This window comes from Micromonospora sp. NPDC047465 (assembly GCF_040643125.1).
GTDB lineage: Bacteria > Actinomycetota > Actinomycetes > Mycobacteriales > Micromonosporaceae > Micromonospora.
In genome coordinates this window covers 1-113,882 of sequence record NZ_JBEYTP010000015.1, presented here as the reverse complement: position 1 = coordinate 113,882, position 113,882 = coordinate 1, and the positions used below count along the sequence as shown (strand labels likewise).

The window sequence follows — 113,882 nt, the reverse complement described above, 5'->3', positions numbered from 1 at the left end:
ACCACTAGGCTCTGCGGTCGTGAACGCACCCCGTATCGCCGCGCCCGTGACCGGCGCCGTCGGCCGGTTCTTCACCGGCGTGGGCCTGCTCCTACGCGGCCTCGGCCTCTACGTCCGCAGCCCCGGGCTGATGCTGCTCGGCGTCGTGCCGGCGCTGATCTCCGGTGTGCTCTTCGTGGCCGCGTTCGCCACCCTGGCGTACTTCGTCGACGACCTGGCCGCGCTGGTCACGCCGTTCGCCGACGACTGGTCGGCCACCTGGCGCAACCTGGTCCGGGTGGTGGCCGGGCTGGCCTTCCTCGGCATCGGCGGCCTGCTCGCGGTGGTCAGCTTCACCGCGGTCACCCTGGTCATCGGCGACCCGTTCTACGAGAAGATCTCCGAACGGGTCGAGGAGCGCCTCGGCGGCACGCCCGGCGCGGTCGACGTGCCGTTCTGGCCGTCGCTGCGGCGCAGCCTCGCCGACTCGGTACGGCTGGTGGGCCTGTCGGTGCTGTTCGGCATCCCGCTCTTCGCCGCCGGGTTCGTCCCGGTGGTCGGCCAGACCGTGGTGCCGGTGATCGGCGCGGCGGTCGGCGGCTGGCTGCTCGCCGTGGAACTGGTCGGCGCCCCCTTCTACCGGCGCGGGATGCGGCTGCCGGAGCGCCGGTCGATCCTCAAGGCGGACCGGCCGACCACGCTCGGCTTCGGGGTGGCGGTCTTCGTCTGCTTCCTGATCCCGCTCGGCGCGGTGCTGGTCATGCCGGCCGCCGTCGCCGGGGCGACCCTGCTGGCCCGCCGCTCGCTCGGCCAGCCCATCACGGAGGGCTGATCCACCGGCGGGGCTGTCAGGACAGCGCCCCCGGTGCGCCGGCAGCGTGCCGGTGTAGTCCGACCACATCCGGTCGCCGTCCCGCTTGACGAGGCTGAACGCCACCACCTCGCCGCCGACCTCGGCCGCCGGGCTGGCCGCGCGGTCCAGGCCCAGGTTGTCCCAGAACTCGGAGCGCCAGCGGGCGGTCCGGACCCGCACGTCAGGCCGCTCCGCGTACGGCGGCGACGGCCTCGACCTCGACGAGCTGGTCGGAGTAGCCGAGCACGGCCACCCCGAGCAGGGTGCTGGGCGGCTCGTGGTCGCCGAACGCGTCCCGGACCACCCCCCACACGGCCACCAGGTCGGCCTGGCGGGACGACGCCACGTAGACGGTGGTCTTGACGACGTCGGTGAGCCGGGCGCCGGCCGCCGCGAGGGCGGTCTCCAGGTTGGCCATCACCTGCCGGGCCTGGCCGACCGGGTCGCCCGGCGCGACGGTCCGCCCCTCGGCGTCGAGCGGGCAGGAGCCGGCGGTGAAGACGAGCCGGGCCGGCGGCTCGACCGTGGCCGCGTACGCGTACTCGGCGACGTCGGAGAGGGCGGGGACGCGGATCAGGCGGGTCGGCGCGGTCACGCCGGCGAGGCTACCGCCGGGCGCGCGGCGGCTCGACCGGATATCCGCCCGGTCCGGACGGACGATCTCCCACAGCGGACCCGCCGACGCGTCAGGCCGACTCGCGGACCACCAGCTCGGTGGGGAGCACGACGGCCCGCTCGATCGCCTCCCCGGCGGCCAGCCGCAGCAGCAGCCGGGTCATCCGCCGGCCGAGCTCCACGATCGGCTGGCGGACGGTGGTCAGCGGGGGCTCGGTGTACGCGGCCGTCTCGATGTCGTCGAAGCCGATCACCGCCACGTCGTCCGGCACCCGCCGCCCCGCCTCGCGCAGCGCCCGCAGGGCGGCGTGCGCCATCAGGTCGGAGGCGGCGAAGACCGCGTCCAGGTCGGGGTGCTCGGCGAGGAGCTGCCGCATCGCCGTCGTCCCGGACTCGCGGGTGAAGTCGCCGGTCGCCACCAGCTCCGGCAGCCCGGCCTCGGCGACCGTGTTCCGGTAGCCGGTGAGCCGCTCGATGCCGGCCACCATGTCCTGCGGGCCGGCGATGGTGGCGATCCGCCGGCGACCGCCCGCGATCAGGTGCCGGACCGCCGTGGTCACCCCGCCGACGTGGTCGACGTCGACGTACGGCACGTCGGCGCCGTCGAGCGGGCGACCGCTGCACACCACCGGGATGCCCAGCCGGGCGAGCCGGCCGGGCAGCGGGTCCTCGCCGTGCAGCGAGGCGAAGAGCACCCCGTCCACGTGCCGCCCGGTGGTGTAGCGCTCCACCCGGTCGTGCCCGGCGGGCGAGCCGGCCAGCATCAGCACGAGCTGCTTGTCGGCGGCCTCCAGCTCCTGGGCGGCGCCCCGGATGATCCCCGGGAACACCTGGTCGTCGGAGAAGACCCGGGTGGCGGCCTCCGGCAGCACCAGGGCGACCGAGTCGGTCCGCTGGGTGACCAGGCTGCGGGCGGCCAGGTTCGGCACGTACCCCAGCTCGGCCACCGCCCGGCGGACCGCCTCCTGGATCGGCTCGGCGACGGTCGTGGAGCCGTTCACCACCCGGGAGACGGTCGCCCGCGAGACCCCCGCCCGCCGGGCCACCGCCTCCAGTGTCGGCCGCTGCGCCGTCGTCATCCCCGTTACCACCGCCTCGTCACAGCCCGTTCCGGGAGATCACCTCCTGGTACCACCGGGCGCTGGACTTCGGTGTGCGGCGCTGGGTCAGGTAGTCGACGTGGATGATCCCGAACCGTCGGCGGTAACCCTCGGCCCACTCGAAGTTGTCCAACAACGACCATACGAGATAGCCCCGCAGGTCCACCCCGCGGGAGATCGCCTCGTGCGCGGCGCGCAGGTGCCCGTCGAGGTAGGCGATCCGGTCGGCGTCGACCACCTGCCCGGCGCCGTCGGGGGCGTCGGCGCCGGCCTTGTCGGGAAACGCGGCGCCGTTCTCGGTGACCATCAGCGGCACGCCGGGGTAGTCGGTGGCGAGCCGCTCCAGCAGCCGGGTCAGCCCGGCCGGCTCGATCATCCAGCCCATGTCGGTCAGCGGCCCGACCGGCGGCAGGAACTCGACGGCGCCGTCGGTGCCCGGGTACGCGCTGCCGCCCGCGCCGTCCGGCCGGCCGGCGACGTAGGTGGGCGCGTAGTAGTTGACCCCGAGCAGGTCGATCGGGGCGGCGATCAGCTTCTCGTCGCCGTCCCGGACGAACGTCGGCTCGACGATCCGGGCCACGTGCTCCAGCACGTCCTCCGGGTAGGCCGCCCGCAGCAGCGGGTCGAGGAAGATCCGGTTGTGCAGGCCGTCCACCAGGCGGACCGCCGCCGCGTCGGCGGCGCTGTCGGGGTCGGCGGGGCGCACGTCGGCCGGGTTGAGGGTGATCCCGACGGTCTCCGCGCCGGCGGCGCGCAGCGCGCGGGCCGCCAGCCCGTGCCCGAGCAGCAGATGGTGTACGGCGGCGAAGGCCGCGCCCGGGTCCCGCCCGCCGGGGGCGTGCACCCCGTTGCCGTAGCCCAGGTACGCCGAGCACCACGGCTCGTTGAGCGTGGTCCAGGTGCGTACCCGGTCGCCGAGCCGGGCGTGCACCGCCGTGGCGTACGTGGCGAGGTGCTCGGCGGTCTCCCGGTTGGTCCAGCCGCCCCGGTCCTGGAGGGTCTGCGGCAGGTCCCAGTGGTAGAGCGTGACGATCGGGTCGATGCCCCGGTCCAGCAGCGAGTCCGTGAGCCGGTCGTAGAAGTCCAGGCCGCGCGGGTTGACCGGGCCGGTGCCGTCGGGCTGGATCCGCGGCCAGGCCACCGAGAAGCGGTACGCCCGCAACCCCAGCTCCGCCATCAGCGCCACGTCGTCGGCGTACCGGTGATAGTGGTCGCAGGCCACGTCGCCGGTGTGCCCCTGGTGGACCTTGCCCGGCGTACGGCTGAAGGTGTCCCAGATCGACGGGCCGCGACCGTCGGCGGTGGCCGCGCCCTCGATCTGGTACGCGGCGGTCGCCGCGCCCCAGACGAAGTTCTCGGGGAATCGCAGAGTGCTCACGCCTTGACCGCACCTTCCATGATGCCGCCGATGATCTGGCGGCCGAACAGGACGAAGACCAGGAGCAGCGGAAGGGTGGCGATGGCCGTCCCCGTGAACACCTGGGACATGTCGGTGTAGTACCCGTCGGAGAGGGTGCGCAACGCCAGCTGCACGGTCGGGTTCTCCGGATCGTTGAGGACGGCGTACGGCCAGAGGAAGTCGTTCCAGGTCGTCATGAAGGTGAGCAGCCCGAGCACGGCGGCGGCCGGGCGCAGCGCCGGCAGCACCACGTTCCAGTAGATCCGCGCGGTGTTGCAGCCGTCCACCCGGGCCGCCTCGATCAGCTCGTTGCTGACGGCCTGGCCGGCGTACTGCCGCATCATGAACACCCCGAAGCCGGTGACCAGGGCCGGCACGATCACCGCCGGCAGCCGGTCGTTCCAGTTCAGCCTGGTCATCAGCAGGTAGAGCGGGATGACGCCGAGCTGGGTGGGCACCATCATCGTCGCGATGATCACCATGAGCAGCGCGTTGCGGCCCCGGAACCGCAGCTTGGCGAAGGCGAACCCGGCCAGCGTGGAGAAGAAGACCACCGAGACGGTGACCGTGGTCGCCACGACCGCCGAGTTGACCAGGCCGGTGACGAAGTACGCGTCGGTGTTGCCGAGCAGTCGGGAGACGTTCGCGCCGAGGTTGCCGCCGGGGGTGACCGGGGGCGGGAGCTGGCCCATCGCGTCGTTGGAGCGGCTCGCCACCACGAACATCCAGTAGATCGGGAAGACCGAGAGAACCGCGGCGGCGATCAGCGCGGCGTAGGTGAGCCGGCTGGCGGCCCAGAGGCGGGTCATCGGGGTCCTTCCGTCGGCCTCGCGTCCACCTTCGGGGGCCGTGCGGCGCCGAGCCGGCGCAGGAGCAGCACGTTGACCGCCGCGACGACCGCGATCAGCGCGAAGAGCAGCCACGCCACCGCCGAGCCGTACCCGAAGTTGTAGTGGGGCGCGAAGGCGTTCTCGAACATGTACATGGTCACGGTCTGCGACTCCCGCAGCGGTCCGCCGCGGATCGGGTTGGTCCCGGAGTGGAAGAGCCGGGGCTCGGTGAAGAGCTGGAGCCCGCCGATGGTGGAGATGATGACGGTGAAGATGATCGTCGGCTTGAGCAGCGGCACGGTGATCGACCAGAACTGCCGGGCCCGGCCGGCGCCGTCGAGGGCGGCCGACTCGTACAGGTCGCGCGGGACGGCCTGCATCGCGGCCAGGAAGATCAGCGCGTTGTAGCCGGTCCACCGCCAGTCGACCATCGCCGAGATGGCCACCCAGGACGCGAACCTGTTCGACTTCCACTCGACGGCGTCGATCCCGACCAGGTCGAGCAGCCAGTTGACCATGCCGAACTCGCGGCCGAAGAGCACCCCGAAGACGATCGCGACGGCGGCGGTCGAGGTGATGTTGGGGATCAGCACCGCCATCCGGAACGTCGTCCGGGCCCGCAACCGCCGGTTGAGCAGGTTGGCCAGCCAGAGCGCGGCCAGCAGCTGCGGGACGGTGGAGGTGACGAAGATGCCGAGGGTGTTGACCACCGCGTGCCAGAAGTCGGTGTCCGCCAGCAGTCGGCTGTAGTTGTCGAGGCCGACGAACGGGTGGTCGCTGCCGAGCAGGTCCCAGTCGTGCAGCGAGACCCAGAACGTGTAGGCCAGCGGGTAGACCCCGAACACCGCGAAGAGCACGAAGAACGGGGCGATGAACAGGTAGGGCGAGAACCTCGTGTCGAGGCGGCTGAGCCGCGTCCCCGGCGTACGCCGGCCGGTGCGGGGCGCCGGTGCCACCGGCGGGCGCGCGTCGAGCTGGGCGGTCATGCCCGAACCACTCCTTTCCCGGGTGCGGGCGGGACCGGCGCCCCCGGCGCCCACCCGCCCGCACTCCCGGCTCGGGCTACTTGGCGGCGGCCTTCTTCGCGTTGTTCACCGCGTCCGTCCAGCCCTGTTCGGGGCTCCGCTGACCGAGTTCGACCGTGCGGACGGCGTTCTCGACCTCGGTGCGGACGGCCTGGTTCTTCGGCCCCATGTAGACCGGCTTGAGGGTCTTGGCGCCCTCGCCGAAGATCTGCCCCACCGGGGCGTCCGAGAAGTACGCGTTCTTGGCGTCGACGACCGCCGGGTCGGCCAGCGCCTGCGGCGAGGAGGGCAGCGGTCCCTTGGCCTTGAACGCCCCGATCTGGCCCTTGGCGCTGGTCAGGAACTTCGCCAGCTCGATCGCCTCGGCGCGGTGCTTGCTCTGGGCGGGCACGGCGAGCCACGACCCGCCCCAGTTGCCGCCGTTGCCGGGCACCCGGGCGATGTCCCACTTGCCCTTGGCCTCGGCGCCCGCGTTGCCCTCGATGACGCCGGTCATCCAGGCCGGGCAGGCGATGGTGGCGAACTTGGCCTGCTTGAAGGCCGAGACCCACTCCTCGGACCAGGAGCCGTACCTGCCGGACAGCCCGGAGTCGATGATGTCCATCGTGGTGTCCCAGGCCTGCCGGACCGCGGGGTTGCTGTCCACCACCAGGTTGCCGGCGGTGTCGTAGTAGTGGTAGCCCTGCGCGTTGCCCGCCGTCTGGAGCACGATGGTGTTGAAGATGTTGGTCGCGGCGTCCAGGAACGAGGCGCCGGTGTTCTTCGCCTTGAACTGCTCGCCGACCTTGATGTAGTCCTGCCAGGTCGGCCAGAGCTTCGACACCTCGTCGCGCTCGGTGGGCAGGCCGGCCTTGGCGAACAGGTCCTTGCGGTAGCACATCGCCATGCCGCCGACGTCGGTGCCCAGGCCGATCAGCTTGCCGTCCTGGGTCATCCCGCCCTTCCACTTCCACTCCAGGAAGTTGCCCTGGAGTTCGGCCCCGCCGTGGTCGAGCAGGTTGACGAAGTTGTCGGGGTTGGCCTTGTACTCGACCATCAACCCCTCTTCGATGGCGACGACGTCGCCCGCGCCCTTGCCGGCGGCGAGCCACTGGGTCAGCTTCGGCGAGTAGTCGTCGAGGTTGGTGCCGGTGCCCCGCTCGACGATCTTCACGCCGGGGTGGCTGGCCATGTACTCCTTGTAGAGCTCCTCGTAGCCGAACTGGCTGAACACGTCGACCGTCAGCGTGATCTGGCCGTCGTTGGCGGGTTCGTCGCCGCCGGCGCAGCCGGCGGTGGCGAACAGCGCGGTGGCGGCGACGAGAGCCACCGCCGCCAGGCGGCGGCGCGGAAAGACACCCATATCTGTCGGACCCCTCTCAGGTCGTCTGAGGTGGTGAGGCAGGTGGCGGAGCGGAGCTGAGAGAGCGCTCTCACGACAGGGTGGTGCCTGGTGGGGGCGGTGTCAAGAGAGCGCTCTCAATACCGTGCGGAGACCGCCGCCGCCGGGCTGGCCACGGACCGGGCGGCCGGGACGGAGCTGGCCGCCGACCGGAGCCGGCGAGGGCTGCGACGCCAGTGGCCGCCCCTGGGACGGGGGCGGCCACTGGCGGACGTGCGGCGGGACCGCGCGGAGCCCTCGGGCCCCGGCTCCGCGTGGAGGTCAGCCGACGCGCAGACCCTCGAGCAGGGTGGGATCGCCGGCCACGTCGAGCGTGTCGAAGCTGACCCGGCCCCAGAGCGCGAGCAGCAGGTCGCTCGCCGTGCCGCTGACCTGCGCCCGGGCGTGGTGGTCGTCGTGGTCGAAGATGGTGGCGGTGTCCAGCAGGGCCACCCCCTCGCCGCGCAGCCGGAGGAACCACTGCTGGGCGGCGTCGACCGCAGAGAGCTGCACCACCCCGTGCCACTGGCCGGCGGTGCGGCGCCGGCCGGCGGGCAGCCAGGTGTCCAGCACCTCGCTCACCCCGTCGGCGGCGAGCTTGGCCTCGACCGGCTCACCGGCGGCGATCGCCAGCTGGGCGTCCCAGCGGTGCACCGCGGTCTCGTGCGCCATCCGGCGCGGCCAGAAGCCCGCCTTCTTCGGCTGGGGGGCCCAGTTCCAGGCCGGGGCCTCCGGGTCGAGGGCGTCGAAGAGGGTCATCAGCTGGTCGTACTCCTGCTGCCAGAGCCGGAGCGGGGCGACGCCGGCCTCCGGCTCGATCCGCTCGGGCCGGCCCGGCGGCCGCGTGGCCACGCCGGCCCCCGCGAACGAGCGCACCCAGCGGTAGATGGCGGCGAGGTGCAGGGTCAGGTCGGCGACGGTCCAGCCGGGACAGGACAGCACCGGGGTCTCCGGTGGCGCCTCCGCCACGGCCGCGGCGAACGCCGGGCCCTCCGCCCGGAGCGCACCGATCCAGAAGTCCTTCGTGCCGTGCAGTCTGCTCATCGCCATCCTCCCGGGGGTGACCGGGCCACCAGTGGGCGCCGCGGCTACCCCTCAGCCTAGGGTGAAAGGCGTGTCTGACGTCTACGCCCAGCCGACAACCGGCACCGAACCCGCCGCTACGTGCGAACTGGCGCGATACACCACATTGCGCCTGGGTGGACCGGCCGGACGCGTCGTGGCCGGCACCGACGCGGACGAGATCGTCCGGGCGGTGCGGGAGGCGGGCGAACGGGACGAGCCGGTCCTGGTCCTCGCCGGCGGCAGCAACGTGGTGATCGGCGACGCCGGCTTCCCCGGCACCGTGGTCCTGGTCCGCTCCCGGGGCCTCCGGGTGGTCGACGAGGACGCCGCGACGGTCACCGTACGCGTCGAGGCCGGCGAGCCCTGGGACGACCTGGTCGCCGCCACCGTGGCCAACGGCTGGTCCGGTCTGGAATGCCTCTCCGGCATCCCCGGCTCGACCGGAGCCACCCCGATCCAGAACGTCGGCGCGTACGGGCAGGAGGTCGCCGAGACCATCACCGGCGTACGGGTCCACGACCGGGTCGACGGGACGGTCGGGCGGATCGCCGCCGCCGACTGCGGCTTCGCCTACCGCTCCAGCATCTTCAAGTACAGCGACCGCTGGGTGGTGCTGTCGGTCGACTTCCGGCTGGCCCGCTCGCCGCTGTCCGGCCCGGTGCGCTACGCCGAGCTGGCCCGGGCGCTCGGCGTGGAGGTGGGGGACCGGGTGCCGCTGGCCGACGCCCGGGCCACGGTGCTGCGGCTGCGCGCCGGCAAGGGCATGGTGCTCGACGCGGCCGACCCGGACACCCGGTCGGTCGGCTCGTTCTTCACCAACCCGGTGCTGGACCGCGCGGCGTACGAGCTGCTGCGCGAGCGCGCCGCCGACCTGGGCGAGCCGCCGTCGTGGCCCTGCCCGGGGGACATGGTGAAGATCAGCGCGGCCTGGCTGATCGACAAGGCCGGCTTCGGCAAGGGCCACCCGGGCCCGGAGGGCACCGCCATCTCCGGCAAGCACACCCTCGCCCTGACCAACCGCGGCGGCACCGCCAGCACCGCCGCCCTGGTCGAGCTGGCCCGGGAGATCCGCGACGGCGTCCACCGCCGCTTCGGCGTCACCCTCCACCCCGAACCCGTCCTCGTCAACTGCACCATCTGATGCGCGCCCCCGGCGGCTGGCGCGGTCAGGCGGGGGAGACGGCGGGCCAGGGGAGGGTGAGTTCGCCGTGGCGCCAGCGGCGGGGGCCGTCGAGGATCGGCCAGCCCGACGCGCGTACGGCGGACACCGCGTGGAGCCAGCGCTGGCGGGGGCCGAACGGGGCGTAGCCCGCGGCGGCGTGCCAGGCGTCGTCGAGCGCCCCGATCAGGTCGTGGATCCGCTCGCCGGGGACGTTGCGGTGGATGAGCGCCTTGGGCAGCCGTTCGGCCAGTTCCGCCGGGGCGCCCAGGGTGGTGAGCTTCGCGGCCAGGGTGAGCGTCCGGGGGCCGTCCGCGTCGAGCAGAACCCAGCCGCCGAGCCGGCCCAGTTCGTCGCAGGTGCCCTCCACCAGCAGCCCGCCCGGGGCCAGCGCGGCGGTCATCGTCCGCCAGGCGTCGGCCACCTCGCGCTCGTCGTACTGGCGCAGGACGTTGAACGCGCGGACCAGGGCGGGACGCAGCCCGGCCAGCTCGAACCCGCCCCGGGCGAACGTCAGCCCGGGCGGGTCGGCGGCGGGTTGGGCGGCGGCCACGCGTACGGGATCGATCTCCAGCCCGACCACCCGCACGTCGGCGCGGACCCCGGCGGCGAGCCGGGCGCGCAACTCGACGGCGGTGACCGGGGTGGCGCCGTAGCCGAGGTCCACCACCAGCGGGTCGGTGGCGTCGCGCAGCGCCTCCCCGCAGGTCTCGACGATCCAGTTGTCCACCCGGCGGAGCCGGTTGGGGTTGGTCGTCCCCCGGGTCACCACGCCGAGCGGCCGGTGCCGCGCCGTGCCCGCCATCGTCGACCGCCGGTCCGGCTCAGCCGACCCGGTGCACCTTGTGCTGGGCGGCCTGCGCCAGCGGGCGTACCACGAGACGGTCGATGTTGACGTGCTGCGGGCGGGTCGCGCACCAGGCGACGCAGTCGGCGACATCGTCGGCCACCAGCGGCTCGGCGACCCCGGCGTAGACCGCCGCCGCCTTCTCGGCGTCCCCGCCGAAGCGCACCAGCCCGAACTCGTCGGTCTTCACCATGCCGGGGTCGATCTCCACCACCCGGACGGGACGGCCGCACAACTCCAGGCGCAGGGTGCCGGCGACGGCCGTCTGCGCGTGCTTGGCGGCGGTGTAGCCGCCACCACCCTCGTACACCGTGAAGCCGGCGGTCGAGGAGACGATCACGATGGTGCCGGCCCCGGACGCCTCCAGCGCGGGCAGCAGCGCCTGGGTGACGCGCAGCGTGCCGAGCACGTTGACGTCGTACATCCACTGCCAGTCGCCGACCGATCCGGACTCGACCGGGTCCAGGCCGCGCGCGCCGCCGGCGTTGTTGACCAGCAGGGTGACCGGCCCCGGCGCGGCGGCCGCGGCCTCGGCGAGCCCGGCCACCGACTCGTCGGAGGTGACGTCGCAGGCGACGGCGGTGGCCGTGCCCCCCGCCGCCTCGATCTCCGCGATCAGGGCGGCCAACCGGTCGGTACGCCGCGCGGCGGCGAGCACGTGGAAGCCCTCGGCGGCGAGCCGGCGGGCGGTGGCCGCGCCGATCCCGCTGGACGCTCCGGTGACGACGGCGACAGAGGTCATCCGGCCATTCTCACCCGGCCGGCCGCGCCGGGCGCCCTCGGCGCGGTGATGAGGTCCGTCACGCCCGGGGGTCGCCCCCGCGCATTACAGGGGCGGGATCGGGAAGATGGCATCCGGCGAGGACGTTGTCCGAAAAGCGCCGGGCGTGCGGGACGGCATAAACCGTGACAGAGGGAGCGGACGTGGCGGAAGTGCACACCGGTGTGGGTCGTCAGCGCGGTGCGCGTCCGTGGCCCCGCCCCCGGCGGATCGCCACGCTCTCGGTGCACACCTCGCCCCTGCACCAGCCGGGCACCGGCGACGCGGGCGGCATGAACGTCTACATCCTGGAGGTCGCGCGGCGGCTCGCCGAGGCGGACGTCGAGGTGGAGATCTTCACCCGGGCGACCTCCGGCGACCTGCCCCCGGTCGTCGAGACGGCCCCCGGCGTGCATGTCCGGCACGTCACCGCCGGCCCGCTCGAAGGGCTCACGAAGGAGGAGCTGCCGGGTCAGCTCTGCGCCTTCACCGCCGGCGTGCTGCGCGCCGAGGCGTCCCGCCCACCGGGCCACTACGACCTGATCCACTCCCACTACTGGCTCTCCGGCCAGGTCGGCTGGCTGGCCAAGGAGCGCTGGGGCGTGCCGCTGGTGCACACCGCGCACACCCTGGCGAAGGTCAAGAACGCCCAGCTCGCCGCCGGGGACCGGCCGGAACCCAAGGCCCGCGTCATCGGCGAGGAGCAGGTGGTCGCCGAGGCCGACCGGCTCGTCGCGAACACCGCGGTCGAGGCCCGGGACCTGATCGACCGGTACGACGCGGACCCGACCCAGGTGGCGATCGTCGAGCCCGGCGTGGACCTGGACCGGTTCCGCCCCGCCCCGGAGGGGCACAAGCGCGCCGCCCGCCGCCGGCTCGGGCTGCCCGCCACCGGGTACGTGGTGGCCTTCGTCGGCCGCATCCAGCCGCTGAAGGCCCCGGACGTGCTCGTCCGTGCCGTGGCCGCGCTGCGCGAGCGCGACCCGGCGCTCGCCGACGAGGTGACCGTGGTGATCTGCGGCGGCCCCAGCGGCAGCGGCCTGGACCGGCCGACCGCCCTGATGGAGCTGGCCGCCTCGCTCGGCGTCGCCGACCGGGTGCGGTTCCTGCCGCCGCAGACGGGCGACGACCTGCCCGCCCTGTACCGGGCGGCCGACCTGGTGGCGGTGCCGTCGCACAACGAGTCCTTCGGGCTGGTGGCGCTGGAGGCCCAGGCCTGCGGCACGCCGGTGGTGGCCGCCGCCGTCGGCGGGCTGGTGACCGCGGTCCGGGACCAGGTCAGCGGCATGCTCGTCGACGGCCACGACCCGGTCGACTGGGCCCGTACGCTCGGCCGCCTGCTGCCCGACCGGCTCCGCCGGGCCGAGCTGTCCCGGGGCGCGGCCCGGCACGCCCGCGCGTTCTCCTGGCAGCGGACGGCCTCGGGGCTGCTCGCCGTCTACGGCGAGGCGATCGCCGCCCACCGGGCCCGGCTCGCCTCCGAGCTGGCCGGCGACGCGGCGATGTCCTGCTCCTGGTGACCGGCCCGGTCGCCGGTGGCGGGCCGTCCGCCGCCACTCCCGTGCCGGGGCGTGGGCGGCCGTAGAGTGGGCCGATGAGCGCGAAGGACGATCTGGCGGCCCTGATCGAGGCGGTCTGCGACGAGCGGGAGCTGGCCTGGGAGTCGACCGGCCCGGGCTCGTACGCGGTCACGCTGCCGGGCACCCACAAGCTGAAGACGGTCTGCAACCTGATCGTCGGTGAACACGCGCTGCGGATCGAGGCGTTCGTGATGCGCCAGCCGGACGAGCGGCGCGAGGAGCTGTGGGCCTGGCTGCTGCGACGCAACGCCCGGATGTACGGGGTGTCCTTCTCCGTCGACGCGGTCGGCGACGTCTACCTGACCGGCCGGGTCAACCCGGCGGGGATCGACGCCGACGAGCTGGACCGGCTGCTCGGCGCGGTGCTGACGTACTCCGACGAGTCCTTCGACACGATGCTGGAGATCGGCTTCGGCAGCTCGATCCGCCGGGAGTGGGAGTGGCGGGTCAAGCGGGGCGAATCCACCGCGAACCTCGCGGCGTTCGCGCACCTCTTCGAGCCGTCCCCGGCCGCCGCCGGCGCGGGCTCCGCGGGGGCCGCCGGCACCGGGGGCGGCGCTCCCGGTGCGGGTGCCCCGGCGGGAGGTTCGGACCGGTCCTGACGGGTATGCCGCACCGCGCGGCGCGGCACTTGGGACCCGCCGCGCGCCGAGGACCAACTGTCGAGGAGCGTGAGCGTCCCATGGCTCAGCGGAACAGCTCAGGTCGCGGCGGGACTGCGACCAGGACGAAACGGCAGGCGGGCAACCAGACCCCGAACACGCCGGGGATCTCCGAGTCCGACATCTCGCGGATGAAGGTGGACGAGATCCGGGGGCAGTTGCGCCGGCGCGGGGTCTCCGGGATCTCCGCGCTGCGCAAGCCGGAACTGGTGAAGACGCTGGTGCGGACCCTGCGTGCGGAGCGCCCCGCGGGCGGCGCCGCCCGCCGCAGCACCGGGCCCGCCGGCCGCGCGACGGGGACGAGGGCGGCTGCCGGCCGGGCCGCCGCCACGAAGAAGGCGGCTGCCGGACGGGCCGCGGGCAAGGCCGCCCCGAGCCGGGCGAAGGCCGCGAACAAGACCGCGCCGGCCAAGAAGGCCCCGGCCCGGAAGGCCGCCGCGAAGGCGGCCCCCGCCAAGAAGGCGGCCCCCGCCAAGAAGGCGGCGGCGAAGAAGGCCGCGCCCGCGAAGAAGACCGCGCCCGCCCGGAAGACCACCACGGCGGAGGCCCGGAAGACCACGGCGGCGAGGAAGTCCGCGCCGGCGTCGCCGCGGGCCGGCTTGGCACGCGGCGGTACGGCGACGAAGGCGACCCCGGTCCGGACCGGCCGCGCCTCCTCGCGGTCGGTGCGTTCCTCGCAGGTGATCACCTCGACCGCCGACCGGCCCGAGCGCCCCGGCCGCAGTCTGGTCACCGCGAACCACGACGTGATCCGGCGCTGGGCGCAGGAGCGCGGCGCGAAGCCGGCGACGATCGCGGGCACCGAGCGGGAGGGCCGGGCCGGCGTGCTCACGTTCAACATCCCGGGCTACCGGGAGAGCAGCCGGATACGCGAGATCACCTGGGACGAGTGGTTCCGCACCTTCGACGATCGCAAGCTGAACCTGATCTACCAGGAGCAGCTCCGCGACGGCCGGCCCAGCAACTTCTTCCGTACGGAATCCCCCGATCGTGAGGACGCCTGACGTGTTTGGGGGAATGGCCGACGGGTATCCGCTGTTGGCGACGACGGAGGACCGAGGCAGCGACATCCGGGTAAGAATCCGGGTGCTGTGACCGGCGAGACAGCCGATCCAGCTTGAATCGGGAATCCGGGCGAACTAACTTTATTGCACCGCGCCACGCTCGGAAACGTTCGGGGGAGCGGCGGATCGATCAGATCCGTGCATCCGAGCGAGGCGCAGGGGACGGGTGGAACAACACCGTTGGGGGACGGTGGCCACCTGTTTGGACCGGCGGCGCGAGCGGGCGACGCCTACGGGGGTGGGTATCGCCCGCCGCCGCCGGTCATACCGTGCGAGCGCCCATCACGACCACAGGTCGTGATGGGCGCTCTGCTTTCCCCGGGCGCCCGCCCGCCGCTCGCCGGGCGGGCGGCGATGCCGGCCTTTCCTGACCGGGCCGGCCGTACGGGTCAGCGCGCCGGTGCGGGAGCCCGGGCGGGGGTCGCGGGCCGGAGGTGGGCCTGGGTGTCGGCGGCGCGGAGGGCGGCCACCCGGCGGTCGCGGGACGGGCCCGTCAGCAGATGGCAGCCGGCCGCCAGCAGCCCCAGCCCGCCGACGACGAGCCAGTGCCCGTCCCCGAGGTACTGCAGGCTCACCCCGCCTAGCGTGGGCGCCACGAACGACGCCGCCGGGAACGCCAGGTAGAACACCGACTGGTAGCGGGCGCGCAGCTCGGGCGGGGCGAGGTCGGCGTTGATCTGGGCGTTCGGCGGGGCGGCGAGCATCTGGCCGACCGTCCAGACCACCGCCGCGGCCAGGTACACCGCCAGGTCGTCGGCGACGGCGAGGACGGCGAAGCCGGCCGCCAGCAGCACGGTCGACACGGCCAGGACGTGGTGCTTGCGGTGCCGCTCGATCAGCCTCGGCACGAAGAGCTGCCCCACCACGATCAGCACCCCGCCGAGCGCCACCACCGCGCCGTACGCCGACGGGCGCAGCCCGTCCGTCCGCATCGCCAGCGGCATGATCGTCGAGGTCTGCATGGTCAGCACTGCCAGCACGAAGGTCAGGCCCACGAAGGTGAGGAAGGTGCGGTCCGTCAGGGCCGTGTGCAGCCCGGGCGGGCGCGGACGCCCCCGCCGCCGTGCCGCCCGCTCCCGGTGTCCCGCCGCCGGGGCGGCACCTGCCGCCCGGCCGACCCGCACCCGCGCAAGCGTTTCCGGGACCTTCCAGGCGATCACCAGGGCCGCGACGAGGGTGGCGGCGCCGTCGACCAGGAAGAGCGCGAGGAAGCTGGCCTCGGCGAGCAGGCCGGCCAGCAGCGAGGCCACCGCCATGCCGAGGTTGAACGCCCAGAACTGGAGGTTGAACGCGCGGGCGCGGCGCCGCTCGGGCACCACGTCGACGATCGCCGCGACGAAGGCGGGGCTGGGCATCGAGTGCGCCACCCCGACCAGGGCGGCGAGCGCGGCGATCACCAGCAGGTGCCGGCTGAAGGCCAGCGCGACCATGAGCCCGGCGGTGACCAGGTGGGCGGCGAGCAGGGTGGCCCGGCGTCCCCACCGGTCGGCCAGCACCCCGCCGAGGAGCACGCCGCCCGCCCCGCCCAGCCCGTACGCCCCGACCACCGTGCCCGCCAGCGCCTCGCTCGCGCCGCGCGCGTCGGTCAGGTAGAGCGACAGGAAGAGCATCGCGAAGGCGCCGGCCCGGTTGATCAGCAGGCCGGCCCAGAGGTACCAGAAGGTGGCGGGGAGGCCGCCTGCGGTGTCGTCCAGCCAGCGACGCAGGGCCCGCACCCGTCCCTCCAGACAGTTGTGTTTGTTAACGGTTCAGGCTCGACCGTAGGAATCCCGGGTCCGGCGCGCCAGCGTGTCGCTGATCACCACACTCCGGGTCGGGCCCGCCCGGGCGCTCGACTCACCGCACGCCGGTCGACTCGGCCGTCCGCCGCGGGTCGGTGGGCGGGCCGGCGTCCGCGCCGGGCACCAGCGGCTCGGCGGGCGCGGTGGCCGCCGCGGCGGCCGCCTCCGGCGCGGGCGGTCGGACCGCCACCACCGGCACGACGGTCTCGGTGGCCCCGCGCAGGGCGACGGCCCGCCGCTCCCGGGCCGGGCCGGAGACCAGGTGGGCGATCGCCATCAGCCCGCCGATCAACGCGCAGCCGAGCCAGAGCTCGGCGTTGCCGGCCTGCTCACGGACCAGGCCGCCGAGGACCGGCGCGACGGCGCCGGCGACCTGCCAGGAGAGCGAGAACACGCCCTGGTAGCGGCCGCGCAACTCGGCGGGGGAGAGTTCGGCGATCAGGGTGGCGTTGGACGGCGAGTTGAGCATCTCGCCGACGGTCCAGATCAGCACGGTCAGGCCGTAGAACCAGGCCGCGTCCGCGAACGCGGTGAGACCGAACCCGACGCCCATCACCACGGAGGCGAGGGCGAGCACGTGCGACCGGCTCCGGCCCTTGATCAGCCGGGGTACGAAGAGTTGGCCGACCACGATCAGCACCCCGTTGAGCGCGATCACCGAGCCGTACGTGGCGGGGCTCAGGCCGGAGTCGCCCATCGCGATCGGCAGCATCGAGATGTGCTGGAGGAAGACCAGCGCGCCGAAGAGGTTGAGCGCCACGAAGCCCAGGTAGACGCGGTCGGACAGGATGGTGCGCAGCGCCCCGGCCGGCGCCCCGGGGCCCTTGTGACGGGCACCGACGGCGGGGGCCCGCCGGGTCTCGCCGACCTTGGCGAAGATGATCAGCGCGGTGATCACGGTGGTGGTCGCGTCGACCACGAAGAGCAGCAGGTAGCCGGCCTCGGCGGCGAGGCCGGCGAGGACCGCGGCGCAGGCGAAGCCGAGGTTGATCGCCCAGTAGTTCAGCGAGAAGGCGCGCAGCCGGTCCTTCTCCGGCACCACGTCGATCATCATCGCCCCGAACGCCGGGCGGGCCGCCTCGGCGAACATGCCGAGCAGCAGCGCGCCGAGCGCCACCGCCCAGAGTTCCCGGGCGAAGCCGAGGGCGAGCATCATGGTGGCCGCGCCGAGGTGCGCGGTGAGCAGGGTCGGCCGGCGGCCCCAGCGGTCGGTCAGGGTGCCGCCGACGGTGGTGCCGACCGCGCCGCCGACACCCCACAGGCCGATCACGAGGCCCGCCTGCGACGCGGAGAAGTCGCGCTCCTGGGTCAGGTAGATGGCGAGGAAGACCAGGACGAACGAGCCGAGCCGGTTGATCAGCGTGCCGGCCCAGAGGTACCAGAAGGTGACCGGCAGGCCACCTGTCGTGTCCCGGAACCAACCCCGCATCGTCCGCACGTCGGCGCCCCCGCTCGCGTAATGACCGTCCTGATTGTTGCGCCTTACAACCTAGTGTGGGGCCGGTTTTCCGGTCATCGCCTTTTCCACGTGGTGGTCGTCACGACCACTGCCCGCGTGTCCCCGCGCCGGGTGCGGCAGGATGATCCGCATGACTGCGAGCGAGGGGCCCACCGTCGGGACGCTGGTCCTGCTGCGGCACGGCGAGAGCGACTGGAACGCCAAGAACCTCTTCACCGGCTGGGTCGACGTCGACCTGACCGAGAAGGGCGAGAACGAGGCGCGCCGCGGCGGCGAGCTGCTGCGCGAGCACAGCCTGCTGCCGGACGTGGTGCACACCAGCGTCATGCGCCGCGCGATCCGCACCGCCGAGCTGGCGCTCAACGCCGCCGACCGGCACTGGATCGCCGTGCGGCGGTCGTGGCGGCTCAACGAGCGGCACTACGGCGCGCTGCAGGGCAAGAACAAGAAGCAGACCCTGGAGGAGTACGGCGAGGAGCAGTTCATGCTCTGGCGCCGCTCGTACGACACGCCGCCGCCGCCGATCGCGGACGACGACGAGTTCTCGCAGGTGGGCGACCCGCGCTACGCGCTGCTGCCGAGCGAGCTGATGCCGCGCACCGAGTGCCTCAAGGACGTCGTCGAGCGGATGCTGCCCTACTGGTACGACTCGATCGTGCCGGACATCCTGGCCGGCCGGACGGTGCTGGTGGCCGCGCACGGCAATTCGCTGCGCGCCCTGGTCAAGCACCTGGACCAGATCTCCGACGAGGCGATCGCCAAGCTCAACATCCCGACCGGGATCCCGCTGCGCTACGACCTCGACCCGCAGCTGCGCCCGCTGACGCTGGGCGGCACCTACCTCGACCCGACCGCCGCCAAGGCGGCCGCCGCCGCCGTGGCCAACCAGGGTCGCTGACCGGCACGACGAAGGCCCCGGTGCCCGGGGCCTTCGTCGTGCCCGGCTCAGGCCGAGGGCGGCGGGGTCTGCCCGGTGATCAGGTAGACCACCTGCTCGCCGGCATTGACGGCGTGGTCGGCGAAGCGCTCGTAGAAGCGGCCGAGCAGGGTGGCGTCGATGGCGGTCTCCACGCCGTACGGCCAGTCCTCGCCGAGCAGCACCCCGAACAGGCTCCGGTGCAGGTCGTCCATGGTGTCGTCGTCGCGGTCCAGTTCGGCGGCGAGGTCGGCGTCGGGCTTGGCGAGCACCGAGCCGATCTTGACGGCCATCCGGTCGGCGGTGGCGGCCATGGCGGTGAAGATCGGCCGCAGCTCGGCCGGCACGGCCGGCGACGGGTGCCGGCGCAGGGCCGTCTTGGCGACGTGGTCGGCCAGGTCGCCCATCCGTTCCAGGTCGGCCGCGACGTGCAGCGCGGTGATCATCGCGCGCAGGTCGGAGGCGACCGGCGCCTGCCGGGCGAGCAGGTCGCAGACCCGCTCCTCGACGTGCCGGTAGAGGTCGTCGATCTCGGCGTCCCGCTCGATCACCGTCTCGGCCGCCCGGCGGTCCGCGGTGAGCAGGGCGCGGGTGGCCTGCCGCATCGCGGCCCGGACCCCCTCCGCCATGTCCACCAGCAGTTGGCTGACGATCTGCAGGTCAGCCCGGAACTCGTCGCGCATTGTCACGTCCTGTGGTCGGTGGTCGCCGCCGGAGGGCGGCGAGGGAGCAGGTGCGCCGCCCACGGTAGGTCGGACGGACGGACCGCAGATGAACCACGGTGAACGACGCCGGACGCGGGAGTGAACTTTCCCGGAAGCGAGCGTGATTCGCCCTATTTGTAGTGGTTGCCAGGTTAACAATCGCCCTACGATCGCCGGGTGGAGTGGGCGGTGACGGTCGCGTTGGCCGTGGGGCTGGTGGCCGGACTGGTCGCCGGGGTGCTGCTGCCCCGGTTCGTGCCGGGGTTGGGCGGGCGCTCCACCTCGACGGGGAGCCGGCCGGGCTTCCCCCTCACGCGTGGGAGGCTCCCGATAGCCGAGGATCCGCTGTCCGGGCTCGGCCGCCGGACCATCGACTCGCTCCGCGCCGGCGTGGTGGTGCTCGACCCCGACGACCTGCCCGTCCTGGTCAACCCCGCCGCCCGCGCGATGGGGCTGCTCCGCACCGGCCCGACCCCCGGCTCGATCGCCGCCCACCCCCTGATCCGTACGCTCGCCGGGCAGGTCCGGCGCACCGGCGTGCGGCGCGAGATCGAGCTGGACCTGCCGCGGGGCCGCGACAACACCGGGGTGAACCCGCTCGGGGTGCACCTGCGGGCGATGGGACTCGGCGCGGGCTACATCGCGGTGGAGGCGGCGGACGTCACCGAGTCGCACCGGCTGGCCCGGGTGCGCCGGGACTTCGTGGCCAACGTCAGCCACGAGCTGAAGACCCCCATCGGCGCCCTGCAACTCCTCGCCGAGGCGCTGCTCGACGCCACCGAGCCGGCCGGCGCGGGCGCGCCCGACCTCTCCGAGGACCTGGTCGCCGCCCGGCGCTTCGCCGAGCGGATCCAGCACGAGTCGACCCGGCTGGGCCGCCTGGTGCAGGAGCTGCTGGAGCTGACCCGGCTCCAGGGCGCCGAGGCACAGCCGCCCCCGGAGCCGGTCGCCGTCGACTGGGTGGTCGCCGAGGTGGTCGACCGGACCCGCACCTCCGCCGCCGCCCGCCGCATCGACGTGGTCGTCGAGGGGGAACGGGGGCTCACGGTCCACGGCAGCGACACCCAGCTCGCCACGGCGGTGTCGAACCTGGTCGAGAACGCCATCAACTACTCGGGCGAGGACACGACCGTCCGGATCACCGCCCGCGCCGACGACGAACACGTGGAGATCGCCGTCGCCGACCAGGGCATCGGCATCGCCCCGACCGACGTCGACCGGATCTTCGAGCGCTTCTACCGGGCCGACCAGGCGCGGTCCCGGTCGACCGGCGGCACCGGGCTGGGGCTGGCCATCGTCAAACACATCGCCGGCAACCATGGCGGGCGGGTCGAGGTGTCGAGCACTCTTGGTGGTGGATCGACGTTCACCCTGCGGCTGCCCGCCCGTCCCCCCGACGAGATCCTGGCGACACTGCCGTCTGCTGGGATCGAGGCCGGCCCGGCCGAGCTCCGGCAGGTCTGACAGCAATGGAAAGGAAATCCCCGTTGAGCCGCGTTCTGGTGGTCGAGGACGAGGAGTCGTTCTCCGACGCCCTGTCGTACATGCTCCGCAAGGAGGGCTTCGAGGTGTCCGTCGCCGCGACGGGCCCCTCCGCCCTCACCGAGTTCGACCGGACCGGCGCCGACATCGTGCTGCTCGACCTGATGCTGCCCGAGATGTCCGGCACCGAGGTGTGCCGGCAGCTCCGACAGCGCTCGCACGTGCCGATCATCATGGTCACCGCGCGGGACAGCGAGATCGACAAGGTGGTCGGCCTGGAGATCGGCGCCGACGACTACGTGACGAAGCCGTACTCGCCGCGGGAGCTGGTCGCCCGGATCCGGGCGGTGCTGCGCCGGCAGAGCTCCGAGGTCGCCGAGTCGGGCGCGCCGACGCTGGCCGCCGGCCCGGTCCGGATGGACATCGAGCGGCACGTGGTGACCGTCGACGGCGCCCCGGTGCAGCTTCCGCTCAAGGAGTTCGAGCTGCTGGAGCTGCTGCTGCGCAACGCCGGCCGGGTGCTGACCCGGGGGCAGCTCATCGACCGGGTCTGGGGGGCCGACTACGTCGGCGACACCAAGACCCTCGACGTGCACGTCAAGCGGCTGCGTTCCAAGATCGAGCCGGAGCCGTCCGCGCCGCGCTTCATCGTCACCGTGCGGGGCCTGGGCTACAAGTTCGAGCCCTGATCGGCGTACGCGCGAAAGGGGCCCGCGCCGGCGCGGGCCCCTTCCGTACGTGCTGCGGTGGCGGTCAGGCGCCGTCGGCCGGGTGCGGGGCGACCATGCCCTGCCGGCTGCGCGCCCCGCACAGCTCGGCCAGCTTCGCGTACGCGGGCGCGCCGATCAGCGCGGTCAACTCCGGGCCGTAGGAGACGTACATCGGCTCGGCGCCGACGTGCGCGTCGGTGGAGGAGGTGCACCACCAGTCCAGGTCGTGCCCGCCGGCGCCCCACCCCCGCCGGTCGAACTCGGACAGCGTGGAGACCAGCACCTTGGTGTTGTCCGGCCGCTTGACCCACTCCTGGTCGCGGCGGATCGGCAGCTGCCAGCAGACGTCCGGCTTGTATTCCAGCGGGTGCACCCCGTCGCGCAGCGCCTGGGCGTGCAGCGCGCAGCCGGCGCCGCCCGGGAAGTCGGCGTCGTTGAGGAAGACGCACGGACCGTCCTCCGCCTGGGTGGCGGTGCGGCGGGCCGGGTTCTTGCCGTCGATCGTGTCGTTCTCGGTCCAGTTCTTGAACCCGCGACGGAAGTGCTGCCACGTCGCCGGGCTCAGCCGCTTCACCGCGGCCCGGACCCGCTGCTCGTCGTCGGAGTCGGTGAAGAACGCGCCGTGCGAGCAGCAGCCGTCGGCGGCCCGGCCGGCGACGATGCCGTGGCAGCCCCGGCCGAAGACGCACGTCCAGCGGGAGAGCAGCCAGGTCAGGTCGGCCCGGACCAGGTGGTTCTCGTCCGCCGGGTCGGCGAACTCGATCCACTCCCGCGGGAAGTCCAGCGGCACCTCGCGGCTGCGCGGGTCGTCCGGGTCGTCCACCAGCACTCGGAGTTCGATCTGCCCTGTCACCCGGCCCAGCGTACGCCCGGAGCCCGGCCCGGTCCGCCGAGCCGCGCGATCGTGTTGCCCCTAGTGTCTTGGACATGCGACTGGGTGTCCTCGACGTCGGTTCCAACACGGTGCACCTGCTTGTGGTCGACGCCCACCACGGCGCGCACCCGTGGCCGGCGCACTCGGAGAAGGTGGTGCTCCGGCTGGCCGAGCAGATCGGCCCGGACGGCGCGCTCACCGAGACGGGCGCGGACGGCCTGGTCAAGGCGGTCAGCATGGCCAGGGCGGCCGCCGCCGGGCTGGACGCCGACGACCTGATCGCGTTCGCCACCTCCGCCGTGCGGGACGCCACCAACGCCCCCGAGGTGCTCGCCCGGGTCCGCGAGGAGGCTGGCGTACGCCTGGAGGTGCTCCCGGGCGCGGACGAGGCGCGGCTGACCTTCCTCGCGGTGCGGCGCTGGTTCGGCTGGTCGGCGGGGCGGCTGCTGGTGCTGGACATCGGCGGCGGCTCGCTGGAGATCGCGGCCGGCATCGACGAGGACCCGGCCGAGGCGGTGTCGCTGCCGCTCGGCGCCGGCCGGCTGACCCGGGACCGGCTCCGGGTGGCACCGGACAGCGCGGCGCCGCCGCCGGCCGAGGCGGTCGACGAGCTGCGGGCGTACGCCGACGGCCTGCTGGAGCCCGTCGTCGCGCGGATGACCGCGGTGGGCTGGGAACGGCCGGTGGCCACCTCGAAGACGTTCCGGACCCTGGCCCGGCTGGCCGGTGCGGCCCCCTCCGGCGCGGGCCTGTGGGCCCCCCGCCGGCTCACCCGCCGCGGGCTGCGGCAGGTGCTCGGGTTCATCCGGCACATCCCGCCGGCCCAGCTCGCCGAGCTGGAGGGGGTCAGCGCGGGCCGGGCCCACCAGTTGCTCGCCGGGGCGGTGGTCGCCGAGGCGGCGATGCGCCGGCTGGACGTGGAGGCGCTGGACATCTGCCCGTGGGCGTTGCGCGAGGGCGTGATCCTGCGCCGGCTCGACCAGCTCGGTTCCGGGTGATACGGGCGCTTTGCGGGTTCTCGTCATGAGGTGTCAATCGACCCCGGCTACCCTCGATGGTGTGACTTCCCGCGTCCCCGTGCTCCTGTCCAGTTCCTCGGTCTTCCCTGAGCGGACCGCGGCGGCGTTCCAGCTGGCCGCGGCACTCGGCTACGACGGCGTCGAGGTGATGGTCTGGACGGACGCCGTCAGCCAGGACGTCGGCGCGCTGCGCGGGCTCGCCGAGCACTACGGCGTCCCGGTGCTCTCCGTCCACGCGCCCTGCCTGCTGGTCACCCAGCGGGTGTGGAGCCCGGACCCGTGGGAGCGGCTGCGCCGGTCCGCGGAGATGGCGGCGACGCTCGGCGCGCCCACCGTGGTGGTCCACCCGCCGTTCACCTGGCAGCGCGACTACGCGCGCAACTTCGCCGACGGGCTGGCCAGGATCGCCGGCGAGTTCCCGGAGCTGCGCCTCCCGGTGGAGAACATGTACCCGGTCCGGATGGCCGGCCGGCAGTTCGTCCCGTACGTCCCGGGCTGGGACCCGACCGAGACCGGCTACCCCTCCTACACGCTCGACCTGTCGCACTGCGCCGCCTCGCACACCGACGCGATGGCGATGGCCGACCGGATGGGCGCCGGCCTGGCGCACGTCCACCTCGGCGACGGCACCGGCGAGGGGCGCGACGAGCACCTCGTGCCCGGGCGCGGCAACCAGCCCTGCGCCGAGCTGCTCTCCTCGCTCGCCGGGCGGGGGTTCACCGGCTCGGTCGCCGTGGAGGTCACCACCCGGGGCGCGAAGAGCCGCGCGGTGCGGGAGGCCGACCTGCGCGAGGCGCTGGAGTTCGCCCGCCAGCACCTCGGCACCCCGTCCCCCGTCGACGCCTGACGCGCCGACCCTCGACGCGGCATCCAACCACGCGGGTCGGGCGGGGCCGCGGCAGGAGGCCGGGCGCGGCGGGCCGCGCCGCGCCGCGAGCCGGTCGAGGGCGCCGGTCGACAGCCCGGCCCGGCCCGGGCGGGTGGCCGACCCGGGCCGGGCGTCAGGCGACCGTGGTGAGGGATTCCTTGCTGGCGGCGCCGGCCTGCTCGCCCACCGCGGCGCGCTTGCGGGCCCGGTGCGCGGCCACGTGCGAGCGGGTCGCGCAGCGCTCCGAGCAGAACCGCCGGCAGCAGTTGGACGAGGTGTCCAGGTAGACGTTGCCGCAGCGTTCGTCGGCGCAGACCCCGAACCGGGCGCTGCCGTACTCGCAGAGCCAGACCGAGAGGCCCCAGACCGCGCCGGCCAGGTATTCGGCGCTCACCGAGGCGCCCCGGCTGGTCACGTGCATGTGCCAGTCGCTGGAGTCGTGCCCGGAGATGCGGGGTTGCACCGGGAACGCCTCCAGCAGGGCGTTGAGCTCGGCCACCGCCTGGGCGTCCCGCCCGGAGGTGCCGTACTCGAAGACGTCGCGCAGGCGCTTCTGCGCCCGCCGGAAGGTCGCGAGGTCCCGCTCCGCCACCTCGTCACGCATCCACGCGTTGTCGTCGGGGAAGAGGGCCCGCAGGTCGTCGAGGTCGTCCAGGCGGGCGTTGACGAGGTCAACGCCGGTCCGGGCGTACGCGTCGAAGTTCACGCCCCCAACGGTAGACGACTCAGGAGCCGCGTGGTGCGTCGATGTAGTGCGGCAGGAACCGCGCGTAGCCGTCGGTGATGAGGCTCGCGCTCTCCCGCAGCCCCGCACCGGCCGACTCGCCGTCGACCACCCAGCTGCCCAGCACCATCCGGTTGCCCTCGAACTCCGGCAGCGCGCGGAACTCCTGGTAGCAGAAGCCCTCGTCGCCGTAGATCCCCGGATTGGTGATCTCCCCGGCGCCGGTGACGATCCGCACCGAGCCGCCCTCCCGGCCGAGCAGCGGCTTGGCGACGTACTCGGACATGCCGCGCGGCGAGTCGAGGTACGCCGGCAGCAGCAGCTCGTGGCCGGGGTACAGCTCCCAGAGCACGGCGAGCAGCGCCTTGTTCGACAGCAGCAGCTTCCACGCCGGCTCGATCCAGGTGGTCGGGGTGCCCGGCCTCAGCGCCAGCGACCCGTACGGCTCGGCGAGCATCCACTCCCAGGGATAGAGCTTGAAGCAGGTGGTGACCGGCTGGCCCGCCGCGTCGACGAAGCGTCGCCCGTCCCAGCCGATCTCCTGGACGGGCTGGAACACGACGTCCAGCCCGGCCTGCCGGGCGGTCTCGGCGAGGTAGCCGGCGGTCATCTGGTCCTCGCCGGACTCCTCCTCGTTCGACCAGACCACGTGCACCCGCCGGTCGTGCAGGCCGGCGCCGATCTTCGCCCAGGCGCCGACGAGGCGCTCGTGCAGGCTGTTCCACTGGTCCAGCTCCGGCCGGGTGTGCTCCAGCCAGTACCATTGGACGATGCTCGCCTCGACCAGGGCGGTCGGGGTGTCGGCGTTGTACTCCAGCAGCTTGGGGGGCCAGCTGCCGTCGTACCAGAGGTCGAAGCGCCCGTAGAGGGTCGGCGGCGACTCGCGCAGCGACCGGGCCACGGCCTCGGCCGCCCAGTCCGGGATGCCGAACTCGGCGTGGCGGCGGCGCGCGACGACGTGCTCGGCGGCCGCCACCGACATCCGGTGCAGCTCCTCCGTCGCCTCCTCCAGCCGCAGCACCTCGTCCAGCTCGAAGGCGTACGCGGCGGTCTCGTCCCAGTACGACATGATCCCGCCGTCGGGCAGCTCCGTGTCGACGTACACCAGGCCCTGCGAGCGGATGGTCGCGTCCCAGCCGGGGCGGGGGGTGACGGACTCCCGGCGCACGTCAGCCGCCGCAGGCGGCGAGGTGGGTGCCGAAGCCGCCCCGGTCGGGGACGGCCGCGGTGACCGGTTCCGGCGCGGTGCCGCCGGCGGTGACCTCGGGCACCCGCAGCGCGATGGCCACGGTGCCGCCGCCGACCGGCCCGAGGGCGCAGTCGTCGTCATCGTCGTCGTCGGAGGTCGTGTTGCAGGCGGAGAGGGCGAGCGCCAGGGCGGTGAGCGCGCCGAGCTGCACGGAGGCCGACCGGAGCCGGCGGCGGGGGCGATGTTCCACGTCATGGTTGTAACCGATGGACACCAGTGCCGTCCGCCCCCGGGTAAGGCATGTGATGCGGTTGGGACCTGGGCGCGGGTACTGCCGCCGCCGCCCGGCGCGCGGGCGTCGTCGGGCGTTACGCTCGGTCCATGCTCCGTTCCGTCATCCTCGCCGCCTCCCGGTCATCCCAGGTCGAGCGGCTCGTCGCGACGGCCCCGGTCACCCGGGACCTCGTCCGCCGGTTCGTGGCCGGCGCCAAGACCGACGACGCGTTGCGCGCGACCCGCGAACTCGTCGACGACGGTCTCGCGGTCACCCTCGACCACCTCGGCGAGGACACCGTCACCCCCGAGCAGGCCAACGCCACCCGGGACGAATACCTGCGGCTGCTGACGCGGCTCTCGGGCGCGGGGCTGACCCCGGCGGCCGAGGTGAGCGTCAAGCTCTCCGCGCTCGGCCAGATGTTCGACGAGCAGCTCGCCTACGACAACGCCCGGGCGATCTGCGCCGCGGCCGACGAGGCGGGCACCACGGTCACCCTGGACATGGAGGACCACACCACCACCGACTCGACCCTGGACATCCTGGCCAAGCTCCGCAAGGACCACCCGTCCACGGGGGCGGTGCTCCAGGCGTACCTGCGGCGGACCGAGTCGGACTGCCGCGAGCTGGCCACGGCCGGGTCCCGGGTGCGGCTGTGCAAGGGCGCGTACAAGGAGCCGGAGTCGGTGGCCTACCAGTCCGCCCGCGAGGTGGACAAGTCGTACGTCCGCTGCATGAACATCCTGATGTCCGGCGACGGCTACCCGATGCTGGCCACCCACGACCCGCGCCTGATCGCCATCGGCGAGGACCGGGCCCGCTGGTTCGACCGCGGCCCCGAGCGGTTCGAGTTCCAGATGCTGTACGGCATCCGGCCGGAGGAGCAGGCCCGGCTGGTCGGCGAGGGCTACACCGTGCGCACCTACGTGCCCTACGGCGACCAGTGGTACGGCTACCTGATGCGCCGCCTCGCCGAGCGCCCGTCCAACCTGGCCTTCTTCGGCCGGGCCGTGCTCAGCAGGAAGTGACTCAGACGTTCGACCAGCCCCGGGTGCTCCGCACCAGGCGGTAGCCGTCCGGATCGACCACCGTCACCCCCAGCGGTCCCGGTACGCCCGAGGTCGACACCGACGGACCGGTCACCGCGTCGAGTGGCGCTTCCGGTCCCGAATCCCGGGAGGAGCGCCGATGAACGCCCTGCTCTTGCTGCTGCTCTTCCTGCTCGAACTGGCCGTGCTGGCGATCGGCGGCTGGTGGGGCTGGTCGTGGGACGCCGGGACACCCGCCCGGCTGGCCGCCGCCGTCGCCGTGCCGCTGCTGCTGGCCGCGCTCTGGGGCGTCTTCGGTTCGCCGAAGGCCCGGGTGCCGCTGCCGGCGGCGGGCAAGCACGCGTTCCAGGCCGCCTGGTTCGTGGCCGGCGGCGGGATGCTCGCCCTGCTCGGGCGGCCGCTGGCCGGCGTCGCGTTGGTCGTCGTCTGGGCGCTCACCGTCGCCCTGCTCCGGCGGTCGGGCCGCCCTGCCTGAGCCCACCCGGCGGGCCCGCCGGCCCGCGTCGCCGCGGGTGGCGGCGCGACCCGCCCGGGGGCGGCGTCGGGCCGTGGCGGTGGTCGCCGGGGCGATCGGATGGTCGTACCCTTCGCCGGGTGACTGACGGGCAGCCTGAGGCCGACGGTCGGCCGGCGACGGACGACGCGCGGGCCACCGCGACGACACCATCCGCCGCATCGTCCACGCCCACCGAGCCGCCCATGCCGGGCGCCCCGGCCGCGCCCGTCGGGCCGGGCCTGCCGACCGTGCCCACGGCGTCGGCCGAGCCCGGTCCCGTCGCGCTGCCGGTGGCGCCGCCGGAGCGGGCGTCGCGGCGGCTGTGGCCGCTCTGGGCGGCGCTCGCGGCGGTCGTGGTGATGGTCACCTGCGGCCTGTCCACGGCGTTGCTGGCCGGCGCCGCGCGCGACGACGCCGGGCCGGTGCCGGGGGCCTCCGACACCCGGGCCGACGACCCCGCCACGAGGGCCGCCCGCCAGCTCGGCGAGCGGATGACGGCGGAGCTGGCGCGGCAGTCGGCCGCGCTGCTCGCCGGGGACCGGGCCGGCTTCCTGGCCGTCGCGGAACCCGTCGCGCACCCGGACCTGCGCCGCCGGTACGCCGCGCTGCGGGCGCTGCGGGTGACCGCCTGGCAGGCCGAGGCGACCGGCCTGCCCACCCCGGTCGAGGGCCGGCCCGGCGAGTGGCGGTTGCCGGTCGAGTTTCGGTACTGCTTCGTCGTGCCGGACTGCCGTACCAGCCGGGTGCTGACCGGCACCCGCTGGCGGGCGGGGGACCGGCCCCGGCTGCTCGCCGTGGAGCCGTCCCGATCGGCGGAGGCCGGCACCCGGCCCTGGGAGGTCAGCGAGCTGGCCGTCGCCGTCGGCCCGCGCACCCTGGTGGCCACCACCCCCGCCCTGCGCCGGCACCTGCCCGGCCTGCTCGCCCAGGCCGAGGCGGCCGCCACGGTCGCCGACACGTACGCCGTCGGCGGCCGGCCGCCCGACCGGTACCGGGTCTTCTACGCGGGCCGCGCGGAGTGGCAGCGCTGGTACGGCGGGGACCGGCCGAAGTGGACCGGCGGGTACGCGGTCACCGTAGGCGGCGGCCACCACGAGGTGGTGCTCAACGCCGACGGGCTGGTGTCCAGCGGGGTGGACGACCTCCTCCGGCACGAGCTGACTCACGCCGCCTCGCTGCCCGAGCGGGGCTACCCGGGCAAGGGCATCTGGTGGCTGGTCGAGGGGCTGGCCGAGCACGCCGGCGCCGACGGCCAGCCGGTCGACCGGTACGAGGGACTGGCCGAGGTGCGGCGGCTGACCGGCGGCTGGGACGGGCGGCTCGACGGCCTCAACCCAGCCGACGACGCGCCGGCCGAGCGGGTCAGCGGCAGCTACGGCATCTCCTACCTGGCCGTCCGGCACCTGGTCGACCGGTTCGGCCCGGAGCGGCTGCTGGCCTTCTTCGCGGCGGTGGTGCACGAGCGTCGCCCGGTGGCCGACGCGGCCGAGGCGACCTTCGGCGAGCCGTGGAGCGCCCTGCACGACGAGTGCGTCGCGTACGTCCGGGCCGTGGCCGCCTGACCGGCGCGTCGTCCGACGCCGCCTGACCGGCGCAGGCCGAACGTCGCCCGGGCGGTGCGTCGTCGGGCGTCGACGCGGGCTCGTGGCGCGGGCCGCACCGGCCCGCCGTCCGCGACGGCGTGGTGGTCGGCGACCACCGGCGGCCCATGCGGCAGCGCATCGCCGACGCGGGCCTGCCGCCGCTGGCCTGACGGCGCAGCCCAGGGGGCGGTCGGGAGCGTTCATGATCGACCGCTGTCGGGCGGCGCCGGCCGACCTGACACACTGGTGCCGCTCCCAGCGCGGAGCCCCGGTCCGCGTCCGGAAGCGGCCCGGGGCACCCGCCCGGTGGTTCCGGTGGCGCCGCCGGAACCACCGGGCGCCTTTCCGCGGCGGGGGCGGCTCGTGAGCGCGGCGAGGCGTGGCGGGCGGCGCCGGACGCGCCGCGGGCCACCGGCTGCACGGGGCGCCGCGGGGTGGGCGGCCCGGAAGACGACCCGTCCCGTAACGGTCACCGCCCCTGGCCGTGCTCGGCTCCCCGGTGCTCGCGCCACGGCGGAATGAGGACCGACCGGACGTCGGGCGCAACAGGTTCGACAACGACGTAGCCGGTCGGGTGGACCGGCCCCGCGAACCATGATCAGTTGTACGAAGGGATCGCGCCGGTCACAGCCGCCCCGCTACCGTACTGGTAACACGCGCGTCGCCGGTCCGGGCGGGGAGGATCCCGTCCGGTGGCACGCGCCGGGCATGGGATGGGTCGGTGAGCCATGGCCGGGTCGCAGTCCGACGGTCGACTGTCGGAGGTCAAGTTCCTGACCGTCGCCGAGGTGGCGACGGTCATGCGGGTGTCGAAGATGACGGTCTACCGCCTGGTGCACAGCGGTGAGCTCACCGCGGTCCGGGTCGGCCGGTCGTTCCGGGTTCCCGAACACGCGGTGCACGAATACCTGCGGGGTGCCTTTCAGGAAACCGCCTGAGCCGCCCGCGGGCCACCCGTCGAGTGCGACGTAACGGGCATCGACGGGGGCGCGTTGGTCCTGCTGACGCTCTCCCGCTACCCTGGACCCCGACCGTGACCGCAGATGCGCCCCGCCGCATGTCCCGCTGGCCCGGTCCGCTGTCCGCACGCGGTCGTAGACGGCACCCGACGGTGTCATCCGGTCGCCCCGCATGTTGCATCGAAAGGCTTTCGTATGGGCTCGGTGGTCAAGAAGCGCCGCAAGCGCATGGCTAAGAAGAAGCACCGCAAGCTGCTGCGCAAGACCCGCGTCCAGCGTCGCCGTCTCGGCAAGTGACCGGGGCCGGGCCGCTGCCCGGCACCCGTCGTCACTTGCCAACTGTCGACCCTCGGAGGCTCAGGTGATCAGGCCGTGGATGTCCCGGCTCGATCCCGCCTGCCGGGGGAGGTGCGCGACATGACCCCCGGTGGCACCCCAGATGCCCCGGGGGTCGTCGTCGTGACCGGGGTCAGCCGCTACCTCGGCGCGCACGTCGCCGCCCGGCTCGCCGCCGACCCGCGCATCGAGCGGGTCATCGGCGTGGATCCGGCGGAGCCGGCCGCCGAGTTCACCGACCTGCTCGACCGTGTCGAGCGCGTCCGCGTCGACGCCGGCTCGCTCGGCGGTCTCCTCGCCGACCTCGACGTCGACGCCGTGGTCCACCTCGCCCTCGTCACCGCCCCGGACCAGCAGCACGGCGGTCGCGCGGCGATGAAGGAGCAGAACGTCATCGGCACGATGCAGCTCCTCGCCGCCTGCCAGCGGGCGCCCCGGCTGCGCAAGCTCGTGGTCCGCTCCTCGACGGCCGCGTACGGGGCGTCGTTCCGCGATCCGGCCGTCTTCACCGAGGAGACCGAGCCGCGCGAGGTGCCGCGCGGCGGCTTCGGCCGCGACATCCTCGACATCGAGGGGTACGTCCGCGGCTTCCGCCGCCGCCGGCCCGACGTCACCGCCACGGTGCTGCGCTTCGCGCCCTTCATCGGCTCGACCGCCGACACCACCCTCACCCGCTACTTCTCCCAGCCGGTCGTGCCCACCGTGTTCGGCCGCGACCCCCGGCTGCAGTTCCTGCACTTCGACGACGCGCTGGAGGTGCTGCACCGGTCGATCGTCGAGGACCATCCGGGGACGTACAACGTGGCCGGTCCCGGGGTGCTCTCCCTCTCCCAGGCGATCCGCCGGGCCGGCCGGGTCGCCGTGCCGGTGCTGGAGCCCGGCCTCTCCGGGGCCGTCGCGTTCGCCCGCAACCTCGGCTTCGGCCGCTACGGCCTGGACCAGGTCGACCTCTTCGTGCACGGCCGGGTCGTCGACACCTCCCGCCTGGAGCGGGAGTACGGCTTCACGCCCCGCACCACCGCCGCCGCGTTCGACGACTTCATCCGCGCCCACCACGGTGGCGTCGTGGTGACCCGGGACCAGTTGGCGGCCGCGGAGCACCTCGTGTTGGAGGGGATCCGGCAGGTCCGGGCCGCCGTGCGGGAGCGCTCGTGAGCGCGCCGGAGGAGCGGCGCGACGGCCGCTACGACGTACCGCTGACCGTCGCCGAGCCGGGCGCGGAGCCGGCGCGGGCGAACGGGCGCCGGGCTGCCACGGCCGACGAGCCGGACACCGCCGCCACCGACGAGCCGGTAGCGGCCGCTGTTGGCAGCAGCGACGAGCCTGGCGGGCCTGTCGCGTCGGGTGCCACGGACGAGCCCGACGAGCCGGCCGCGACGGAGTCCGACCGGCCGGGCGGGGCCGGGGACGTGCCGGCGACGACCGGGCCGGCGGTGCCGGACCGACCGGGCGACCACTGGGACCGCCGGGTCGCCAAGGGGCTCGCGTTCCTGCGCCGCCGGCTCTCCGGCGACTACGAGGTCGACGAGTTCGGCTTCGACCCGGAGATCACCGAGGCGATCTTCCACCCGCTGCTGCGGGTGCTCTACCGGGACTGGTTCCGCACCGAGGTCACCGGCCTGGAGCACGTGCCCGCCGAGGGCGCCGGCCTGGTCGTCGGCAACCACTCCGGCACCGTGGCGCTGGACGCGCTGATCCTCTCGGCCGCCCTGCACGACCAGCACCCGGCCCACCGTTACCTGCGGCTGCTCGGCGCGGACCTGGTCTTCCGGATGCCGGTCGTCTCCGAGCTCGCCCGCAAGACGGGCGGGACGGTCGCCTGCAACCCGGACGCGGAGCGGCTACTCGGCAACGGCGAGCTGGTCGGCGTCTTCCCCGAGGGCTTCAAGGGCATCGGCAAGCTCTACGCCGAGCGCTACAAGCTGCAACGCTTCGGCCGGGGCGGGTTCGTCTCGGCGGCGCTGCGCACCGGCACCCCGATCGTGCCGGTCGCCATCGTCGGCGGCGAGGAGATCTATCCGATGCTCGCCGACATCAAGCCCCTGGCGCGGCTGCTCAAGCTGCCCTACTTCCCGGTCACCCCGACCTTCCCCTGGCTGGGGCCGCTGGGCATGGTGCCGCTGCCGAGCAAGTGGCTGATCGAGTTCTGCCCGCCGATCCCCACCGCGCACCTGACGGACTCCGCCGACGACCCGCTCGTGGTGTTCAATCTGGCCGACCAGGTGCGGGAGACGATCCAGCAGACCCTGCACAAGCTGCTCGAACGCCGGCCGGACCCGTTCGGCCCGTGACGCGGGCGGCCGGCGACGTCAGCCGCTGCGGCGACGCCGGTGCAGGGCCATGCCGGCGGTGACCGCCCCGGCCAGCAACCCGGCGGCGGCGGTGGACGGCACCACGATCTTCACGGCGCGCCGGCCGGTGCGGAAGTCGCGTACCTGCCAGCCGCGCTGCCGGGCCTCCCTGAGCAGGGCGGCGTCGGGGTTCACCGCCACCCCCCGACCCACCGTGGAGAGCATCGGCAGGTCGTTGCAGGAGTCGCTGTAGGCGGTGCAGCGGGCCAGGTCCAGCCCCTCCACCGCGGCGAGCTGGGTGATCGCCTCGGCCTTCGCCGGGCCGTGCATCAGGTCGCCGACCAGCCGACCCGTGTACGCCCCGTCGACCACCTCGGCGACCGTGCCGATGGCGCCGGTCAGGCCCAGCCGGGCGGCGATCACCCGGCCGATCTCCACGGGCGCGGCGCTGACCAGCCAGACCCGTTCGCCGGCGTCCAGGTGCCGCTGGGCCAGCTGGCGGGTGCCGCCCCAGATCCGGGGGGCCATCAGCTCGTCGAAGATCTCCTCGGCGAGGCGCTCCACGTCGTCCACCCGCCAGCCCTCGACGAACGCGAGGGCGGCCTCCTTGGCCTGCGACATGTCCCCGGCGTGCTCGGTGGCGAGCAGCCGGAAGCGAAGCTGCTGCCACGCGAACCGGGCCAGGTCGGTCGTGGTGAAGTACTTGCGCGCGGCGAGGCCCCGGGCGAACCAGTAGATCGACGCGCCCTGCATCATCGTGTTGTCGACGTCGAAGAAGGCCGCCGCGGTCGGATCCGGCTGCGGCGGAGCCAGGGGCGCCAGGTCGGTCTCCGCCCAGCCGGCGGTGTGACCGTGGACGTCGGTGCTGACCGTCACCTTGCGGCTGCGGGCCACGCGACCTCCCTCTGCTGACCGGGCGCGGCGTGCGCCTGCCACTGGTCGAGGGTAGCCGGGCGACGGTTGCCGACGGCCGCCCGGCGGGTGAACTGTGGCGCGGACGGCGCGCCGGACAGGTCAGCGGTCGCCGGGGCAGGTGGCGGGGGCCGGGCCGAGGGAGTCGCTGCCGACGGGGGCGGGCAGGCCGCAGGAGATCGCCGCGCGGAGCGCGTCGGAGCGCTTGCGGACCGCGTCCAGCAGGGCCAGCGAGCGGCGGGTCCGGTCCCGGTCGGCCCGGGTGCCGGCGTCGAGGAGGTCCCCGACCGCCCGCCGCTGCCCGGTGAGGAAGGAGTTGACCGCGTCCAGCGCCGCCAGGTCGGAGCGCTGCACGGCGGCGGTGGTCAGCAGGCGTACGCCCTGGCGGGTGCCCGCGTCCATGTCGTCCAGCACGGCGCTGTAGCCGTCCCGGTCCCCACGCAGCGCGGCGGCCTCGGCCAGCCGGGTGCGGGCGAAGTCCAGGAAGAGCTGACCTCGGCTGATGTCCGAGCTGGCCAGCGCGAGCTGGGCCCGTTCCGTCGAGCGCTTCATGCCGTACAGCGCGTCACCGGGGACCGCGTTCTCGCTCGCGGCGGAGATGCCGGAGAGGGCGACCGCGCCGGCCGCGATGCCGACCAGGATGGCGCCGCGGGCGCGGGCCCGGCGGGCGGTGACGGCGGGCAGCAGGCGGCCGCGACCGGTGTCGGCGGCGGCCGGCTCCGGCGCGGCGGCGGTCGCCGGGGCGCCGATGCCCTCGCGTTCGGCCGTGGCCAGCAGCATGGCGCGCAGCCCGGTGCGGAACTCTGGGTCCACCTCGACGGCCGGCGGGGCGGCGCCGAGCCGCTGCCCGACGGCGACGAGCGCGGCGAGCTGGTCGTCGGCGCGGGAGCGGACGTGGTGTCGCCGGCCGCCGTTGGCCTCGTCGAGAAGCTGCGCGAAGCGCTCCGCGCGCCGACGGGAGAAGAGGTCGCTGTCCACCGCAGGCACCTCCTCTCGCTGGTCACGGCCGGTCGGCCGCTGTCGTCGCCAGCGACCGGTGACGGCGTGACACCACGAACGAAGGTCGTGGCCGGCCACGCTGCCGGACCTCGGGACCCGGGGGGATGCCGGGGCTACACCGGTCGCACCCGGAGAAACGGTCCGCACCGGGCATGGGTTACGGGCCCACCGGGGGCGAAATCACGGAAAGTGATTGTCGTCACCGCGCGAAAAGGGCAGCGAGCTGGGCGAACGGGGATCGACGCCCGTCGGTCTCGTGGACGGGACTACGGTTGGAAGCCGTCCGGCAGCAGCCGCGCCAGCGCTCGTACCGCGCGGTACTGCAACGCCTTGATCGCGCCCTCGTTCTTGCCCATCGCGCGGGCCGTCTCGGCAACGGAGAACCCCTGGAGGAAGCGGAGCACGATGCACTCCTGCTGCTCGGGATTGAGCTGCTTGACGGCGCTGAGCAGGGCCACGTTGGTGATGTGCTCGACGACCGCCGCCTCCGGGCTGCCCTCCGGGCCCCGGTCCTCGCGGTCGGCGTCCAGCACGTCGCCGGTGGTCACCTCCAGCCGGTAGCGGCCGGACTTGAAGTGGTCGGCCACCAGGTTGCGGGCGATGGTGACCAGCCACGCGCCGAGGTCCCGGCCCTGCCAGGTGAAGCTGCCGATCCGTTTGAGGGCGCGCAGGAAGGTGTCGGAGGTGAGGTCCTCCGCGAGCTGGCGGTTGCCGACCCGGAAGTAGACGAACCGGAACACCGTGTCGACGTACCGGTCGTAGATCAGCCCGAACGCCTCGGACTCGCCCGCCTGGGCGCGCTCGACCAGGGCCCAGACCTCGGTCGCCGGGTCGGACGGGTCCGGTCGGCTGGGGAAGCCCGTCGAGGCGGCGGGAGCCACGGCGGTCGCCGGCACCGCCGGGATCACGGCCGTCTCCGCGGCCGACTGCTCGGACGCCGTCGACGGTTCCGTCGTGCGGCGGCCCTGCGCCGGCATGGTGGGCCGGGCCGGCACGACCACCCGGCCGCCGGCCGGCTTGACGTTGCCCCCCGGCGTCGCGGGACGCGGTGGCGGCTCGTTGTGGTGCGGCCGGTGGCGGATCCGGCTCGACGTGCCCTCGCCGCGGACCGCGAGGCTGCCCGTGTCGTCCAGTGGGCCCCTGGTGGCGGACCGCTCGTTGAGCGGGGTGCGGGTCGCCGGGTTGGTCAGGCCGAGTGGCCGTTCCGCGTATCCGAAGGTGGTCACCGCGCCGCCTCCGTCCCGCCGGCCGCGGACCGCGCCGGTCGGCGCGTCGCGGCGCCGCCACCCGGGCGGTCGGGCAGGGCTGGCTCGGGGTGTGCCGACGGGCGGCAGATCCCCTTGAGGTGCTGGTCCAATGCGCTCACAGGCACGGGGGCCTCCTCGGGCTGAGGGGTGTCGACTCACGGCAAATGGGGTGAGCCGACCCGAGTGATGATAGGGCCAACGTCACCCGCGCGTGGCAAGTCCGTTACACAGGGCGGAAGTATTTCCCGCCGCGTCGCACAAATGGCGGACCGGTTGTCCGTCGCGTGCGGTTGACATTCGGATTGCCGCGTGATTCCGAAGGGATTTCCAGCTCAGCGGGCACGCCGGCCGGCGCGGGGCGGACGGGTGACGCGGCGGTCGACTCAGGAGCGTCCCGCATGACACGGCGCGCCGGCATGTCCCGTACACGGGACTCGATCCGTCTCGTCCGTGCGCCCCGGTCGTCCTGCCGGCGGGACTCGCCGCGGCGCCGGCGCGCCCGCCGGCCCCTCGGGCGCGGCCCGGGCCGTCGCGGGCATGGCCCGAGGCCCGGCGCTGTGCCAGACTCAGCCACCGTGCAGGACGCATCCGACAGCATCGCGTCGAACCTCGCCGACCGGGTCCGCCGGGCGGCCGTCGCCCACGGCGACCGACCCGCGCTGCACTGGCGCGAGCGGACCCTGACCTGGTCCGAACTGGACGCCTCGGTGACCGCCGCCGCCCGGGCCCTGGCGGACCTGACCGGGAATCCGCCCGCCGGAGCGGCACCGACCGAGGACCGGGCCGACGGGGCGGCACCGACCGGGACCCCGGCCGCCGGGGCGACGGCGGGCCCGTCCGCCGCCGTCGACCGGCACCCGCCCCGGGTCGCCATCGCGCTGAACAACTCGCCGGACTTCGTGGTCGGCTACCTGGGCGCGCTGCGCGCCGGGCTGGTGGCGGTGCCGGTCAACCCCGGCCTCACCGCCCCCGAGCTGCGGCACGTGCTGGCCGATTCCGGCGCCTCGGTCCTGATCGGCACCGAGCGGGTGCGCGACCTCGTCGCCGGCGTCGCCGGGGAACTCCCCGCGCTCACCGCCGTGCACGGCGCCCCGCCCATGACGGACGGCGGGGGCGGCGGCCCGTTCCCCGACCGGGGCGGCGACGACCTGGCGGTGCTGCTCTACACCTCCGGCACGGAGGGGCGGCCGAAGGGCGCGATGCTCACGCACCGGGCGCTGGCGGCCAACCACGAGCAGGTGGACCGCATCGACCCGCCGGTCGTCGGGCCGGGCGACACCGTGCTGCTCGCGCTGCCGCTGTTCCACGCGTACGGGCTGAACTCGGGGCTGGGCGCGGTCGTCCACCATGGCGCGACCGGGGTGCTGGTCGACGACCTCGGCCCCGACGCCGGGCTGGCCGAGATCGCCCGCCGCCGGGTCGGCGTGCTGGTCGGCGTACCGTCGATGGTGGCCGCCTGGTCCACGGCGGACGCCGGCGCGGTCGCCGCGGCCATGGCGTCGGCGCGGCTCGTGGTCTGCGGCGCGGCGCCGCTGGAGCCGGCCGTCGCGGCCCGCTTCGCCGAGGTCGCCGGCCTTCCGGTGCACGTCGGGTACGGCCTGACCGAGACCGCGCCGGTGCTCACCTCCACCCTCGTCGGTGGCGAGCCGAAGGCCGGCTCGATCGGCCGCCCGCTGCCCGGCGTCGAGTTGCGCCTGGTCGGGACGGACGGGGCCGACCTGTGGCGCGACGGCGTGGCCGAGCCGGACGAGGACGCCGACGAGCTGGACCTCGCCGACGCCGCGCCGGGCACGGACCCGGGCCAGATCGTGGTGCGCGGGGCGAACCTCTTCTCCGGGTACTGGCCGGACGGCCGGGGCGGGCCGGACGCCGACGGCTGGTGGGCCACCGGCGACGTCGGGTACGCCGACTCCGACGGCGACCTCTTCCTGGTCGACCGGGTCGGCGAGCTGATCCTGGTCAACGGGTTCAACGTGTACCCGCGCGAGGTCGAGCTGGTGCTCTCCGCCCATCCCGGCGTGGCCGAGTCGGCGGTACTGGGTGTGCCGCACCCGCGGACCGGCGAGACTGTCCGGGCGTACGTGGTGCCGGCGCCGGGGCGCCCGGTCACGGGCGAGGAGCTGCTCGCCCACTGCGCCCGCAACCTGGCCCGGTTCAAGTGCCCGACCGCCGTCGAGTTCGTCGACGAGCTGCCGCACTCGGTGATCGGCAAGGTACGCAAGACCCTGCTCCGGCCGGCGTCGTCCCCGGCGGCACCGGTGCCGTCGCCGGCGGCGTCGCCGGAGAACCGTCCGCCGGCCCAGGCCGGCACCAGCACCACGGAGGAGACCGATGCGTGAGCCCCGACTCACCCTGATCACCCGGCCCGGCTGCCACCTCTGCGAGGACGCGAAGGCGGCGCTGGACCGGGTGGTGGCGGTCACCGGGGACCGGTGGACCGAGAAGGACGTCACCGACGACATCGAGCTGGAACGCGAGTACGGCGACCGCCTGCCGGTGGTGCTGCTCGACGGCAAGGAGCACGGCTACTGGCGGGTGGAGGAGGAGCGGCTGCTGCGGGACCTGACGACCCCGCAGTTGTAGCGCCGCCGGGACCGCCGGGCCGGCCAGGGCGGGTCGGTGACGCCGGTTTATGGTGCTGCGATGACCCCTGCGCACCGCCACCTGGTCTGGGACTGGAACGGCACCCTGCTCAACGACCTCGACCTGGTGGTCGCCTCCACCAACGTCGCCTTCGCCAGCGTCGGCGGGCCCACGGTGACCGCCGACGAGCACCGGGTCAGGTTCCGCCGGCCGATCGCCGACTACTACGCCGAGGTGCTCGGCCAGGCGGTCGACGACGACGAGTTCGGCCGGCTGGACCGGATCTTCCACGACGCGTACCGGGCCGGGCTGACCACCTGTGAGCTGGCGCACGACGCCACGGTCGCGATGGCGGCGTGGCGGGGCAACCAGTCCCTGCTCTCGATGTGGTTCCACGAGGAACTGGTGCCGACGGTGCGGACGTACGGGCTCAGCGGGCACTTCGTCCGGGTGGACGGGCTGCGGGCCACCGTCGGCGGCGACCGCAAGGCCGAGTCCCTCCGCAACCACCTGGCCGAGCTGGGCGTGGCCGGCCGGGACGTGGTGCTGATCGGGGACTCCGTCGACGACGCCGACGCCGCCCTGTCGGTGGGCGGTCGCGCCGTGCTCTACACCGGCGGGTTCACCGACTCGGCCCGCCTGCGCGCCTCCGGCCACCCGGTCGCCGACACCCTCACCGAGGCCGTGGCCCTGGCGGCCGCCCTGCCCTGACCGGCGGGGTCAGTTGCGCAGGTAGGCGAGGACGGCCAGGACCCGGCGGTGCTGCTCCGTGTCGGGCGGGAGCTGGAGCTTCGTGAAGATGTTCCGGACGTGCTTCTCGACGGCGCCGTCCGTGACCACCAGGGTGCGCGCGATCGCCGTGTTCGAGCGGCCCTCGGCCATCAGGGCGAGCACCTCGCGTTCGCGCGGGGTGAGCTCGCGCAGCGGGTCGTCGCGGCGGCGCCGGGCGAAGAGCTGGCCGACCACCTCGGGGTCGAGCACCGTCCCGCCGGCGGCCACCCGGTCCAGGGCGTCGAGGAACTCGTCGATCGCGGCCACCCGGTCCTTGAGCAGGTAGCCGATCCCGCCCCCGCCGCCGCCGGTGGTGGCGAGCAGGTCGTCGGCGTACGACACCTCGACGTACTGGGAGAGGACCAGGATCGGGGTGCGGGGCACCAGCCGCCGGGCCTCCACCGCCGCGCGCAGCCCCTCGTCGGTGTGCGAGGGCGGCATCCGGACGTCGACGATCGACACGTCCGGCCGGTGCGCGACGACCGCCGCCACCAGCGCCTCGCCGTCGGCGACGGCGGCCACCACCTCGTGCCCCCGCTCGCTGACCAGTCGGACCAGCCCTTCCCGGAGCAGCACGGCGTCATCCGCGATCACGATCCGCATGGTTGAGTTGTCTACCACGTCGGGGTCACAGCGGGAGTTCGGCGCGGACTTCGGTGGGCCCGCCGACGGGGCTGACCACGTCCAGCCGGCCACCGGCGGCGCGTACCCGGTCGGCGATGCCGACCAGCCCGTGCCCCTTGGCCAGGTGGGCGCCGCCCTGGCCGTCGTCGCCGACACCCACCTCCAGCCGGCCGTCGCGCCGGGCCACGGTGACGTGGCACTCGGTCGCCCGGCTGTGCTTGGCGACGTTGGTCAGCGCCTCGGCCACGACGAAGTACGCCGTGCTCTCCACCGCCGGGTCGAGCCGACCGGCGGGGCTGCCCAGCTCCGGGTCCACCCGCAGCTCGATCGGGATCAGGCCGCGCCCGGCCAGCGCCGCCAGGGCGCTGGGCAGGCCCCGGTCGACCAGGATCGGCGGCGCGATGCCCCGGGACAGGGCGCGCAGCTCGGCGAGCGTCTCCCGGGTCTGGGTGACCGCCTCGTCCAGGGTCCGCGCCGCGGCGTCGGGGTCGGAGGCGAGCTGCTGGCGGGCCCGGCTGAGGTCCATGGCGAGCCGGACCAGGCGCTGCTGCGGGCCGTCGTGGATGTCCCGCTCCAGCCGGCGCAGCGCGCTCGCCTCGGCGGACACGGCGGCCCGCTTCTGCTCCTCCAGCACGGTGATTCGGTTGCGCATCTCCGCCACGCCGGTGAGCATGGCCCGGCCGAAGCTCGCCTGGAGCAGCGCGCAGCCGCGGGCCACGATCGGCAGGGTGATCAGGAAGAACAGCCCGATCGCGGTGTGCAGCCCGATCCGGGCGACGGTCGAGTCGCCCAGGCCGAGGAGTTGGGGGAGGCCGACGTCCTCCGAGTCGCCGTGCGGCAGCGCCCAGTCGTACGCCCAGTAGAGCGATCCGGCGACGGCGCCGGCCCACCAGACCAGCGTGACCGCGAAGGTGGCGACGGCCACGACCAGCTTGAGGATGCCGTGCGCCAGGTCGAGCCAGGACTGCGCGTCCCCCATGGGCACGAAGATCCGCCGCCAGGCGCTGGCCCCGGGCTCGGGGAGCCGGTACTGCGGGCGGATCCGGGACTGGTGCAGCACGGCGGGGAGGCGGAGCCGCTCGATGTCGGCCAGCCCCCGGGCGGCGTACAGGGTGCCGCTGAGGACGGGCAGGCCGATCACCGTCACCACCAGCCCGAGGCCGGCCGCGAGGCCGGCCAGCAGGACCACGAAGCTGGCCAGGGCCAGGGGGAGGCCGAGCAGCACGTAGCCGGAGTCCAGGAGGAGCTGACGGGAGATGGTCGGCGCCGACGTGGGCGGGTCGGCGGCGACGGGTGCGGCGGTCATACCACGAGGCTAGGCAGCGCGGGGCTGACCGACCCATCCCGTCGGCCGGCCTCTCCGGCGTAGGGCTGTCCCTACCGTGGCCCTCCGGGCGGCGCCCGCCGGCGCCCCGGAGCCCGGCCGGCGGTGGGCCCGGTGCCGGCGGTCGGGCCCGCCGGCACCGTGACGTATTCGGCGGCGAGCCGCGCTCGCGCGATTGGTCAGAGAAGTCGTAATTGAGCAATAATCGCCGTGCGGCGCCGGCGGAGGCCGCTGTATCGATCTTGCGGGATGGAGGGCCAGGTGGAGCCGCGTCGCGAGCTGTCAAGATCGCGATTTGTGCACGCCTTCACAAGCGCCTACTCTGTAGTTCCGACGCGCCCTGCTAGCACAGCCGGCAATCTCGGTCGCCAGCGGGAGTCCCGAAACGGCCGGCCGCTGGAGCTGGCCGAGGATCGCACCGCACGGAGTCTCATGAGTCAGCACCGTCACCCTGGCGCGCCCGGCCGCGCCGGTGCCGTACCGGCGCTCCCGGACCTGCCCGAGGCGACCGTCGCGCGGCTCCCCGAATACCTCCGTGCCCTGCACAATCTGGCCGAAAGCGGTCACGAGACCGTGTCCAGCGAGGGGCTGGCGAGCGCCGCGGGGGTGAACTCGGCGAAGCTCCGCAAGGACCTCTCGCACCTCGGCTCGTACGGCACCCGGGGCGTCGGCTACGACGTGGCGCTGCTGGTCGACCAGATCGAGTTCGTGCTCGGGCTCACCCAGCGCCGCGCGGTCGCCCTCGTCGGCGTGGGTAATCTCGGTCACGCCCTGGCCGGCTACGACGGCTTCGCCAGCCGCGGCTTCCGGATCGCCGCGCTCTTCGACGCCGACCCCGAACGCGTCGGCGAGGAGATCAGCGGGCTGGTCGTCCGGCACATCGACGAGCTGCCCCGGGTCGCCGTCGAGGAGTCCATCGCCATCGGCGTGATCGCCACCCCGGCCCCGGCCGCCCAGGCGGTCGCCGACCAGCTCGTGGCCGTCGGTGTGACGAGCATCCTGAACTTCGCTCCGTGCGTACTCTCGGTTCCAGAGGGGGTCGACGTGCGCAAGGTCGACCTGGCCATAGAGCTGCAGATCCTGTCCTTCCACGAGCACCGCAAGGCATCGCTGACCGCGCTTCCCGCCACCGGCGGGTCCGCCCTCACCGCCCTGCCCGGCGGGCTCGCGGTCACCGACCCTCAGGAGGCGATCGGCACGTGAAACTGCTCGTCGTCGGCGCGTCCTACCGCACGGCTCCCGTCGCCACGCTGGAGCAGCTCGCGGTCGCCCCCGCCGATCTCACCCGCACCCTGGACCGCCTGGTCGCGCAGCCGTACGTGACCGAGGCCGTGCTCGTCTCCACCTGCAACCGGGTGGAGGTCTACGCCGCCGTGTCCGGATTCCACGGCGGTCTCGGCGACATCTGCGCCGTGCTGGCCGAGCAGGCCGGGTGCCAGCCGGCCGGGCTCGCCAACCACCTCTACGTGCACTTCGACGCCGCCGCGGTGGACCACGTCTTCCGGGTCGCCGCCGGGCTGGACTCGATGGTCGTGGGCGAGGCGCAGATCCTCGGCCAGCTGCGCGACGCGTACCACTCGGCGACCGGGGCCGACACCGCCGGGCGCCTGCTGCACGAGCTGATGCAGCAGGCGCTGCGGGTCGGCAAGCGCGCCCACGCGGAGACCGGCATCGACCGGGCCGGTCAGAGCGTCGTCACCGCCGCCCTGGAACTGGCCGCCGAGCACCTCGGCAGCGACCTGGCCGGCCGCCCGGCGCTGGTGGTCGGGGCGGGCGCCATGGGCTCGCTGGGCGTGGCCACGCTGTCCCGGCTGGGTGCAGGGCCGGTCACCGTCACCAACCGGGGCGCCGACCGGGCCGTCCGGCTGGCCGAGGCGTACGGGGCCAGCGCGGCGCCGATGACGGAACTCACCACCGCGCTCTCCACAGTGGACATCGTAGTGGCCGCCACCGCGGCCACGGAAGCGGTCCTCACCCGCGAGGTGGTCACCCGGGCGCTCGCCGGGCGCGACCCCGGGCGGGGGCCGCTGGTCCTGCTCGACCTGGCCGTGCCGCGCGACGTGGCGGTCGGCGTCGCCGAGCTGCCCGGCGTCGAGGTGATCGACATCGACCGGATGGCGGCGCTGCTCGCCGACGGTCCCGCCGCCGCCGACGCCGCCGCCGTCGAACGGATCGTGGCCGGCGAGGTCGAGGCCTTCCTCACCTGGCTGCGCGGGGCCGACGTCGCGCCGACCGTGGCCGCCCTGCGTGGCCGCGCCGACGACGTGGTCACCGCCGAGCTGCGCCGGCTCGCCCAGCGCCGCCCGGACCTCACCGACGACCAGCGCGCCGAGGTGGCCCGGACGGTGCACCGGGTGGTCCAGCGGCTGCTGCACCAGCCCACCGTGCGGGTCCGCCAGCTCGCCGCGGAGCCCGGCGGCGACCAGTACGCGGCCCTGCTGCGCGAGCTGTTCGACCTCCAGGTGCCGCAGACGTCGCCGGTCGACACCGTCCCCGACGTCGTGGACAGCGACGTCGTACCGCCGTTCGGCCTCGCCGACTTCCCGTCGTCGGCCGGCCCGGCCGACGTCCCGCCCACCGGAGGTGAGCGATGAGCACTCCCCTGCGCCTCGGTACCCGGGGCAGCAAACTGGCGATGGCCCAGTCCGGCCACGTCGCCGAGGCCCTGACCGCCGCCACCGGCCGCCCGGTCGAGCTGGTCGAGGTGGTCACCGCCGGCGACCGATCGTCCGCGCCGGTGCACCGGCTCGGCGTCGGTGTCTTCGTCTCCGCCCTGCGCGACGCGTTGACCGCCGGCACCATCGACTTCGCGGTGCACTCCTACAAGGACCTGCCCACCGCCACGGCGGCCGGGCTGCACATCGCGGCGGTGCCGGTCCGGGAGGACCCGCGGGACGCGCTGGTCGCCCGCGACGGCCGGACCCTCGCCGAGCTGCCGCCCGGCGCGACCGTCGGCACCGGCGCGCTGCGCCGCATCGCCCAACTGCACGCCCTCGGGATGCAGCTGGAGGTCGCCCCGATCCGGGGCAACGTCGACACCCGCCTCGCCCGGGTGCTCGGCCCGGAGGCCGACCTGGACGCCATCGTCCTGGCCCGGGCCGGGCTGGCCCGGCTGGGGCGGACCGAGGTGATCACCGAGACGCTCGACCCGATGCTGATGCTGCCCGCGCCCGCCCAGGGCGCGCTGGCGGTGGAGTGCCGGATCGACGACCCGGACATGGTCGAGCTGCTCGCCGTGCTCGACCACGCACCGTCCCGCGCCGCGGTCGTCGCGGAGCGGGCGCTGCTGGCCACCCTGGAGGCCGGATGCTCCGCTCCGGTCGCCGCCTACGCCGTCGTCGCCGAAGGCGAGCCAACCGGCTCGGGTGCCGAGGGCGATGTTGTCCAGGAGATCTACCTGCGCGGGGCGGTGATCAGCCCGGACGGCTCGCGAGACCTCCGGCTGTCCCGCACCGGAACGCTCGCCGACGCGGCGGAGATCGGCAAGGCACTCGCCGCCGAACTCCTCGACCTCGGCGCCGACTCGATCCTCGGCCAAGAAGGACACGCCGGCCCGGGGACCCAGCAATTTGGGAGCACAGAATGACCCGCACCCGTAAGCCCGTAGGCCGTATCGCGTTCGTCGGGGCCGGTCCCGGCGACCCGGGCCTGCTGACCCGCCGGGCGCACGACGCCCTGGTCGACGCCGACCAGGTGGTGTACGACCGGGGAGTCCCCGAGTCGCTGCTCGACGCCGTCCGTGCCCAGGCCAAGTCCGACGCCCAGTTCACCCCGGCCGAGGGCGCGCCGGGCGACGTGGCGAAGGTGCTGATCTCGGCGGCCCGGTCCGGGCTGAACGCGGTGCACCTGGTCGCCGGCGACCCGTTCGGCCACGAGTCGGTGGTCCGGGAGGTGCAGGCGGTGGCGCGTACCGCCGCGCACTTCGAGGTGGTACCGGGCGTCGGCCAGGCGGAGGGTGTGGCGACCTACGCGGGCGTGCCGCTGCCCGGCGTACGCACGGCGGCCGACGTCGAGGACGTCAGCACGCTGGACTTCGACGCCCTCGCCGCAGCCGTCGGCCGGGGCTCGCTCGCCCTGGCCGTGGACGCCGGCGACCTCGCCGCGATCCGGGACGGGCTGCTCGCCGCCGGGGTGGACGGCGCCACCGGCGTCGGGGTGACCGGGGACGGCACCGGCGAGACGCAGTACACCACCACGTCGACCGTGGACTCCTTCGTCGCGGCGGCGCTCGGCTTCACCGGCCGGGTCGTGCTCACCGTCGGCGAGGGCGTCGGCCAGCGGGACAAGCTGAGCTGGTGGGAGAACCGGCCGCTGTACGGCTGGAAGGTCCTCGTGCCCCGCACCAAGGAGCAGGCCGGTGTGATGAGCGCGCGGCTGCGCGCGTACGGGGCCATCCCCTGCGAGGTGCCGACGATCGCGGTCGAGCCGCCGCGGACCCCGGCCCAGATGGAGCGGGCGGTCAAGGGCCTCGTCGACGGCCGGTACGCCTGGGTGATCTTCACCTCGGTCAACGCGGTCCGCGCGGTCTGGGAGAAGTTCGCGGAGCACGGCCTGGACGCCCGGCACTTCGGCGGCGTCAAGATCGCCTGTATCGGCGAGGCGACGGCCGACGCCGTCCGCGCGTTCGGCATCCAGCCCGAGCTGATCCCGTCGGGGGAGCAGTCCTCCGAGGGGCTGCTGGCCGAGTTCTCGCCGCACGACGAGATCCTCGACCCGGTCGGCCGGGTGCTGCTGCCGCGCGCCGACATCGCCACCGAGACCCTCGCCGCCGGGCTCACCGAGCGCGGCTGGGAGGTCGACGACGTGACCGCGTACCGGACGGTCCGGGCCGCCCCGCCGCCCGCCGAGATCCGGGACGCGATCAAGTCCGGCGGCTTCGACGCGGTGCTCTTCACCTCGTCCTCCACGGTGCGGAACCTGGTCGGCATCGCCGGGAAGCCGCACGCCCGTACCGTTGTTGCAGTCATCGGGCCCAAGACGGCGGAGACGGCGACGGAGTTCGGCCTGCGGGTCGACGTCCAGCCGCCGCACGCCTCGGTCCCCGACCTGGTGGAGGCGCTCGCCGCCTACGCCGTCGAGCTGCGCGAGAAGCTCGCCGCCATGCCGGCGAAGCAGCGCCGTGGCTCGAAGGTGCAGGGGCCGACCGCCCTGAGGTTCCGGTAGTCGTCGTAGCAGGAGGCCCGTGATGCCGTACCCCGAGATCCGGCCCCGCCGGCTGCGCCGCAACGCGGCGCTCCGGCGGCTGGTGGCCGAGACCCGCGTCGACCCGGCCGAGCTGGTCGTGCCGATGTTCGTCAAGGAGGGGCTGACGGAGCCGCGGGCGATCGCGTCGCTCCCGGGGGTGCTCCAGCACTCCCGGGAGTCGCTCCGCAAGGCCGCCACCGAGGCCGTCCAGGCGGGCGTCGGCGGCATCATGCTCTTCGGCGTGCCCGAGCGGCGCGACCCCACCGGGTCCGGCGGGATCGACCCGGACGGCATCCTCAACGTCGCGATCCGCGACGTCGTCGCCGAGGTGGGCGACGCCACGGTGGTGATGAGCGACCTCTGCCTGGACGAGTTCACCTCGCACGGGCACTGCGGGCTGCTCACCCCCGACGGCGGCGTGGACAACGACGCCACGCTGGCGGCGTACGCCGAGATGGCGGTGGCCCAGGCCGCCGCCGGGGTCGGGGTGGTCGGGCCGTCCGGGATGATGGACGGCCAGGTCGGCGTGGTGCGCCGGGCGCTCGACGCCGCCGGCCACCAGGACGTGGCCGTGCTGGCGTACGCCGTCAAGTACGCCTCGGCCTTCTTCGGCCCGTTCCGGGACGCGGTGGAGTCGGCCCTGGAGGGTGACCGGAGCACCTACCAGCAGGACCCGGCGAACCTGCGGGAGTCGCTGCGCGAGGTCGAGCTGGACGTCGCCGAGGGCGCCGACATGGTGATGGTCAAGCCGGCGCTGCCGTACCTCGACGTGGTGTCGGCGGTCCGCGCGGCGGTCGACGTCCCGGTCGCGGCCTACCAGGTCTCCGGCGAGTACGCCATGGTCGAGGCGGCCGCCGCGAACGGCTGGATCGACCGGGAGCGGGTGATGCTGGAGACGCTCACATCGATCCGCCGGGCCGGTGCGCAGATCATCCTCACCTACTGGGCGGTCGAGGCCGCCCAACTCCTCCGCGAGCGCTACTGAGGCCCTACCGACGGCACCCGGGGGTCGGGCAACGGCGTCACAGACGCCACGCCGCGCACGACCGGACAGAGAAGTCGGCACGGACCGGTCCCGGTCGCGGTCGCGCAGGACGCAGCCCTGCCCGACGACCCACAACCCACGACTCACAACCCACAACCCACGACCCACGACCCACGACGGCGCGAACCGGGCGGAGACGCCGGAGCGCGGGTCGACTGACGGCGACGCCAGGCCGGCTCACTCATGCGTGCCCGGCCCACGGATGCTGTGTCCGTTACTCAGAGCGATCAATCCAAGCGAGTCGCGAACCCCTCCCTCGAACGCTTTGCTCTGCACCCGGATATGCACCAGCAACCGAGAGTGTCTGTCGCGTATGCGGGTGCAGAGCAAAGGGCGTATGGGGGTTGGCTGCCTCCTCGGGGCATTCTTCGGAAATGTGCTGGTCAGGGCGGCGACTGGCCGGGGTCGTCGGCGAAGCTGGGGTCGACGGCGTCAGCGCCATCACTCACGGTCACATGGGGTCTTCCGGTCGGGCTGTTACCCAGCGTGAGGGTCTGGAGAGGTCGCCGGGAGTCGTCCCGGCCGACGTGGGTGCTGCCGGTTCTCCACAGGTAGGTGGGTTGTCCACAGGCCGGGGAGGCGGGATTGCGAAGGGGCCCGCACGGCCGGGACCGTGACGGGATGACCGACATTCCCGCCGCGCCATGGGCCGACGCGCCATGGGCCGCCGTGCCATGGGCCGACGACCGGCCGTCCCCTGACGATCAGCCCGGCTCCGACGACCAGCCGGGCTCCGACGAGCTGCCCGGCTCTGACGACCAGCCCGGCTCCGACGAGCAGCCGGGCTGCGAAGATCAAGCGCGCTCCGACGAGCCGCCCGTGCTGCTGACCGAGCCGTTCGACATTCCGTGGCCCGCCGCCGGCATCGTCCGTGCGATCCGGCGTCGCGCCGACCCGAGCCAGCGGGAGCTGGCTCGGTGGGCGGGGGTGCACCACGCCACCGTGGGGCGGATCGAGGCGGGTCGGCTGGTGCCGAGCATCCTGCTCCTGCGCCGCGTCATCGGGGTCGCCGGGTTCCGGCTGGCGGTGGTCGACGAGTTCGGGCGGGTGCTGAAGCCGATGCGGGACCGCGACGACACCCGCGACGGGGCGGAACGCCGCTACCCGTCGCACCTCGACACGATCCTCGACCCCGAGCCCGGGGAGTGGTGGGCGGACCTCTACGGGCTGGCCCGCCCGCCGGAGACGTTCTACCGCAATCGCGCCGTCCGGGACGCCATGCGGCGGCGCAGCCAGTGGGAGGTGCGGGTGGCCAAGTACCGCAACGTGCCCCCGCCGCCGCGCGCGTGCGGGCACGATCGCCGGTTTCCGTGAACCCATCGGCCCCGTCGGCCCATTGCTCCGTGAAACGGCCGACGGCCCGCCCGCCAGGTGCTTCCTGGCGGGCGGGCCGTCGGTACGCGCAGCCGGAAGGGCTGCCCGGGGCGACGTCAGTCGTCGTCGGCGATGGTGCCCACCGCGACCGGGTCGGCGAGGCGCAGCCCCGGCACGCCCGTCACCAGCAGCGTCAGCTTCTCGTCGGCCTCCCGCTTGCGGTCACCGCGCACAGTCACCGGGAAGGCCAGCGAGGTCTGCCCGGCGGCCAGGACCTTGCAACCGACGTAGGGGTCGTAGTCGGCGCCCGCCTGGGCCGTTGTGCCGTACGTGGCGGCGCAGAGCAGCACCGGCTGGGACAGCGGTCGCGAGACGGTGACTGTGAAGGTCAGCGGGCGGGTGCCCCGGTCGCCCTCGGCCACCGACACGTCCCCGACGCTGAGCGAGGCCCGCGACCGGAACCGGGCCACCTGCGGGTCGTGGTCACTGGAGCCGCGCGTGCCGTCGGCGGCGTGCTCGGCCGGCCAGTCGGCGTTGATGTGCGCCGCCCGCATCTCCACCAGGTCCCGGTGCAGCGCGCCGTTGACGAACAGGTGGTCCAGCGTCTGCGACTGCCCCTCGAAGCTGTACGAGTAGGCGGACGACGGGGCGTCGGCGAGCAGGTCGTCCCAGAGGTTGCGCATGCCGGCCTCGTACAGCGGCCCGAGCTGGTCCGACGGGGTGGGCTCCGCGGCCGTGGCGATCGGGTCGTCGGGGCGGGGGAAGACGTTCAGGTCCCCGCCGTACACCACCCGCGCGTCCGGGTCCGACGCCTCGATCGCCGTGACGATCGCGGCCCCGTACGCGGCCTGCTCCCGGCGCTGCCCGACCCGGCTGTCCGGCCCCGAGGAGTAGTGGTTGCTCGCGGCCCACAGGGTGTACCGCTCGGTCGACCCGGGCGCGGCGGCCACGGTGAACTTGCCGAGCTGCGGAGCCCGGGTGAAGACGTTGTCGCCGTCCTTGCCGGTGGAGGTGTCCACGTCGGCGGGAAGCACGGCGTTGAGCGCCTTCGGGTTCTGCACGTCCGCGTTGCCCGGCAGCCCCGCGCCGCGGTACTGCACCGTCGGCGCCGAGCCCAGCAGCGGGTCGCCGGCGGTCGCCTCGGCCAGCGACACCCGGTCGGTGCGGTACAGGAACGCGGCGGTGATGCCCCGTGCGTCCGCGCCACTGCGGTCGTACGCGGCCGCGTAGGCCGGGCCGCCGCTCGCCGCGATGGTCAGCGCCAGGTCCTGGAGGGTGTCCGGCGCGCCGTCCGCGTTGTTGGTGGTGCCGCACACCAGCTCGCCGCCGGAGACCGCGCAGATGTCCTGGTCCTCCGCCTCCTGCACGAGGATCAGGTCGGGCGAGTGCAGGTCGGTGGTGATCTGGTCGGCCAGCGCGGCGAGCTGGTCGCGGTACTCCTGTTCGCTGCCGGGGACGTAGTCGAACGGCGGGCGCACCCCGGTGCAGCCGGCGTTGCCGGCGAAGTCGCAGCCGTCGAACGGGTCGTCGCGGTAGTCGTACAGGTTCTCGACGTTGTAGGTCGCGACCGCGACCTCCTCCGACCGCTTGGCCGGCTGCGGCGGGTTGTTCGTGGACGGGTCGGTCCCGCCGGTGAACTCGGCCCGCTCGACCTGCACGCCGTACTTCTCGAACGAGTAGTAGAGGCCGCCGACCGCGTCGGCGGTCAGCGTGTCGAAGGTGCGGGCGGGCGGGAGCAGCGCGCCGCTGTCGCCCGTGGTGCCCTTGACGCCCATGCTGCCGAGCAGGATGCGCTGGCCGTTGCCGTCGTCGAAGCGGCGGCCCGGGTCGTTGTCCAGCGGGTGCGCGTCCCGGAACACCCGGCGGGCGTACGGGTCGGCGCGATCCAGCAGCGGGTCGTCCCGGTCGATCACGAAGATCTCGCCGTCGGCGGTGGAGGCGAAGACGTTCCGCCCGCTCACGGCGCCGCTGCCGGCCCGCACCCGCAGCCGGGCGCCCTCGTGCCGCTCCCAGAACCGCTGCGCGTCGGCCAGCTCGACCGGCGGCACCGCGTCGGCCACCTCGACCTCGGCGTTCACGTCGACGCCGGAGGCGAGCTTGCGCACCAGTGACGCGCCGGAGAGCTGGGTGAAGTTGAAGTACTCGGAGACCCGGGCCCGGAGCACCACCTCGTCGCCGACCGTCGGCACGTAGCCGCCGATCAGGGAGGTGAACGAGCCCATGAAGACGAAGATGCCGTCCGAGCTGGTCGGGTCGCCGTCGGTGGCGCCGGACCGGCTCTGCAGGAAGAAGCCGCGCTGGTCCCGGCCCGACGAGTCACGCGCCAGGGTGAGCTGGGTGATCACGCCGCGCACGTCGTACAGCGTGCTGCTGGTGCCGTTGCCGGACGCCGGCGCGAGCGGGGACCGGTCGGCCGGGCCGGACTCGCCGTCGGTGGTCGGGCCCTGCACCTCGCCGACGGTCAGCTCGCGGGTGACCTGCACGGCGAGGGTGCAGGTGGCGGTGCCGCCGTCCGCGTCGGTCGCGGTCAGCACCACCGTGTACGCCCCGGCGGCCAGGTCGGCGCTCGCGCCGACCGTGGCCCGGGCGGTGCCGCCGACCGCGTCGGCCGGGGTGACGGCCGTGCGGCTGACGGAGCCGGTGGCCGGGGTCGGGCTGACCGAGGTGACCGCCAGGTCGACGATCCGGTCGTCGGCGTCGGTGGCGGTGACCTCCCGGGTCGCCGCCGTGCCGACCGGGGTGACCAGCGCCGGGCCGCAGGTGAGCGTCGCCGGCGCGTCGACCGGGCCGCCCCCGTCGACGGTGTGCGCGCCGAGCCCGTCGAACGTGTCGACCGGGAATCCGGCCCACTGGGCGGCCGGGTCGAACGCGTCCGAGGGGTCGGTGTCGCCGGACGTCACGGCGGGCAACCGGCGCAGGGTGTTGTTCTCGGTGCTGGTGACGCCGGTGCCCCACTCGGTGCCCGGGTCGACGCCGACCTGGCCGATCGAGTCGAGCACGGTGCCGCCCCGGCGCAGCACGATCGCGTCGTCGCCGTTGAACAGGCCGGCTGTCGTGGTCTGGTCGGCCCGGTCCAGGATCGCCGGCGCGGCCGAGGCGGAGGCGAAGACGAAGACGTCGCCGGCCGCGACGGTCCCGGTCAGCGCCACGTTCGTCGGGGTGGTGGAGCCGTTGAAGTGCAACTGGAGCTGGTAGCCGTTGGCGGCCAGGTCGACGGCGGCGCCGGTGCCGTTGAACAGCTCGATCGCCTTGTTGTTCGACGAGCCTTCCACGTACTCCGAGATGAACAGGTCGGTGGGCGCGGCGCTGGCCGCGGTGGGTGCGACGCCGACAGCCGCGACGGTCACGGCGGCGGTGGCGGTCGCGAGCGCGGCAAGAGTGCGGCGCGGGCGCATGGGGCCTCCACGATGGGTGGACGGGGAACTAACGCACGTTAAGGGGCTCCGCTGACCGTCGTCCATCCCCCACCGGTCGGTTTCGTGAACTCTCCGGTCAGCGTCCGGCGTCGAGGCGGTGCACCAGCTCGGCCACGTCGACGCTGTATTCACACCACTCGCGGTCCGCACGGTAGCCCAACTCGGCGTTGACCTTGAGCATGGCCTCGTTGGCCTGTGCGTTCCAGGTCTGCACCTCGGTCAGCTTCGGCTCCGCCGAGCGCAGCTCCAGCAGCATCCGCGCCTTGATCGCCCGGTCGATGCCGTAGCCCCGGTGGTCCTGCACGACGATGGTGTCGTACTGGTCGGCGCGGGTGGGGTGCTGGGCGGGCACCACCACCTCGGTCAGGCCGGCCACCTCCCCGGTCTGCTCGTGGAGGGCGAGCACGATGTAGGGCTTCATGCCCCGCCGGTGCAGGCAGTCCAGGCTGTCCCGCAGCCGCTGTGGGTCGTACGAGCTGGGGCGCAGCTCGCCGTCGTCGACGTCGCGCACCTCGGCCTTGGCCCGGGCGTACGCGTCGATCAGGTCGTCGGGCGGCCCGCCGGGGCAGAACTCCAGGTGGTAGCCCGCGCCGATGCCGGTGGCCATCTCGGACAGCTCGACCCAGTCCACCGCGGACAGGTCGAGCACGCTTCGGGTCTCGACGTATTCCTTGGAGAAGCCGAGCGACTCGTAGAAGGCGACGGCCGGAGTGTCGCCGACCACCTCGACCCCGATCGACTGGAAGCCCTCCTGGTAGGCCCGCCGGGCGGCCACCAGGACCAGGTCACGGCCGAGCCCGCTGCGCCGCCGGGAGGGGTGCACCAGCACCTCCAGCACGCCGATGTCGCCGAGCAGGAGCACGTTCACCTGGCCGAGGATCGGCCCCGGCGCCCCGCCGCCGGCCGGCTCCGCCTGGGCGACCCAGGAGATCCGCCGCTCGCCGGGCATCACCTCGGAGAGGTATTCCCGCAGGGAACTCTCCCGCCACGGTGGATCCCGCGGCAGATCGACTGCCAGGACCGCGTTGAGCGTGTCCAGCAGCGACGCGATCTCGGCGGACGACGCGGTCCTGGGGTCCCACTCGCGCACCATCACCTGTATAGCTTGCCGCTAACCGCTGCCCGGGGGAAGTGTCCGGTTCTCCAATGTATGCGGACGATCACTTCACGTGCGGCTGGCCTGTCCGTACCGGTTGGCGGTGTCGAAGACGTCCTGGGCGTACTGGCGGACGTCGTTGTACGACAGGATCGCGTTCCACCAGTCGGCCGGGATGGTGAGGTTCCGGCTGCCCTTGCAGAGGTAGTTGCCGGCGGCGAGCGCGGCGTCGTCCAGGTCGTGCGGGTCCTTGACGCCGTCGTTGTCGGCGTCCGCCCCGATCTCCTGCCAGGTGGTGGGGATGAACTGCATCGGCCCGATCGCGCGGTCGAAGGTGGTGTCCTTGTCCAGCCGGCCACCGTCGGTGTCGGGGATGCGCATCCGGTTGCCCTGCCCGTCCAGCGGCAGGCCGATGATCTCGGGCAGCGCCTTGCCGTCCTGCCCGAGCCGGGCGTTGTTGGCCTGGCCGTGCCCGGACTCGACGAAGCCGATGGCCGCCAGCGTGGTCCAGCTCAGGCCGCAACTGCGGTTGGTCTGGGCGAGCACCAGCTCGGCGTAGCCGTACGCCTGCATGGCCACCGGCGAGATGCCGACCTTCGGCCCGACCTGCGCGGCCCAGCCGGCGAGGGCGTCCGACGGCCGGCCGGTGGTCACCCCGCCGACGGCCGGGCCGGTCGGCACCGTGCCGAGCGGCGGCACCGTCTGGGTGGGCAGCGGCTCCTGCGGGCCGGCCGTCGGCGCGACGGAGGCGGCGTCGGCGACCGGACGGGGCGCGCGGACGGTCGCGGGCACCAGCAGCGCGCCCGCCGCGGCGGTCGCCGCGACCAGGGCGAGCAGGAACACCCCGGGCAGGGTGAGCCGCCCGCTGGGGCGCCGCGACCAGTCCCGGGTCGCCCGGACCGCGGCCGCCGCCGCCTGGCGCGGCGGCGGCAGGCGTACGGCGTGCGCGAACGGCACCCGGCGCCGCCGGGCTCGCGCGGCCGGCCCGTTGGTGAGCACGTCCACCTTCGTCGCCGCGAGGTCGCTCTTCCCCGCCGACGTCGGCGCGGCCGAGCCGCCCCCGGCGCCGCTCCCCGAGTCGCCGGGCTTGGTGTCGGCCTTCGACGTGCCGCCGGGCTTGGTGTCGGCCTTCGACGTGCCGGCGGGCTTGGTGCCGGCGGTCGACGTGTCGGCGGCGGACGTGCTGGCGGGCTTGGTGCCGGCGGTCGACGTGCCGGCGGCGTCGCCGGGCTTCGCGGCGGCCGGCGGCTCGGTGTCGGCGCTCGGCTTCCCGGCGGCGGCCGGTGCCGCCCCGGCCGGCGGGACGTCCGGGGCGGACGGTGCGGCGGGGGCGGCCGACGGCCCGGTCGGCGTCGGAGCGGGCTCGGCGGGTGCCGTCGTCGGGGTGCCGGCGCCGGCGGGTGCCTCGGACCTCAGCCAGGGGCGGCGGGGACGGGGCAGGCGCGCCGACGATCCCGGTGCGACCCCGGAGCCGGCGGGTGGCCCGTCGGGCGGCACGGCCGGTCGCAGGGGCCGATGGGTCGATCTGTCCTCGCCGTCCACCACAAGTTGAGTATCACCCATGTCTCCTCGGGCGTCAGGCCCGGCCGTACCCTGGAGTCATGCCCCGGTACGAGTTCCGTTGCCGCGCCTGCGGCGACACCTTCGAGGTCAACCGTCCGATGTCGCAGGCCGGCGAGCCGGCGCCCTGCCCGTGGGGACACACGGACACCGTCAAGCTTCTCTCCACCGTCTCGGTCACCGGTCGGGGTGGCGGCGTGGTCGGCGGCGCGGCCGCTCCGGCCGGCGGTGGTGGCTGCTGTGGTGGTGGCTGCGGCTGCTGAGTGGTGGCGACGGCTGCTGACTGTCGGCCTCCGCCCGCCCGTCGGCCGGCCCCGTTCATCCGCGCCGAGGCCGCCGGGCCCCTTGAGTCCGAGCCCGGCCGGCCGTTCTCACGATGCGTGACGATCCAGTATCAGGCAGCATGAGTCCGACGTCACGGGGGAGGTCCCACGCATGTCGCCACGGATCCACCTCCCCAGCGGGTGGGTGACCTTCGTCTTCACCGACATCGAGGGCTCGACCCGGCTGGCCCAGCTCCTCGGGCCGGACTACCGGCCGGTGCTGCGGGAGCACCGCCGCCTGCTGCGCCGGACGATCGCCGCCACCGAGGGCGCGGAGCTGCTGACCGAGGGAGACTCGTTCTTCCTCGCGTTCGGCGACGCGACCGCCGGGCTGACCGCCTGCCTCACCGCGCAGCGGGCGCTGGCCAGCCACCAATGGCCGACCGCCGAGGCCGTGCCCCGGGTCCGGATGGGGCTGCACACCGGCTGGGCCGAGCCGCGCGACGGCGAGTACGCCAGCCCCGAGGTGCACCGGGCGGCCCGGGTGGCCGCCGCCGCGCACGGCGGGCAGGTGCTCTGCTCGGCGTCGACGGCGCGGCACGCCGACCCGCTGCCGGCCGGCGCGTCCCTGCTCGACCTGGGCCTGCACCGGCTGCGCGGCTTCGACGACCGGGAACGGCTCTTCCAACTGGTCGCCCCGGGCATCGAGCGGCAGTTCCCGCGGCCGCGTACGGCCGACGCGGTCGCGCACAACCTGCCCACCCAGGTGACCTCGTTCGTGGGCCGGCAGGCCGAGCGCGCCGAGCTGCGCCGGCTGGTGGAGGCGCACCGGCTGGTCACCGTGCTCGGGGCGGGCGGGGCGGGCAAGACCCGGCTCGCCGTGGAGCTGGGCACCGACCTGGTGGAGTCGTACCCGGACGGGGTCTGGTTCGTCGACATCGCCGCGGTGACCGACCCGGGCCTGGTGGCGTTCGCGGTCGCCGCCGTGCTCGGCCTGCGTCCCGAGCCCGGCCGCCCGATGGTCGAGACCCTGGTGGAGTACGCTGCCGCGCGCCGGATGCTGGTCGTCCTGGACACCTGCGACGCCCAGCCGGCCGCCTCGGCCGAGGTGATCTCGCGGCTGCTCGCCGGCGGGGTGGGCGTGCGGGTGCTCGCCACCAGCCGGGAGTCGTTCGGCCTGCCCGGCGAGGTGGTCTGGCGGATTCCGCCGCTGTCGGTCGACCCGCCGGCGGACGGGGCGGAGAGCGACGCGGTCGCGCTGCTGCTGGACCGGACGGCGGCGGCCCGGGGCGGCCGGCAGCCGGACCCGGCCGAGTCGGCCGACCTGCGCCGGGTCGTGCAGCGGTTGGACGGGCTGCCGCTCGCCATCGAGTTGGCCGCCGCCCGGCTGCGGGTGCTCTCGGTCGGCCAGCTCGCCGAGCGCCTCGACGACGTGCTCGGCACGCTGGACGCGGGCCGGGAGAACCCGGAGCCGCCCCCGGTGGAGCGGGCGTGGACGGGCAACCAGCAGGACACGGTGGACCTGGTCGCGGCGGCCGTCGGGGTGCCGCCGCCCACCCCGGCGACCCGGGCGGTGCAGCGGTCCGCCACCGAACGGCACCTCACCATGCAGGCCACGGTCACCTGGTCGTACCGGACGCTGGGGCCGCGCGCGGCCCGGTTGCTGCGCTGGCTGGCGGTCTTCGCCGGCCCGGTGGACCTGTCGACGGTGGAGTGGCTGCTCGGCACCGACCCGCTCGACCCGCTCTCCGTGCTGGTCGACAAGTCGATGGTGCTGGCCGAGCCGCACGCCTCGGGCAGCACCTACCGGATGCTCGACCCGATCCGGGCGTACGCGGCCCGGCGGCTGGCGGAGGCGGGGGAGGAGCGGGCCGCCCGGGACCGGCACGTTGCCTGGTCGGCGCACGCGCTGGAGCGGGCGCACCTCGGCCCGGACGGGCAGCCGGTCACGTTGTCGCTCTACGCCCTCGACCCTCTCGCCGGTGAGCTGCGCGCCGCGCTGCGCTGGTGCGCGACCGGCGGCAGCGCCCGGGCGGGGCTGCGGCTGGCCGGGGGCCTGGACCAGTGGTGGCGGGAGCGGGGCCTGGCCCGGGAGGGGCGGCTCTGGCTGTTCCGGCTGTACGGACGGATCGCCGAGACCGGGGAGCGGATCCCGGAGGCCGAGCTGGCGGCGGCGTACCACATGCACTCGCTGCACGCCGGCGCGGACGGCGAGTTCGCCGAGGAGCTGCGGTTCTCCCAGCGGGCGGAGGCGGCGGCCCGGCAGGCCGGCGACGCCGGCCTGCTCGCCCGGGTCCTCGCCGGGCGGGCGGCCCCGCTGGTCGACATGGGACAGTTCGCGGAGGCCGAGCGGGTCTGCCGGGAGGTCATCGACTGGGCGCACGACCAGGAGGTGGTCGGCGACGCGCTGTTCGCCGTGTTCAGGTTGGCCGAGCTGCTCTGGCGGCGGGGCGCCCTGGACGAGGCCGCCGAGCTGTTGGGTGCGGCCCGCCCGGTCGAGGCCGCCCGCCCGGTCGAGCGGGGGCGGCGCTCGGTCGACATGCTGCTCGGGATGGTGGCCCTGGCCCGCGGCGACCTGGTCGCCGCGCACGAGCACCTCCAGGTGGCGCTCCGGTCCCGGATGAGCCACGGCTTCCACGGCCGGGCCTGTGACACGCTCAACGCGATCGCGGTGCGCTGCGCCGGCGGGGGCGACGGGTCGACGGCCGCCCGCCTCTTCGGCGCGGCGGGGGCGACCCGGGCGAGCATGCGCTGCACGCCGGGCATCTACGGGGCGTACTGGGCGCAGCGGCAGGGGGAGCTGCGCCGGGCGTTGGGCGACGCGGTCTTCGACGCCGCGTACGGGGAGGGGGCCGAGCTGGGGCTGGAGGAGGCGGCGGCGCTGGCGCTCGGCGTGGAGCATCCGGACCTGGCGGCGGATTCGACGAGGTTCGGCGCGGACCGGGCCCGCCCGGCTCCCCGTCGCCCCGTGACACCCGACCGCCACACCGAGCACGCCTGACCGACGGTTCGGGTCGGGCGCGGCGTCGACCGGGCGGTCCCGTCCCGCCCGGGGGGAGGTGGGACGGGACCCCGGTCGACCCGCCTCAGCGGAGGGCGGCGCGGCGCTCGGCGTCGGCCTTCATCCGGGCGGCGCGGTCGATGTCGGCCTGCTGCACGGCGGCGACGGAGCCGAAGGCGCTGACGGCCTGGTAGTACGTCCAGGCGAGGCTGTAGCAGGCCGGCCGGACGATGGTGCTGTACGTGGCGCAGACCCGCTTCAGGTCCTCGTAGAAGGCGCTGTCCAGGCGTGACTTGTTGGCCGAGAACTGGCCCATCGCCTTGTAGTTGCGGTAGCCGAAGTCGTGCCGGTAGCAGGAGAGGGTGAAGTTGAAGCCGAGCGGGTTGTCCGGACTGGACGAGCAGTAGTCGGTCGACCAGTCGAAGGCGTAGTCGGCCCAGGCGGCCTTGTTCAGCCGGGCGGAGTTCCAGGCGTTGTAGCTGGTGGCGCTGGTCTGGGTCCAGCTCGACAGGACGGACAGCTTCTGCGTGGGCGTGACGGCGGCGGCGGGGGTGGCGACGCCGAGCAGGACGAGCAGCGCGAGCGCGCCCGAGGCGAGCAGGGTGGTGAGGCGTCTGGGCACGGTTACCTCCGCGGGGGTCGGCGGGTGGGACGGGGTTACCGGCGGGTCATCGGATGTCGATCAGTTTCGATCAATGGCCGTTCCCGGAGGTGTCGTGCCCGTCGACAATTGGTGACAGGTGCCGAAACAGACGAATGCCCCGGGCGCCAGGGGCACCCGGGGCATTCGGTGGGACGTCAGCGGACGAACGCCGGCGGGCTGGCCGGGCTCTCGTTCGCCAGCCGGTCGAGCGCGGTCACGTAGTACGTGTACCGCTTGCCCGCCTCGGCGGTGGTGTCCACCCAGGACTGCGTCTGCGAGTCGCCGTCGGCGCGGACCGTGTCGACCAGGTGCGCCGCGTCGGCGAAGTCGCACCGGCCGGCCAGGCCGACCCCGTCGAACCGGTAGATCGCGTACGACGTGGCGGTGCCGAGCGGGCCCTGGCCGTCGGCCGGCTGGAGCCAGTTCAGCCGGACCCCGTCGTCCTGCCGCGCGGCCTTCGTGACCACGGGCATGAGCAGCGGCTTCGACGGCAGGTGCGACATGGTCGGGATCAGCGCCGGCCGCGAGTAGTGCTCGGCGGCGTAGATGTCGGTCGCGCCAAGCCGGTTGGCCCGGACCTGCACGGCCGAGAAGTGGACGTTGCCCAGCACCTCGGGGTGCGCCCGGTTGAGCGTCAGGTGGTCGGACAGTTCGCGCGGGTTCATCCAGAAGGAGCCGTAGGCCGGGTCACCGCTCTTGTAGTCGGCCTGCCCGATGTAGAGCTGCACCCGGGTGCCCTTGACCACGTCCGCCCACCACGGCACGAGCCGGGCGTAGTCGGCGGCCGGGTACTGGCCGATGTACCAGTAGAGCTGCGGCACGATGTAGTCGATCCACTCCTCCTTGACCCACTTGCGGGTGTCGGCGGAGATGATGTCGTACGACTGGCTGCCGGTGGTGTCCGAGCCCAGCGGGTCGGCCGACTGGTTGCGCCAGATGCCGAACGGGCTGACGCCGAACTTCACCCAGGACTTCTCGGCCTTGATCTTGGCGTTCATCTCCTGGATCAGCAGGTTGATGTTGTCCCGCCGCCAGTCGGCCTTGTTGGTGAAGCCCCGGTTGTGCGCCGCGAAGGTGGCGTCGTCGGGCACCTGGTGGGTGCCGCTCGGGTAGGGGTAGAAGTAGTCGTCGAAGTGCACGCCGTCGACGTCGTACCGCTTGACGGCGTCCATCATCGCGGTCTGGACGAACTCGCGGACCTCCGGGATGCCGGGGTTGTAGTAGAGCCGGCTGCCGGCCACCCCGGCCGGCGGGTAGGCGAAGGTCCACTCCGGGTGCTCCCGCGCCGGGTGGTTCGGCGCGAGCTTGCTGATGTCCGCGCCGGCGCCGCCCGGGGCCGGCATCGAGATGCGGTACGGGTTGAACCAGGCGTGGAACTCCAGGTTCCGCTTGTGCGCCTCCTCGACCACGAACTTCAGCGGGTCCCAGCCCGGGTTCTCGCCGCGGACCCCGGTCAGGTACTCCGACCAGGGCTCGTACGGCGACGGCCAGAACGCGTCGGCGGTCGGCCGGATCTGGACGACCACCGCGTTGTGGTTGAGCCGCTCGGCGAGGTCCAGCAGCTCGCGGTACTCGGCCTGCTGGGTGGCGATGCGGTCGGGCGAGGTCTGGGACGCCTTGGTCGGCCAGTCGATGTTGACGACCGAGGAGATCCACATTGCCCGGAACTGCCGCTTCGGCGTGGCCGGGTCGGTGACGCAGGTGGTGGTGGAGGCGGTGGTCGCCGCGTCGGGCGCCGCGCTCGCGGGGGTGGCGGCGACGAGCGCGCCGAGCAGTGCGGCGGCCAGCCCGGCGGCTCCGAGCCGAGTTGCCTTCATGCGGTGTGTCCCTTCGTTGGGGCTCCCGTGTCAGGGGTCGATCGCGGCACTATCGGCAAGATTCGCCGTTGACAATCTACCGCTGGTAGGAAATTTTCACACTCCTGGGTCCGGCGCAAGGGTCTGCGCGGGATCGGTCCGTCCGTCGGGTTCGGCTCCGCCGTGCGGCCGGGCTGACCGGGCGCACGGTGACGACCCGCGCACGCCAGGTTGCGGGGGGTGGGGGTTCCGGGGAGCCCGGCCCGCTCCGGGCGGTCAGGCTTGATCCCTGCGCGGGCCGGGCTCCCCGGAACCCCTTGGTGGTCGCCCTCCGTCGCCGACCGCGCGGTTCAGGGCTTCGGTTGGGGTCCCGCAGTCGGTCCCTTGACGACGGGCTTGCTGTCTTCCCAGACGACCTCGTCGAGCCAGATCTGGCGGCCCGGGTCGACCGTGCCCTCCTGACCGGGCGGCCAGGCGTGGTAGAGCAGCCAGGTGCGACCGTCCACCACCACCATCGAGGCGTGCCCCGGCCCGGAGGCCGCCCCGTTGGTCGCCAGGATCGGGTTCTCCGGGGCCTTCACGCAGGGGCCGGTCGGCGACTCGCAGACCGCGTAGCCCTCGGCGTACTCGGCGCGGTCGTAGGCGTTGGCGGCGAAGAACAGGAACAGCTTTCCGTCGTGCCGGTGGAAAAACGGCCCCTCGACCAGGTTGCCCTCCCACGGCTCGGTCTGCTTCAGCAGCCTCACCGGCTCGCCGACCAGGCGCAGCCCGTCGTCGGAGAGGCGCTGCGACCAGATCCAGGTGTCCACCCCGACGGCGTTGCCGTCGTTCTTCCACAGCAGCCACAGGCTGCCGTCGGCGTCCCGGAACGGGCTGGCGTCGATCGCCCCACCCAGCTCCGCCTGGCAGATCAGCGGAGCGGTCGAGTCGTCCCGGTACGGCCCCTGCGGGGCGCTCGCCACCGCCCGGCCGACGCACTGCCGCCCGGACTCGCGCCCGGCGACCGTGTAGTAGAGCAGGAACCGGTCCGGGGCCAGCTCGATCACCTCGGGCGCCCAGTTCCTCCCGGGCTCCGCCCACGCGGGCAGCTCCGGCAGCGCGTCCCCGGCCGGCGTCCAGTCGACCAGGTCGGGGGAGGTGAGCACCGGGACGTTGCGGCCGGCGGCGTTGGTGTGGAAGAGGTACCAGGTGTCGCCCACCCGGATCGCCTGCGGATCCGGGGCGTCGGTGCGTACGACGGGGTTGGTGAACATGCGCGCGTCGGTCTCCCTGCTCGTGGGTCTCGGATCGTCCCCGCCCCCGCACCCGGCGGCGAGCAGCGCGGCGGCGAGCACCGCCGCCGCGCCGCGCCGCCGGGTCGTCCCGCCCGTCATCCCTTCAGGCCGCTGCGGGAGACGCCCTGGATGATGTGCCGCTGGGCGAGGACGAAGAGGACCAACACCGGCAGGCTGGCCAGCATCGCCCCGGCCATGAGCACCGGGTAGTCGGTGTTGTAGGCGCCCTGGAGCAGGCCCAGCCCCGGCGGCAGGGTGAGCATCTCCGGGCTGAACAGCACGAAGATCGGCCACAGGAAGTCGTTCCAGTTGGTCAGGAACGACAACACGGCCAGGGTGGCCAGCGCCGGCCTGGACAGCGGCAGCACCACCTTCCAGAAGATCTGCCACTGGTTGGCGCCGTCCAGCACCGCGGCCTCCTCCAGCTCCCGGGGCAGGGAGAGGAAGAACTGCCGCAGGAAGAACACCCCGAACGCGCTCGCCGCGCCGGGCACGACCACGACGGCCAGGGTGTCGATCCAGTTCAGCTCGTCGACGATCAGGAAGTTCGGGATGATCAGCGAGGTCGGCGGGATGAACAGCGTCCCGACGATCAGCGCGAAGAGCACCCTGCGGCCGCGGAACCGCATCCGGGCCAGGGCGTACGCGGCCGCCGAGGCGGTCGCCAGCACCAGCAGCGCGTGCGCCGTGGCGGCCAGCATGCTGTTCGCGAACCAGCGCAGCACGGGGTTCGCGGAGTTGTCGAGGACCTGCTCGTAGCCGTACCCGGAGATCGGGTCCGGCAGCCAGGTCGGCGGGATCCGCTGGGCCCCGGTGTAGGTCTTCAGCGAGGTGATGACCATCCACACCAGCGGCGTCAGGAAGACCAGGGCGAGCCCCACCAGGGTGGCGTAGAGCGCGGCCCGGCGCAGCCCGGTGGCCGGTGCGCGGCCGGTCGCCGGGGTCCTGCCGCGGATCGGCGCGGGGGCGCGCCCGGTGCGCGTGGGCGTCGTCATGGCGGTCCCCTCAGTCTTCCCGGTAGCGGAAGAGGCGGAAGTTGGCGATGCTCACGACCGCCAGCATCAGGGCGAACACGATGCTCATCGCGGCGGCGCGGCCGGCGTCGTTGTCCCGCAGCCCCTCCTCGACGATGAACCAGACCACGGTGCGGGTCTCCGTGCCCGGCGCGCCCTGGGTGATCAGGAACGACTGCCCGAACACGTTCGCCGAGGCGAGCACGGTCGTGGTGATCACGAACAGCAGGACCGGGCGTAGCCCGGGGAGCGTGACGTGGCGGAACCGTTCCCAGGCGCTCGCGCCGTCGACCTTCGCCGCCTCGTACAGCTCCGGCGGGATGTCCTGGAGCCCGGCCAGGTAGATCACGGCGTTGAAGCCGGACGTCCACCAGACGGTCACCCCGACCAGCGACACCCAGGCCCACGGCACGTCGGTCACCCACGGGGTGTCGGCCGGCAGCCCGACCATCCCGGCGAGCCGGTTGACCAGGCCGAGGTTGGCGTCGAGCAGGAACCGCCAGAGCAGGCCGATCACCGCCACGCCCAGCACGTACGGCGCGAAGTAGACCGCCCGGAAGAAGGTCCGGCCGGGGAACGAGCGGTTCAGCAGCAGTGCCAGCCCGAGCGGGACGACCACCAGCAGCGGCACCGACAGGACGGTGAAGATCCCCGTCGCCCGTACGCTCTGCCACCAGTCGCCGTAGACGGCCGAGTCGCCGGAGAACAGCTCCCCGTAGTTGTCCAGCCCGACGAAGGGCCGGTGGGGCAGCTGGAAGTCCCACTGGTGCACGCTGAGCCAGAGGCCGAGCACGATCGGCAGCAGGCCGAAGACCCCGAACAGGACCAGGTACGGGGCGAGGAAGAGGTACGGCGTCAACCGCCCCGTCCGGCCCGCCGCGGCGCCCCGGCGGGCGGTGCCGGCCGCCGGGGGCGACGCGCCGTCGCGCGCCGCCCCGACCTCGATCACGTCCGCCACGGGAGATCAGCTCCCGTACTTCTTGCGGTTGTCCTCGAGCTGTTTGTTGGCCTTGGCCGCGCCGTCGTCCAGCGCCTGCCTGGGCGACTTCTTGCCCAGCGCCGCCTCGTTGAACGAGTTGTAGAAGGTCGTCATGACCTCGCCGAGGCCCGGGGCCGCCGGCGGGAAGGCCGCGTACTCCAGCTCGGGGGCGAGCGCGTTGACCTCGGCCAGCGCCTTGAAGTCGGCGCTGTCCCGGACGGTCTTGCGGGCCGGGACCTGGCCGCCCTTGGCCCAGTCGAGGGAGTGCTGGCTGAGCCAGTTGATGAAGACCTTCGCCGCCGAGACCTTGTTGGCGTCGTTGGCCCGCTGCTTGACGATCGTGAAGTTGTGCGAGTTGGCCCAGGCGGCCGGCTGGCTGCCGATCTGCGGCAGGGGCGCCACCCCCCACTGGATCTCCGGGCTCTTCTTCAGGTCGTTGACCTGCCAGATGCCGTTCCAGTTGAAGGCGTTCCGGCCGCTCTTGAACGCCAGGTAGTCGGCGTCCTGACCGACGTTGGCGGGGGAGTGGCCCTGCTTGATCAGGTCGACCAGCCAGGTGCACGCCTCGACGGCCTGGTCGGAGTTGAAGGTGGCCCTGGTGGCCTCGGCGTCGAAGACGCTGCCGCCCCACTGGTGCAGCAGGGAGTAGAAGGTCATGCCTCCGGTGAACTGGAACGGGCTGACCCAGAAGCCCTGCACGCCGGACTTCTTCAGCTCGGTGAGCGCGGCGGTGTACTCGTCCTTCGTCGCCGGCGGCTTGGCCGGGTCCAGGCCCGCCTTCTGCATGACCCCCTTGTTGTAGTAGAAGCCGAGGGGGTGCATGTCCAGCGGGATGCCGTACCGCTTGTCGTTGTAGAGCCCGCCCTTCCAGACGGTGGGCGCGAAGTCCGCCTCGCTCAGCTCCAGCACCTTGGCCACGTCGTCCAGTTCGGTGATGACGCCACGGGCGGCGAAGGTGGCGAGCTGGTCCATGTGCATGACCGCGATGTCCGGCCCGTTGCCGCTGGAGGCGGCGCCGGGCAGCTTGGCGTAGTAGTCCGCCCACTCGTACGTCGCGATCGTGACGGCGATGTTCTGGTGCTCGGTGTTGAACTGGTTCACCAGCGCCTTGAAGATGTCGCCGTCACCGCCGGTGAACCCGTTCCACAGCTTCAGGTCCACCTTGGGGCCGGTGTAGTCCTTGCCGCCGTTGCCGGCCGCCGGGCCCGAGCTGTCGTCGTCGCCGCAGCCGGCCAGGGTCAGCGAGGCGGCGGCACCGAGCCCGAGGCCGAGGCCGAGCAGGCGCCGCCGGCTCATCTCGTTCTGCATCATGCGGGTTTCACTCCTTGGGGGACGGGGATGAATTGTGCGTGCCCAGGGTCGGTCCGGCGTCAGCCGGCGGCGGGGGAGAAGCGCAGCACGTTCCAGGAGACGGCCGGCAGTCGCGCGGCGCACCGGCCGCCGTCGGTGGTGGGGGTGGGCAACTGCCGGGGCGTGACCCGGTCGGGCTCCGCCTCCGTGTTCGTCGCCGTCGGGTCGTCCCCGGCGGCGAGGCTCAGGTGGGATTGACCGGATAGTCCTGACAGGCCGCGCAGGTCGAGCTGCAGGTCAAGGTCCGTGTCGTCCCGGTTGACGGCGAAGACGCTCAGCCCGCCCGTCTCCTCGTCGTGCACGGCGACGGCGTCGAGCACGGGGACCTCGCCGTACCGCTTCGTCTCGTAGGTCGGGCCGACCGGCTCGGTGCGCAGCACCGTCCCCAGGGCGTGCCGGGCGGTCAGCGCGAACGGGTGGAAGATGCTCTGCCGCCAGGCCGGCCCGCCGGTGCGGGTGCGGATCGGGGCGATCACGTTGGCGAGCTGGGCCTGGCAGGCCACCCCGACCCGGTCGGCGTGCCGGAGCAGCGTGATCAGCAGGTCGCCGACCACCACCGCGTCGACGGCGGTGAAGTCGTCCTCGATCAGCGCCGGGGCCTCCACCCAGCCGCGCCGGGCCAGGTCGGCCTGGAGGCGGGACTCGTACCAGACGTTCCACTCGTCGAAGGAGACCTTGAGCCTGCGTCGGTCCCGCCGCTTCGCCGCCACGTGGTCGGCGGTGGCGACCACGTCCCGGATGAAGTTGTCCATGTCGACGGCGGAGGCCAGGATGCTGGCCCGGTCGCCGTCGGACGGGTCGTAGTAGGTGTGCGCGGAGATGTAGTCGACATGCTCGTAGGTGTGCTCCAGGACGGTCGCCTCCCAGGAGGCGAAGGTGGGCATCCGCCGGTTGGAGCTGCCGCAGGCGACCAGGCTGATCGAGGGGTCGATCATCTTCATGGCGCGGGCGGTCTCGGCGGCCAGCCGGCCGTACTCGTCGGCGGTCTTGTGGCCGACCTGCCACGGGCCGTCCAGCTCGTTGCCCAGGCACCAGAGCCGCACCCCGTACGGCTCCTCGGCGCCGTGCTTGCGGCGCAGGTCCGACAGCTGCGTCCCGCCCGGGTGGTTGGCGTACTCCAGCAGGTCGCACGCCTCCTGCACGCCCCGGGTGCCGAGGTTGACCGCCATCATCGGCTCGACCCCCGCCTCGGCGGCCCAGCTCATGAACTCGTCGAGCCCGAAGGCGTTCGTCTCGATCGTCTTCCAGGCCAGGTCGAGCCGGCGGGGACGGTCGCCCGCCGGGCCGACGCCGTCCTCCCACCGGTAGCCGGAGACGAAGTTGCCGCCGGGATAGCGGACCACCGACACGCCCAGCTCCCGGGTCAGCTCCAGCACGTCGCCGCGCAGCCCCCGCGGGTCCGCCGTCGGGTGCCCCGGCTCGTAGATCCCGCCGTAGACGCAGCGGCCCATGTGCTCGACGAACGAGCCGAAGAGTCGCCGGTCGGCCGGTCCGATCGCGAAGGCCGGGTCGATCGTGAGCTGCGCGGTCCGCAAGGGGGTGCCACCTTTCCTCGTCGCGGTACCGGGTGACCGCGGTCACCCGGTGTCCCTGGTTTCTACAACGTTGTAAGCAACGTTGTAAAGAGCCGCTCACGAGGTAAAGTGCCCAGTCATGGCGGGAGGTGGCGCGGTGCGACACAGGCTCAAGGACGTGGCGGAGCGGGCCGGCGTGTCGGTCAAGACCGTCTCCAACGTGGTCAACGGCTACGTGCACGTCCGGCCCGACACCCGGGCCCGGGTCGAGGAGGCCATCGCCGAGCTGAACTACCGGCCCAACCTCTCCGCGCGCAACCTGCGCAAGGGGCGCACCGGGGTGATCGCGCTGGCCGTGCCCGAGCTGGACATCCCCTACTTCGCCGAGCTGGCCCGGCACGTCGTCACGGCCGCCGCCGAGCTGGGCTGGACGGTGCTCATCGACCAGACCGGCGGCGGCCGCGAGCAGGAGCGGGTGGTCGCCTCCGGCATCACCGAGCACCTGATCGACGGGCTGATCTTCAGCCCGCTGGCGCTCACCGCGGAGGACCTGACCGGGCTCGACGGCACCCCGATGGTGCTGCTCGGCGAGCGGGTCGACCACGGCCCCGCCGACCACGTCGGGATCGACAACGTGGGCGCCGCCCGGGAGCTCACCGCCCACCTGGTCGGGCTCGGCCGCCGCCGGATCGCCGCCATCGGCTCGCAGCGCACCCCGGAGGGGGCGAGCGCCCGGCTCCGGCTCGCCGGCTACACCGCCGCGCTCGCCGACGCCGGCATCGACTACGACGAGGCGCTGGTGGCGCCCGCGTCGGCCTGGCACCGCGCGGACGGCGCCGCCGCGATGCGCGCGCTGCTGGCCTCCGGCGTACGCCCCGACGCCGTCTTCTGCTTCAACGACACCCTCGCCCTGGGCGCCCTGCGCGCCCTGCACGAGGCGGGACTGCGCGTCCCCGAGGACGTCGCGGTGGCCGGCTTCGACGACATCGAGGACGGCCGGTTCTCCGTGCCCACCCTGAGCACCATCGCCCCCGACAAGGAGCGCATCGCCCGGCTGGCCGTGGAGCTGCTCGCGGGCCGCATCGACGGCGACCGCACCGCGCCGCCCCGGGAACTCTCCGCCCCCTGGCGCCTCACCCCCCGCGAAAGCACCCTCGGCCGCTGACCCCGGCTGCCCGTCCGGCCGGGTCAGTCGAAGAAGCGGGCCAGGTGGGCGGGGGTGGGGCCGGCCGCGTCCGGGGTCAGCGGGGTGAGGTCGGCGAAGATCGAGGCGCCGTCGCAGCCGACGTGCAGCGGATACCAGCGCGGGGTGCCCGGCGGGCGCTGCAGGCAGATCCCCTTGACCGTCTGCACGTCGAGCAGCCGGACGTGGGTCGGGTCGGCGACGGCGTTCACGTGCCGCCACCACGGGCTCATCACGTGCAGCACGCCGCCCGGCCGGAGCACCCGGTGGCACTCGTCGACCAGCGGCAGGAAGTCGACCAGGTGCTCCAGGATGTGCACCGCGAACAGCACGTCCACCGAGTCGTCGGCCAGCGGCAGCGAGGCGGAGAGATCGGCCACCGCGTTCACCCCCGGGGCGGGGTAGATGTCCAGCCCCAGGTTGCCCGGCCACTGCTTGGTGGCGCCGCAGCCCAGGTCGACCACGACCGGGTCGCGCCCGCCGACGCGTACCCGGCACCAGACGCCGAACACCCCGTCGAGCCGGCCCACCCGGTCCCGGACCAGGCGCAGGTCGGACGGCTCCGCGACCTCGCCGCCGAGGTGGGCCACCCCCCGGTCGAAGCGCACCTCCACCGCGAGGTCGCGCAGCCGGTCGTCGTGCCGGGCCTGGTCGGCCCACGCCTCGGCGAGGAATACGTCGATCGCCCGCAGCCGCTCGGCCGAGGGCGGGGTCTGTCCCAGCGCGACCATCCGGGTCCACCTCCCGCGGGCCGATACCCGGATCTCCGCCCGATATGCCCCGCGACACGCGTGCCGTGAGCCGGGCGTCAGCCGGTGATCGTCCGCCGGGGGCGACCGCCGCCGCGCATCCGCTGCCGGGGCGGCGGGGCGGCCGGCTTGGGCCGCTTGAGGTGGTAGCGGTGCAGTTCGTTGTTGCCGGGCAGGGACGGGTCCTCGCTCATGGCCACCAGCTCCCAGCCCTGGTCGCCGGCCCGGTTCAGGTGGGCCAGCGCGGTGTCGCCGTAGGGCGTCACGTCGACCATGGAGCCGTCCGGGCCGTACCAGACGAAGACGACCTCCCAGCCGATGTCGTTGGTGGCCGCCTGGCGACGGCGGACCAGCAGCGCGTACTCCCACTTGAGCATGGGGTCATTGTCACCCGCCGCGAGCGGGTCGGCACGGATCAATCCTCGGCGATCCGTCCGGCGGCCACCCGCAGCCGCCGGTTGGTCTGCACCGCGTCGAGCATCCGCCGGTCGTGGGTGACCAGCAGCAGCGTGCCCGGGTAGTTGGCCAGGGCTGACTCCAGCTGCTCGATGGCCGGCAGGTCCAGGTGGTTCGTCGGCTCGTCCAGCACCAGCAGGTTCACCCCGCGCCCCTGGAGCAGCGCCAGCGCCGCCCGGGTCCGCTCGCCCGGGGACAGGGTCGCCGCCGGGCGCAGCACGTGCGCCGCGCGCAGGCCGAACTTGGCCAGCAGCGTCCGCGCGTCCGCCGGCGACAGGTCCGGCACGGCGGCGCGGAACGCGTCGAGCAGGGGCGCGTCGCCGAGGAAGAGCCCCCGGGCCTGGTCCACCTCGCCGACCACCACGCCCGGGCCGAGCGCGGCGTGCCCCTCGTCGAGGGGGAGCCGGCCCAGCAGGGCGGCGAGCAGCGTGGACTTGCCGGAGCCGTTCGCCCCGGTCACCGCCACCCGGTCCGCCCAGTCGACCTGGAGGGTCACCGGGCCGAGGGTGAAGCCGCCCCGGCGTACGACGGCGTCGCGCAGCGAGGCCACGACGGCGCCGGCGCGGGGCGCGGCGGCGATCTCCATCCGCAGCTCCCACTCCTTGCGCGGCTCCTCGACCACCTCCAGCCGCTCGATCAGCCGCTCGGTCTGCTTGGCCTTGGCCGCCTGCTTCTCGGTCGACTCCGAGCGGAACTTGCGGCCGATCTTGTCGTTGTCGGTGGCCTTGCGGCGGGCGTTCTTCACGCCCTTCTCCATCCAGGCCCGTTGTGTGCGGGCGCGCGCCTCCAGCGCGGTCCGGGTGTCGGCGTACTCCTCGTACTCCTCGCGGGCGTGCCGGCGGGCGACCTCGCGCTCCTCCAGGTAGGCCGCGTAGCCGCCGCCGTAGTGCCGGATCTGCTGCTGGTGCAGGTCCAGCTCCAGCACCCGGGTCACCGTGCGGGTGAGGAACTCGCGGTCGTGGCTGACCAGCACGGTGCCGGCGCGCAGCCCGGTGACGAACTCCTCCAGCCGCTCCAGGCCGGCCAGGTCCAGGTCGTTGGTCGGCTCGTCGAGCAGGAAGACGTCGTAGCGGCTGAGCAGCAGCGAGGCCAGCCCGGCGCGGGCGGCCTGGCCGCCGGAGAGCCCGGTCATCGGGTGGTCCAGGTCGACCGTGAGGCCCAGCTCGGCGGCGACCTGTTCGGCGCGCTCCTCCAGGTCCGCCCCGCCCAGGCCGAGCCAGCGCTCCAGCGCCTCGGCGTAGTCGTCGTCCGCGCCGGGCGCGCCGTCGGTGAGCGCCGCGGTCGCCGCGTCCAGCGCGGCCTGCGCGGCGGTGACCCCGGTGCGCCGGGCGAGGAAGTCGCGGACGGTCTCGCCGGCGCGCCGCTCCGGCTCCTGCGGCAGGTGCCCGACGCTCGCCGTGGGCGGGCTGAGCGCGATGCTCCCGGCCTCCACCGGCAGCAACCCGGCGAGGGTACGCAGCAGCGTCGACTTGCCCGCCCCGTTCGGCCCGACCAGCCCCACCACGTCCCCGGGTGCGACCACCAGGTCCAGCCCGGAGAACAGCGCCCGGTCCCCGTGCCCCGCGGCCAGCCCCTTGACGATCATCGTCGCGCTCATCAACCGCGACCCTATCCCGCCCTCCACCCCTCCCCACCCGCTCGCCCTCCCCGACCCCACCGCCTCCGCGATCTTGCACTTGGTGTCCGGATGAGTGGGGCGAAAGCCGCGAACGTGGGGGCCGAAAGTGCAAGATCGCGAACCAGGCTCGGGAGGCGCACGGCACACTGCTCAGGTGGTGACCACTCTGGCGATCGACTGTGGCGGCGGCGGGATCAAGGGGTCCGTGCTGGACGAGGCGGGCACGATGCGCGCCCGGCCGCTGCGGGTGCCCACGCCGTACCCGCTGCCGCCGGCCCTGTTCGTCAAGACGTTGCTCGACCTGGGCGGCCGGCTGCCCGCGGCGGACCGGCTGACCGTCGGCATGCCGGGGATGATCCGGCACGGCGTGGTGGTCGCCACCCCGCACTACGTGACCCGCTCCGGGCCCCGGTCGAAGGCCGACCCGGGCCTGGTCGCGGAGTGGTCCGGGTACGACGCGCGGACCGCGCTCGCCGAGGCGTTCGGCGTGCCGGCGCTGGTGCTCAACGACGCCGAGGTGCACGGCGCCGGGGTGGTCGCCGGGACCGGCTGCGAGCTGGTGCTGACCCTCGGCACCGGGCTGGGCAACGCCCTCTTCGACGGCGGGGTGCTCGCCCCGCACCTGGAGCTGTCCCACGCGCCGGTGCGCTGGGGCACCACCTACGACACGTACGTGGGGGAGCCGGAGCGGCGCCGGCTCGGGGACGCGTTCTGGTCCCGCCGGATCCGGCAGGTCGTGGACGGGCTGCGCCCGGTGTTCCGCTGGGACCGGCTCTACCTGGGCGGCGGCAACTCGCGGCTGATCCGGCCCGAGCAGCTCGCCCGGATGGGCGACGACGTGGTGGTGGTGCCCAACACGGCGGGCATCGTCGGCGGCGTACGCGCCTGGGATCTGGTCGCCGGCCGGCACGGCGCACCCACCTGATCCCGCCCACGTTCCGCCCGGGAACAGTCGCGGTACGCCGGGTGTTGTGCCAGCGTCGGGGGAAGTGGCGGCGTGACACGAGGGGGTGGGTCGAATGGATCTTCTGGCCGAGTACCGGCGGGCGACCATGTTCTTCGAAGCCGGTGACCCGACCGGAGCGGCCCGGCTGCTCGAACCGATCGTGGCGGCCGAGCCCGACAACTCGTCGGTGCGGCAGCTGCTGGCCCGGGCGTACTTCCAGTCGGCCCAGCTCAACCGGGCCGAGGAGCAGCTCCGCGAGCTGGTCGACCGCGACCCCAGCGACCACTACGCCCACCACGTGCTGGGCCGGACGCTGGAACGGCTGAACCGGCACGCCGACGCGCTGCGGCACCTGCGCATCGCGGCGGCGATGCACAGCGGCAACGACGACTACCGCACCGCCCTGGACCGGGTGCAGGCCCGGGTCGCGGGCGGTCGCTGACGGCGGACGACCCGACGCCCGGGGTAGTGGGCGCACGGACGGGGCAGCTCGACAGGGCTGCCCCGTCCGTACGGTCGTCACCGGGCGCCGCCGGGTAGCTTGCGCGACGAGTGGAACGCCGTGGCTGTCACACGGGTCTGATGACAAGCATGGTGTTCCACCCGTGCGGGGGTGGGGCGGAGCGCGCCGGGCGGCCTACCATCGGCGGCATGGGACGTGACCTGCCGGTGGCTGCGCGATGAAGCTGAAGCTGGACCTGCACGACATCTTCAACAAGGGTCACGACATCGACCGGGCCCTGCGCGGGATCATGGACGAGGCGGTGGCGAGGAAGGCCACCCTGGTCGAGATCATCCCCGGCAAGGGCTCAGGCCAGCTGAAGAAGCGGGTGCTGCGCTTCCTCGACCAGAAGGACGTCAAGCAGCTCTACCACCGCGTCGAGAAGGACTCGAAGAACTTCGGTCGCCTCTTCGTGCACTTCCGCTGGAAGTAGCGGTGGCGCGGCCCCGGTCGGGAGAGCCGATGCCGTCGATGACTGGCTGGGAGACCACGCCGTCGACTGCGATCGGGGCCGCCCGGTGGGGCGGCCCCGATCGGTCAGAGCGGATACGTGCGGGCGACCGCGAGCATCTCGGAGCTGTGCGAGCCGACCACCCCGACGTCCGGTGGGCGGGGCCGGAAGCCGGGCAGCGCGTCCAGACCGTCGCTGGCGTCCATCGCGCGCAGCGCCACCTGCCCCGCCCTCGGCGTGACGGTCAGGGTCACCTCGACGCCCTCCGGCGGCGGGGCGTGGAAGACCACGCCGAAGCCCCAGCGGCCCTCCCGGGCCTCCGCCGGCACCGACCGGCCGGCCACCTCCGCGCGCAGCACCGTCGCGGTCGCCGAGTCGACGTGCAGGGTGGCCAGGCGGACCTGGCGCTGCGGGACGAGCCGCAGGCGCAGGGTGCGCTCGGTGCCGGCGGTGGTGTCCGAGAGCACCTCCAGCTTCGGCGCGGGCAGGTTCGCCGCCTGCGCCGGACCGGCGCGCAGCTCGGCGTCGCCGAGGCCGGGGAAGTCGGCGACTTCGACGACCCCGTCGACGTAGCTGTCGGTCCACGGCTGCGGGTCCTCCTCGTGGGAGAGCCAGCGGGCCTGTCCGGTGCCGGCGTCGAGGGCGTACATCAGGTGGGTGGGCGCGGGGTGCGCGGCGTCGAAGCGGTCGACGGCGAGCCCGACCCCGGCGAACACCACCGCCGCCAGCGCGGCGGCTGCGGCCGGCAGCGCGCCGAGCCGGCGGGCGCGCAGGGCGACCATGCCCCGCTGGCCGCCGGCCTGCGGGTGCAGGAGGTCGACCACCGGCAGCGCGGCCAGGCCGAGCAGCACCGCGACCAGCGCCGCGACGCCGCCCATCGCCATGCCGAGCGCCGGGAACAGCAGTACGACGGTGGGCAGCAGCACCACCACGGCCACCGCTGCGGCAAGGGTCGCCGCGACCACCGGCCACGGGCCGTCGATCCGCGCGCCCACCGCGACCAGCCCGGCCAGCGCGCCGGCCAGGGCCGGCAGGGTGACCAGGTACGCCCCGCCGGGCACCAGCACGGCGAACAGCACCCCGAGCAGGGCCAGCCAGCCCAGCGCGCCGATCGCGAGCGCGGCCGGGCCGACCCGGCGGCGGGTCAGCGCGTACCAGGCGAACAGGACGGCGGCGGCGAGCGCCACCACGGCCAGCCGGTACCAGGTGGGCCGGTACGGGTCGAGCAGTTCGGCGTAGCCGGGGCGGACCGCGGTGACCGCCGCCCAGAGCAGTTGGGCGGCGAGCGGGGCGATCACGATCGGTGCCAGCGCCAGCCCGAACCCGGCGGCGAGCCGGCCCCCGGTGACGCGGCCCCGCCGCCGGGCCAGCCAGCCGAGGGCCACCACGGCGGCGAGCGCGAGCAGCGCCAGCGGCAGGGTCAGCCAGCCGGGGTAGCGGACCAGCCCGCCGGGCACCGGGAAGTAGGTGGCGTCGTGCCCGGAGTCCAGCGCCTTCAGGTCGACCCGGCCGAACTCGCGGGCGAGGCCGAGGGCGTTGTCGCCGTGGTGCTGGAGGCTGGCCCGGTCCATGGCCGCCGGGGTGTCCAGCGGGGTGTGGTAGATCGCCCCGCCGTCGATGTACGCCGAGTTCAGCCCGACGAAGTCGGCGTCGAGGAACGCGGTGAAGTCGGTGTCGTTGGGCAGCGCCCGGTAGATCTCCACCGCGAACGACGTGCCGACCGGGTGCGGCGCGCCCCGGCCGAAGGCGTCCACCAGCGCCGCGTTGTTCCGCGAGGTCTCGAACATGATCACTGGGCCGGTGGAGCCGCGCGCCTCCAGGTTGAGCACCACGCCGCCGTCGGCCGCCAGGGGGTGGCCGGACGCGAAGGCCGACGCCCCGCACAGGCACGCCTCCTCGGCGTCGGTGAGCACGAAGACGATGTCGTTGCGCGGCCGGGGGCCGGCGGCCAGCGCGCGGGCCACCTCCAGGATGGCCGAGGTGCCGGCGGCGTCGTCGTTGCCGCCGGGCCCGGACTGGACCGAGTCGTAGTGCGCGACGAGGAAGACCCGGCCGGTCGGATCGGTGCCGGGGAGCCGGGCCACCACGTTGCGGACCCGGGCCAGGGTGGCGCCGCCGGCCGCCCCGCTGAGCTGGCCGGCCTCGGGCGCGACGGTGTCCTGCACCTCCGTCTCCAGGCCGAGGCCGCGCAGCACCCCCTCGACGTGGGCGCGGACCTGGTCGTTGGCCGGGCTGCCGGCCACGTGCGTCCGCGCCGCGACGACTTTGACGTGCTCGTACGCCCGGCCCGCGCTGAACTCGCCGGGCGGCGCGTCGGCCGGTCGCGGCGCCGGGGTGCGCAAATCGAGCAGCGTGCCGGCGCCGACGGCGACGAGCGCGACGAGCGCCGCCGCGGCGGCGGCCAACCGGCGGCGTGGCCGGGCCAGCGCGCGGTCGGCGGCGCGGGTGGTGGGTGCGCCCACGGGGACTCCTCGGGGGTGGGGCCAGGGGTGGCACCAATCCTGCACCGGGGCGGCGCCCGCGGGACTCCCCCGGACGGGCGGGGCAGCGCCCGGGCCGCCCGGCGGGCAGTGATCCGGCCCATGCCCGCGCCTGCGGCGCCCGTCGTGTTGTGTGCGAACGTTGTCTAATACAGGATCAGCAGGGCACTCGGAAGGAGCCCGACATCACCAGCGATCTCCCTCGTCTCGCGGCGGTGACCCGGTCGCACCGGGGGGCCGGCTCGGCCGGTTCTCCTGTCGTGCCGTACCCGCACGGCGGCATGGGGAGGCACCCCAACCTGCCTCCGGGTGAGCGGCTGCGGGTGCTGCTGGTCGAGGACGACGAGGGCGACGCCTTCCTGGTCGGCGAGCTGCTCGCCGAGACCAACTCCATGATCGAGCTGCTGGTGGCGACGAGCCTCAGTGAGGCCCGGCGGCGGGTGGTGGGCGTCGACTGCGTCCTGCTCGACCTCGGCCTGCCCGACGCGCAGGGCCTCGACGGCCTGCGCCAGGTGCTGGAGATGGCCAGCGGCGCCGCGGTCTGCGTGCTGACCGGCCGCTCCGACGAGCACCTCGGCATCGTCGCGGTCGCCGAGGGCGCGCAGGACTACCTGGTCAAGGGCGAGGTCGACGGGGTGCTGCTGACCCGGGCGCTGCGCTACGCGGTGGAGCGCAAGCGGGCCGACGAGAACGCGCGGCGGCTGCGCGAGGTCGAACTACGCCAGGCCGAGTCCGCCCGCCTCGAACGGGGCCTGCTGCCGCAGCCGCTGATGACGACCGACGAGGTCGCGGTGCACACCTTCTACCGGCCCGGCCGGCACGCCGCCCTGATCGGCGGCGACTTCTTCGACGTGGTGCAGACGAGCCCCGACCGGCTGGAGCTGATCGTCGGCGACGTCTGTGGGCACGGCGTGGACGAGGCGGCGCTCGGCGTCGAGCTGCGGGTCGCCTGGCGGGCGCTGATCCTCGCCGGCGTGCCGGACGACGAGGTGCTGCCGGCGCTGGAGCAGGTGCTGATGAGCGAGCGCCGCCTCCAGGAGATCTTCGCGACCGTCGCCACCGCGCGGCTGGACCTCGACGCCAACCGGGCCACCGTCCGGCTGGCCGGGCACCCGCCGCCGCTGCTGCTCGCCGGCGGCAAGGTGGCGCCCGTTCCGGCGCCCGGCGGCCTGCTGCTCGGCGTACGACCCCGCCGGCCCGTGGCCTACGACCTGGAGTTCGACACCGATGACTGGTCCCTGTTGATGTACACCGACGGGCTGATCGAGGGGCGGGTCGGCGAGGGCGACGAACGCCTCGACGTGCCCGGCCTGGGCGGCCTGCTCGCCGACCCGGCGAGCCTCGCCGTGCCGCTGGCCGAGCTGCCGGCCTGGCTGGTCGGGAGCGCCGAGCAGCTCAACGGCGGCCCGCTCGCCGACGACGTCGCCATGCTGCTGGTCAGCCGGGGTGGTGGCCGGTGACCGGAGTCCGCGAGTGGACCCTGCGCCAGCGGGTCGTCAGCCTGCTCGCCGTCGTCGCCGTGCTTCTGGTCGGCCTGGCCGGTGGCGCGGTCGTCGTGGCGGCGAAGAACCGGACGCACATCGACGCGATCCTGAACAAGACCGGCCCGCTGCGGGTGCAGGCGCAGGAGGTGCTGAACGCGCTGCTGGACCAGGAGACCTCCGTCCGCGGCTTCGCGGTCAGCGGCGACCAGGCCGACCTGGCCCCGTACGACGCCGGCCGGGCGCGGGAGCGGGAGCTGGTCGCCGAGATGCAGCCACTGCTTCGCGACTACCCCGCGATCCGGGAGCAGCTACGGGTCGTCGAGGAACGGGCCGAGGCCTGGCGCCAGGCGGTGGCGGTGCCCGTCATCACCACGACGGAGCAGAGCGGCACCGCCGCCGGGCAGGCGCTCGTCACCGACCAGGCCCGGGCGCAGTTCGACCAGGTCCGCGCCGCCCTGGACAACCTCCAGTCCGAGATCATCGAGGCCCGGCAGCAGAGCGCCGAGGACGTCCGGCGGACGAGCGACCTGCTGGTCGTCCTGCTGATCGCCGCCCTGGCGGTGGTGGTCATCGCCGGCAGCATGCTGCTGATCTCCCTGGACAAGATGGTGGTCCGCCCGCTGACCGGGCTGGCCGACCAGGTCCGGGAGGTCGCCGAGGGCGACTACCGGCACGGCATCACCGGCGCCGGCCCGCCCGAGTTCGTCCGGCTCGCCGGCGACGTCGACGCCATGCGGCGCAAGATCGCCAAGGAGCTGGACGAGGTACGGGAGGCCCGGGAGCGGATCGAGTGGGTCAACAGCCAGCTCCAGAAGCAGGCCGAGGAACTCACCCGCTCCAACCGCGACCTGGAGCAGTTCGCGTACGTCGCCTCGCACGACCTGCAGGAGCCGCTGCGCAAGGTGGCCAGCTTCTGCCAGCTCCTCCAGCGCCGGTACGCGGGGCAGTTGGACGAGCGGGCCGACCAGTACATCGCGTTCGCCGTCGACGGTGCGCAGCGGATGCAGCGCCTGATCAACGACCTGCTGGCGTTCTCCCGGATCGGCCGGCTCACCACCGGCTTCACCGAGGTCGACATGAACAAGGTCATGGGCGACGTGGCCGGCCAGACCGAGGCCGCCCGGCAGTACGCCGACGCCGAGCTGACCTGGGACGAGCTGCCGGTCATCCGCGGCGAGGAGCCGCTGCTGACCAACCTGCTGGCCAACCTCGTCAGCAACTCGATCAAGTTCCGCCGTCCCGACGTGCCGCCGAAGGTGCACGTCTCGGCCCGGCTGGTCGGCGACGAGTGGGAGATCAGCTGCCAGGACAACGGCATCGGGATCGAGCCGGAGTTCGCCGACAAGATCTTCGTCATCTTCCAGCGGCTGCACGCCAAGGACGCGTACCCGGGCACCGGGATCGGCCTGGCGATCGTCAAGAAGATCGTGGAGTACCACGGCGGCCGGGTCTGGGTGGACACCGGTACCGAGGAGGGCACCGCGATCCGCTTCACCCTCCCCGCCCTGCCCGAGGACGTCGAGGCGGCGACCGCCGCCGCTGCCGACGCCGACGGGCCGGTGGCCGACGACGCCGGAAACGGCGACGGCACGAGCGGGGCCGGGGACGACGGCGGGGCGACGGGCGTGCCGGAGCAGGCCGCTGGTTCCGGCGACGAGACGGACGCCACGGACGGCCCCGACCGGGCGCCGGCAGGCGGTAGAACGGGTGACATGAGGGAGACGGTGGGATGACCGCACCGGCGGACGGCAAGAGCCCGATCGAGGTCCTGCTGGTCGAGGACGACCCGGGCGACGTGTTGATGACCCAGGAGGCGTTCGAGGAGCACAAGCTCCGCAACCGGCTGACCGTCGTCTCGGACGGCGCCGAGGCGCTGGCCTACCTGCGGCGCGAGGGCCAGTACGCGGACGCGGTGACCCCGGACCTGGTCCTGCTCGACCTGAACCTGCCCCGCCGGGACGGGCGGGAGGTGCTGGAGGAGATCAAGAAGGACGAGCAGCTCTGCCGGATCCCGGTCGTGGTGCTGACCACCTCCCAGGCCGACGAGGACATCCTGCGCAGCTACCAGCTGCACGCGAACGCGTACGTGACCAAGCCGGTGGACTTCGAGCGGTTCATCTCCGTGGTCCGGCAGATCGACGAGTTCTTCGTCAGCGTGGTCAAGCTGCCGCCACGTGGCTGACACCCTCCTCGACGACGTCGGTGGGCTGCTGCACGAGGCCGCCGACCAGGTCGTGCTGCCGCTGTTCCGCAAGCTGGACGACGCCGACGTCACCGAGAAGGCGCCGGGCGAGTTGGTCACCGTCGCCGACCGTCGCGCCGAGGAGATGATCTCGGCGGCCCTGCGCCGGCTGCGCCCCGGCTCGGTGGTGGTCGGCGAGGAGGGCGTCGCCGACGACCCGGGCCTGCTGCGCCACCTGCGCGGTTCCGGCGACGTATGGCTGGTCGACCCGGTCGACGGCACGTCGAACTTCGCGGCCGGCCGGCGGCCGTTCGCGCTGATGGTGGCGCTGCTGACCGACGGCGAGCCGGCGGCCGCCTGGGTGCTCGACCCGCTCGCCGGCACGCTGGCCGTCGCGCGGGCGGGTGAGGGGACGTGGCTGGACGGCCGGCCGGTGCGGACCGGCGTGGACACGCCGCCCGTGGACGCGCTGCGCGGTGCCGCGATGTCGCGGTTCCTGCCGCCGGCGTCGAGGGCGCGGGTCGAGGCGGGCGGCGGGCGGGTCGGTGAGCTGCTCCCCGGCCAGCACTGCGCCGGCCGGGAATACCTGGACGTGCTCACCGGCGACCAGCAGTTCGTGCTGTTCTGGCGCACCCTGCCGTGGGACCACGCCCCCGGCACCCTGCTGGTCCGGGCGGCCGGCGGCGTCGCCCGGCGCTTCGACGGCGCCGACTACCACCCCGCCGACGAGGGCCACGGCCTGCTGGTCGCGGCGAGCGAGCGGGTCTGGGCGGAGGTCCACGAGGCGCTGCTCGGCGCTGCGTGACGTCGATGCGACACTGCGTCGAAGTTCGATGGCTGGGGCGGTCACGGGCCTGGTCACGAGCGGCCGGTCCGGTATCCTGACCGCCGGTCTCCGCCAGCAGGCCGCCGACCGGCGCCCGGCGGGGCCGCCGCCGCGCAGCGCTGCCACCCGGGGCCGGCGGCCGACGAAAGGATGCTTTCGTGCGCAGGACCATGCCCGTCGGGCGTCGCGGCCGTCCGCTGATCGCCCTGTCGGCGCGGCGTGCCCGCCGCCCGCTGCCCACCCCGTCGGCCGTGCGCCGTCCGCTGGTCGCCCTGCTCGTCGCGGTGGCGCTGCTCCTCGGCGGCGGCGCCGTGCCCGCGTACGCGGAGCCCAACGAGGGCGGCACCAAGAAGCTGCGGGACGCCCTGGAGGCCACCGCCAAGGCGCACATCGAGGCCAAGGCGAAGCTGGACAACTCCAAGCGCCGGCAGAAGACGCTGACGGGGCAGCTGACCACGCTGGAGGGCCGGCTGGTCGAGCTGACCGCGCAGGTCGGCGAGGTGGCCGCCCAGTCCTACCGGGTGGGCCGGCTCACCCCCACGGCGATGCTGCTCAACAGCGCCTCGCCCGAGGCGTTCCTGGAGCGGGCGGCGCACCTGGACCTGATGGCGCAGCGCGACGGCCGGCGGCTGCGCGACCTGACCGAGGCGCGCGAGCAGGCGCGGCAGGCCAAGATCGCCCTCGACGCCGAGGTCCGGGAGCAGCAGAAGCAGCTCGCGGTGATGGCGAAGAAGAAGAAGGAGGCCGAGGCGGCGCTCGCGGCGGTCAGCTCGGGCAGCAGCGGCGGCTTCAGCGGCGGGAACTCCTCCTCGGCGAAGCCGGCGCCGCGCAACCCCGACGGCTCCTGGCCCTCGGAGTCCTGCTCGGTGAACGACCCCACCACCTCCGGCTGCATCACCCCGCGCACGCTCAACGCCCTTCAGCAGACCCAGAACGCGGGCTACAAGCGGCACGTCTCCTGCTACCGCAGCGGCGGCTCCGGCGAACATCCCAAGGGCCGGGCCTGCGACTTCTCGGCCGCCGCTGGCGGGTTCGAGGACAAGACCGCCACCGGCGGGGACAAGGCGTACGGGGACAGCCTCGCCGCCTGGCACGTGCGCAACGCCAGCCGGCTCGGCGTGCTCTACGTGATCTGGTACCGGCAGATCTGGCACCCGGGCACCGGGTGGCGGGCGTACGGCGGCAGCGGCAGCCCCGCCGCCGACCACACGAACCATGTTCATCTCTCGATGTACTGACCCGCGACCCCAGGTTCACTGCGTACCATCGCGCGGGTGAACTCCCCATCGTCCGACGTCACGGCCCCGCCGGCCATGCCGGAGCGGCCCTCCGCCCGGGCCCTGCCCAACGGGCTCGCCGCGTTCCTGGTCTTCTTCTCCAGCGGCGCCGTCCTGGTGCTGGAGACCGTCGCGCTGCGCCTGGTCGGGCCGTACGTCGGGGTGACCCTCCAGGTGACCAGCTCGGTCATCGGCATCGCGTTGGCGGCCATCGCGTACGGGGCGTGGTCGGGCGGCTGGCTGGCCGACCGGCGTAACCCGCGCACCCTGCTGGCCCCGGCGCTGGTGCTGGCCGGCATCGCCACCGCGGTCACCCTGCCCGTGGTCCGGTACGCCGGCGAGGTGCTGCGCGGCGGGGCGGCCACGGCCATCCTGCTGCTCGTCGCGCTCGCCGTATTCGTGCCGGCGGCCCTGCTCGCCGCGGTCACCCCGCTGGTCGTCAAGCTCCAGCTCGCCGACCTGCGGCGCACGGGCCAGGTGGTCGGCCGGCTCTCCGGCATCGGCACGCTGGGCGGCATCACCGCCACCCTGGGCACCGGTTTCGTGCTGGTCGCCGCGCTGCCCAGCACGGTCATCCTGTTCGCCCTGGCGGCCTCGCTCGGGCTCACCGGGCTCGGTCTCGGGGTGTGGCTGCGCCGGCAGGACCAGGCGGAGCTGCCCGGCCCGGCGCGGGCCAAGGTGGCCCTGGCCGTGCTCGGTCTCGTCGGCGCCGGGCTCACCACGGTCGCCCCGAACCCGTGCGACATCGAGACGGCCTACCACTGCGCCAGCGTCGAGGCCGACCCCGGCCGGGACTCCGGCCGCACCCTGCTGCTCAACTCGGCCCAGCACTCGTACGTGGACCTCGCCGACCCCACCCACCTGAAGTACGCGTACACGCGGTGGATCGGGGCGGTGGCCGACGTGGTGGCCCCGGCGGGGCAGCGGCTGGACGCGCTGCACCTGGGCGGCGGCGGATTCACCGTGCCGCGCTACCTGACCGCCACCCGCCCCGGCACGGACAACGTGGTGTTCGAGATCGACGGCGGGCTGGTCGAGCTGGGCGAGCGCGAGCTGGGCGTACGCCAGGGGCCGGACCTGCGGGCGGTGGTGGGTGACGCCCGGATGCTGGTCGCGGGGGAGGCGACCGACAGTCGGGACCTCGTGGTCGGCGACGCCTTCGGGCACCTGGTGGTGCCCTGGCACCTGGCCACCCGGGAGATGGCCGCCGAGATCCGTCGGGTGACCCGGCCCGGCGGCGTCTACGTGCAGAACGTCATCGACTACCCGCCGCTGCGCTTCATCCGCAGCGAGCTGGCCACCGTCGCCGCCGAGTTCCGGCACGTCGCGGTGATCGCCCCGTCGGCGGCGCTCGCCGGGCAGGAGGGCGCGAACTTCCTCATCGTCGCCTCCGACGCCCCGCTGCCGTCGGACGCGATCCGCGACCGGCTGGTGGACCTGCGGGAGGGCGCCACCCTGCTCGCGGGCGCCGAGCTGACCGCCTTCGTCGGCGAGGCGCTGGTGCTGACCGACGACTACGCCCCGGTGGACCAACTCCTCGCCACCGCCTGATCGGGTGACTTCGGTGACCGATTCCGACCGCCGAGGTGTAGCCGGGGCAGTCCTGGGCAACAACGACCCCCATGGGTGGACCGATCCGGGACGGCGCGCAACTGCTGGGTGAGCGGTACCGGCTGATCGAGCAGCTCGGCGCGGGCGGCATGTCCGTCGTGTGGCGGGGCTACGACGAGGTGCTCGGCCGCCAGGTGGCGGTCAAGGTGCTCGCGTCCCGCCTGGCCAACGACCGCGCGTTCCGGCACCGCATCCGGATCGAGGCGCAGGCCGCCGCACGGCTGTGCCACCCCAACATCACCAACGTCTACGACTACGGCGAGTCGGAGCAGGTCGGCCTGACCGTGCCGTACGTCGTCATGGAGCTGGTCGACGGCGAGTCGCTGACGGGCCGGCTGCGGCGGGGGAGCCTGCCATGGCGGGAGGCGGTGACGATCGGCGCGGAGGTGGCCTCGGCGTTGGCCACCGCGCACGCCCGGGGCGTGGTGCACCGGGACGTCACCCCGGGCAACATCATGCTGACCGCCACCGGCGTCAAGGTCGTCGACTTCGGCATCTCGGCGCTGGTGGGCGAGAAGGAGAAGGGGCCGGACGGGGCCCTGCTCGGCACGCCCGCGTACCTCGCCCCGGAGCGGCTCGACAACGGCCAGGTCTCCCCGGCCACGGACGTGTACGCGGTGGGCCTGCTGCTCTACCGGATGCTCACCGGCCGGCTGCCCTGGCAGGCGAGCACCACCACCCAGATGCTGCGCGCGCACATGTACAACGACCCGGAGCCGATGCCGCCGGTGCCGGGGCTCCCCGACGAGGTGCGCGACCTGGTGCGCCGGTGCCTGGCGAAGCGGCCCGAGGACCGGCCCGGCACCGCCGAGGTCGCCCGGACGCTCGCGGAGGCGGCCGGCATGATCGCGGCGGTGCCCGTCTCCCCGGCCGCCGGGCCCGTGGACCCGGCCGAGCTGGCCAGCGCCGGCACCACGATCCTGCCCTGGTCCGCCGCCACCGACGCGCTGCCGTTCTCGGGTACGCGCAACCGGCGGGTGGCGACGCGGCGCCGGCGGGTCGAGGCGGGGGTGGCCGCCGCCGGCCTGGTGGCGGTGACCGCGGCGCTGTGGGGGATGACCTCCCGCAGCCCGGCCAGCGGCGGCATCGACCAGCCGACGCAGGCGCGGATGGGCGCGGAGCAGCCGGCGCCCTGCCGCGTGGCGTACACGCTGCGCAAGGACTCCGGCAAGGACTTCGCCGCCGAGCTGACCCTGACCAACACCGGCCAGCAGGAGCTGCGCGGCTGGCGGATGAGCTTCACCTTTCCCGGCCAGCAGACCGTGACGAAGTCGGTGCCCGTGCCCGTACGCCAGCAGGGCCGGACGGTGCTCGTGGAGCCGGCCCCGGAGCGGGCGTTGGCCCCCGGCGCGTCGGAGAAGTTCACGCTGACCGGCCGTCACACCGGGACCAACCCGCTGCCAGTGGAGTTCCGCCTCGGCGACGAGACCTGCGGGGTGCAGGTCTCCGGTGTGGCCGGCTCGGCGCCGAGCACCGCGCCCGCCACCAGGGCCCCGACGACCAGGACCCCGAAGACGAAGGCCGGCACCTCCGCGGGCGGCTCGAAGGCCAAGTCCGACAACTCCGGCAAGGGGAAGGGGTCGGGTGGTGGAAAAAAAGCAAGCCAGGAAAGGGGAAGGGACGATGACGACGACTGAGTTCGCCACAGTCAGCTGAGCCCGCCGGTCAGCTCAGCGCCGCGAAGCTCTGCACCTGCGCGATGTTCCCCTCGATGATCAGCATGCTGCCCGGGGAGATGACGGTCTCGTCGGTGGCGTACCGGAATCGTTCGCCGGGCAGCTTCACGCCGACCACCCGTACCCCGTAGCGCTCGGTGGGCACCAGGTCCGTCAGCGGCCGGCCGACCATCGCCTCCGGAACGCACACCTTGGCGATGGCGAAGTCGTCGCCGAACTCGATGAAGTCGAGCATCCTGGTGACGATCAGGTGGGCCACCCGTTCGCCGGTCTCCGCCTCGGGAAAGATCACGTGGTGCGCGCCGACCGAGCCGAGGATCTTCGCGTGCTTCTCCGAGGTCGCGCGGGCCCAGATCTGCGGCACGCCCAGCTCCGTCAGCGCCAGCACACTCAGCACGCTCGCCTCCACCGAGGCGCCGATCGCGACCACCGCCCGGCCGAACTCCGTCACGCCGAGCTGGCGCAGCGCCCCCTCCTCGGTGGCATCGGCCTGTACGACGCGGTCGAGTTGGGCCGACCATCGCTGCACCTGGTCCGGGTTGCGGTCGATGGCCAGCACGTCGTGGTCGAGCGCGGTCAGCGCGCCGGCCAGGTGGCAGCCGAACCGGCCCAGCCCGATCACCAGGACGCCGCCTTCGTTCGCGTTCCTATCCGACAATGGGTTGCTCCTCAGGGTAGCGGTACAACCGCCGGCGGGTGTTCAGGGCGATCGCCGACCCGAGGGTCAGCGGCCCGACCCGGCCGACGAACATGAGGACGATCAGGGCGAGCTGGCCGCTCTCCGGCAGCGCGGAGGCGACCCCGACGCTGAGGCCGGTGGTGGTGAACGACGAGGTCACCTCGAACAGCGCCTGGTAGTAACGGACTCCCTCGGTGAGAAAGACCAGCAGCACCGTGCCGACGGCCACCAGCGCGACGCTGAGCAGCGCGACGGTGATCGCCTGGCGTTGGCTGGCGGTGGCCACCCGGCGGTTCCCGACCGTCACGTCCGGCTCGCCGCGCAGCTCGGCCCAGATGACGAAGGCGAGCAGGAAGAAGGTCGTCACCTTGATCCCGCCGGCGGTGCTGGCGCTGCCGCCGCCGATGAACATCAGCGCGATGATCAGCGGATAGGTCTCGTCCTCCAGGCCCTCGACGTCGACGACGTTGAAGCCGCCGGTGCGGATGAACGCGTTCTGGGTGAACGCCACGAGGAGCTTGTCCGGCCAGGCGTAGATGCCCAGCGTTCGCGGGTTGGCCCACTCGATGACCAGCAGGCACAGGAAGCCCACCACCAGCAGCGTCAGGCTGCCCCAGACGGTGAGCTTGGTGGCGACGGCCCAGCGACGCGGCTGCCGCCACTCCCGGGCCGCCTCGAACAACGCCGGGAAGCCGAGCCCGCCGACGATGGTGCCGATGGCCAGCGGCAGGGTGACCCAGGCGTCGGAGGAGAAGCCGATGAGGTTGTCGGTGTAGAGGGCGAACCCGCCGTTGTTGAAGGCCTGGACGGCGTGGAAGAGGCCGCTCCAGAGGGCCCGGGTGAACGGGTAGTCGTAGGTGACCCAGAGCCGGGCCGTCAGGATCGCGGTGATCACCGACTCGCAGGCGAGGGCGAGGCCGGCGATGCGCAGCAGCAGCCGGCGTACGTCGCCGATGCCGAACTCGGCGGTCTCGGCCTGCACCAGCAGCCGGCTGCGCAGCCCCAGCCGCCGGGCCACCACCAGGATCACCAGCGTCGCCCCGGTGACGATGCCGAGGCCGCCGACCTGGGTGAGCACGGTGATCATCACGAGCCCGAACTCGTTCCAGTAGTTCGGGGTGTCCACGACCGCCATGCCGGTCACCGAGACCGCCGAGGTCGCGGTGAACAGGGCGGTCAGGAACGGGGTGTAACTGTGCTCGCTGGTGGCCCAGGGCAGCATCAGCAGCCCGGTGCCGAGCAGGATCGCCACCAGGAAACCGAACGGCACGATCCGCACGGGGTGACGAAGAAGCCGGCGCACCAGACAATCTTCCTTTTCCATCGCGATCCGGGTGTCGAAACCGGCATGCCCAGGGTTCATCCGCCCGTCAGCCGCCGACCAACTCGCCGTCAATCCGGACAGGTCTGCTGAGGCGGATCCCTCGACGACAGGAGACGGCGTTGCGACGTACCCTTTCCGCCCTCGGAGTGGCCGGGGCCCTGCTCGCGGCCGCCGTGGCCGTGCCGACCGTGGCCGCGTCGGCCGCCCCGGCACCCGCCGCCGAACGGGCCCGGGCGACCGACCGCCCCCTCGTCATCGCCCACCGCGGCGCCAGCGGCTACCGGCCGGAGCACACCCTGGAGGCCTACCGGCTGGCGATCCGGCAGGGCGCGGACTACATCGAGCCGGACCTGGTCGCGACCCGCGACGGCGCGCTGGTCGCCCGGCACGAGAACGAGATCAGCGGTACGACCGACGTGGCCGTCCGCCCCGAGTACGCCGCCCGCAAGGCCACGAAGACCATCGACGGCGTCGCGGTCACCGGCTGGTTCACCGAGGACTTCACCCTGGCCGAGCTGAAGACGCTGCGGGCCAAGGAGCGGCTGCCGCAGGTGCGCGTCGGCAACACCGCGTTCGACGGGCGGTTCGACGTGCCCACCCTCCAGGAGGTCATCGACCTGGCCCGCGCCGAAGGGCGGGCGCGGGGGCGCACGATCGGCGTCTACCCGGAGACCAAGCACCCCACCTACTTCGCGTCGATCGGGCTGCCGCTGGAGGAGCCGCTGGTCGAGGTGCTGCGGCGCAACAAGCTGACCCACCGGAACTCGCCGGTGATCATCCAGTCGTTCGAGACGGCCAACCTGCGCAAGCTGGACCGGATGATCGACGTCAAGCTCGCCCAGCTCCTCGACGCCACCGGCCGCCCGTACGACTTCACCGTCGCCGGCGACGCCCGCACCTACCAGGACCTGGCGAAGCCGGCCGGCCTGAAGTGGATCGCCGGCTACGCCGACGGTGTCGGCGTGCAGAAGAACCTGATCGTCCCGCGCGACGCCACCGGCAAGCTGCTCGCCCCGACCACCCTGGTCCGGGACGCGCACCGGGAGCGGCTGGTCGTGCACGCCTGGACGTTCCGGGCGGAGAACCAGTTCCTGCCGGCCGACTTCCGGATCGGCACCGACCCGAACGCCCGTGGCGACATCCAGGCCGAGTACGAGCTGTTCCTCAACCTGGGCCTGGACGGCGTCTTCAGCGACCACCCGGACACCGCCGTCGCCGCCCGGGAGGGTCTCGCCCGGCGCTGACCGACTCCGCCGCCGCCCCGCCGGCCCGTCACCCCTGTCCCCGGGTGACGGGCCGGCGTCCTTGTCGGGGTACGCGTGCTGCCCGGTGGCGCCCCGTGGTGCCGGTGGTGGTGCCGGTGGTGCCCGGGCGGGCCGGGAGGCTGTCCGTCCTCCGTGCCTATCGAGCTGATGTCGCAGACGATTCAGGTGCTCGGGATGCCTGCGCGGACGCTGTCGAGCTGCCCCGTCTGTGGGGGCAGCCCGACAGGGGGCGGGAAGGGCAGCTACGCGGTGGGGCGCTCGGCCACGTAGGTGCCCCGGCCAGGCTGGCCGATGATCAGCTCGCGGTCGTGCAGCAGCGACATCGCCCGATAGGCGGTGTTCATGGCGACCCCATACTGGTCCGCGATCTGCCGTGTCGAGGGCAACTTGTCGCCGGGCTTCAGCTCGCCACTCTTGATCTTTGCGGCGAAGTCGTTGGCGATCACTTTGTAGGGCGCTGGCGCTGTGGGCATGACGAAGACTCCGGTTGGTTCGGCGACTCCGATCCTGCCCTACTTACTCAAGTAACTGCAACAAGTCGTGACGCGACGATGACGGAGGGCTCGACTAGCGCAAGATACTGGTGTAGGTTGCTGCGTGTCCGGCTCCGGTTGGTTCGGCAAGCCTCGGGGTTCGGACCTCAAGAGGGCTCCGGGGTCGTACCGCCGACGAGGGCTGCGGTCGCGGGGCCGGCGGCCCGGTCCGCATCCCCTACCTGCGGACCGGGCCGCCTTCCAAGAGGACGCGACGCGAGGACGGTGGTCATGCGCATGGTGCTCAACCTGTTCCGACCGGCCCGGCGCAGGCGGGTGACCCGGCCGCCGAACGGCGGGTGGTACCGGTCGGAGTCCTGTCGGCCGTTGACGGCGGGGCAGATTCGCGACCGCCGGTTCCGTTCGGTGCGGCGAGGGCTCGACCCGGTCGAGGTGCACGCGTTCCTGCACCGGGTGGCTGCCGAGCTGGCCGCCACCCGCCGGGACCTCGTCCTCACCGCCGAGGAGAACGCGCGGATCAAGCGGGCGCTGCGCAGTTGGCAGTCCCGGTTCGCGCCGGGTGGGCGGCGGTGAGCCGGGAGCGCTTCGTGGTGCACCTGCCGGTGCTCGCCACCGACCTGCCCGCCGCGAAGCGGTTCGCCCGGGCGATCACCCGGGCGCTGGGCTTCCTCCCGGACGTGGACCGTGGTGAGGCCACCGTCTCCGCGGAGGACGCCCAGTTCGTACGCCATCGGGTCTTCTGCGACACCCTGCTCGACGGCGGTCGCCGCTGCGGGCGGACGGCCGACCACGACGGCCCCTGCGTCCCGCCCGAGCGGCCGTGATGGGCGGCGGCGCTCGGCGGGGCGGCGGGAGGAATACGGCATTCGGTGGGTATCGGTGGCGCGGGGCGACACAGGAGCGTTTCCATCGATGGCCCGGAGACCCATCGCGGACGTGCGCCGTCAATGCCGAGTCGTGACCGTTGTAACCCGCGGCCACCCCACCCCTGTTACTTGTGTGTTTCGGCCACATAGCCCGTGCGTGACGTCACTTCTAGCGTGAGCCGTCACATGTACTTCCCTACCTCCGAGTCCTCACGTGGAGTCGCAATGACGGTCCGGACGACGCGGCGGGTGTTCCTCTCCGCCGCCACCATGATGGCCGCGGCGCTCGCCGCCACGGCCTGTGGCAGCCCGCAGGAAACCGCCTCCGGCGGCGGTGACAGCGCCGCCCCGGTGAAGGTTGGCCTGGTGTACTCCCAGTCGGGAGCCCTCGCCAGCTACGGCAAGCAGTACATCGAGGGGTTCAAGGCCGGCCTGGACTATGCCACCAAGGGCACGAACAAGGTCGGCGACCGGACGATCGAGATCACCGAGGTCGACGACGCCGGTGACCCGGCGAAGGCGGTCTCCGCGGCCAAGGACCTGATCGGTAAGGGCAACAAGATCATCGCGGGCTCGACCGCGTCCGGCGTGGCGCTTCAGGTCGCCCCGATCGCCGCGCAGAACAAGGTCCTCTTCGTCTCCGGGCCGGCCGCCACCGACGCGGTGACCGGCGCCAACAAGTACACGTTCCGCTCCGGGCGGCAGTCGTACCAGGACGTGGTGACCGCCAAGTCGTTCATCGGCGACCCGGCCGGCAAGAAGGTCGTGGTCTTCGCCCAGGACGGCGCGTTCGGCGACGCCAACGAGGCCGCCGTCAAGACCGTCATCGGCGGCGCGGGCGCGACCGTCAGCAGCGTCCGGGCCCCGGCCAGCGCCACCGAGTTCACCCCGTTCGCCAGCCAGATCAAGTCCGCCAAGCCGGACCTGCTCTTCGTCGCCTGGGCCGGCACCACCGCCCCGGCCATGTGGCAGACCCTCGACCAGCAGGGCGTCCTGTCCTCCACCACCGTCGTCACCGGCCTGGACATCCGCGCCTCGTGGCCGACCTTCGGCGCGGCCGGCGCCAAGATCTCCTTCCTGTCGCACTACTTCGACGGGGCCTCCGACAACGAGGCCGCCAAGGCGCTGAAGGCCAAGGTCGGCACCGTCGACCTGTTCCACCCGGACGGCTTCGCCGCCGCGCAGATGGTCGTGCGCGCCGTCGAGGAGGGTGGCGACGACGTCGAGAAGATGGTCAAGGCCCTGGAGGGCTGGAGCTTCGACGGGGTCAAGGGCAAGATGAGCATCCGCGCCGAGGACCACGCGCTGCTCCAGCCGATGTTCCAGGCCAAGCTGACCGGCAGCGGCACCACGTTCACGGCCACCGCCCAGAAGGCGCTGACCGGGGACGAGACCGCGCCGCCGGCCGTGGCGATGAAGGGCTGACAACAGATGCTCGCCACCCGCGGTCTGACCTGGCGGATCGGTGAGGTCGCCATCGTCGACAGCGTCTACCTCGACCTGGCGCCCGGGGAGTTCCTCGGCGTCATCGGGCCGAACGGCGCCGGCAAGACCTCACTGTTCAACCTGATCACCGGCGTACGCCGGGCCACGGAAGGTCGGATCACCCTCGACGGGGAGGACATCGGCTCCCTCCCGCCGCACCGGCGGGCCCGCCTCGGGCTCGGCCGTACCTTCCAGGCATCCTCGGTCTTCGGTTCGCTCAGCGTGCGGGAGAACGTCCGGCTCGCCGTGCAGGCGCACCGCGGGGGCTCGATGAAGCTGTGGCGGCGGGCGGCGGCCGACCGTGAGGTCGCCGCCGCCGCCGACGCGGCGCTCGACCGGGTCGGCCTCGCCCACCGGGGCGAGGCCCTCGCCGGCACCCTCGCCCACGGCGAGAAGCGGAAGCTGGAGATCGCCCTGCTGCTCGCCGGGGAGCCCCGCGTCATGCTGCTCGACGAGCCGATGGCGGGCGTCAGTGCCGAGGACGTGCCCGAACTCGTCTCGGTGATCCGCTCGCTGACCGGCGACAGCGGCCGGTCGGTGCTCATGGTCGAGCACCACATGGACGTCATCCTGGAGCTGGCCGACCGGATCGCCGTGATGCACCACGGCGCGCTGCTCGCCTGCGACACCCCGGAGACGGTGATGGCCAACCCCACCGTGCAAGAGGCCTACCTGGGGGAGTCGCTATGAGCAGTGAACCGATTCTCAGCGTGGAGAACCTGTCGGTCCGGATCGCCGGACTGCACATCCTCCAGGGGGTGTCCTTCACGGTCGCCCCGACCGGCGTCACGGTCCTGCTCGGGCGCAACGGCGTCGGCAAGACGACCACGCTGCGCGCGATCGTCGGCCTCACGCCGCGTGGCGGCGAGGTCCGGGGCGCGATCCGGATGGGCGCGCAGAGCCTGCTGGCCCGGCCGACCCACCGGCTGATCCGCGGCGGGCTCGGCTACGTGCCGGAGGACCGCTGCGTGTTCGCCGGGCTCACCGTCACGGAGAACCTGCGGCTCGCCGAACGCCGGGGCACCACCCCGGCGTACGACAAGGTCTACGCCCTCTTCCCCGAGCTGGACCGGCGCGGACGGCAACGCGCCGGCTCGCTCTCCGGCGGGCAGCAGCAGATGCTCGCGATCGGCCGCGTGCTGCTCAACGACAACCGGCTGCTGCTGATCGACGAGCCGACCAAGGGCCTGGCGCCGAAGGTGGTGACCGAGGTGGCCGAGGTGCTGGAGCGGGTCGCCGAGTCCGTGCCGGTGCTGCTGGTCGAGCAGAACCTGGCGGTGGTCCGGCGGCTCGCCCGGGACGCGGTCGTGCTGGCCGCCGGGCAGGTCGCCTGGACCGGCGACGCCCAGGAGCTGCTGCTGGAGACCGCCCTGACCAAGTCGTTGCTGGGCGTGGGCTCGGCTGAGGGGCACGCGCCGAGCGCGAGGAGTGAGCTTGCGAGCCCCGCAGGCGCGAGGAAGGACCAGCACTGATGGACACCGTCATCCTGTTGGCGCTGACCGGGCTCGGCCTGGCGGCGCTCTACTTCCTGGTCGCCAGCGGGCTCTCCCTGGTCTTCGGCCTCGCCGACGTGCTCAACTTCGCGCACGGCGTCTTCCTCGGCGTCGGCGCGTACGGGACCTGGTGGGCGGCGCACAACCTGCCCGGCGCCGGCTCGGACGGCTTCGGCTTCGTGGTCGCCGTCGCCTTCGGGGTGGCCGCCGGCACGCTGGTGGCGATGCTGGTCGAGCTGGTGCTGATCCGGCCGCTCTACTCCCGCACCATCGAGCAGGTGCTGGTCACCGTCGGCCTCTCGCTGGCCGGCGTGGCCCTGCTCCAGGCCACCTGGGGCGCGGACGCCCGGCCGTTCCCGCGCCCCGAGTGGACCCGGCAGGTCACCTCGATCCTCGGCGCGAACGTGCCCAACGGCGGCCTGCTGCTGATCATCGCCGCGGTGCTGGTGCTCGGCGCGATCCTCGCCTTCCTCCGCTGGACCCGCTACGGCCTCATCATCCGGGCCGGCGTCGAGAACCGGGAGATGGTCACCGCGCTCGGCATCGACGTGCGCAAGGCGTTCACCCTCGTCTTCGCCATCGGCGGGGCGGCGGCGGCGCTGGCCGGCGCGCTCGGCGGCGTCTACTTCGGCACCGTCTCGCCCGGCCAGGGCAGCTCGCTGCTGATCTTCGCGTTCATCGTGGTGGTCATCGGCGGGATGGGCTCGGTGGTCGGCTCCGCGTACGCGGCCGTCGCCGTCGGGCTGACGCAACAGTTCGTCAACTACTACGGCACCTCCGGGCTGGGCGACATCTGCGTGGTCGCGCTGCTGGCCGTGGTGCTGCTGCTGCGCCCGCAGGGCATCGCCGGAAAGGTGGCAACGGCATGACCGAGGTCAAGAGCCCCGAGGTCCCGGCTCCGCCCGCCGCGGTGCCCGACGAGCTGGACCCGCGCCGGGGACGCTGGCACGGGCTGCGCCCGTTCCTGCCGCTGGTCGCGCTGGTGGTCGCGCTGATCCTGCCGTACTCCACGCTGCACCTGCCGGGCATCTTCGAGGGGGCGCTCAACTCCCCGGGCACCCTGCAACTGCTCGCCGTCTGCCTGGTCTTCGGCGGCCTGGCCGCCGGGTACGACCTGCTGTTCGGCCGCACCGGAATGCTCTCCTTCGGGCACGCCCTCTACTTCGCCGCCGGCGTCTACGGCACCGACATCCTGATCACCAAGGCGGGGCTGCCGCTGTGGCAGGCGGCGCTGCTGGCGATCACCGGCGGGTCGATCCTCGCCGCGCTCCTCGGCGCGGTGGCGCTGCGCACCGTCGGCATCGCGTTCGCCATGGTGACGCTGGCCTTCGCCCAGGTCGGGGCGATCCTGGTGGCCCGCGACTTCGGCGGGCTGACCGGTGGCGAGGAGGGGCTGCCGCTGGACGTCTCCGGGCTGCCGCAGGGGCTGGTCGGCGTCACCAACACGGTCAACCTCTACTGGCTGGCGCTGGCGTACCTGGTCGTGGTGGTCTTCGTGGTGCACCGGGTCTCCGGCTCGCCGACGGGGCGGGTGCTCGCCGGCCTGCGCGACGACGAGCGGCGCATCGGGGTGCTCGGGCTCGACCCGTACCGGTTCAAGCTGGTGGCGTTCACCCTGGCGGGTGGGCTGGCGGCGGCCGGCGGCGTGGTCTACGTCCTGATCGTCGGCGGCGCCTCGCCGCACATCACCTCCTCCGAGTGGACGCTGGCGCTGCTGGTCATGGTGGTGCTCGGCGGGCCGGGCACCCGGTGGGGCCCGGTGATCGGCGGCATCCTCTACATGTACCTGGACCACCGCCTGGTCGCGTTCGGCACCTCCGACGCGGTGGAGGCGCTGCCCGGGTTCCTGAGCCGCCCGCTGTCGCAGCCGCTGTTCGTGCTCGGCACGGTCTTCATCCTGGCCGTCTACTTCTTCCCCGGCGGCCTGGCCAGCCTCGCCCCCCGCGTGGCACTCCTGCGCCACTCGCTCCGCAGGCCGTCCCGTCCGTCCTGACCCGGCCCGGGCCGGACAGACCCCGTTGATCATGAGGTTGTTGTCGCGAAACGCCGTTGACGGTGACACTAACTTCATGATCGACGGGGTCTCGGTCGTGGGGAGGAGCGGTGCGGGATGGGTGAGCGGTTGGCGGTGGTGAGTGGCGGGGGGACCGGGATCGGGGCGGCGGTCGCGCGGGCGCTCGCGGCGGACGGGTGCGACGTCCTGATCGTGGGGCGGCGGGCGGACGTGCTGCTCGCCACGGCCGAGCGGGTGAACGCCGAGTGCGGTCGTCCCGGGGCTGCGCAGGCGGTCAGCGCCGACCTGACCGATCCGGAGCAGCTCGGCGGGGTGGTCGAGGCGGTCGCCGGGCGGCCGGTCGACGTGGTGGTCAACAACGCCGGGGGCTACCTGGGCGGGGACACGAGCACCCTCGCCGGCACCGCCGCGCACTGGCGGACCAATCTGGACGCCAACGTGCTCACTGCTGTGCTGCTCACCGAGGCGCTGCGGCCGGCCCTGCGCCGACCGGGTGGCCGGGTCATCCTGGTCAGCTCGATCGCCGCCCAACGGGGCGGAGGCGGGGCGTACTCGGCGGCGAAGGCGGCGCTGCACGGCTGGGCGTACGACCTGGCCGGGCAGCTCGGCCCGGAACAGATCACGGTCAACGTGGTGAGCCCCGGCTACGTGGCGGAGACGGAGTTCTTCGGCGACCGGATGACTCCGGAGGGGCACGCGAAGCGGGTGGCGGCGACGCTGGTCGGGCGGGCCGGCGTACCGGATGACATCGCCGAGGCCGTCCGGTACCTGGCCGGTCCGGCCGCCGGCTACGTCACCGGCCAGGTACTCGGCGTCAATGGCGGCTCCGTCCTCGGGCGCTGACGTCGACGCCTTCCCCGGCCCCCGCCCCGGGGGCGACCGCCACCGGCCGGATCGTGACCGGAACCTCCGGCGTGAACCGGGGCGCGGTCGTCCGGCGCTGGTAGAAATGCCGGATGAGCCAGGATCGGACGGCGGTACGGGAGCGGGCCGAGGCGGTGCTGCGGCGGTTGGCCGGCGAGCACGCCCGGCTCCGCGAGGACCAGTGGCGGGCGATCGAGGCGCTGGTGGTCGACCGGCGCCGGGTGCTCTGCGTGCAGCGCACCGGGTGGGGCAAGTCGGCCGTCTACTTCGTGGCCACCGCCCTGCTGCGGGGCCGCGACCATGATGCCGCCGCCGGGCAGGGCGACGGGGGCGGCACCGGCCCGACCGTGATCGTCTCGCCGCTGCTGGCGCTGATGCGCAACCAGGTCGAGTCGGCGGCCCGCGCCGGCATCCGGGCCCGCACGATCAACTCGGCCAACCTCGACGAGTGGGACGAGATCACCGCCGAGATCCACGCCGGGGCCGTCGACGTGCTGCTGATCAGCCCCGAGCGGCTCAACAACCCGGACTTCCGGGACACGGTGCTGCCGAAGTTGGCCGCCACCACCGGCCTGCTGGTGGTCGACGAGGCGCACTGCGTCTCCGACTGGGGGCACGACTTCCGGCCGGACTACCGCCGGCTGCGTACGTTCCTCGGCAACCTGCCCGAGCGGACCCCGGTGCTCGCCACCACGGCCACCGCCAACGCCCGGGTCACCGCCGACGTCGCCGAGCAACTGGGCGACGCCCTCGTGCTGCGTGGCAGCCTGGACCGGGAGTCGCTGCGCCTCGGCGTGCTCGACCTGCCGACCCCGGCGCACCGGCTGGCCTGGCTCGCCGACCACCTGGACCGGCTGCCCGGCTCGGGCATCGTCTACACGCTCACCGTCGCCGCGGCGGGGGAGACCGCCGAGTTCCTCCGCTCCCGGGGCTACGCGGTCGCCTCCTACACCGGCCAGGCCGAGGACGCCGACCGGCGCGCCGCCGAGCAGGACCTGCTCGACAACAAGATCAAGGCGCTGGTCGCCACGAGCGCCCTGGGCATGGGCTTCGACAAGCCCGACCTGGGCTTCGTGGTGCACCTCGGCGCACCGGCCTCACCCATCGCGTACTACCAGCAGGTCGGTCGTGCCGGCCGGGCCGTCGCCCACGCCGAGGTGCTGCTGCTGCCCGGCGTCGAGGACGCCGCGATCTGGCGCTACTTCGCGTCGCTGGCCTTCCCGCCGGAGGAGCAGGTCCGCGCGGTCCTGGCCGCCCTGCACACCGACCGCCCGCTCTCCACGCAGGCCCTCGAACCGATCGTCGACCTGCGTCGGGCCCGGCTGGAGCTGATGCTCAAGGTGCTCGACGTCGACGGCGCGGTCCGCCGGGTGCGCGGCGGCTGGCTCGCCACCGGCGAGCCCTGGGTCTACGACGAGGCCCGGTTGCGCCGCGTCGCCCAGGCGCGCACCGCCGAGCAGCAGGCCATGCGGGAGTACGCGACCACGCCCGACTGCCGGCTGCGTTACCTGCGCGAGTGCCTGGACGACGCCGGGGCGACCGACTGCGGCCGGTGCGACCGCTGCGCCGGCCCGCTGTTCACGCCCGAGGTGTCCGACGTCGCGCTGGCCGCCGCGCAGACCTTCCTCGGCCGCCCCGGCGTGGAGATCGCGCCGAAGAAGCTCTGGCCGACCGGGCTGGAGGCGGTGGGCGTACCGCTCAAGGGGCGGATCGCCCCGGCGGAGCAGGCACTGCCGGGGCGTGCGGTGGGGCGGCTGTCCGACCTGGGGTGGGGCGGCCGGCTGCGCGACCTGGTGGCGCCGGAGGCGCCCGACGTCGCCGTCCCCGACGACGTGGCCGCCGCCGTGGTCGAGGTGCTGAAGGCGTGGGCGCACGGGGACGACCCGTGGCCACGCCGCCCGGTCGGCGTGGTCGCGGTCGGCTCGCGCAGCAGGCCCCGGCTGGTCGGCTCGCTCGCCGAGCGGATCGCCGCCGTCGGCCGGCTGCCGATGCTCGGCCGGGTGACGGCGGCCGGCCCGGCCGGCGGCGGGGGCCCGCGTGGCAACAGCGCCCAGCGGGTACGCGCGCTGCACGGTGCCTTCACCGTGCCGGAGGACCTGGCCGACACCCTCGCCGGCCTCGACGGACCGGTGCTCCTCGTCGACGACCTGGTCGACTCGGGTTGGACGATGACGATGGTCGCCCGGGAGCTGCGCCGGGCCGGCGCCCCCGACGTGCTGCCCCTTGCCCTGGCGGTGGCCGGCTGAGCCGTGCGTCCGCGTCGCGGACCCGGCCGGGACGTTCCCGGGCGGGCGGGATTGCGACCGCCGCCACGCCGTGTCGCCGGCGGGACGGCGCGACTGTGACGGAGGGTAGCGTGAGCGACATGACCGATCAGCAGCCCGGGCGTGAGCGGGAGGGCAGCGTTGCCTGAGCAGGCGTCGGCCGTGCCGGACCAGGGATCGACGGTGCGTGAGCAGACCTCGGCGGGGCCGGACCAGCCCCCGGTCGGGATGGATCAGTCCCCGGTCGGGCCGGAGCAGGTGTCGGCCGTGCCGGACCGGAGCACGCTCCGGCTGGCTCTGGTCGTCGGCGGTCTGGTGCTCGCGGTGCTGCTCGGTTTCGGTCTCGGCCGGCTCAACGGCGGTGGCCCGGCAGGGTCGGTGGGGCGGGACAGCGCCCTGGCCGACCACGCCCACGCGCCCGGGACGGGCGCGCACGAGCACGGCGCCGACCAGGACGCGGCAGCGGAGGCGGCGGGTCTCTCGGTCACCTCGGCCGGCTACACGCTCGCCCCCGTGGCGTCGTCGTTCACCGCCGGCCGGCCGGGCGAGCTGCGCTTCCAGGTGCGCGACGCGCAGCGCCGCCCGGTGACACGGTTCGCCGTCGTGCACGACAGGCCGATGCACCTGATCGTGGTACGCCGCGACCTGACCGGCTACCAGCACCTGCACCCGACCATGGCCGTCGACGGCACGTGGTCGGTGCCGCTGACCCTGCCGCAGCCGGGCGTCTGGCGCGCGTACGCCGACTTCACCGCGCTCGCCGACGACGGTCGGCAGACGGCGGTGACGCTCGGGGTCGACCTGGTCGCGCCCGGCGGCTACCAGCCGCGGCCGTTGCCGGCGCCGGCCACCTCGGCCACGGTCGACGGGTTCACCGTGGGCTACCAGGGCACGCCGCAGGCGGGCCTGACCGTCCCGCTGACCTTCCGCTTCGGCTCGGCCGCCGGCGGCACCCCGACGCTGGAGCGTTACCTCGGCGCGTACGGCCACCTGGTCGCGTTGCGCGAGGGCGACCTGGGCTACCTGCACGTCCACCCGGAGCCGCAGGCGGTCGACGGGGCGGTGACGTTCTGGGTGACCACGCCCGGCCCGGGCCGGTACCGGCTCTACCTCGACTTCCAGGTCGGCGGCGTGGTGCGGACCGCCGAGTTCACCCTGACCGTGCCCTGACCCCCCGACGGCCGGCCCCCTCGTCGCGCCGCCGGCCGCAGTCGTCATCGCCGCCGGCGCTGCGGATGGCGGCTCGGGCGGCGCTGCGGGTGGTGCCTCGGCCCGCGGTGCGGGTGGCGGCGGTGCGGTTGGCGGCTCAGCCGGCGCGCCGGATCGGGCGGCGGGCCAGGTAGCGCAGCAGGTCGCGGATGTGGTGCTTCTCCTCGGCCGGCACGGTCGGATCGGCCAGCCGTTGCAGGATCACCCGGACGTCCGCCTCGACCGGGCCGTCGTCGACGCGCCGACGGGGCGCGGGGCCGGCGTCGGGCAGGCCGAGCGCACGGAAAGCGGCCGCGACCGGCAGGTCCAGCGCGGCGCAGAAACCCCGCACCTTGGCGAGTTCGGGGTAGTCCTGCCAGTCCCCCGCGAGCCAGCGGAACACGGTGGAGCGACCGACGCCGGTGTGGGACGCCAGGTCCGTCACGGTCCACCCGCGTTCCTCGCGGGCGTCGTCGATGGCGCGCCGCACGAAGCGTGCGAAGGCCATCTGCGGCGATACCTCTACCGAACCCATCCCTGCGGGTCTTCCCTCCCGACCGGCACCCGGCGGTGCGCCTCCGAGGGTAGTACGGAAAGGTATGGAAACAATTGACTGACCGACCAGACCGTCCCGTGGGCGGGACTTTTTCGCCGGAACAATGACGCGAATCACCCGGGACCGAGCGATGGTTGTCGCTTCTCAACCAAGCTGCGAGCGGCTGGGGCGCCTTGGGCACCGGCGCGCCCGCGCGGGACCGGGGCCGCGATCGACCGCGCTAGCGTGCTGACGCGCCGGCGTCCGGGGTGGTTGCGGGGAGCAGCGTCGCCAGCCGTGGGGTGACGTTCCACTGGCCGACCAGGTCCCGGTACTCCGCCCGCTGGCCGTCCGTCGGGGCGGTGCCGGTGCGCCGGGCCCGGATGAGCAGGTTGCGCGGGGTGTGCCGGGAGTCGACGAACTCCACGACCTCGGCCCGGTAGCCGTGCAGCCGGAGCAGCCCGGCCCGCAGCGCGTCGGTGAGGACGTCCGCGAAGCGCTCGCGCAGGATGCCCTGCCGGGTCAGCAGGTCGTACGGCGCGGGGGCCGGATTGGCGCGCAGCTGGGCGGCGACGTCGTGGTGGCAGCACGGCGCGGCGAGCACCCAGCGGGCCCGCCAGCGCACCGCCCGAGCCAACGCCTCGTCGGTGGCGGTGTCGCAGGCGTGCAGCGCCAGCACCAGGTCGGGGGCGGGCTCCACGACGGCGTCGGCGATCGTGCCGGCCACGAAGCTGACCCGCTCGGCCCAGCCGAGCCGCTCGGCCAGCTCGGTGTTGCGGCGGCGCTGGTCCTCCCGGACGTCCACGCCGACCAGTTCGACGTCGAGCCCCCGCCGCGCCAGCCACCGGTACGCGGCGAAGGTCAGGTACGCGTTGCCGCACCCCAGGTCGACGACGCGCAGCGGCCCCGTCAGGTCGTCGGGGAGGGTCGCCGCCAGCGCCCGCAGGAACGCGTCGACCTGCCGGCGTTTGGCCGCCGAGCCCCCGATCGCCGCGAAGATCGGGTCCCCCGGGTCGAGCAGGTACTCCTTCGCCCGGTCGTGCCCGCCCGGCTCGGCGACCGGCCGGGCCGCGGCGGCCCGGTGCACCTGCGCCTCGCCCGACTTGGTCACCCGCAGCTGCAGCGTCGCGTCGGCGGTCTCCACGTGCCAGTTGCCGAACGGCTCGGCCAGCAGCGCGTCCACCGCCGCGTCCGCCTCCGGGCCGGGGGCGACGTTGCGGGTGTACGGCCGGGAGCCGTCGGAGGTGGAGATCTGCAGCCGGGGACCGGCCTTCAGCGCGACCGGCCGCAGTTCGGCGCGGACCATCGAGGGGCGGTGCCCGCGTCGACGTCCGGCGGCCACCGCCCGGGTCAGCGCGGGGTCGAGCAGCAGCGCCCGGACCTCGGTCAGGGCGGCATCCAGCGGTTCGGGCATTGCTCCATCTTCCTCGTCGTCGTCGGCGCACCGCCGGGCGGCCCGACCGCTTCGGGCGCGCGATCCTGCCGACGTGCCGCGTGGCGCCAGACCATGCGCGGTGGGCGGGTAGGGGCCGGTCGCGTTCGGTCGCCCGGTCGCGCGGGCCTTCATCCGGTCACGACGGCGACATCCCCGCACCGGGGACCGGTACGGGGATGTCGGGTGTCGTGCTCGGGGTCAGTCGGCGATCGCCTCGGCCGGCGTACCGGCGGCGGAGCCACCGCCACCACGACGGCGCCGGCGGCGGCGCGGCTTCGGGGCCTCGCCCGCGGCGGCGGGGGCGTCGGCAGCCTCGGTGGTGATCACCGCGGTCGGCTCGCCCGAGACGGTCTCGCCGGCGCGGCGACGCCGGCGGCGACGCGGGGTGCGGGTGCCCTCCTCGGCGGCCTCGGCCGGCGCGTCGGCGTCCGGCCCGCCGGTGTCCCCGGTGGCGCGGCCCTGGCGGCGCTCGCCGCGACCGCGACCGTCGCCGCGCCGGGAGCCCCGGCCCTCGCCCCGGCGGGACCGGCCGCCGCCCAGGTCCTCCTCCACCTCGGCCGCCAGGCCGGCGCGGGTGCGCTCGGCCGTCGGCAGGGTGCCGGTGATCTCGGTGGAGATGTGCAGGTCGGTGTAGAGGTGCGGGGACGTGTGGTACGTCTCCGGCGGCTCCGGCATCTCCAGGCCCAGCGTCTTGTCGATGATCCGCCAGCGGGGCATGTCGTCCCAGTCGACGAAGGTCACCGCGACCCCGCTCGCCCCGGCCCGGCCGGTGCGACCGATCCGGTGGGTGTAGGTGTCCTGGTCCTCGGGGCAGTCGTAGTTGATCACGTGCGTGACACCGCTGACGTCGATGCCCCGGGCGGCGACGTCGGTGGCGACCAGGGTGTCGATCTTGCCCGCCCGGAACGCCCGCAGTGCCCGCTCGCGCGCGCCCTGCCCGAGGTCGCCGTGCACGGCGGCGACGGCGAAGCCCCGGAAGTCGAGGTCCTCGGCGACCCGGTCGGCGGCCCGCTTGGTGCGGGTGAAGATCATGGTCAGCCCGCGACCCTCGGCCTGCAGGATGCGGGCCACGATCTCGATCTTGTTCATCGAGTGGGTGCGGTAGGCCAGCTGCTCGGTCTGCGGCGACGGCCCCGTCTCGGCGGTGTGACCCGCGTGGATCGTCACCGGGTGGCGCAGGAAGCGCCGGGAGAGGGTGACGATCGGGTCGGGCATGGTCGCCGAGAAGAGCATCGTCTGCCGGTCCTCCGGCAGCATCGCGAGGATCCGCTCGACGTCGTCGAGGAAGCCCAGGTCGAGCATCCGGTCGGCCTCGTCGAGGACCAGCGCGTGCACCCGGTCCAGGCGCAGGTGCTTCTGCTTGGCCAGGTCCAGCAGGCGGCCGGGGGTGCCGACCAGGATCTCCACGCCCTTGCGCAGCGCGTCGACCTGCGGCTCGTAGGCCACACCGCCGTAGATCGGCAGCACCCGGACGCCCCGCGTCCGGCCCGCGGCGGCGAGGTCCTTGGCGACCTGGATGCCCAGCTCGCGGGTGGGCACGACGACCAGCGCCTGCGGCACGCCGTCGCCGCCCTCCTCGGGCGCGAAGACGCGCTCCAGCAGCGGTACGCCGAAGCCGAGGGTCTTGCCGGTGCCGGTGGGCGCCTGGCCGATCAGGTCGGTGCCACGCAGCGCGATCGGGAGCGCGTACTCCTGGATGGCGAACGCGCGGGTGATGCCGGCCGCGGCCAGCGCGTCGACGGTCTCCTGACGCGCGCCCAGCTCGGCGAAGGTGGGTGCCTCCGGACGCACCGGAGCGGTGGCGGCCAGCTCCTGGCCGTCCATGAGTTCTTGGGTCAGCTCGCTCATATGGATTTGGGGGTGCCCTCTCGTGGGTGCGCCCCGTCATGTCCTCAGGGCGCGATCGGTTTGGCGCGGGCCACACGGTCGGCGGCAGAACGCCTGGCCGGACCGGGCCGCACGCGCGCCGTGGAGTCGGACTTCGATCGGACCGACCGGTCTGTTGGACCGGCCTGGCCAGCTCGGCGCCCACGGCAACTGCTCCATGTTACCTGAACAGCACGCCGGCCGTCCTGATTCCTGGCGCAGGTGGCGCGCACGGGGGCGTCAGGTGTGACCTGCGCCACTCCCCCCGGGGTGTGCGGGCGGGCGGTAGCCTGCGCTCGTGCCCGACCCCGACCAGACCGGCCCTGCCGTCCCGGACCCGCCCGGCCCTGCCGTTTCGGCTCTGTCGGCCCACGTCGTCCCGGACCTGCCCGACCCTGCCGTCCCGGACCCGCCCGACCCTGCCGTCCCGGATCTGCTCGGACTGGTCGCGTTCGGCGAACTGCTCGCCTTCGAGCGGATGGCCGTCGACGCCCGGCTCGCCCCCGACCTGCGCCGCCGGGCGGCCCTGAGCGAGATGGCCGCCGCCGAGATCGCCAACTACCGTCGACTGGCCGACCGGCTGGCCGCGCTCGGCGTGCTCCCCGACGACGCGATGGCGCCGTACGTCGCGCCGCTGCAGGCGTACCACGACTCGACCGAGCCGCGGGACTGGGCGGAGGCGGTGACCAAGGCGTACGTGGGCGACGCCATCACCGACGACTTCATCCGGGAGATCGCCGCGGCCCTGGCCGAGCCGGACCGCCGGCTCGTCCTCGACGTGGTGCACGACTCCGCGTACGCCGACTTCGCCGTCGCCGAGATCCGGGCCGCCATCGCGGCGGACCCGAAGGTGGCCGGCCGGCTCTCGATGTGGGCGCGGCGGCTGGTCGGGGAGGCCCTGTCGCAGGCCGGTCGGGTCGCCGCCGACCGGGGCGCGCTGACCGCCCTCATCGCCGGTAGCGACCGGGTGGACGTGCAGGGACTTTTCCGGCGGCTGACCGCCGCGCACACCACGCGGATGGCCGCCGCCGGGCTGAACAACTGACGCGCGGGCGAACTCCACCGCGACTGGCGCCAGGAAGCCTGCCGCTCGATGACCGACGCACCGGCACACGGAGTGCCGGACGAGCCGGCGTGCCGGGCCGGGTCGGGTCGGCGGGGTCCGCGACGGGCGACGTCGTCACCCGTCGCGGGCTGCCGACCGGGTCAGCGGACGGTGAAACCGACCGCCCGCGGCGACGCCTCGGCGATCTCGACGTAGGCGACCTTGTTGACCGGCACGATCACCCGCCGGCCCTTCTCGTCGGTCAGGGAGAGGGTGCCCTCGTCCTTGGTCATGGCGTCGGTCACGATCTGCTCGATCTCGGCCGGCGACTGCGCGCTCTCCAGCACCAGCTCGCGGGGCGCGTACTGCACGCCGATCTTGACCTCCACAGTGCCTCCTCGTTCGGGCGAAAGAGCCGCCGAGGGGAAGGCTATCCGATCTCGCGCCCCGATGCTCAGGCTGACTCACCTTGCAGCGGGAAGCTGGCGATGCCCCGCCAGGAGAGCGCGGCGACCAACGCCTCCGCCTCCGCCTTGGGCACCTGCCGGCCGCCGGCCAGCCAGAACTGCGCGGCGGTCTCGGCCGCCCCGACCAGGCCGGAGGCGAGCAGCTCGGCGTGCGCCCGACTGACCCCGGTGTCGGAGATGATGGTGTCGGTGATGGCCGCGATGCAGCCCTGCTCGACCCGCTCGACGCGCTGCCGCACCGCCGGGTCGTTGCGCAGGTCGGACTCGAAGACGAGGCGGAACGCCTCGCTCTCGTGGTCGACGAAGTCGAAGTACGCGCGCACCGACGCGCTGACCCGCTCCTTGTTGTCATTGGTGCCGCGCATGGCCTCGTCGACCTTCGCGAGGATCGCGTCGCAGTGCGTGTCCAGCAGCGCGAGGTAGAGGTCCATCTTGCCGGGGAAGTGCTGGTAGAGCACGGGCTTGGAGACTCCCGCCCGTTCGGCGATGTCGTCCATCGCCGCCGCGTGGTAGCCCTGGGCGACGAACACCTCCTGAGCGGCGGCGAGCAGTTGCTTGCGGCGCGCCGAACGGGGCAGGCGGGTGGGCCGGCCGGCTGTCTGTGCACCGTTCCCCACAGCGGTCATGGGAACCTCCGAGTTTCTTCGTACGAGCCGGCATTTCACCCGAACCGGTCTGGGCTCAGGGCCCGTCGCGGAATTGGCCCGCCGCTGTAACTTATCGCCACTGTCACCACACGGTAGCCTCAGCGGGGGCGACCAAGGAGCGCGCGGTGAGTGAAACAGGGCAACCCGGTGCCGCCACCCCGGGAGAGCACGGCGACGGGACGGGTCAGCAGGACGACCTGGGCCGGGCCGGCAGCGGGTGGGCGCCCTCGGCGGCCGGATGGTCCCGGGGCCAGGAGATCTCCGGGGCCCGCGAGCAGGCCTCGGCGTGGGGTCCGCCCGACCCGGGTCTCGGCTGGGCCGCCTCCTCACCCCGGCACGGCGACCTGCCGTCGCCGCTGCCTGGTCCGCCGGCCGCACCCGAGCCGCCGGCCCGGGCCAACGGTCACCACGTCAACGGCGTCAGCCACGCCGACGACGCGCCGGTCGGCCGCCAGGCTCCGGTGAGCGCCCCGCCCGGCATCCTCGGCGAGCAGCGCCGCGACCCGGGAGGCGACCGGCTGGTGGTGCCCGCGCAGCGGCCGGCGCCCACGGCCGATCAGCCGTCGGACCCGCAGCACGGGCTCGCCGAGCCCGAGACCGGCCCCGCCCGGCACTCCTCCGCGGACCCGTCGGCCGGCCGTCAGCCGCGCTGGGCCGAACCCGGCCCGCCGACCTCGGCCCCGCCGGCCATGCAGGTCCCGCCCGTCGGCACGGCGGCCAGCGGCTTCGAGGTGCCGCCCGGCTTCCACGCGCCGACCGTCGACCGCTCCGCCGCCGAGGAGCCCTCCCCGGCCGCCGGTGCCCCCGGCTGGGCCGACTCCTTCCCGCCGGAGCCGCCGTCCCCCGCCCCCCGCCCGTTCCCGCCGGCCGGCGAGCGCCCGCCCGCGCCCGAGGCCTCGGCGGGCGACCGGCCGGCGACCGGTGACCGGCTCTCCGGCGTCGACCGCGCGCTCGGCGCGGAGCGCCCCTTCCGGCAGGAGTACGGATCCGACCCCGACCGTGGCCCGGTCGCCGGGCAGGACCCCGCGCCGGCCCCCGCCGAGCAGGCCGGCACCTCGGGTGCCACCGGCCCCGACCGCGGGCCGGGCGTCGAGCAGGTGGCCGCGGAGCACGCGCCGGGCGCCGACCGTGGGCCCGGTGCCGGCCGGGAACCGGGCGACTCCCGCGCGTCGGCCGCCGAATGGCCACCGGCGACCGAGCCGGACTGGTCAGGCCCGAACTGGAACCGACCGAGCTGGGGCGGCGGCTGGGCACCCCCCTGGTCCCGTGAGGAGAGCGAGCCGGCCGGCCGGGCCTGGGACGAGCCCGCCACCACCGGCCGCCGGTCCCGCACGGAGGACGAGCCGGTCGGCCGCCGGGCGCGCGAGGAGGACGAGCCCGTGGGCCGCCGGTCCCGGGAGGACCGGGCACCAGGCTGGGCCGCCGAGCCGCACCGACCCTACGAGCCGCCGCACGCCGAGCCGTCCGGCCGGCCCTACGAGCCGCCGCACGCCGAGCCGGGCCGCCCCTACGAGGTCGGCCGGACCGAGTCCGCGTCGCGCCCGGCGTACGAGCCGCCGGCCGATCCCGCCGACCGGGCGGCGTCGCCCGCGGCCGACCGGTCCATCCCGGTCCCGGCCGAGCGACCCGCCTGGGCGGGCGGGGGGCCGTCGGGCGCGCCCGCGAGCGCGCCCCCGGCTGCGTACGACCTGGCCGGCCCGGTGGAGGGCACCACTCCTGCGCCGGCCGGGGACGAGACCGCGGGCCGGACGGCCCGGCCGTTCCGGCTCCGGTCGGTGAGCGAGGAGCGACCCCCGGAGGCGTCGAACGGCCCGCAGGCCGCCTCCGGTCCCGCCGCCGCGGCCGCCACGGGCGGGCCCGGGCGACGTGACCGCACCCCGTCCGCGCCCGCCCCGACGAGCGCGCCTCCCTACGCGGCCCGCCGATCCGCCCCCGAACCGGCGTCGACGGCCGAGCCGGCCGGCGACGACCGCCTCCCGGACCACCCGTCGGCGGTGTTGCCGCAGCGCGTCCCCGCCGAACCGGACGTGCCCGTCGTGCCGGAGCCGCCAGCCGTGGAGCCACCCGCCGAAACCCCGGAACTCGCCCGCATCGCCACCCACCTGCGCCGCGACGACGAGCCCGCACCGCTGCGGGAGCGGCCGGAGGGCTTCGACGTCAACGCGATCCTCGACGCCGTACGCGGGGTGGCCGGCGTTCGCGACGCGGCCCTGCGCCGCACCCCGGCCGGCGCGCACAGCCTGCGGCTCGACCTGGCCGACGGGGCCGACCCGGCCGAGGTGAGCCGGCTGGTCGCCCGCCTGCTCCAGGAGCGGATGGGGCTCGCCGCCGCCCCGCGGAACGTGCCCGGCATGCCGGCCGCCCCGGTGCGCCGCCGGTCGGCCGAGCCGCGCGCCGCCGAGACCAGGTCGCCGGGCTCCGTCGGGCCGCGGAGCGCCGAGCCGCCGGCCGCCGAGACCCGGGTGCCCGGCAGCCGCGCGGCCGGCAGCCCGACCGAGGTCCCGCAGGCCCGCACCGAGCAGCGCCCCGAGGCGGCGCCGGAGCCCCCGCGCCGGCGCCGGCAGTCCGCCGCCCCGCACCGGGGCCGGGCCACCGTGGAGGAGCCGGGCTCGGTCTCGGCCGCCCCGGCCGGGACCCCCACCGGCAGCCCGGCGACCGCCGGCACGTCGTACTCCGGCGGGCAGGTGACCACGACGGAGTCCGCGCCGTCCAGGCCGTTGGACACCGGCGGCGCGGCCGGTCCCCGGGTGGTGATCGACCACGTCCAGGTGAGCACCTTCGGGCTCGACGCCACCGTGGAGGTGCGCCTCGTCGCCGGCGGGGAGAGCGCCGCCGGCTACTCGACGGGACCGGCGGTCGACGGGTACGTGCTGCGGCTCTGCGCGGTGGCCGCCGCGGCGGCGGTGGACGAGCTGCTCCGCGGCGGGGACCCCGGGCCGGAGCGGGGCCGCTGCTTCGTGGAGCACGCCGCGGTGGTGCCGTTCGGCAACTGCGAGGTGGCCACGGTCGTGGTGCTGCTCGTCTGCGACGGCTGGGTCGAGCAGCTGGTCGGCTCCGCGCTGGTCGCCGGCGATCCCCGGCAGGCGGTCGTCCGGGCCACCCTGGCCGCGGTCAACCGCCGGATCGAGGCGCTGCTGGCCTGAGCGCGGGGGTGTGGTCCGACGCGCCGGGGGAGCGGTGCGGGCCGCTCGCGGCAGGCGTGGTCCGGACGCTGCCGAGCGCCGCAGGCGCGGTTCGACGCGCTGCCGGGCGGCGCGGGCACGGGCAGACTGGAGGGATGAAGCGCGCCACCCTCTGGCCGGACCATCTCCTCCCCGAGCACTCCGTCCCGCCGCCCTGGCCGGGGCGCGAGGTGCGCCTCGACGGCACCGTGACGTACGTCCGGGACACCCCGGCCACCGCCCCCGGCGCGGAGCCGGCGCTCTACGTGCACGGCCTGGGCGGCTCGTCGCAGAACTGGACCGACCTGGCCGGTCTGCTCGCCGACCGCCTCGACGGGCAGGCCATCGACCTGCCCGGGTTCGGCCGCAGCGAGCCGGGGCGCCGCTACACCATCCCGGCCTTCACGGAGCGGGTGATCCGCTGGATCGAGCACTCCGGCCGGGGGCCGGTGCACCTGTTCGGGAACTCGCTGGGCGGGGCGATCTCGGTGCAGGTGGCGGGGCTGCGGCCGGACCTGGTCCGGACCCTGACCCTGATCTCGCCGGCTCTGCCGTTCCTCGACTTCCGGCGCTCGTTGCAGGGTCGGATGCTGCCGCTGCTGGCGATCCCCCGGGGCGAGCGCCTGGCCGCCCGGCAGCTGGCCAAGCTCGCCCCCGAGGTGATGGCCCAGCAGGTCATGGAGGCGTGCATCGGCGACCTGAGCCGGATCAGCGAGCAGCGCCGGCAGGAGGCGCTGGAGGAGATCCGGGTGCGCTACGAGGCCGAGCACTACGCCGCCGCGTACGTCCGGACGTTCCGCGGCCTGGTCTCCAGTTTCCTGCGGTCGTACCTGCCCGGGTCGGGGTCGCTGTGGCGGCTGGCCGGTGTGGTCCGGGCGCCCACGCTGGTCATCGGAGGGCGGCACGACCGGCTGGTGGACGTCCGGGTGGCGCCGCAGGCCGCGCGGGTCGTCCCGGACAGCCGCCTGCTGATGCTCGACGGCGTCGGGCACGTGGCGCAACTGGAGGTGCCGCGCCTGGTCGCCCGCGCCGTGCTGGGCCTGCTCGCCGAAACGGGGGACACCGCGAAGCGGTCCGACATGGCAGGCTGACCGGGATGTCCTCCGCCCACCGCCGCCCCGCCCCGCCCCCGACCCGGGGCCAGCGGGCCGCAGCCTCCGCCGGCGGGCGTCGGCACTCCACGGACCGGGCGGCGGCCGCCGCCCAGGGCCCGGACCTGTCCCGTCCCCGGCACCGCCGGCCGGCCCGCCGGCGTCGCCTCGTCGAGTTGGTCGCACTCCTCCTCGCGGTCGGCGCGGCGGTGGCGGTGGTCGCCGACCGGCGGGGTGCCGACGTCGACGCGGAGGTGCTCACCGCCGAGGAACTGGCTCCCGCACCGATGGTCGCGCCGGTGTCCGCCTCGCCGGTCCCGGCGTCGCCCGCCACCGTGGCCACCACGCCCCCGCCGCCGGTGCTGCGGCTGCCCGGGCCGGTGCCGTCGGCGGGCCGGGGCAGCTTCGGCTACGACGACCGGGTGCGCCCGGTGCTGGGGGAGGCCGGCAGGCTGCACCGCTACCGGGTCGCCGTGGAGTCGGGCTCCGACGAGGACGCGGGTGAGTTCGCGGCCGCCGTCGAGGAGGCGCTCACCGGGCCGGGGAGCTGGGTCGACGGCGGGCTGCGGTTGCAGCAGGTACGCGCGGACGCCCGGCACGACTTCACGGTCTACCTGGCCACCGCCGCCACGGCGGGCCGGATGTGCGCGGCGGGCGGGGTCGACATCCGGGTGGGCGGGCGGCCGTACACGTCGTGCCGGGCGCCCGGCAAGGTGATCATCAACCTGGACCGTTGGCGGCTGTCGGTGCCGCACTACGTGAGCGCCCGCGTGCCGCTCTCGGTCTACCGGACGTACGTGGTGAACCACGAGGTCGGGCACCAGTTGGGGCACCGGCACGAGCGCTGCCCGGGCAGGGGCCGCCCGGCGCCGGTGATGATGCAGCAGACGCTCTTCCTCAACGGCTGCGTCGCCAACCCCTGGCCGTACCGCGACGGTCGGCGTTACGCCGGGCCGCCGCTCTAGCCGCCGCCGAGCGGACAGCGGGGGCGGGAGCGCCCACCACCGGTGCCACCGTCGACGGCCGGGACTGGCCGTAGCCAAACTGCGGTAAAAGCGCGGAAATGCCCAGATTCGCGTGGGATGCTCAGGTCATGACGTCGTCGTCCCCTTGCGACCCGCCTGGTCCGCCGAGCCACCGTCCGTCGCCGCGATCCCTGTCCCGGGACCGCCGCCTGCCGGCCCTGCTCCGGGACCGGCGCGCCCTCGGGATCGGTCTGGCCCTGCTGCTCGCGGTGGCCGCCGTGGTGACGCTGGCCCCCCGGCCCGACGGGCAGGCCGGCGAGCCGCCCACGGGCGACCCGGGCCGGGCGGCGTACGGGGCGGCGGCGGGCGAGCACGAGCAGCGCCCCACCCGTTCCCCCTATCCGCGGGAGGGCACGGGCAGCTTCGACGCCGCGACCGGGGACTCCTCGGTGCGGGGCACCGCCGGGCCGGTCCGGCGCTACCGGGTGGCCGTGGAGTCGGGCACCGGCCAGGACGTCGCCGCCTTCGCCGCCACCGTCGACGAGGTGCTGGGCGACCCGCGCGGCTGGACCGCCTCGGAGGAGTTCCGGGTGCAGCGGGTGGCCGAGGCGGACGACGCCGACTTCACCGTCTACCTCGCCACCCCGGACACCTCGGAGCGGATGTGCGCGGAGGGCGGGCTGAGCACCGAGGGCTACACCTCCTGCCGGCTCCCCGGTCAGGTGATCATCAACCTTGCCCGCTGGCTGGAGGCCGTTCCCGACTACGGGGCGCCGCTGGAGATCTACCGCGCCTACGTGATCAACCACGAGGTGGGCCACGAGTTCGGCGGGGAACACCAGGCGTGCCCGGCCCCGGGCGAGCCGGCGCCGGTGATGCAACAGCAGACGTACGGACTGGACGGCTGCGTCGCCAACGCCTGGCCCTACGTCGACGGCTCGCGCTACGAGGGCAGGCTGGTCCCCGGGATCTGAATATTCCCGCTCCCGCAGTTCGGGCGACGTGTCCCTCCTCATGGCCGACCGGCCCCACGACGGGCGACAATGGCTCGGTTCGCCATCAGCCGATCCCGGGGAGTCCACCGTGTCGTTGCCCCCGCTCGTCGAGCCCGCCGCCGAGCTGACCGTTGACGAGATCCGTCGCTACTCGCGCCACCTGATCATTCCCGACGTCGGGGTCGAGGGGCAGAAGCGGCTGAAGAACGCCCGGGTGCTCTGCGTCGGCGCCGGCGGTCTCGGCTCGCCGGCCCTGATGTACCTGGCCGCCGCGGGCGTCGGCACCCTCGGCATCATCGACTTCGACACCGTCGACGAGTCCAACCTCCAGCGCCAGATCATCCACGGCGTCTCCGACGTCGGCCGCTCCAAGGCCGAGTCGGCCGCGGCGTCGATCCGGGAGATCAACCCGCTGGTCGACGTGGAGATCCACAACACCGCGCTGGACCGGGACAACGTCCGCGACATCTTCTCCCGGTACGACCTGATCGTCGACGGCACGGACAACTTCGCCACCCGCTACATGGTCAACGACGCGGCGGTGCTGCTCGGCAAGCCGTACGTCTGGGGGTCGATCTACCGCTTCGACGGCCAGGCGTCGGTGTTCTGGGCCGAGCACGGTCCCTGCTACCGCTGCCTCTACCCGGAGCCCCCGCCGCCCGGCATGGTCCCCTCCTGCGCCGAGGGCGGGGTGCTCGGCGTGCTCTGCGCGTCGATCGGCTCGATCCAGGTCAACGAGGCGATTAAGCTGCTCGCCGGCATCGGCGAGCCGCTGGTCGGCCGGCTGATGGTCTACGACGCCCTGGAGATGAGCTACCGCAAGATCAAGGTCCGCAAGGACCCGAACTGCGTGCTCTGCGGCGAGAACCCGACGGTCACCGACCTGCTGGAGGACTACGAGGACTTCTGCGGCGCGGTGTCGGTGGAGGCGCAGGAGGCGGTGGTCGACTCGACCATCACCGCGCTGGAGCTCAAGGAGTGGCAGGACGCCGGCAAGGACATCTTCCTCGTCGACGTCCGCGAGCCGGCCGAGTACGAGATCGTCCGGATCCCCGGCGCGACGCTGATCCCCAAGGGCGAGATCATCTCCGGCGAGGCGCTGGCCAACCTGCCGCAGGACCGGCAGATCGTGCTGCACTGCAAGTCCGGGGTCCGCTCGGCGGAGGCGCTCGCCGCGCTGAAGGCGGCCGGGTTCCGCGACGCCGTGCACGTGCAGGGCGGCGTGCTCTCCTGGATCAAGCAGATCGACCCGTCGCTGCCCGCGTACTGACCGGTCGCACCAGAGGCCCTTCCGCCCGTGCGGGAGGGCCTCTGTGCCGTGCCGCCAGCCCCGGCACCGGCCCGGTTCGCACGTCGCGCCGGTCGACGGTGGCTACCCGGTGGACCCGGCCGAGCCGTTTCCCGGAGGCGGGACCGACTTTTCGCAGGTAGCGTGTCCGCCGTGGTCGACATGGACGCCGCGATCGGCTTCGTCGTGGCGCACGGGGACGCGGTGGACCGCGCCCGTCTCTCCCGGTTGCGCACCGGCGCGCCGGCGCCGGTGGAGCTGCTCGACGAGGCCGAGGCCGGGCAGGCGCCCGGCGGTGGCTGGCCGGCGGTGCTCGGCGGCGAGGTCGCCTCGGTCGACGCGACCTGCTTCCGCCTCGCCGAGCTGGACGACCTCGGCGCGCTCGGCCGTCCTGCGGCCCGGCACGCGCTGGACTGGCTCGCCGCCCGGCAACTGCCCGACGGTGGCTGGGAGGAGGACCCGCGGCTGGCCGGCCTGGCTCCGGAGTGGGCCCGCCCCGGTGACCCGGAGGCCCGGTTCTACCTGACCGCCAACGCCGGCTACTGGCTGACCGTCGCCGGGCTCGACGCCCGGGCCGCCGGCCCGCTGGACCACCGGGTCGGTGGGGCGTACGCCGGGGTGGTGCAGGCGGCGGCGCACGCGCTGGCCACGGCGCTCGCCCCCGACGGCAGCTGGCCGTCCTTCCTGCCGGCCGGGTGGCTGAGCGCGGCGGTGCTGCACCGGCAGCAGATGTACGACGAGTCGGCGCGCATCCAGGCGGTGCTGGCCGAGCGGGTGCCGAAGATGTCCCCGGCCGACGTGGCGTGGCTGGCCGCCACGCTGCGCCGGGTCGAGGGGAACGAGGAGCAGTGGCTGTTCGCCGCCGCCCGCAGGCGGCTCGCCGAGACCCAGCGCAGCGACGGCGGCTGGGACAGCGACGACGGACACCAGTTCGACGTGCACACCACGCTGACCGCGATCCGGGCCTGCCGCCCGGCGGTCACTTCAGCTGGCTGATCACCAACGGCCACCAGCCGTCGGGGGTGAACGCGGCCGGGTCGATGCTCTCCAGCACCATCCGCAGTTCCTCCGCCCGTTCGGCGCGGCCCGGCTTGCCCTCGTCCGCCTCGACGAAGAGCGCGAACTGGTAGAGGAACTCGACGAAGGCGCGGAAGTTGCTGTTCACCGGCTGCACGTCCGGCTGCTCCAGGTCGCACTGGAGGATCTCCCCGGTGCGCGGGTCGAGCACGTAGAGCAGGTCGTTGTTGTCGGCCACCGCGCCGACCACGATCAGTCGGATGTCCAGCGAGCCGTCCTCGGTGGTCAGCTGGATGGTGTCGTACAGCTCGATGTCGCCTTCGAGGAAGGCGGTGAAGACCACCGCCACGTCGAGCGGGATCTCGTCGCCCTCGGGAAGCATCTCGGGGGTGAAACCCCCCTCCAGCCACGCCTCGCGCGGGTACGGGATGAGCTCTTCCTCGCTCCACAACGCGGTGAACCGCGGATCAGCTGCCATGACGGTCCTTCGCAGGGTCGGCGGGTGGGTCAGGAGGAGAGGCCGGCGGCGATCAGCAGCCGCCGCCAGTTGTCGGCGTACTCGCCGGCGTGCCGGCCCTTGCGCAGCCGCTGCTCGGCAGCGGCGGGACCGAAGACGACGGCCGTCAGCTCCGGGTAGCGGGGGCCGAGCACGTACTCGTCGAAGAACGTGGCGACGTCGGGGGCGATGACGGTGAACTCGACGTCCTCGTCGGGGTGCTCGTACTGGTAGACGTAGGCGCTGGACTCCATGTAGTAGACGTCCAGGTCTTCCCGGTCGAGGTAGATCGGGTCGCCGCCGCGGATCTCGGCGCGGAGGCCGGCGGGGACGCTGTCCATCTCGTAGCCGACGATCAGCGGGCTGCCCATCGGGTCGTTCGGGTTGACCTCGGCCTCCTCCCACGCCTGCGGGGTGAGGATCTCCTTCGGCGCGTGGAACCGGAAGTCGTCGCCCTCGATGCGCCGGAAGAGGCTGTAGACCTCGGCGACGCCGGGCAGGTCGGCGATCGGCTCCAGCGGCGCCGGTCCCTCGATGCGCACGCCGAAGCCGTGCTCGGCCTCCACCCGGGTGAGCA

The 113,882-nt window shown here is 74.1% G+C and carries 100 protein-coding genes and 4 pseudogenes; 58 read left to right on the top strand and 46 right to left on the bottom strand.

The window, feature by feature from the left end; all coding sequences use genetic code 11:
* Window positions 1–19: 19 nt before the first annotated feature.
* Window positions 20–811 (top strand): EI24 domain-containing protein, encoded by a 792-nt coding sequence (locus ABZ793_RS16300; RefSeq protein WP_357457524.1) that lies wholly within the window; start codon window positions 20–22, stop codon window positions 809–811.
* 24 nt (window positions 812–835) lie between these two features.
* Here ABZ793_RS16300 and ABZ793_RS16295 read toward each other — a convergent pair.
* The 8 genes and pseudogenes from ABZ793_RS16295 to ABZ793_RS16260 form a co-directional block, all read right to left on the bottom strand.
* Window positions 836–991 (bottom strand): annotated as a pseudogene (locus tag ABZ793_RS16295) (GNAT family N-acetyltransferase); the annotation flags it as partial.
* Between the two features lie 22 nt (window positions 992–1,013).
* The gene (locus ABZ793_RS16290) at window positions 1,014–1,427 is read right to left on the bottom strand and encodes a RidA family protein (RefSeq protein ID WP_357457522.1); all 414 of its coding nucleotides are present in this window, start codon (window positions 1,425–1,427) and stop codon (window positions 1,014–1,016) included.
* Between the two features lie 91 nt (window positions 1,428–1,518).
* Complete coding sequence (locus tag ABZ793_RS16285; protein ID WP_350706977.1) at window positions 1,519–2,526, bottom strand: LacI family DNA-binding transcriptional regulator; 1,008 nt, start codon at window positions 2,524–2,526, stop codon at window positions 1,519–1,521.
* Window positions 2,527–2,545: 19 nt separating this feature from the next.
* Window positions 2,546–3,925 (bottom strand): GH1 family beta-glucosidase, encoded by a 1,380-nt coding sequence (locus ABZ793_RS16280; protein WP_357457519.1) that lies wholly within the window; start codon window positions 3,923–3,925, stop codon window positions 2,546–2,548.
* Entirely contained in the window at window positions 3,922–4,755 is an 834-nt protein-coding gene (locus ABZ793_RS16275; protein WP_357457517.1) for a carbohydrate ABC transporter permease, read from the bottom strand. Before ABZ793_RS16275 ends, ABZ793_RS16280 begins: the two co-directional genes overlap by 4 nt.
* Window positions 4,752–5,762: a sugar ABC transporter permease gene (locus ABZ793_RS16270; RefSeq protein ID WP_357457515.1), complete on the bottom strand. Its 1,011-nt coding sequence runs from the start codon at window positions 5,760–5,762 to the stop codon at window positions 4,752–4,754. Before ABZ793_RS16270 ends, ABZ793_RS16275 begins: the two co-directional genes overlap by 4 nt.
* Before the next feature lie 76 nt (window positions 5,763–5,838).
* Window positions 5,839–7,143, bottom strand: coding sequence for an extracellular solute-binding protein (locus ABZ793_RS16265; protein WP_357457513.1), 1,305 nt, complete (start codon window positions 7,141–7,143; stop codon window positions 5,839–5,841).
* A 300-nt stretch (window positions 7,144–7,443) separates the two neighbouring features.
* Window positions 7,444–8,205 (bottom strand): maleylpyruvate isomerase family mycothiol-dependent enzyme, encoded by a 762-nt coding sequence (locus ABZ793_RS16260; RefSeq protein ID WP_357457511.1) that lies wholly within the window; start codon window positions 8,203–8,205, stop codon window positions 7,444–7,446.
* A 70-nt stretch (window positions 8,206–8,275) separates the two neighbouring features.
* Between ABZ793_RS16260 and ABZ793_RS16255 the strand changes: the two genes are divergently transcribed.
* Window positions 8,276–9,367: a UDP-N-acetylmuramate dehydrogenase gene (locus ABZ793_RS16255; RefSeq protein WP_357457509.1), complete on the top strand. Its 1,092-nt coding sequence runs from the start codon at window positions 8,276–8,278 to the stop codon at window positions 9,365–9,367.
* A gap of 25 nt (window positions 9,368–9,392) precedes the next feature.
* On the opposite strand, the gene ABZ793_RS16250 is transcribed toward ABZ793_RS16255, so the two are convergent.
* Together ABZ793_RS16250 and ABZ793_RS16245 are read right to left on the bottom strand one after the other, a co-directional pair.
* Window positions 9,393–10,190, bottom strand: coding sequence for a class I SAM-dependent methyltransferase (locus tag ABZ793_RS16250; protein WP_357457507.1), 798 nt, complete (start codon window positions 10,188–10,190; stop codon window positions 9,393–9,395).
* 19 nt (window positions 10,191–10,209) lie between these two features.
* Window positions 10,210–10,974 carry an SDR family NAD(P)-dependent oxidoreductase gene (locus ABZ793_RS16245; protein ID WP_357457505.1) on the bottom strand — a complete coding sequence of 255 codons (765 nt, stop codon included), beginning with the start codon at window positions 10,972–10,974 and terminating at the stop codon, window positions 10,210–10,212.
* A 182-nt stretch (window positions 10,975–11,156) separates the two neighbouring features.
* Here ABZ793_RS16245 and mshA point away from each other — a divergent pair, with 182 nt between their 5' ends.
* From mshA to ABZ793_RS16230, 3 genes are all read left to right on the top strand, one after another.
* Window positions 11,157–12,512 (top strand): D-inositol-3-phosphate glycosyltransferase, encoded by a 1,356-nt coding sequence (gene mshA, locus ABZ793_RS16240; RefSeq protein WP_357457503.1) that lies wholly within the window; start codon window positions 11,157–11,159, stop codon window positions 12,510–12,512.
* A 74-nt stretch (window positions 12,513–12,586) separates the two neighbouring features.
* Window positions 12,587–13,174 carry a YbjN domain-containing protein gene (locus tag ABZ793_RS16235; RefSeq protein ID WP_357457501.1) on the top strand — a complete coding sequence of 196 codons (588 nt, stop codon included), beginning with the start codon at window positions 12,587–12,589 and terminating at the stop codon, window positions 13,172–13,174.
* A 191-nt stretch (window positions 13,175–13,365) separates the two neighbouring features.
* On the top strand, window positions 13,366–14,238 hold the full coding sequence (locus ABZ793_RS16230) for a hypothetical protein (protein ID WP_357457601.1): 873 nt from the start codon (window positions 13,366–13,368) through the stop codon (window positions 14,236–14,238).
* A gap of 449 nt (window positions 14,239–14,687) precedes the next feature.
* Here ABZ793_RS16230 and ABZ793_RS16225 read toward each other — a convergent pair whose 3' ends face one another.
* Complete coding sequence (locus ABZ793_RS16225; protein ID WP_357457499.1) at window positions 14,688–16,013, bottom strand: MFS transporter; 1,326 nt, start codon at window positions 16,011–16,013, stop codon at window positions 14,688–14,690.
* A 121-nt stretch (window positions 16,014–16,134) separates the two neighbouring features.
* Window positions 16,135–17,517 (bottom strand): MFS transporter, encoded by a 1,383-nt coding sequence (locus ABZ793_RS16220; protein ID WP_357457497.1) that lies wholly within the window; start codon window positions 17,515–17,517, stop codon window positions 16,135–16,137.
* Window positions 17,518–17,668: 151 nt separating this feature from the next.
* Here ABZ793_RS16220 and ABZ793_RS16215 point away from each other — a divergent pair, with 151 nt between their 5' ends.
* On the top strand, window positions 17,669–18,436 hold the full coding sequence (locus ABZ793_RS16215; protein WP_350707001.1) for a phosphoglyceromutase: 768 nt from the start codon (window positions 17,669–17,671) through the stop codon (window positions 18,434–18,436).
* 47 nt (window positions 18,437–18,483) lie between these two features.
* Here ABZ793_RS16215 and phoU read toward each other — a convergent pair whose 3' ends face one another.
* Window positions 18,484–19,137, bottom strand: coding sequence for a phosphate signaling complex protein PhoU (phoU, locus tag ABZ793_RS16210; protein ID WP_357457495.1), 654 nt, complete (start codon window positions 19,135–19,137; stop codon window positions 18,484–18,486).
* A gap of 198 nt (window positions 19,138–19,335) precedes the next feature.
* On the opposite strand from phoU, the gene ABZ793_RS16205 reads away from it, so the two are divergent.
* Window positions 19,336–20,622, top strand: a complete 1,287-nt coding sequence (locus ABZ793_RS16205; RefSeq protein WP_357457493.1) for an ATP-binding protein — start codon at window positions 19,336–19,338, stop codon at window positions 20,620–20,622.
* Between the two features lie 23 nt (window positions 20,623–20,645).
* Window positions 20,646–21,329 carry a response regulator transcription factor gene (locus ABZ793_RS16200; RefSeq protein ID WP_350707007.1) on the top strand — a complete coding sequence of 228 codons (684 nt, stop codon included), beginning with the start codon at window positions 20,646–20,648 and terminating at the stop codon, window positions 21,327–21,329.
* A 64-nt stretch (window positions 21,330–21,393) separates the two neighbouring features.
* Here ABZ793_RS16200 and ABZ793_RS16195 read toward each other — a convergent pair whose 3' ends face one another.
* Window positions 21,394–22,203, bottom strand: coding sequence for a hypothetical protein (locus tag ABZ793_RS16195; RefSeq protein WP_350707009.1), 810 nt, complete (start codon window positions 22,201–22,203; stop codon window positions 21,394–21,396).
* 74 nt (window positions 22,204–22,277) lie between these two features.
* On the opposite strand from ABZ793_RS16195, the gene ABZ793_RS16190 reads away from it, so the two are divergent.
* On the top strand, window positions 22,278–23,222 hold the full coding sequence (locus ABZ793_RS16190; RefSeq protein ID WP_357457490.1) for a Ppx/GppA phosphatase family protein: 945 nt from the start codon (window positions 22,278–22,280) through the stop codon (window positions 23,220–23,222).
* 61 nt (window positions 23,223–23,283) lie between these two features.
* A complete protein-coding gene (locus ABZ793_RS16185; protein ID WP_357457488.1) occupies window positions 23,284–24,090 on the top strand; it encodes a sugar phosphate isomerase/epimerase in 807 nt (268 codons plus the stop codon).
* A 154-nt stretch (window positions 24,091–24,244) separates the two neighbouring features.
* On the opposite strand, the gene ABZ793_RS16180 is transcribed toward ABZ793_RS16185, so the two are convergent.
* From ABZ793_RS16180 to ABZ793_RS16170, 3 genes are read right to left on the bottom strand one after another with little or no spacing between them, the layout of a single operon-like run.
* Window positions 24,245–24,817, bottom strand: coding sequence for a CGNR zinc finger domain-containing protein (locus tag ABZ793_RS16180; RefSeq protein WP_350707015.1), 573 nt, complete (start codon window positions 24,815–24,817; stop codon window positions 24,245–24,247).
* Window positions 24,818–24,836: 19 nt separating this feature from the next.
* Entirely contained in the window at window positions 24,837–26,003 is a 1,167-nt protein-coding gene (locus tag ABZ793_RS16175; protein ID WP_357457486.1) for a glutathionylspermidine synthase family protein, read from the bottom strand.
* Window position 26,004: 1 nt separating this feature from the next.
* A complete protein-coding gene (locus tag ABZ793_RS16170) occupies window positions 26,005–26,274 on the bottom strand; it encodes a hypothetical protein (protein WP_357457484.1) in 270 nt (89 codons plus the stop codon).
* A 131-nt stretch (window positions 26,275–26,405) separates the two neighbouring features.
* On the opposite strand from ABZ793_RS16170, the gene ABZ793_RS16165 reads away from it, so the two are divergent.
* The 8 genes and pseudogenes from ABZ793_RS16165 (at window position 26,406) to ABZ793_RS16130 (ending at window position 33,012) form a co-directional block, all read left to right on the top strand.
* Window positions 26,406–27,326: a proline dehydrogenase family protein gene (locus tag ABZ793_RS16165; RefSeq protein ID WP_357457482.1), complete on the top strand. Its 921-nt coding sequence runs from the start codon at window positions 26,406–26,408 to the stop codon at window positions 27,324–27,326.
* A gap of 160 nt (window positions 27,327–27,486) precedes the next feature.
* Window positions 27,487–27,822, top strand: coding sequence for a YrdB family protein (locus tag ABZ793_RS16160; protein ID WP_357457480.1), 336 nt, complete (start codon window positions 27,487–27,489; stop codon window positions 27,820–27,822).
* Window positions 27,823–27,941: 119 nt separating this feature from the next.
* Complete coding sequence (locus ABZ793_RS16155) at window positions 27,942–29,405, top strand: hypothetical protein (RefSeq protein ID WP_357457478.1); 1,464 nt, start codon at window positions 27,942–27,944, stop codon at window positions 29,403–29,405.
* A gap of 222 nt (window positions 29,406–29,627) precedes the next feature.
* Window positions 29,628–29,767, top strand: a pseudogene (locus ABZ793_RS16150) (ABC transporter ATP-binding protein); the annotation flags it as partial.
* Between the two features lie 387 nt (window positions 29,768–30,154).
* Window positions 30,155–30,364, top strand: coding sequence for a helix-turn-helix domain-containing protein (locus ABZ793_RS16145; RefSeq protein ID WP_007465625.1), 210 nt, complete (start codon window positions 30,155–30,157; stop codon window positions 30,362–30,364).
* Window positions 30,365–30,580: 216 nt separating this feature from the next.
* Window positions 30,581–30,682 carry an AURKAIP1/COX24 domain-containing protein gene (locus ABZ793_RS16140; protein ID WP_007465623.1) on the top strand — a complete coding sequence of 34 codons (102 nt, stop codon included), beginning with the start codon at window positions 30,581–30,583 and terminating at the stop codon, window positions 30,680–30,682.
* Window positions 30,683–30,802: 120 nt separating this feature from the next.
* The gene (locus tag ABZ793_RS16135) at window positions 30,803–31,876 is read left to right on the top strand and encodes an NAD-dependent epimerase/dehydratase family protein (protein WP_357457476.1); all 1,074 of its coding nucleotides are present in this window, start codon (window positions 30,803–30,805) and stop codon (window positions 31,874–31,876) included.
* Between the two features lie 254 nt (window positions 31,877–32,130).
* Complete coding sequence (locus ABZ793_RS16130) at window positions 32,131–33,012, top strand: lysophospholipid acyltransferase family protein (protein WP_357457599.1); 882 nt, start codon at window positions 32,131–32,133, stop codon at window positions 33,010–33,012.
* A gap of 18 nt (window positions 33,013–33,030) precedes the next feature.
* On the opposite strand, the gene ABZ793_RS16125 is transcribed toward ABZ793_RS16130, so the two are convergent.
* The 3 genes from ABZ793_RS16125 to ABZ793_RS16115 all read right to left on the bottom strand — a co-directional run bounded on the left by ABZ793_RS16125 (window position 33,031) and on the right by ABZ793_RS16115 (window position 36,149).
* On the bottom strand, window positions 33,031–33,906 hold the full coding sequence (locus ABZ793_RS16125; RefSeq protein WP_357457474.1) for an HAD-IB family hydrolase: 876 nt from the start codon (window positions 33,904–33,906) through the stop codon (window positions 33,031–33,033).
* Between the two features lie 120 nt (window positions 33,907–34,026).
* Entirely contained in the window at window positions 34,027–34,902 is an 876-nt protein-coding gene (locus ABZ793_RS16120) for a DUF5667 domain-containing protein (protein WP_357457472.1), read from the bottom strand.
* A gap of 287 nt (window positions 34,903–35,189) precedes the next feature.
* Entirely contained in the window at window positions 35,190–36,149 is a 960-nt protein-coding gene (locus tag ABZ793_RS16115; RefSeq protein ID WP_357457470.1) for an ECF subfamily RNA polymerase sigma factor, BldN family, read from the bottom strand.
* A gap of 596 nt (window positions 36,150–36,745) precedes the next feature.
* Here ABZ793_RS16115 and ABZ793_RS16110 point away from each other — a divergent pair.
* Genes ABZ793_RS16110 through ABZ793_RS16100 form a run of 3 tightly spaced genes read left to right on the top strand, consistent with a single transcriptional unit; the run spans window position 36,746 to window position 39,464 of the window.
* A complete protein-coding gene (locus ABZ793_RS16110) occupies window positions 36,746–38,509 on the top strand; it encodes an AMP-binding protein (RefSeq protein WP_357457468.1) in 1,764 nt (587 codons plus the stop codon).
* Window positions 38,502–38,753: a glutaredoxin family protein gene (locus ABZ793_RS16105; protein WP_350707036.1), complete on the top strand. Its 252-nt coding sequence runs from the start codon at window positions 38,502–38,504 to the stop codon at window positions 38,751–38,753. The genes ABZ793_RS16110 and ABZ793_RS16105 overlap by 8 nt, the downstream gene beginning before the upstream one ends.
* Window positions 38,754–38,813: 60 nt before the next feature.
* Complete coding sequence (locus ABZ793_RS16100; protein ID WP_357457466.1) at window positions 38,814–39,464, top strand: HAD hydrolase-like protein; 651 nt, start codon at window positions 38,814–38,816, stop codon at window positions 39,462–39,464.
* 9 nt (window positions 39,465–39,473) lie between these two features.
* Here ABZ793_RS16100 and ABZ793_RS16095 read toward each other — a convergent pair whose 3' ends face one another.
* Entirely contained in the window at window positions 39,474–40,127 is a 654-nt protein-coding gene (locus ABZ793_RS16095) for a response regulator transcription factor (RefSeq protein WP_357457464.1), read from the bottom strand.
* Between the two features lie 25 nt (window positions 40,128–40,152).
* Complete coding sequence (locus tag ABZ793_RS16090; RefSeq protein WP_357457462.1) at window positions 40,153–41,454, bottom strand: sensor domain-containing protein; 1,302 nt, start codon at window positions 41,452–41,454, stop codon at window positions 40,153–40,155.
* Between the two features lie 450 nt (window positions 41,455–41,904).
* Here ABZ793_RS16090 and ABZ793_RS16085 point away from each other — a divergent pair, with 450 nt between their 5' ends.
* From ABZ793_RS16085 to ABZ793_RS16060, 6 genes are all read left to right on the top strand, one after another.
* The gene (locus ABZ793_RS16085; RefSeq protein WP_357457460.1) at window positions 41,905–42,675 is read left to right on the top strand and encodes a redox-sensing transcriptional repressor Rex; all 771 of its coding nucleotides are present in this window, start codon (window positions 41,905–41,907) and stop codon (window positions 42,673–42,675) included.
* Window positions 42,672–44,066, top strand: coding sequence for a glutamyl-tRNA reductase (locus ABZ793_RS16080; protein WP_357457458.1), 1,395 nt, complete (start codon window positions 42,672–42,674; stop codon window positions 44,064–44,066). The genes ABZ793_RS16085 and ABZ793_RS16080 overlap by 4 nt, the downstream gene beginning before the upstream one ends.
* Window positions 44,063–45,058 carry a hydroxymethylbilane synthase gene (hemC, locus tag ABZ793_RS16075; RefSeq protein WP_357457456.1) on the top strand — a complete coding sequence of 332 codons (996 nt, stop codon included), beginning with the start codon at window positions 44,063–44,065 and terminating at the stop codon, window positions 45,056–45,058. The genes ABZ793_RS16080 and hemC overlap by 4 nt, the downstream gene beginning before the upstream one ends.
* Window positions 45,055–46,635: a uroporphyrinogen-III synthase gene (locus ABZ793_RS16070; protein ID WP_357457454.1), complete on the top strand. Its 1,581-nt coding sequence runs from the start codon at window positions 45,055–45,057 to the stop codon at window positions 46,633–46,635. The genes hemC and ABZ793_RS16070 overlap by 4 nt, the downstream gene beginning before the upstream one ends.
* A gap of 22 nt (window positions 46,636–46,657) precedes the next feature.
* Complete coding sequence (gene hemB / locus ABZ793_RS16065) at window positions 46,658–47,641, top strand: porphobilinogen synthase (RefSeq protein ID WP_357457452.1); 984 nt, start codon at window positions 46,658–46,660, stop codon at window positions 47,639–47,641.
* A gap of 681 nt (window positions 47,642–48,322) precedes the next feature.
* Window positions 48,323–49,015: a helix-turn-helix domain-containing protein gene (locus ABZ793_RS16060; RefSeq protein ID WP_357457450.1), complete on the top strand. Its 693-nt coding sequence runs from the start codon at window positions 48,323–48,325 to the stop codon at window positions 49,013–49,015.
* A 116-nt stretch (window positions 49,016–49,131) separates the two neighbouring features.
* Here ABZ793_RS16060 and ABZ793_RS16055 read toward each other — a convergent pair whose 3' ends face one another.
* The 3 genes from ABZ793_RS16055 to ABZ793_RS16045 form a co-directional block, all read right to left on the bottom strand.
* Window positions 49,132–52,410, bottom strand: a complete 3,279-nt coding sequence (locus ABZ793_RS16055) for a lamin tail domain-containing protein (protein WP_357457448.1) — start codon at window positions 52,408–52,410, stop codon at window positions 49,132–49,134.
* 97 nt (window positions 52,411–52,507) lie between these two features.
* Window positions 52,508–53,524, bottom strand: coding sequence for a GNAT family N-acetyltransferase (locus ABZ793_RS16050; protein WP_350707189.1), 1,017 nt, complete (start codon window positions 53,522–53,524; stop codon window positions 52,508–52,510).
* A gap of 72 nt (window positions 53,525–53,596) precedes the next feature.
* The gene (locus ABZ793_RS16045) at window positions 53,597–55,072 is read right to left on the bottom strand and encodes a lytic murein transglycosylase (RefSeq protein WP_357457596.1); all 1,476 of its coding nucleotides are present in this window, start codon (window positions 55,070–55,072) and stop codon (window positions 53,597–53,599) included.
* Between the two features lie 56 nt (window positions 55,073–55,128).
* On the opposite strand from ABZ793_RS16045, the gene ABZ793_RS16040 reads away from it, so the two are divergent.
* A complete protein-coding gene (locus ABZ793_RS16040; RefSeq protein ID WP_357457446.1) occupies window positions 55,129–55,350 on the top strand; it encodes a zinc ribbon domain-containing protein in 222 nt (73 codons plus the stop codon).
* A 172-nt stretch (window positions 55,351–55,522) separates the two neighbouring features.
* Window positions 55,523–58,282: pseudogene (locus ABZ793_RS16035) on the top strand (adenylate/guanylate cyclase domain-containing protein); the annotation flags it as partial.
* A gap of 154 nt (window positions 58,283–58,436) precedes the next feature.
* On the opposite strand, the gene ABZ793_RS16030 reads toward ABZ793_RS16035, so the two are convergent.
* From ABZ793_RS16030 to ABZ793_RS16000, 7 genes are all read right to left on the bottom strand, one after another.
* Window positions 58,437–58,973 carry a phospholipase gene (locus ABZ793_RS16030; protein ID WP_357457444.1) on the bottom strand — a complete coding sequence of 179 codons (537 nt, stop codon included), beginning with the start codon at window positions 58,971–58,973 and terminating at the stop codon, window positions 58,437–58,439.
* A 176-nt stretch (window positions 58,974–59,149) separates the two neighbouring features.
* Window positions 59,150–60,811, bottom strand: coding sequence for a family 10 glycosylhydrolase (locus ABZ793_RS16025; RefSeq protein ID WP_357457442.1), 1,662 nt, complete (start codon window positions 60,809–60,811; stop codon window positions 59,150–59,152).
* 329 nt (window positions 60,812–61,140) lie between these two features.
* On the bottom strand, window positions 61,141–62,163 hold the full coding sequence (locus ABZ793_RS16020) for a glycoside hydrolase family 43 protein (protein WP_357457440.1): 1,023 nt from the start codon (window positions 62,161–62,163) through the stop codon (window positions 61,141–61,143).
* Complete coding sequence (locus ABZ793_RS16015) at window positions 62,160–63,059, bottom strand: carbohydrate ABC transporter permease (protein WP_357457437.1); 900 nt, start codon at window positions 63,057–63,059, stop codon at window positions 62,160–62,162. Before ABZ793_RS16015 ends, ABZ793_RS16020 begins: the two co-directional genes overlap by 4 nt.
* Before the next feature lie 10 nt (window positions 63,060–63,069).
* Entirely contained in the window at window positions 63,070–64,035 is a 966-nt protein-coding gene (locus ABZ793_RS16010; protein WP_357457435.1) for a sugar ABC transporter permease, read from the bottom strand.
* 6 nt (window positions 64,036–64,041) lie between these two features.
* Window positions 64,042–65,367, bottom strand: coding sequence for an ABC transporter substrate-binding protein (locus tag ABZ793_RS16005; RefSeq protein ID WP_357457433.1), 1,326 nt, complete (start codon window positions 65,365–65,367; stop codon window positions 64,042–64,044).
* Between the two features lie 59 nt (window positions 65,368–65,426).
* Complete coding sequence (locus ABZ793_RS16000) at window positions 65,427–66,941, bottom strand: alpha-N-arabinofuranosidase (protein ID WP_357457431.1); 1,515 nt, start codon at window positions 66,939–66,941, stop codon at window positions 65,427–65,429.
* Window positions 66,942–67,077: 136 nt separating this feature from the next.
* Between ABZ793_RS16000 and ABZ793_RS15995 the strand changes: the two genes are divergently transcribed.
* Entirely contained in the window at window positions 67,078–68,085 is a 1,008-nt protein-coding gene (locus ABZ793_RS15995) for a LacI family DNA-binding transcriptional regulator (protein WP_357457429.1), read from the top strand.
* Between the two features lie 23 nt (window positions 68,086–68,108).
* Here the strand turns inward: ABZ793_RS15995 and ABZ793_RS15990 are convergent, their stop codons facing one another.
* From ABZ793_RS15990 to ABZ793_RS15980, 3 genes and pseudogenes are all read right to left on the bottom strand, one after another.
* Window positions 68,109–68,834, bottom strand: coding sequence for a methyltransferase domain-containing protein (locus ABZ793_RS15990; protein ID WP_357457427.1), 726 nt, complete (start codon window positions 68,832–68,834; stop codon window positions 68,109–68,111).
* Between the two features lie 149 nt (window positions 68,835–68,983).
* Window positions 68,984–69,229, bottom strand: a pseudogene (locus tag ABZ793_RS15985) (hypothetical protein); the annotation flags it as partial.
* 38 nt (window positions 69,230–69,267) lie between these two features.
* Window positions 69,268–70,905 (bottom strand): ABC-F family ATP-binding cassette domain-containing protein, encoded by a 1,638-nt coding sequence (locus ABZ793_RS15980; protein WP_357457425.1) that lies wholly within the window; start codon window positions 70,903–70,905, stop codon window positions 69,268–69,270.
* Window positions 70,906–71,080: 175 nt separating this feature from the next.
* Here ABZ793_RS15980 and ABZ793_RS15975 point away from each other — a divergent pair, with 175 nt between their 5' ends.
* From ABZ793_RS15975 to ABZ793_RS15965, 3 genes are all read left to right on the top strand, one after another.
* Window positions 71,081–71,851, top strand: a complete 771-nt coding sequence (locus ABZ793_RS15975) for an ROK family protein (protein WP_357457423.1) — start codon at window positions 71,081–71,083, stop codon at window positions 71,849–71,851.
* Between the two features lie 94 nt (window positions 71,852–71,945).
* Entirely contained in the window at window positions 71,946–72,314 is a 369-nt protein-coding gene (locus ABZ793_RS15970) for a tetratricopeptide repeat protein (protein ID WP_357457421.1), read from the top strand.
* Between the two features lie 238 nt (window positions 72,315–72,552).
* A complete protein-coding gene (locus ABZ793_RS15965) occupies window positions 72,553–72,807 on the top strand; it encodes a Smr/MutS family protein (RefSeq protein ID WP_357457419.1) in 255 nt (84 codons plus the stop codon).
* Between the two features lie 104 nt (window positions 72,808–72,911).
* On the opposite strand, the gene ABZ793_RS15960 is transcribed toward ABZ793_RS15965, so the two are convergent.
* The gene (locus tag ABZ793_RS15960) at window positions 72,912–75,287 is read right to left on the bottom strand and encodes a M28 family peptidase (RefSeq protein WP_357457417.1); all 2,376 of its coding nucleotides are present in this window, start codon (window positions 75,285–75,287) and stop codon (window positions 72,912–72,914) included.
* A 299-nt stretch (window positions 75,288–75,586) separates the two neighbouring features.
* Between ABZ793_RS15960 and ABZ793_RS15955 the strand changes: the two genes are divergently transcribed.
* The 7 genes from ABZ793_RS15955 to ABZ793_RS15925 all read left to right on the top strand — a co-directional run bounded on the left by ABZ793_RS15955 (window position 75,587) and on the right by ABZ793_RS15925 (window position 84,322).
* Window positions 75,587–76,765, top strand: a complete 1,179-nt coding sequence (locus ABZ793_RS15955; protein ID WP_357457415.1) for a fused response regulator/phosphatase — start codon at window positions 75,587–75,589, stop codon at window positions 76,763–76,765.
* Entirely contained in the window at window positions 76,762–78,522 is a 1,761-nt protein-coding gene (locus tag ABZ793_RS15950; RefSeq protein WP_357457413.1) for an ATP-binding protein, read from the top strand. The genes ABZ793_RS15955 and ABZ793_RS15950 overlap by 4 nt, the downstream gene beginning before the upstream one ends.
* The gene (locus tag ABZ793_RS15945; protein ID WP_091102297.1) at window positions 78,519–78,971 is read left to right on the top strand and encodes a response regulator; all 453 of its coding nucleotides are present in this window, start codon (window positions 78,519–78,521) and stop codon (window positions 78,969–78,971) included. Before ABZ793_RS15950 ends, ABZ793_RS15945 begins: the two co-directional genes overlap by 4 nt.
* Window positions 78,964–79,776: an inositol monophosphatase family protein gene (locus ABZ793_RS15940; RefSeq protein ID WP_357457411.1), complete on the top strand. Its 813-nt coding sequence runs from the start codon at window positions 78,964–78,966 to the stop codon at window positions 79,774–79,776. Before ABZ793_RS15945 ends, ABZ793_RS15940 begins: the two co-directional genes overlap by 8 nt.
* A gap of 179 nt (window positions 79,777–79,955) precedes the next feature.
* On the top strand, window positions 79,956–81,035 hold the full coding sequence (locus tag ABZ793_RS15935; RefSeq protein ID WP_357457409.1) for a hypothetical protein: 1,080 nt from the start codon (window positions 79,956–79,958) through the stop codon (window positions 81,033–81,035).
* A 36-nt stretch (window positions 81,036–81,071) separates the two neighbouring features.
* A complete protein-coding gene (locus tag ABZ793_RS15930; protein WP_357457407.1) occupies window positions 81,072–82,625 on the top strand; it encodes a fused MFS/spermidine synthase in 1,554 nt (517 codons plus the stop codon).
* A gap of 71 nt (window positions 82,626–82,696) precedes the next feature.
* Window positions 82,697–84,322 (top strand): serine/threonine-protein kinase, encoded by a 1,626-nt coding sequence (locus ABZ793_RS15925; RefSeq protein WP_357457405.1) that lies wholly within the window; start codon window positions 82,697–82,699, stop codon window positions 84,320–84,322.
* A 28-nt stretch (window positions 84,323–84,350) separates the two neighbouring features.
* On the opposite strand, the gene ABZ793_RS15920 is transcribed toward ABZ793_RS15925, so the two are convergent.
* Together ABZ793_RS15920 and ABZ793_RS15915 are read right to left on the bottom strand one after the other, a co-directional pair.
* A complete protein-coding gene (locus ABZ793_RS15920) occupies window positions 84,351–84,983 on the bottom strand; it encodes a TrkA family potassium uptake protein (RefSeq protein ID WP_357457594.1) in 633 nt (210 codons plus the stop codon).
* A 25-nt stretch (window positions 84,984–85,008) separates the two neighbouring features.
* Window positions 85,009–86,343, bottom strand: a complete 1,335-nt coding sequence (locus tag ABZ793_RS15915; RefSeq protein ID WP_357457403.1) for a potassium transporter TrkG — start codon at window positions 86,341–86,343, stop codon at window positions 85,009–85,011.
* A gap of 140 nt (window positions 86,344–86,483) precedes the next feature.
* Between ABZ793_RS15915 and ABZ793_RS15910 the strand changes: the two genes are divergently transcribed.
* Window positions 86,484–87,608, top strand: a complete 1,125-nt coding sequence (locus tag ABZ793_RS15910; protein ID WP_357457401.1) for a glycerophosphodiester phosphodiesterase — start codon at window positions 86,484–86,486, stop codon at window positions 87,606–87,608.
* Between the two features lie 263 nt (window positions 87,609–87,871).
* On the opposite strand, the gene ABZ793_RS15905 is transcribed toward ABZ793_RS15910, so the two are convergent.
* Window positions 87,872–88,102: a winged helix-turn-helix domain-containing protein gene (locus ABZ793_RS15905; protein WP_357457398.1), complete on the bottom strand. Its 231-nt coding sequence runs from the start codon at window positions 88,100–88,102 to the stop codon at window positions 87,872–87,874.
* 291 nt (window positions 88,103–88,393) lie between these two features.
* Here ABZ793_RS15905 and ABZ793_RS15900 point away from each other — a divergent pair, with 291 nt between their 5' ends.
* The 10 genes from ABZ793_RS15900 (at window position 88,394) to ABZ793_RS15855 (ending at window position 98,279) form a co-directional block, all read left to right on the top strand.
* Complete coding sequence (locus ABZ793_RS15900) at window positions 88,394–88,696, top strand: DivIVA domain-containing protein (RefSeq protein WP_357457396.1); 303 nt, start codon at window positions 88,394–88,396, stop codon at window positions 88,694–88,696.
* Window positions 88,693–88,947: a hypothetical protein gene (locus ABZ793_RS15895; protein ID WP_357457394.1), complete on the top strand. Its 255-nt coding sequence runs from the start codon at window positions 88,693–88,695 to the stop codon at window positions 88,945–88,947. Before ABZ793_RS15900 ends, ABZ793_RS15895 begins: the two co-directional genes overlap by 4 nt.
* A 267-nt stretch (window positions 88,948–89,214) precedes the next feature.
* A complete protein-coding gene (locus tag ABZ793_RS15890) occupies window positions 89,215–90,414 on the top strand; it encodes a substrate-binding domain-containing protein (protein ID WP_357457392.1) in 1,200 nt (399 codons plus the stop codon).
* 6 nt (window positions 90,415–90,420) lie between these two features.
* A complete protein-coding gene (locus ABZ793_RS15885) occupies window positions 90,421–91,164 on the top strand; it encodes an ABC transporter ATP-binding protein (protein WP_357457389.1) in 744 nt (247 codons plus the stop codon).
* On the top strand, window positions 91,161–91,946 hold the full coding sequence (locus tag ABZ793_RS15880) for an ABC transporter ATP-binding protein (protein WP_357457387.1): 786 nt from the start codon (window positions 91,161–91,163) through the stop codon (window positions 91,944–91,946). The genes ABZ793_RS15885 and ABZ793_RS15880 overlap by 4 nt, the downstream gene beginning before the upstream one ends.
* Window positions 91,946–92,836: a branched-chain amino acid ABC transporter permease gene (locus tag ABZ793_RS15875; protein ID WP_350707141.1), complete on the top strand. Its 891-nt coding sequence runs from the start codon at window positions 91,946–91,948 to the stop codon at window positions 92,834–92,836. The genes ABZ793_RS15880 and ABZ793_RS15875 overlap by 1 nt, the downstream gene beginning before the upstream one ends.
* Window positions 92,833–93,960, top strand: a complete 1,128-nt coding sequence (locus ABZ793_RS15870) for a branched-chain amino acid ABC transporter permease (protein WP_357457385.1) — start codon at window positions 92,833–92,835, stop codon at window positions 93,958–93,960. Before ABZ793_RS15875 ends, ABZ793_RS15870 begins: the two co-directional genes overlap by 4 nt.
* 117 nt (window positions 93,961–94,077) lie before the next feature.
* On the top strand, window positions 94,078–94,824 hold the full coding sequence (locus ABZ793_RS15865) for an SDR family oxidoreductase (protein ID WP_357457383.1): 747 nt from the start codon (window positions 94,078–94,080) through the stop codon (window positions 94,822–94,824).
* A gap of 113 nt (window positions 94,825–94,937) precedes the next feature.
* Entirely contained in the window at window positions 94,938–97,091 is a 2,154-nt protein-coding gene (locus tag ABZ793_RS15860) for a DEAD/DEAH box helicase (protein WP_357457381.1), read from the top strand.
* A 246-nt stretch (window positions 97,092–97,337) separates the two neighbouring features.
* Window positions 97,338–98,279: a hypothetical protein gene (locus ABZ793_RS15855; RefSeq protein WP_357457592.1), complete on the top strand. Its 942-nt coding sequence runs from the start codon at window positions 97,338–97,340 to the stop codon at window positions 98,277–98,279.
* Window positions 98,280–98,415: 136 nt separating this feature from the next.
* Here the strand turns inward: ABZ793_RS15855 and ABZ793_RS15850 are convergent, their stop codons facing one another.
* The 3 genes from ABZ793_RS15850 to ABZ793_RS15840 form a co-directional block, all read right to left on the bottom strand.
* Complete coding sequence (locus tag ABZ793_RS15850; protein ID WP_091627481.1) at window positions 98,416–98,832, bottom strand: helix-turn-helix domain-containing protein; 417 nt, start codon at window positions 98,830–98,832, stop codon at window positions 98,416–98,418.
* Window positions 98,833–99,073: 241 nt separating this feature from the next.
* Window positions 99,074–100,246 carry an SAM-dependent methyltransferase gene (locus ABZ793_RS15845; protein ID WP_357457379.1) on the bottom strand — a complete coding sequence of 391 codons (1,173 nt, stop codon included), beginning with the start codon at window positions 100,244–100,246 and terminating at the stop codon, window positions 99,074–99,076.
* A 219-nt stretch (window positions 100,247–100,465) separates the two neighbouring features.
* Window positions 100,466–102,115, bottom strand: a complete 1,650-nt coding sequence (locus tag ABZ793_RS15840; protein WP_357457377.1) for a DEAD/DEAH box helicase — start codon at window positions 102,113–102,115, stop codon at window positions 100,466–100,468.
* 316 nt (window positions 102,116–102,431) lie between these two features.
* Between ABZ793_RS15840 and ABZ793_RS15835 the strand changes: the two genes are divergently transcribed.
* Window positions 102,432–103,178, top strand: a complete 747-nt coding sequence (locus ABZ793_RS15835; protein ID WP_357457375.1) for a ferritin-like fold-containing protein — start codon at window positions 102,432–102,434, stop codon at window positions 103,176–103,178.
* Between the two features lie 161 nt (window positions 103,179–103,339).
* Here ABZ793_RS15835 and ABZ793_RS15830 read toward each other — a convergent pair whose 3' ends face one another.
* Window positions 103,340–103,567 carry a DUF3107 domain-containing protein gene (locus ABZ793_RS15830; RefSeq protein WP_350684773.1) on the bottom strand — a complete coding sequence of 76 codons (228 nt, stop codon included), beginning with the start codon at window positions 103,565–103,567 and terminating at the stop codon, window positions 103,340–103,342.
* Between the two features lie 65 nt (window positions 103,568–103,632).
* Entirely contained in the window at window positions 103,633–104,271 is a 639-nt protein-coding gene (locus tag ABZ793_RS15825) for a TetR/AcrR family transcriptional regulator (protein WP_357457372.1), read from the bottom strand.
* A gap of 1,118 nt (window positions 104,272–105,389) precedes the next feature.
* Between ABZ793_RS15825 and ABZ793_RS15820 the strand changes: the two genes are divergently transcribed.
* The 6 genes from ABZ793_RS15820 (at window position 105,390) to ABZ793_RS15795 (ending at window position 112,788) form a co-directional block, all read left to right on the top strand.
* On the top strand, window positions 105,390–107,435 hold the full coding sequence (locus ABZ793_RS15820) for a hypothetical protein (RefSeq protein WP_357457590.1): 2,046 nt from the start codon (window positions 105,390–105,392) through the stop codon (window positions 107,433–107,435).
* Between the two features lie 134 nt (window positions 107,436–107,569).
* Window positions 107,570–108,544, top strand: coding sequence for an alpha/beta hydrolase (locus tag ABZ793_RS15815; protein WP_357457370.1), 975 nt, complete (start codon window positions 107,570–107,572; stop codon window positions 108,542–108,544).
* A gap of 5 nt (window positions 108,545–108,549) precedes the next feature.
* Complete coding sequence (locus ABZ793_RS15810) at window positions 108,550–109,509, top strand: DUF3152 domain-containing protein (protein ID WP_357457368.1); 960 nt, start codon at window positions 108,550–108,552, stop codon at window positions 109,507–109,509.
* 128 nt (window positions 109,510–109,637) lie between these two features.
* Window positions 109,638–110,483 carry a DUF3152 domain-containing protein gene (locus ABZ793_RS15805; protein ID WP_357457366.1) on the top strand — a complete coding sequence of 282 codons (846 nt, stop codon included), beginning with the start codon at window positions 109,638–109,640 and terminating at the stop codon, window positions 110,481–110,483.
* 109 nt (window positions 110,484–110,592) lie between these two features.
* Entirely contained in the window at window positions 110,593–111,774 is a 1,182-nt protein-coding gene (gene moeZ, locus ABZ793_RS15800; protein ID WP_350707166.1) for an adenylyltransferase/sulfurtransferase MoeZ, read from the top strand.
* Between the two features lie 180 nt (window positions 111,775–111,954).
* Window positions 111,955–112,788 (top strand): prenyltransferase/squalene oxidase repeat-containing protein, encoded by an 834-nt coding sequence (locus tag ABZ793_RS15795; RefSeq protein ID WP_357457588.1) that lies wholly within the window; start codon window positions 111,955–111,957, stop codon window positions 112,786–112,788.
* On the opposite strand, the gene ABZ793_RS15790 is transcribed toward ABZ793_RS15795, so the two are convergent.
* Window positions 112,772–113,287, bottom strand: coding sequence for an SUKH-4 family immunity protein (locus ABZ793_RS15790; RefSeq protein WP_357457364.1), 516 nt, complete (start codon window positions 113,285–113,287; stop codon window positions 112,772–112,774). The genes ABZ793_RS15795 and ABZ793_RS15790 overlap by 17 nt on opposite strands.
* Window positions 113,288–113,316: 29 nt before the next feature.
* The coding region (locus ABZ793_RS15785) for a hypothetical protein (protein WP_357457362.1) at window positions 113,317–113,882 on the bottom strand (566 nt) is incomplete at its 5' end.

Coding starts and splice junctions, on each gene's coding strand:
- ABZ793_RS16285 (WP_350706977.1), bottom strand. CDS start 2,526: ATGACGACGGCGCAGCGGCCGACACTGGAGGCGGTGGCCCGGCGGGCG.
- ABZ793_RS16275 (WP_357457517.1), bottom strand. CDS start 4,755: ATGACCCGCCTCTGGGCCGCCAGCCGGCTCACCTACGCCGCGCTGATC.
- ABZ793_RS16270 (WP_357457515.1), bottom strand. CDS start 5,762: ATGACCGCCCAGCTCGACGCGCGCCCGCCGGTGGCACCGGCGCCCCGC.
- ABZ793_RS16265 (WP_357457513.1), bottom strand. CDS start 7,143: ATGGGTGTCTTTCCGCGCCGCCGCCTGGCGGCGGTGGCTCTCGTCGCC.
- ABZ793_RS16260 (WP_357457511.1), bottom strand. CDS start 8,205: ATGAGCAGACTGCACGGCACGAAGGACTTCTGGATCGGTGCGCTCCGG.
- ABZ793_RS16250 (WP_357457507.1), bottom strand. CDS start 10,190: ATGGCGGGCACGGCGCGGCACCGGCCGCTCGGCGTGGTGACCCGGGGG.
- ABZ793_RS16245 (WP_357457505.1), bottom strand. CDS start 10,974: ATGACCTCTGTCGCCGTCGTCACCGGAGCGTCCAGCGGGATCGGCGCG.
- ABZ793_RS16235 (WP_357457501.1), top strand. CDS start 12,587: ATGAGCGCGAAGGACGATCTGGCGGCCCTGATCGAGGCGGTCTGCGAC.
- ABZ793_RS16230 (WP_357457601.1), top strand. CDS start 13,366: ATGAAGGTGGACGAGATCCGGGGGCAGTTGCGCCGGCGCGGGGTCTCC.
- ABZ793_RS16215 (WP_350707001.1), top strand. CDS start 17,669: ATGACTGCGAGCGAGGGGCCCACCGTCGGGACGCTGGTCCTGCTGCGG.
- phoU (WP_357457495.1), bottom strand. CDS start 19,137: ATGCGCGACGAGTTCCGGGCTGACCTGCAGATCGTCAGCCAACTGCTG.
- ABZ793_RS16190 (WP_357457490.1), top strand. CDS start 22,278: ATGCGACTGGGTGTCCTCGACGTCGGTTCCAACACGGTGCACCTGCTT.
- ABZ793_RS16165 (WP_357457482.1), top strand. CDS start 26,406: ATGCTCCGTTCCGTCATCCTCGCCGCCTCCCGGTCATCCCAGGTCGAG.
- ABZ793_RS16160 (WP_357457480.1), top strand. CDS start 27,487: ATGAACGCCCTGCTCTTGCTGCTGCTCTTCCTGCTCGAACTGGCCGTG.
- ABZ793_RS16145 (WP_007465625.1), top strand. CDS start 30,155: ATGGCCGGGTCGCAGTCCGACGGTCGACTGTCGGAGGTCAAGTTCCTG.
- ABZ793_RS16140 (WP_007465623.1), top strand. CDS start 30,581: ATGGGCTCGGTGGTCAAGAAGCGCCGCAAGCGCATGGCTAAGAAGAAG.
- ABZ793_RS16135 (WP_357457476.1), top strand. CDS start 30,803: ATGACCCCCGGTGGCACCCCAGATGCCCCGGGGGTCGTCGTCGTGACC.
- ABZ793_RS16105 (WP_350707036.1), top strand. CDS start 38,502: ATGCGTGAGCCCCGACTCACCCTGATCACCCGGCCCGGCTGCCACCTC.
- ABZ793_RS16100 (WP_357457466.1), top strand. CDS start 38,814: ATGACCCCTGCGCACCGCCACCTGGTCTGGGACTGGAACGGCACCCTG.
- ABZ793_RS16095 (WP_357457464.1), bottom strand. CDS start 40,127: ATGCGGATCGTGATCGCGGATGACGCCGTGCTGCTCCGGGAAGGGCTG.
- ABZ793_RS16090 (WP_357457462.1), bottom strand. CDS start 41,454: ATGACCGCCGCACCCGTCGCCGCCGACCCGCCCACGTCGGCGCCGACC.
- ABZ793_RS16085 (WP_357457460.1), top strand. CDS start 41,905: ATGAGTCAGCACCGTCACCCTGGCGCGCCCGGCCGCGCCGGTGCCGTA.
- hemC (WP_357457456.1), top strand. CDS start 44,063: ATGAGCACTCCCCTGCGCCTCGGTACCCGGGGCAGCAAACTGGCGATG.
- ABZ793_RS16070 (WP_357457454.1), top strand. CDS start 45,055: ATGACCCGCACCCGTAAGCCCGTAGGCCGTATCGCGTTCGTCGGGGCC.
- hemB (WP_357457452.1), top strand. CDS start 46,658: ATGCCGTACCCCGAGATCCGGCCCCGCCGGCTGCGCCGCAACGCGGCG.
- ABZ793_RS16060 (WP_357457450.1), top strand. CDS start 48,323: ATGACCGACATTCCCGCCGCGCCATGGGCCGACGCGCCATGGGCCGCC.
- ABZ793_RS16055 (WP_357457448.1), bottom strand. CDS start 52,410: ATGCGCCCGCGCCGCACTCTTGCCGCGCTCGCGACCGCCACCGCCGCC.
- ABZ793_RS16050 (WP_350707189.1), bottom strand. CDS start 53,524: ATGGTGCGCGAGTGGGACCCCAGGACCGCGTCGTCCGCCGAGATCGCG.
- ABZ793_RS16040 (WP_357457446.1), top strand. CDS start 55,129: ATGCCCCGGTACGAGTTCCGTTGCCGCGCCTGCGGCGACACCTTCGAG.
- ABZ793_RS16025 (WP_357457442.1), bottom strand. CDS start 60,811: ATGAAGGCAACTCGGCTCGGAGCCGCCGGGCTGGCCGCCGCACTGCTC.
- ABZ793_RS16020 (WP_357457440.1), bottom strand. CDS start 62,163: ATGACGGGCGGGACGACCCGGCGGCGCGGCGCGGCGGCGGTGCTCGCC.
- ABZ793_RS16015 (WP_357457437.1), bottom strand. CDS start 63,059: ATGACGACGCCCACGCGCACCGGGCGCGCCCCCGCGCCGATCCGCGGC.
- ABZ793_RS16005 (WP_357457433.1), bottom strand. CDS start 65,367: ATGATGCAGAACGAGATGAGCCGGCGGCGCCTGCTCGGCCTCGGCCTC.
- ABZ793_RS15990 (WP_357457427.1), bottom strand. CDS start 68,834: ATGGTCGCGCTGGGACAGACCCCGCCCTCGGCCGAGCGGCTGCGGGCG.
- ABZ793_RS15980 (WP_357457425.1), bottom strand. CDS start 70,905: ATGAGCGCGACGATGATCGTCAAGGGGCTGGCCGCGGGGCACGGGGAC.
- ABZ793_RS15970 (WP_357457421.1), top strand. CDS start 71,946: ATGGATCTTCTGGCCGAGTACCGGCGGGCGACCATGTTCTTCGAAGCC.
- ABZ793_RS15965 (WP_357457419.1), top strand. CDS start 72,553: ATGAAGCTGAAGCTGGACCTGCACGACATCTTCAACAAGGGTCACGAC.
- ABZ793_RS15955 (WP_357457415.1), top strand. CDS start 75,587: ATGGGGAGGCACCCCAACCTGCCTCCGGGTGAGCGGCTGCGGGTGCTG.
- ABZ793_RS15945 (WP_091102297.1), top strand. CDS start 78,519: ATGACCGCACCGGCGGACGGCAAGAGCCCGATCGAGGTCCTGCTGGTC.
- ABZ793_RS15925 (WP_357457405.1), top strand. CDS start 82,697: ATGGGTGGACCGATCCGGGACGGCGCGCAACTGCTGGGTGAGCGGTAC.
- ABZ793_RS15905 (WP_357457398.1), bottom strand. CDS start 88,102: ATGCCCACAGCGCCAGCGCCCTACAAAGTGATCGCCAACGACTTCGCC.
- ABZ793_RS15900 (WP_357457396.1), top strand. CDS start 88,394: ATGCGCATGGTGCTCAACCTGTTCCGACCGGCCCGGCGCAGGCGGGTG.
- ABZ793_RS15890 (WP_357457392.1), top strand. CDS start 89,215: ATGACGGTCCGGACGACGCGGCGGGTGTTCCTCTCCGCCGCCACCATG.
- ABZ793_RS15885 (WP_357457389.1), top strand. CDS start 90,421: ATGCTCGCCACCCGCGGTCTGACCTGGCGGATCGGTGAGGTCGCCATC.
- ABZ793_RS15880 (WP_357457387.1), top strand. CDS start 91,161: ATGAGCAGTGAACCGATTCTCAGCGTGGAGAACCTGTCGGTCCGGATC.
- ABZ793_RS15875 (WP_350707141.1), top strand. CDS start 91,946: ATGGACACCGTCATCCTGTTGGCGCTGACCGGGCTCGGCCTGGCGGCG.
- ABZ793_RS15870 (WP_357457385.1), top strand. CDS start 92,833: ATGACCGAGGTCAAGAGCCCCGAGGTCCCGGCTCCGCCCGCCGCGGTG.
- ABZ793_RS15865 (WP_357457383.1), top strand. CDS start 94,078: ATGGGTGAGCGGTTGGCGGTGGTGAGTGGCGGGGGGACCGGGATCGGG.
- ABZ793_RS15860 (WP_357457381.1), top strand. CDS start 94,938: ATGAGCCAGGATCGGACGGCGGTACGGGAGCGGGCCGAGGCGGTGCTG.
- ABZ793_RS15855 (WP_357457592.1), top strand. CDS start 97,338: ATGGATCAGTCCCCGGTCGGGCCGGAGCAGGTGTCGGCCGTGCCGGAC.
- ABZ793_RS15850 (WP_091627481.1), bottom strand. CDS start 98,832: ATGGGTTCGGTAGAGGTATCGCCGCAGATGGCCTTCGCACGCTTCGTG.
- ABZ793_RS15845 (WP_357457379.1), bottom strand. CDS start 100,246: ATGCCCGAACCGCTGGATGCCGCCCTGACCGAGGTCCGGGCGCTGCTG.
- ABZ793_RS15840 (WP_357457377.1), bottom strand. CDS start 102,115: ATGAGCGAGCTGACCCAAGAACTCATGGACGGCCAGGAGCTGGCCGCC.
- ABZ793_RS15825 (WP_357457372.1), bottom strand. CDS start 104,271: ATGACCGCTGTGGGGAACGGTGCACAGACAGCCGGCCGGCCCACCCGC.
- ABZ793_RS15815 (WP_357457370.1), top strand. CDS start 107,570: ATGAAGCGCGCCACCCTCTGGCCGGACCATCTCCTCCCCGAGCACTCC.
- ABZ793_RS15810 (WP_357457368.1), top strand. CDS start 108,550: ATGTCCTCCGCCCACCGCCGCCCCGCCCCGCCCCCGACCCGGGGCCAG.
- ABZ793_RS15805 (WP_357457366.1), top strand. CDS start 109,638: ATGACGTCGTCGTCCCCTTGCGACCCGCCTGGTCCGCCGAGCCACCGT.
- ABZ793_RS15795 (WP_357457588.1), top strand. CDS start 111,955: ATGGACGCCGCGATCGGCTTCGTCGTGGCGCACGGGGACGCGGTGGAC.
- ABZ793_RS15790 (WP_357457364.1), bottom strand. CDS start 113,287: ATGGCAGCTGATCCGCGGTTCACCGCGTTGTGGAGCGAGGAAGAGCTC.